This is a genomic window from Viridibacillus arvi, assembly GCF_001274945.1.
In the GTDB taxonomy this organism is placed as follows: Bacteria; Bacillota; Bacilli; order Bacillales_A; family Planococcaceae; genus Viridibacillus; species Viridibacillus arvi.
Genome location: NZ_LILB01000005.1, coordinates 1,386,668 through 1,483,421, shown reverse-complemented (window position 1 = coordinate 1,483,421; position 96,754 = coordinate 1,386,668). Strand labels below are relative to the sequence as shown.

Here is a 96,754-nt window from a genome sequence, read left to right as displayed (position 1 = left end):
CTCAAAGTCAAAGAGCGACTTTGGCTTCCGCCTTCCAACGACCTCGCAGCTGAACGAGCGCCTTCAGCATTAAAGTAAGATATCCAGCTTCAGCGGCCAGCCCCTCGAGTCACTTCAGTCTCTCGGTCAAAGGCAAAAAGCGCCTTTGATTCGAGCCTTCCAGTGCTTGTCGGGGCTAAACGGGCCGCTTCAGCATTAAAGTAGATATCCAGCTTCAAGCGCTAGACTCTCGAGGTCACTTTCACCTTCTCGGTCGAAAACTGAAAAGATGTTTTCGATTCGAAGGTTGCAGTGCTTGTCGAGTCTAGACGAGCGCCTTCAGCATTTAATATAAACCTTAAGAATTTCTTCATTTTTGTGATAAGGTGGTCTTAAGATTTGATGTGTATTATAAATGTTATAGAAATACGAGATTAATGAATGAGTAAAATATATATTTGAATTTGTTGAGGGATGAGGTGCGAGAAATGGCAGAATATACGGTTCTTGTGACGGATGATGACCAGGATATTCGTGATGGGATTGAAATTTATTTAAAAAATGAGGGATACAACGTATTAAAGGCAGCAGATGGGCTTGAGGCGTTGGAGATACTTTCAGAAAATGAAGTACATTTAATTATTTTAGATATTATGATGCCTAAGATGGACGGGATTACGGCGACATTTAAAATTCGTGAGGAGCGCAACATTCCTATAATAATGTTGAGTGCGAAGGCGGAGGATTCAGATAAAATACATGGTTTGTCCGTCGGGGCAGATGATTATGTGACGAAGCCATTTCATCCTATGGAGCTTGTGGCGCGTGTGAAATCGCAAATGCGCCGTTATGTGAAACTTGGAACGTATAATGAGCAACAATCGAAAATTGCTGTGCAAGGATTAGTGCTGGATCAGGAATCCAAAGAAGTCACGCTTGATGGGGAGTCAGTAAAACTAACACCAATTGAGTTCAAGATAACTGAACTATTGATGGCGAATGCTGGCCGTGTATTTTCGATTCAGGAAATTTACGAGCGCGTTTGGAACGAGCCTGCGTACAATGCGGAAAACATAGTAGCCGTGCATATACGGAAGATAAGAGAAAAAATTGAAGTGGATCCAAAAAATCCGCGTTTTTTAAAGGTGGTGTGGGGCATTGGCTACAAAATCGAGAAATAATAATGCGTTTTTATGGTCAATCCTTGCAATATCTATAGCAGTCATCAGCTTGACGTATTGTTTATCATTTATTTTAGATTTAGTAGATTTAAGCTTTACAAGAACGACTAGAACATTTGCTCAACTAACAAGATGGATGGGGGGTGAGTAATAATGAAAAACAATCCTAAAAAGCTTTTTAGTTTGTTTTTACTAACAATTGTTATATTCAGTATTTTTTCATTGTTACAACAAGGTCAGAAATATATAGGAAAGGATTATTTTGATTCTGAAATTTTCCAATCTAAGTTATATGAGTTTACAAACAATATAGGGCCACTTCTGTTAAACCCTATTGATGCTGATGAGGCGAAAAAGGCAATTACTGTGACAGATAATGAAATCGAGGAACATCGTACAAGATATGGTAGTTTAAGCGAACAAATTGAGAATATTAATAGCCAATACGAAGACCGCATTTCTGCAGCAATCGATTCTAAGTCAACAAAAGTGAAAGCAGCTTTGATTAAAGAACGCGATGCTAAAATAGATGATATTACGAAAAATTTTGAAGACGACGAGTATATTAAAGCTAAAATTATTGACAGTAAGAAAAGAGCAATAGATGATTATGTCACAGATGTAAGTAGTGAAAAAAGGGATTTATTGAATAACTATCGCTTCTTTGCTTTTAAATTAACTGATGTGGATACACAGAAAACAACTACATTTGGTGATGTAGATAGTCCTGCTGCATTTAGTATTAAATTTGGAAAAGGGAAAGAATTACTTAAGTCGAATAGTATTAATAGCAATTATTCAAATAATTATGGAGATTCTTGGTATGATGATTCAAATGTATCGACAAGGCTAGAGCCAAGTGATATCGACGAAGCACTTATTGATAAAACGTACCAGTACGAAGGGCTAATCACAATTCCAAAGAATGCACTACAATATGCAGAATTTGCAACAGACTATAAAGGATTTAAAGCAAACCAAATTTGGTACTCTATTATTTGGGCGTTAGGTTTAGCAAGTTTAGTACTATTATTGGCCACTTGGAAATCAAATAAGAAAGCCATTTTAGAGAATAATAATGCACCTCACTGGATTCGACAATGGCCGATCGATGTACGAATTATTAGCTTATTTGTTACGATATGGGCTCTGTTTATCAGCTTATTATTGGTGGAAGATAGGGTGCAATATAGTTATTATCATTTTAGTGTGGATAAGTTATTCAGATTTGGCTTTGCTTTTGTAATATTATATTTCATTTTATGGGTATTCCTTGCCCAAATAGTATCTGTTTTAGAAGATTTAAATAGCGAAGAGAAACGTGTGAAAGCATATCAGAATAGTTTAGCAAGAAAAGCTTTTGAGAAGTTACAGGATTTATTTTTAAATCGTAGCATCGGTTTCCAATCAGTTATTCTATTCGGGATTATTTTCTTAGGGGGATTAGGCCTTGGTGGAGCATTAGTGGCGTGGCAACTATTCCTCATATACATTCCGCTGTTTCTATTCATCCTACTACCAGCGACGCTTCTATTCTTAACACGAATGAGCTATTTAAATCGTATTATGAAAGAAACAGAGCAAATGGCTGCAGGTCGCTTGAGCAATGAAATTAAAATACAAGGTAAGTCAGCACTTGCTTCACATGCCAAAAATTTGAATGATTTACGTGATGGTGTTCGCACGTCGATTACTGAGCAGGCAAAAAGTGAGCGTCTAAAAACAGAACTTATCACTAATGTGAGCCATGATTTGCGTACACCATTAACATCGATTATTACGTATACAGATTTATTGAAAAAACCAAATATTACTGAAGAAGAACGCAATTCTTATATTGCGATTTTAGATAAAAAATCACAGAGGTTAAAAACGCTTATCGAAGATTTATTTGAAGTTTCGAAAATGGCTTCAGGCAATATTGAGCTTCATAAACAACGGGTCGATTTGAATCAGTTGCTACAACAGGCTCTTGCAGAACATGCAGAGGATATAACAAAATCTGCGTTAGATTTCCGGGTGAATACACCGGATGGGCCGTTATTTGCATATGTTGATGGTCAAAAGTGGTGGAGAGTACTGGATAATTTAATCGTCAACACGTTGAAATATGCACTAGAAGGTACACGCGTCTATGTGACACTTTGTCATCACAATGGTGAAGCAGAATTTGTAATAAAAAATGTAACGAAATATGAGATTGGTGAAAATGTTGAGGAATTATATGAACGCTTCAAGCGAGCAGATGCTTCTCGTCATACAGATGGATCAGGTCTTGGCTTAGCCATTGCACAATCGATTGTTGATTTACACGGAGCTCGTATGAAAATTGAAGTAGACGGAGATTTGTTCAAAGTAACAGTAAATGTAGTATCCGTTTATTAATAAGAAAACCCAGATTGCTATGGCGCAATCTGGGTTTTTACTTTTATGTGAGGTCTTCCCACTTATTAATATACTTTAATTGATACATAGCTTCAGTTGACCTTTGGAAATAGGAAGCGGCTTTTTTATATTCATGATGCTCATAAAGTAAATTGCCTAAAAGAATAGCGTATTTTTGAACGTTTTTAATGTCATTGATTCGTTGGAAATGGTCGATAGCATTGGCGATTAGCTTTTCTTCAAAGGGAATTAACTGATGTTTCATTTTGAAAATTTCAAAGTGATACAAATAGGTTGTTGTAGTGTCGGTTAATTCATTTTCCTTAATAAGGTCTAGCCCTTTTTCGCACCATTTTCGTACATAATCTTCTTGATTTAATTTAGAGTATTCTTTAATGATTGAATGGATAGTTATGAGAATACTAAGAGGCTCTGTTTTAGCATTATAACTTTTCTTGTAAAAAGTAATAGCTTTTTTTGCATGCCCTTGGAGGGCAAAGATAAAACCCATGTTCTGCGACAGTAAACTTTCAAATTGTTGAAGCTGATGCTGATGACAGAAGAGTGAAGTATCTTCTAAAATTTGCTCTGCACTAGCGTAGTGACCATTTTGAATGTATGTTGCGGCAATTAAAGTTTTACAATCAACTGAGCGTGCGAAGTATCCCAGTGATTCGTAAATAGCACTAGATTTCTTTGCATAATTAAGCGCGTTTAAGTTTTGGTTTAAGGAATAATAATTTAAAGCTAATATATAATAATAATCGGCTCTTTCCCAGTCTTCTAATTGGATACTAGGTAATAAATTTATAGATGATTCTAGATAGGAGAGTGCTTTTATATAATTGCTTTTTCTAAAATGATAGATATTAGCATTGACGTTATAGATAAAACTTTGACGATTATCTAAATTTTCTTCCATGGCATAAAAGGCTGTTAAAAAGTGTTCTATTTCATCTAGAGGTTGTTTAGAGACTAAAAAAAGCCTGAACAAATACAGATTATAATAGTAAAAATTTTTTGGTTCATCAAACCTAATTTCAAAGTTCATATAATGGTTAACTTTATCCTTAGCAGCTTGCTCGTTACGAGTTAGCACAATAGATTTGTAATTTTCGTAAAGATTAGCCATAATCTGCTCTTCGTTTTCTTGTGAAAAGTAATTTAGATTTATTTGTAAACGCGCAATTAAGTCGTTCAGTACTTCGGGAGAGGGAGATTTGTTGCCATTTTCAATCTTACTTAAATAAGATGTAGAACAAATATCTTCAGCAAGTACTTTTTGTTTCATGTTTTGTTTTATACGTTCGGATTTAATAATTCGCCCAATATTTTGCATATATATACCTTCCATAAATTATACTATTTTGGATATTACACTATTGAAATAATTTTAGAATCGGTAAAAAGAGTTATTTTGTGTGACGAAAATTATAATTTGTAGAGACTAAACTCACAGATGTAAGAAAATTTAGATAATTTTATAAAAAATATAGTATTGAAACACCATAATCTTACTTATTATCGCAAAATAGGGTATTTATTGGAATTGATTGTTGTTTCCAACATCACTTACTTCACTAAATGATGTTGGAACGCGTATACGACTGCTTGAGTACGATCTTGTACTTCAAGTTTAGCTAATATATTACTGACATGTGTTTTGACCGTTTTTAAGGCAATGAAAAGTTCGTTAGCAATATCTTGATTGGCTTTTCCTTGAGCAATTAAAAGGAGGATTTCTCTCTCTCGTTCAGTTAAATCCTCATGAAGAGGGCGATCAGTTTGACGTAACCGCTTCATCATTTTACTCGTTACTTCAGGCTCTAAAACAGGGGTACCATTTGCAGTTTGACGAATAGCATCAGCGATTTGCTTAGCATTAGTTGTTTTGAGCAAGTAGCTAATAGCTCCAGCTTCTAAAGCTGGGTAAACTTTATCGTCATCTAAGAAGCTTGTCACTATCATGATTTTGGCTTGTGGCCACTCTTTAATAATTGCAGCAGTAGCTTCTGCACCTGTCATAATGGGCATTACCATATCCATTAAAATAATATCAGGGCGATGTTCTAACGATAGGTCAAACGCTTCTTGACCATTAGTAGCTTCTGCAACTACCTCCATATCAGGTTGTGCTTGAAGATAGGCTGATACACCGATCCGTACCATTTCATGGTCATCCGCTAATAATATTCGAATCATCTGGTTCATGCTCCTTCTCTATTGGAATCTTTACTTCTATAACTGTTCCTTGATTTGGAACGGAAACAATTTTACAAGTACCACCTATTTCGATAGCACGTTCTTCAATGTTTTTTAAACCATAGGAGCCGGCTTTTTCATCATACTCTTGGAAGCCAACCCCATTATCTTGTACACGGAAAATAGCAAGATTATCACGTTCTACCAGTAAGATGTCAACTTCAGTTGCTTTTGCATGGCGTAAAGTGTTGGATAAGGTTTCTTGAGCAATCCGAAATAAATGGTCTTCTGCACCTTTTTGCAAAGAAACTTCTTCTAAACGATGATGTATGTTGAAGAAAACTTTTTGCTTTAATTCAAATAATAAATCTTCAAGACCTTGAGCCAGTGATTTGTTGTGCAGGGCAGCAGGTCGCAAATGTAATAATAAAGCACGCATCTCAAGTTGAGCTTGTTGTACAATTGTCTCTGTTTGTTTTAATGGTTTTGTGAAATGTAATGGTAAATTTTCAGGTGCTGTTTCATTGACCGTTGATAATAACATAGAGGCTGCAAATAATTGTTGGGATACGGAATCATGCAATTCGCGAGCAAGGCGTTGTCTTTCTTGAATGATTCGCTCTTGAATTATTTTATCCTCAGCCTCAGCTCGTTCATTTGTAATTCGTTGAAGACTTTTTCGTTGGGTAATGATTAGGTCTTCAACAGACTCAATGGATTTACGAACATTTTTAGATAAATACTTTGTTGAGACTGGTGAATTTTTATCCGTTTGTATTAAGGATTGTAGTACATTTGCTAATTCTTTTTCTTTACTTTGTGTTAAAGAAATAGACCAAATAGCAATACTAATGCTGAAAATAGCTAATAATGTTGCAATCCACAAACCGAGTGGTAGTTCTAAATAATATAGCTTCCATAGAGGGGACCAAGTATCTAATTCTGGTAGCCCCCATAAAATGAAGAAAACGAATACAACAATCGCAATTTCGATAAGGAAAATGGATAGAAATCTTGGGATAAGTGATTTCATTTACGAATCACCTCAACATCCCCGAATAATGTTGATACGGTAATAATCAACTCAACAGTATGTTCAATTTCTGGATTATAGCCATCCTTCATCGAAATAGTTTTATTCCACAAACGTGGCATTTTGTTGCCGAAAAGCTGAACATCACCAACTAGAGTATTAAAATGAATTCGTACTGGAACTTCATAGGGTACGGCGATTCTCACTTTTCCAAAGCCTTGACGAACTGATATAAGGGAAGTGCCTTTCGGTAAAAGCGTTTGTGTTGTATCAATTGTTAGATCACCAACAATCCCTTGCACATGAATATCTTGCCATTCATAGGCATTTGTAGGAGTCCTTTGAAAAGAGAATGCCTTATTTTGAATAATCGATTGGGCGCCGATTTGATTGTGATCAAATTGCTCTGTTAGTGATATTGAGACAGGAGCTCCTTTTTTTAGTTGCCATAAAATATATAAAAGTGTTGCTACAACTAGAATGCGTAAACTCCACATTGAAAATAATGAAATGATACTGATGACAGCACCCATCCAAAATAACCATTTTCGGCGTTTACTAATGCTCATATAAATCATTACGATGCCAAGAAGGGCGAAAATAATACTGCCATTACCGAAAAACGTCACTTCGATAAAGACTAGCAATAACGAGATGAGAAGTAACATCGTCAGTTTATTTGTTGTAATTTGATTCATATTGTTCCTCCTTCTTCGCATCATAATATTTATTTAATAGAAAAACTCAAAGGAGAAGGGCATCTGCGCCTTTCTCCTTTTTAGTATAACTTGCCTTCCAAAGAAGTCTAGTATTAGCTTAATTTTTCTTCGATAATTGTAATCGGTTGAGGAGCATTTTTTTCTAACATTGCTAGGCGTTGCTCCATAGATGAAATTTCATGCTCTTGATCAATTTTTTGCCCTAGACGCTCAATATAAGCTTCCATAGATTCGAAAGTTTCTAAGCGTTTACCGACTTGCCCGTTTGTTTCTGGGTTTAAAACACGATCCATCTGATTATGGGCACGTGTGACATTTTCTTTCCCCATTAATTGAAGCTGGCGGACTTTCATATCTTTAATTTTATGTTTCATTTCTTCGTATTTGCGTTCCAAGCCAAATAATTCTTCAGTTGCTTTGTTAATGCTGTCTTTTAATACGATTTGTCGGTTTGCATAAGCAGTCATTTCTTGTTCTGCAAAGCCGATTAAATCTTCTTCGCCACTTAGCTTAGCAAGTTCAGCTTGCTTTTGGCGCTTATTGAACATTTCCATTGCTACTGCTAGCTCGTTTTCAAGTTCCTTTTTTAGAGATGCTTGGCGTTCTAACCATTTACCAGTCTGCTCAGTTTGCTTTTCTGCTTCACGGATATACTGATTTAGCATAGCAATAGGGTTTTTAGCTTCCTTTTTATCAAATACTGAATGTAAGTCGGCCTCAAGTGTATATTTTAAACGTTGTAGTAAGTTTGCCATTTTAAATTCCTCCTTATTTTGTTAATTCATCCCATTGGTTTTCGAAATTTGTAAATGGATCATCTGTTTTTGCAGTAATGATTTGTGTTTTTTCTTTACCGTCCCATTTACGAATAATATACCAAAGTACAACGATTGCGATTAAACCGATAAAGCTAGGGATATTCGCTACAGCTGTTAGTAAACCTGCGATTGCAACAAGAGCCCAGATGATTTTTGTAAATGTTGATTCACTCTTTAAGTAGAAGTGAATACCTGCATATAGAATGGCTGCTGAAATAGCCAAACCTGCCATAGCTCCAAGTGAACATAAAATTGTGATAGCGGCGATGACGCCGATGATAAATAATCCGACTTTTTTCATAAGTTAGTGCCTCCCTTCGTTTGTACCTTTATATTACGCTAGGAATGTTTTTGGACAAACGGCCCTGAAATGCATTTTCAACTAAGACCAGAGACGTAGAAATTACTAGGTATGCTTCTAACAAGTCGTCATTAACATGAAATGCTATACTAACAGGAAAAGGAACAAGGAGGAATTTTATGGGGAAAAGAATTGGGTTTGGATTAATCGCGTTTCTACTATATAATGCATTAGTTTTCTATTTAGGATGGAATGTCTATACATGGCTCCATGTTGCTTTTTCTTTTGAGGGAACAGTCGTTTTCGGAGTGATTTGGACTATTGCCGCTTATAGCATCCTGATTGAGCGCATTCATCATAAGCTACGTTTATTTAAAATTATTGGAAGCTATTGGATGATTGTCATTCAGTATGGCTTGTTGTTATTCCCACTAGCGAATTTACTTGTATGGCTCTTACCAGACTTACAAATAAAATGGGTTGGTTATGTTGTTGCCGTATTATTATTCATCATTGTAGCTTTCGGTAGCTATATGGCATACTCACCAGTTGTAAGAAATCTTACTATTAAAATTCAAAAAGCTAATCCTGTACAAAAGCCGTTAAGAATGGTTATAGGCTCGGACTTTCACTTAGGTATTTTATCGAATAAAGCTCATTTAGAACGTTTTGTGAAATTGTCTAATGAAGCAAAACCAGATGTTGTTTTTCTTGTTGGAGATTTAGTTGATGACGATCCTATTTGGTATGTGGAGTATGGAATGAGTGATGTAATGAAGCAATTGAAAAGTACATACGGTGTATATGGCGTTCTAGGTAATCATGAATATTATGGACGGAAAATTCCATTATTTGTTCATGAAATGGCTGAATCTGGCGTAAACATTTTACAAGATGAAACAATTCTAGTGGCAGATTCGTTTTATGTTACAGGAAGAGAAGACATAACTAATGGCGATCGAGCTTCGCTAGAAACGTTAGCAACAACCGTTGATCACAAGCTACCTTGGATTGTTATGGATCATACGCCTACGGATATTGAAACACCAAGCAAGCTTGGTGTAGATGTACATTTATCAGGACATACACATTTAGGACAAATGTGGCCCAATCAATACATTACACGAAAAACGTTCGAACACGATTATGGTTATAAACTAAAGGCAGCAACGCATACAATTGTGTCATCAGGGTTCGGGTTTTGGGGACCACCAATTCGGACGAATAGTCGTTCAGAAATGTGGGTTGTAGACGTAGAATTTTGTAAGTGATTTTTAACATAATGGTAAAAGTTAAACGAGGTATATTGTGGTATGATAGTTTAGCTAGAAATGGCGTGAGGATTCGGCATTTCAATTATTAAAAGAATAAGGAGATACTATGGACTTTATTGAATTATTAAAGGCTCTTATACTGGGCTTAGTAGAAGGTATGACGGAGTTTGCACCCGTGTCGTCTACAGGACATATGATCATTGTAGATGATATGTGGTTAAAAACGGAAGAATTTTTAGGAATGTATTCTGCTAATACATTTAAAATTGTCGTGCAGTTAGGCTCTATTTTAGCGGTTGTTGTAGTCATGTGGAAACGATTATTAAGTTTAGTGGGTCTTTATAAAATTAAAGGTCAACCAGCAAATCGTAAATTTAACTTAATACATGTTATTGTGGGAATGTTACCTGCAGTTATTTTAGGGTTTGCGTTCAAAGATTATATCGATGACTATTTATTTGGAGTAAAACCGGTTATTTTCAGCTTAGTAGCTGGCGCGATTTTAATGATTGTTGCAGATAAATTTGGGCCGAAAAGACCAACAGTTACTACTTTAGATAAAATTTCATACGGTCAAGCATTAAAGATTGGTTTAGTACAATGTTTATCATTATGGCCAGGATTTTCACGCTCAGGTGCAACCATTTCAGGCGGGGTATTACTAGGTTTAGATCATAAAACGGCAGCCGATTTTACATTTATCATGGCAGTGCCAATTATGGCAGGAGCTAGCTTAGTATCTGTTATGAAAAACTGGCAGTACATGTCTATGGACCACATTGGATTTTACGCAATAGGATTCGTTAGTGCATTTATCTTTGCGTTATTATCGATTAAATTCTTCTTAAAATTAATCGACAAAATTAAATTAACACCATTTGCCATCTATCGAATTATTTTAGCGATTGTATTGGCAATTATCGTATTTTAATAAAAATTGAGTCTACCTTTATAAAAAAGGGTAGGCTCTTTTTATATAAAAAAATTGTATATCATATAATCCTTCTCATGGAATTTTCATAATGACATGATACTATGGAAATAAAAAATGGTTGGTGAGAATAATGGCTGAGCGCATTTTAATCATAGAAGATGAGGAAAAAATTGCACGTGTATTACAACTGGAATTAGAATTTGAAGGTTATGAAACGGGAATTGCTCATACAGGAACAGATGGGCTTATATTATACCGCGAACAGCAGTGGGATCTTCTCCTACTTGATATTATGCTTCCAGGTTTGAATGGTCTGGATGTATTGAAGCGAATTCGTGCGACAGAATTTAATACACCTGTTATTATGCTCACTGCTAAAGATGATGTTGAGGATAAGGTGACGGGACTTGATCTGGGCGCTAATGATTACATGACAAAACCATTTGAAATAGATGAATTACTAGCGAGAATTCGGGCAGCACTTCGCTTTAAACCACAACAACAGGAATTCGCTAAAGAGCAGGATGAATTTTTCCACGAGTATAAAGACTTATCTATACATGAACAGACACGTGAAGTTAAAAGAAATGGTCGTTCTATTGATTTAACTCCGAGAGAATATGAATTGTTACTTTATTTAATCAAGAATCCCAAACAAGTCCTTTCACGTGAGCAAATCTTAGATGCTGTATGGGGTTATGACTATTATGGGGATACCAATGTCGTAGATGTTTATATTCGTTACATTCGTCAGAAAGTGGATAAAGGGAGTAAACAACCACTTATTCAAACAGTCCGAGGTGTCGGTTATGTATTAAAGGAGCAGGTGAATGAAGCTTAAGACGAAAATTCATGTTTTCTCGTCGCTTGTCATGTTGATTATTCTGGTGCTTACGATGATCGGAATTTATTTCTTATATGAAAAAATGGCCTATGATACAGAGTACAATCAACTTTTATCCGAGTCTAAAGAGCTTGTAACGTCTATTAGCCAGACGAGTAAAGTAAATGACCCAGCTACGATATTACGTGCCTATATTCCTCCAAGGGGGGCTATAAGAGCCGTTGACTTAAATGGAAAATCACTCATTACTGTACAATCTACTGAAGGTATTGAGGAGTATCATCCCGATATTGATGAGCATAAAAGATACTCAGTGAAAAAATACGAAGGTATACCAGTATTATCAATGAGTATGCCCGCAATTTGGGTTGACGGTTCAGTGGTGCATATTCAGATGCTACAGTCCATGAAGGATGTAGCACGAAATCTAGAATTGTTACGGCTTGTCTTACTTGGTGTAACAATTTTAGCGACAATTCCTATTGTACTATCAAGTATGACGCTAGGGCGTATCGTTACTAAACCAATACATCGGCTAATTGCTACGATGCAGGAAAGCCAAAAGTCAGGAACTTTTGAAAAAATAAATATAGAAGATGACGGCCGAGATGAAATGGCTGAAATGAGTCGTACCTTTAATGAGATGATGTTTCAGTTGGAGCAAAACTATCGTAAACAAGAGCATTTCGTATCGAACGCTTCTCATGAATTAAAAACACCTTTAACAGTAGTTGAAAGTTATGCTCGTCTATTAAAACGTCGTGGTTTTGATAATAAAGAAGTAGCAAATGAAGCTGTACAAGCAATTTTAAGTGAGTCCATTCGTATGAACGAAATGATAAAACAAATGCTGGAATTAGCTAAAAATAAGGAGAATATTCCACTAACAATTGCAGCCATCGATATTTATAAAGTATTAGAAGATACACTGCATCAAATGCATCAAGCATACGGGAGAGAATTTAACTTATTAGGAAATGGGCCAGTAATAATAAAAACTGATGAGCAAAAGCTAAAACAGTTATTCTTTATATTCTTAGAAAATGCCCGTCATTATAGTGAACGTGAAATCAATGTAAGCGTAGCAAAAGAAGGAGCGCAATTCGTCGTCCGTATTCAAGATTTCGGGCAAGGCATTGCTAAAGAGAATATTCCGCATTTATTTGATCGTTTTTATCGTGTTAGTGAGGATCGCAATCGCAAAACGGGTGGTACTGGTTTAGGATTAGCTATAGCGCATGAAATTGCTGAGCGTTTAGCTATCAATATCACCGTATTAAGTACTCTAGGTGAAGGAACTACAATCGTCTTACGATTTGAAAATAGTAATGAGGGGGAACAATGATATGCGTATCCGCGAAAAACTATCAATACTATTCATTGTGACACTCATCATTATTGCTACTATTCTTAGTATCATGATTTGGAATAAACTGACGAAAGAAACATCACTTACAACGGAAGAAATCTATAATGATATTGAAACGATGTATGGAGGAGAAATTATCTCTTTTCTTACTATAAACGATCAATATCGAGTACGGCTTCAAAGAAATAACAAGCTTTATCAACTCAATGTTGATGCAGAATCGGGTAAAATTCTACAGATGACTCAGGATAAATCGGATGTTAAAGAAGATATAAACTATTTACCAGAAACTGAAATACGAAAAATTATTAAAGAGCAATATAACGGGAAAATAAAAAAAATATCACTCAATACAAATAAGGAAGAACCCGTATACCAAATAGAAATAGTAAATGGAAAAGAGCATATTAACTTATTAATAGATGCTATTAATGGGGAAGTTTTATCAGAAATTCAAGCAGATGCAGAGCAAGATTCTTCACTATTATCTAAAGAACAAGTGATTACTATTGCAAAGAAAAAGCTAAATGGGACTGTTGATGAAATTTCTTTTTACGATACGAGTGATGGTGGATATTATTTAGTAGAGATTGAAGGAAACGACAAAGATGCAGTCTTTCAAATTCACGCTATTTCCGGCAAAGTGATTTCGACTACGTGGGATTAATAATTTCTCATCAAATTCTAATCTTGTTCTCCTTATTCTTTCATTTTCATTGTGTAAAGTATAAGTATCAACAAAGAGGAGGAATTTAATTATGAAAAAAATGATTACAGCTATAGCGCTTACAGGTTCACTTGCAGTTACAGGAGTAGTTGCAGCGGCCGGTATTCAAAATAACGCAGGTAAAATTTTATCTTCAGAAGAAATTTCGAAAAAAGCACTTAGCTATGTAAAAGGTACAGTATATAAAGTAGAGTTGGACAAAGAAAAAGGCGTTCAAGTATATGAAATTGATGTACGAGGCAAAAGTAAAGAATACGAATTAACATTAGATGCTAAAACGGGAAAGTTACTAGAAAAGAAAACAGAAACAACAAAAGTTTCTAATACAATAAATAATAAAAATGTAATTGGTTTAGCAAAAGCGAAAGAAATAGCATTAAAATCGGTTAAAGGTTCAGTCAAAAAAGCCAAATTAGATCGAGAAGATGGTATTTACGAAATTGAAATCATTAGAGCTGGGTATGAATACGATTTTGATATCAATGCGTACACAGGGAAAATTGTGAAAAAAGAAAAAGAGAAGATTTCGAAAAAAGTAGTAACTGGCAAATTAATTGGTTTAGAAAAAGCGAAACAAATAGCTTTAAATAATGTTGGCGGTACTGTACAAAAAGCCAAATTAGATAAAAGTGATGGCGTATACGAAATCGAAATTATTAATGGCACAACAGAATATGAATTTGAAATTCATGCAAAAACAGGGAAAATACTTAAAAAAGAATCAGAAGTAGCTGACGATGTAATCACAACTACTAAACCAAGTACTCCTAACTCTGGAAATACAGCAAATCCTTCAACACCTAATAAAGTAATAGGTATTGAAGAAGCAAAAGCAATTGCATTAAAAAGTGTTAATGGTACAGTGAAAAAAGCAGAGTATGACCGTGAAGATGGAGTATATGAATTTGAGATTTTAACTTCCGATTATGAATATGATATCGATGTTGATGCAATAACTGGGAAAGTTATGATTACTGATAAAGAAAGAATTACAAAAACACCAAATAATCCAGCAACACCTTTCATTGGTGAGCAAAAAGCTTCTCAAATTGCTTTAACAAAAGCAAAAGGAACAATTACTAAAATTGAATTAGATGAAGAAGACGGCGTTTATGAAATTGAAGTTAAAGATGGTATGTACGAATACGAATTAGAAATTGATGCTAAAACTGGTGCTATTCTAGACTTCGAAAAAGAGTATGAAGACGACTAATTGTTACTAAAATAGATTTTATGCTACCCAAAATACAATTTTGGGTAGTTTTTTATTATTTTTTACTTAAAAACAATCCTAACCTCCTGTTTATTAAAATTAAAATAGACATTATAGGAAATTATGAAACATTTTTCGTAGGTCTTTTGCTTTCATTTACTTTAATTTTACGATTCTACTTGTCTGAAAGGAACACAATATGTTAGATTAGATTAATTAATAGAACACAATATATAGTATGTGAGCGAAAAAAGGTACCATATACGGTTTAAAAGGGAATTCGGAAAAGAAACCGAAGCTGTCCCCGCAACTGTGAATGCGGACGACTGTCAATTAACCACTGAGCAATGCTTGGGAAGGATGACAGTTGGATGATGCATGAGCCAGTAGACCTGCCTTTTTTTGCATGACGACACTTTCTTCGGGGGTTGAGAAGTGGAAGCGAGAGACTTTACATTAAACAATTTACTTTTGATTTCAAAAGTAATTTTTGTTGTGATTTCACCAGTTTCCAATTTTAAAACCTAGAGCGATGGCTCTGCCGAAGAAGGCAGATTCATCGCTTTTTATATTTGTAAAAAAGGAGACGACGATATGGTCCAATTAATGACATATGAAAGAGCAATATTATTATCTCAATTAGAGAAAGAATTCGGTAGAGAAGAAATTAGTCAGCTTATTAGAAAGTCTGAACGCTGGGAAAATAAGAATTCCGAAGGCACTGATGCTGAATGGACAAAGGCGATGAGCCTAGAAGCGTTAAGTTTTTTAGATGAAGAGGACACATATTGGACATTCGTTGCAGCTCGCTTATTATTGGCGGGTGTTTATAGAGAAGCATCTACAGTACGCCAATTAGAAGTAGGAAAGGTCTACACAGCATTTGCTACACAAGTTGAGAAGCTTGTCGAGAAAGGTTTATATGATCCAACTTTAACAACATCGTATACAAAACAGGAACTTGAAGAAATAGGCTTAATGATTGAACCTAAACGTGATGAAATATTTACATATATTGGATTGAAAACACTGTTGGATCGTTATGTAACTCGAGATTTTGATAAAACACCAATAGAATTGCCCCAAGAGCGTTGGATGATTATAGCGATGACACTAATGCAAAATGAAAAAACAGATCGTCTTGCGAAAATTAAAGAATCTTACTGGGCAATGAGTAATTTATATATGACGACTGCTACTCCTACATTATCAAATGCAGGTAAAACGCATGGACAATTATCAAGTTGCTTTATCGATACAGTTGATGACAGCTTACAAAGTATTTATGATTCAAATACTGATGTTGCGACACTTTCGAAGTTTGGCGGTGGTATCGGCGTCTATATGGGGAAAGTACGTAGCCGTGGCTCATCTATTCGTGGTTTTAAAGGGGCCTCAAGCGGAGTTGTTCCTTGGATTAAACAATTAAATAACACAGCAGTATCAGTAGATCAATTAGGGCAACGCCAAGGCGCAATTGCTATATATCTTGATGTTTGGCATAAAGATATATTCCCATTCCTAGATTTAAAATTAAATAATGGTGATGAGCGTATGCGCGCGCATGATATCTTCACAGGCGTTAGCTTACCGGATATTTTCATGGAGGCTGTTGAAGCACGTGAAGATTGGCACCTATTTGACCCGCATGAAATTCGCGAAGTAATGGGCTTTAACCTAGAAGATTATTATGACGAAAAACGTGGACAAGGTTCATTCCGTGAAAAATATGAAGCTTGCTTAGCGAATCCGATACTAACACGTGAAGCTGTACCAGCAATTGATATTATGAAACGCATTATGCGTAGCCAATTAGAGACTGGTGTGCCTTTTATGTTCTATCGTGATGAGGTAAACCGAAAAAACCCAAATAAACATGAAGGTATGATTTACTCAAGTAATTTATGTACAGAAATTTTCCAAAACATGAGTGCTACTAAGTTCGAGTCAATTACATTAGAAGACGATGTTATTGTAACGCGTCGCAAACCTGGAGACTTCGTTGTCTGTAACTTATCATCTATCAATCTTGGACGAGCTGTACCTGCCGATGCTTTAGAAAGATTAATCCCAATTCAAGTGCGTATGTTAGATAATGTGATCGACTTAAATCGTATTCCTGTACCTCAAGCAGAACGTACAAATGCCCGTTATCGTGGTATTGGTCTGGGTACATTCGGTTGGCATCATTTATTGGCACTGAAGAGCATTGCATGGGAATCTGAGGAGTCTGTTGAATTTGCTGACAAGCTTTATGAGCAAATTGCTTATTTAACAATTCAAGCATCAATGGAATTAGCAAAAGAAAAAGGCCAATATCCATTATTTGAAGGTTCGGATTGGCAAACAGGAGAATACTTCACAAAGCGCCAATATAGTGGTGAAAAGTGGACCTCATTACAACAAGCAGTTGCTGAAAATGGTATGCGTAACGGTTATGTAATGGCTATTGCGCCGAACTCATCAACTTCAATTATTGCAGGTAGTACGGCGAGTATCGATCCAATCTTCCAAAAATCTTATTCTGAAGAGAAAAAGGATTATAAGATTCCGGTAACTGTTCCTGATTTGAACCAAGAAACAACTTGGTATTACAAATCTGCATACTTTATTGATCAAAATTGGACTTTAAAACAAAACGCAGCACGTGCCCGTCATATCGACCAAGGTATTTCGTTAAATATATATGTCCAAAACACTGTAAAGGCTAAAGAATTATTAGAATTGCACTTAAATGCTTGGAAATTAGGCATTAAAACGACATACTACGTTCGCTCAACGTCAGTTGAACTATTAGAATGTGAATCATGTGCAAGCTAGGAGGAACTAACGATGACAAAGCTAGAGAAACGCCAATTAATGGATAAAACAGCTCCAAACCGTTCAACAGGTATTGTAAACGGGAGCTCTTCAAATATATTAAACTGGGATGATGTTCGTTTTAGTTGGGCGTATCCAAAATACAAGAAGATGCTGGGTAACTTTTGGACTCCTTTCGAAATTAATATGGGGAATGATATTAAAGAATTCCCAACATTAACAGCGAATGAAAAAGAAGCATTTATGAAAACAATCGGATTACTTGCTATGCTAGACAGTGTTCAAACAGACTATGCAGGAAAAGTGGCTGATTATTTAACAGATTCTAGCTTAAATGCTTTAATGATTATCCTTGCACAGCAGGAGGTAATTCATAATCATTCTTACTCATATATACTTTCAAGTTTAGTATCAAAAGATGAGCAAGATAAAGTATTTGATTTCTGGCGTACTGAGCCTGTCCTTGAAAAACGAAATGACTTCATTATTAAAGGATATAAAACATTTTCTGAAGAGCCTAATATCGACCATATGTTAAATTCCATCGTCTATGACGTCATTTTAGAAGGTTTATTCTTCTATTCTGGTTTCGCATTTTTCTACCATTTAGCACGCAATCAAAAAATGGTAGCAACGAGTACGATGATTAACTATATAAACCGTGACGAACAGCTTCATGTTGATCTATTCGTTAAAATTTATAAAGAATTGTTAGAAGAGTATCCTGAATACGATACACCAGAGCGCGCTAAGCAAGTTGAAGATATTTTCCGTGAAGCAGCTGCACTTGAAATTGAATGGGCACATGAAGTCATTGGAGATAAAATTGACGGCTTAGATGTAGATGATGTAGAAGATTATATTTATTTCTATACGAATGTACGCTGCTCACAATTAGGCTATGAAAGACCTTTCGACGGCTACCGTAAAAATCCGATGAAATGGATCAAAGCTTATGAAGATGTTGACTTAGGGAAAACGGACTTCTTCGAACAACGTTCTCGTCAATATGTGAAGGTAAATGTTCAAGATAATGGTTTTGATGAACTATAAAAAATGAAATAATAATATGAAGATGGGCGCTGTAGAGAGCGCTCATTTTTTTGTGGTACAAATAGTCTTTAGACCTATTTGTGATTGTGTCAGAAAAAACTTATTTAAATAATATTGAAATAATGGATATAAAGACTTGTTTTTTGGTATAGTTTAGTAAAATGTATAGATAATTTAGGGGTGAAATAAGTTTATGTTATCATTCAAACGTAATAGGGTAAATAAGATGATTCTCCCGGAAGTAGACATAACTAAAACTGGGATTTTTATAAGTGATCAGGAACGTCTACACCAAATAGATTTATTAAACTTAAAAAATGAAGATTTACATATCGCGCGTCAATTGAAACCTACAGTTGAGAAACATATAGTCGAGATAGTAGAGCAATTTTATGCATCTATTGAAACCGTCGCTTCTCTAAAGGAACTGATCCAGCAACATAGCTCTGGTGAAAGGTTACGTCAAACATTACGACATCATGTAATTGAAATGTTCGATGGGATTATTGATGATACATTTATCGAAAAACGCGCTCGTGTGGCAAAAGTACATGTTCGAATTGGATTATATCCAAAATGGTATTTAGCCGCATTCCAAAAAATAGAACATAATTTAATCGAGAAAATATATGACTTAGAGTTAGAGACTACCTTAGAACGTACCGTGATTAATTCTGTGAAAAAAATAATTAGCTTTGAACAACAAATCGTTCTTGAAGAATATGATCAATTTTCAGATCAATTATTGGAACAACAACAAGAAAAAACGCGTATGCATGTGAAAAATGTTATTGGTAGTATTTCTAGTAACTTAGAATCGCATTCTTTCCATACTTCAGAGTCTGTTGACACATTAATTGCAAGTACTAGTGAAGTGAATAAACATTTGAAGAGCAGTATTCAAGATGCAAAAGGAACTCGAGAAGCATCGGAAAAAGGATATAAGCAAATGCTTCTACTAAAAAAACATACAAATAAAATTAATGAAAAAACAAATGAAATGTCAAAAATGATTCAGGAGCTAGATTCATCTTCATCTGAAATTCATGCAGTAATCGAGATTGTAAAAAATATTGCAGGTCAAACAAACCTACTTGCATTAAACTCAGCAATTGAAGCTGCTAGAGCTGGGGAGCATGGTAAAGGATTTGCTGTAGTGGCTGATGAAGTACGTAAACTTGCAGACCAAACGAAGAAATCTGTTGAACAAATTGCAAGTTTAATTGGTATGTCCAGTGGCGTAACCAGCGAAGTAGTAACAGCTATTCAAGATATTCAGAACCTTGTAACTAATGGTATTGAAGAAAATGAAAAATCAATGCAGGAATTTGAGAACATTGGTAAGGCTGTAAATTTAACTATCCAAGATTTTCAAGAGGTAGAGCAGCGAATGGATATATTATCAAATGTCGTAACAACTATTGGTGAAACTTCAGAACAATTAAAACAAGCAGCAACAGAATTAGAAACAACTGTTAGAAAGTTTTAATTCACTTTACTGTTTTAATAGACAAGTTGAATTTATCTATTAAGACAGTTTTTTTATGTATTTTAATCAGAATACTTTGATAATATGATAAGCTTTCACTATGTTCTTTAAAGGAGGCAGTTTAGATGAAACCTATAGTTTGGATTACTAGAAAATTACCAGAGGAGGGCATAGCGCCACTCCGTGAAATAGCTGAAGTGAAGATGTGGCCGTCAGAGGAACAACCGATGCCTGCTGAAGAATTAAAACAAGCAGCTGGCGAAGCGGATGCAATGTGGGTCATGATTTCTGATCAAATAACTCGTGAAGTTATTGCAGAGGCACCAAAGTTAAAAATAATCGCTAACCTTGCAGTTGGCTATAATAATATTGATATTAAAGCTACAAAGGAAAAAGGTATTATTGTAACGAATACACCAGATGTCTTAACAGGAACTACAGCAGATTTAGCATTTGCTCTAATGCTTGCAACAGCCCGTAGAATCCCAGAAGCCGAGCGTGAAGTACGAGAGGGTAAATGGACAGGCTGGTCTGTTAACCAATTAACAGGGATGGATATTCATGGTGCAACTTTAGGTGTCGTAGGAATGGGACGTATCGGAGAAGCGGTAGCAAGACGAGGAATAGGTTTTGATATGAGAGTTTTATATCACAATCGTACAAGAAAGCCTGAAACTGAAGAAAAATATGGCTTTGAGTATGCAGAGCTAGATATATTATTGAAAGAATCCGATTTTGTTGTGCTATTAACTCCGTTAACATCTGAAACAAAAGGATTAATCGGTAAACGTGAAATTGCATTGATGAAAAATAGCGCAATTCTTATTAATGTTGCACGCGGGGGAGTTGTAGATGAGCAAGCTTTATATGAAGCGTTATTAAATAAAGAAATTTGGGCAGCGGGACTTGATGTTTTTGAAACAGAGCCGGTCCCAACTGATCATCCTTTATTAACATTGCCAAATGTTGTAGCGCTTCCTCATATAGGTAGTGCCTCAATTCGTACTAGAAATAATATGATGGCAAAAAATGCAGAGTCAATTGCGGCCTGTTTACAGGGAAGAGAAGTAAAGAGTCAAGTGAAATAAAACAAAAATGTGCCGGAAGGATCTTGGAATCCACGGCACATTTTTGTTTATAAAATATCTAACGAGATTTGGCAAGCTTTCTTTGCATCAGTACCAAGAAGAATAAAATCGGTAAAATAAACACCACAGTAGAAGCGATACCACTAGCGATTGTTGTATAAAGTGCTAATAGTCCAATAATAGGCCCCCCAGCAATTTGCCCAATAGCATCAAGTTGTCCGAACATAGACAAAGCAGTTGCACGACCCTGTGCTTCTAATCTTTCATTCGTCATTACGCTTATTAACGGATAATTAACATCACGTAGCGCTCCGGCTATCCAGAAAGTTAGAAGGGCTAGCAAAAAGTTTGAACTAAAGGCAAATGCAAGCATTGCAATTATTAATAAACCATTGGCAGTCAAAAGAATTAAAGGATAATTTTTATTGAAACGACCCTCTACAAATTTTAAAACGACAATGTTTAATAAAAACGCTACTGCATAAAAAGCCCCAAACCAGTAGATAGATTCATCCTCAGGTAAATGAAAGTCTTCAATAAAATGAGCACCCCATAGTCGATCGAATCCTTCGCTCGCCAACCCCAAAAGTATAGTTATAATCGCGATACTCACGAGCATTGTATTTCCTTTAATTTGGCGAGCACCGTGTCGAATTGTTGTTATAAGGTGATGTATGGCAGAAATATCTTTTTTTCGAGAAATTTTGACGAACTTTGTCTCTGGCATTGTGGATAATGCACCAAAAGCTAGGAGTACTATTAAAATTCCAGCAATAATAATTGTTACTTGCACTGAAAATAAAGTAGCAATACAAACGCTAAGTAAAATACCGAAAAATCGACCTAAAGATCTAAATTGAGCACCTTTAAGAAATACTGAATCTAAATTTCTACCTTCTAATTCATCAGCGATCCAAGCTTCCTCAGCACCGCTAATAAATGTCCAGCCTAATCCCCACAAACCTGAGGCGATGGCAATTGACCAAAAGGCGGGGAATATTCCTTCAAGTAAGTGTGCTATGCCAATTATAAAAGTTCCGATGAATAGAGAACGTTTACGTCCATAATGATCTGCAACTAAACCTGTTGGCATTTCACATAGAAATACAGATACCTCCATAATCGTTCCAATAAGTACTAGCTGTAATGGATTTAATCCTGCATTTATAACGTAATAAATTGCGTTCAGTGTGAATACCATTTGTATAAGTAATGAGCGTGAACTAGTGATTGCATAATAAATATTTTGTGTTTTCAATTTTTTTCCTCCGTATTAGTAAAATACCGGAGGTCAAACTCTCATTATTAAGACAGCATGCCCTCCGAGTTGTCTTTGAAAGTCATTAAAGTGCTTTTCATATTCGTCCACTCCTTTTTTGAAATTATTGTAATTTTATCATAAGAGATAGAAGAGAAGAAAGAATTTTTAAATAGATTAATAATAGTGAAGGGTGACTAATAGAATGTTAGGTACAGTATTTATGAAGTGCTGTAATAAGATACAACGCTATGTTAAAGAAAAAACCCTACTCTTATTAAGGAGTAGGGTGAGTTATAAGCATTGGATATGAGTTATAAAGGATGGACGAGCGCTTAAAGTCAAAATTCGACTCTAACTTCTATATTCCTCCGTGTTTCACAGCTAAGTGGTTGCCTTGATCAAACAGGATATTGATCATGTAACCGCTGCGATAGGGTTTTGCGTAATTAGCTTGTCTTTCTTATTTGTTGAAAATATCAAATAGGCCGCCGATACCGCCTTCGCCAACGGATTTGTTACCCGGTAGTTGTGGGGTTGCGGCGAATACGCGGCTTGCTAGTCGGCTGAATGGAAGTGATTGAATCCATACAGTTCCTGGTCCTTTAAGTGTTGCGAAGAATAGGCCTTCTCCTCCAAATAGAGCAGTTTTTACACCTTTGACCATTTCGATATCGTAATCAACGTCTGCTGTCATTGCGACAAGGCAACCTGTATCTACACGTAATGTCTCACCAACTTGAAGGTTCTTTTGAATGATTGTACCACCTGCATGAACGAACGCCATGCCATCACCTTCTAGTTTTTGCATGATGAAACCTTCACCACCGAAAAATCCTGTTCCTAATTTGCGTTGGAATTCAATGCCAATTGAAACCCCTTTAGCAGCTGCTAAGAAAGCATCTTTTTGGCAAATGATTTTTCCATTATATTGACTTAAATCCATAGGAATGATTTTCCCAGGATAGGGAGAAGCAAAAGAAACATGTTTTTTTCCATAACCTTCATTTGTGAATGTTGTGATGAATAAACTTTCACCTGTTACAAGTCTTTTACCAGCGCCCATTAGTTTACCCATGAAACCGCCACCGCTTGAGGCATCACCAAAAACAGTTTCCATGCGAATGCCGTCTTCCATCATCATTAATGCACCAGCTTCAGCAATGACTGTTTCTTGTGGATCTAATTCTACCTCTACAAACTGCATGTCATCGCCGTATAATTTGTAATCAATTTCATGATTATTCATCTTTTTTCCTCCCAATTGTTAAAGTCTAGTATTTAATATTAATACGATTCGAGATTTTAAAAGGTTTCGTCAATTTTCAGGAAAAAATAAATTGACTGAAATTTTAAAGAAAATGAAGGATATTTAGGTATTTTGTAGAAAATATATACAGAGAAAGCGTTTTCATATAAAAGGAGGGATAGCAGTGAAGTTGCAAAATTTTATCGGAGGGCAATGGGGAACCTCTGAAGATTTGAAATTCGTACCCGTTATTAATCCTGCAAATGGTGAGGAATTAGCTCAAGTACCTATGTCTTCAACAGGAGCTGTGGAGCAAGCAGTAGCTGTTGCAAAAAAGGCACAAAAAAATTGGGCACTTGTACCAGCACCAAAACGCGCAGATTATTTGTATGCAATTGGTTTAAGAATGAAAGAAAAGAAAGAACATTTAGCTCAGGTACTTACAAAAGAGATGGGAAAAGTTATTGAAGAAGGTCGAGGCGAAGTACAAGAGGGCATTGATATGGCATTTTATATGGCTGGAGAAGGGCGACGTTTGTTTGGGGAAACAACTCCGTCAGAGTTAGCCAATAAATTTGCTATGAGTGTTCGTGCTCCAATTGGCGTCGTTGGCTTAATAACACCTTGGAATTTCCCTGTGGCAATTGCGACTTGGAAATCATTCCCTGCAATTGTTGCAGGGAATACATTTATCTGGAAACCTGCTACAGAAACACCAATGATGGCTTATGAAATGGCGAAAATCTTTGAAGAAGTAGGCTTGCCAGATGGCGTTGCTAATGTTGTTTTTGGATCAGGTTCAGAAGTAGGAACAGCGTTAATCGAGCATCCAGATGTCAAAGTCATTTCGTTCACAGGTTCAACTGCTACAGGTAGCAAGGTGGCAGAGTTGGGCGGCCGTCATTTAAAGAAAGTTTCTTTAGAAATGGGTGGCAAAAATGCAGTGATAGTCATGGATGATGCTGATTTAGAACTAGCTGTTGAAGGGATTTTGTGGAGTGCTTTTGGAACAGCGGGTCAACGTTGTACGGCATGTAGTCGAGTGATTGTGCATAAAGATGTAAAAGCAGAGCTGGAAGAACGCCTCCTAACAGCTATGCAACTATTAACAATTGGCGATGGTTTAGATGAGTCGGTGAAAATTGGTCCGGTTATTAATAAAACTGCATTACACAAGATTAATAGCTATGTAGAATTAGGCCGTCAGGAAGGTGCGAAGTTACTTGCAGGGGGCAATATATTGACTGGAACGCCTTTTGATCAAGGTTTTTATTACGCGCCAACTTTATTTACTGATGTGAAATGGGATGCTCGGATTGCACAAGAAGAGATTTTCGGCCCCGTTGTCTCATTGATAGAAGTAGAAAGTTTAGAAGAAGCTATTGAAGTCAATAACAGTGTGCAATTTGGACTTTCAAGTTCCATCTTTACACAAGATATTAATCGAGCATTCCAAGCGCAGCGTGATTTAGATACGGGTATTGTATACGTCAATGCTGGTACAACGGGTGCAGAAATTCATCTACCGTTTGGTGGCACAAAAGGAACAGGGAATGGTCATCGTGATTCTGGTGTTGCAGCATTGGATGTCTATACGGAATGGAAGAGTATCTACATCGATTACAGTGGCAAGTTGCAACGAGCACAAATTGATACGGAATAATAACAAAGAAAGGGGACAATCAGATGAAAGTAGCAGTATTAGGTGCAGGTTTAATGGGGAAAGAGGTTGCGCGTGATTTAGTTAAAAGTGACAAAGTTGAAAAAGTGTACTTAGCAGACTTAGATGTTGGCCAAACAACATTATTCGCTGAGTTATTGAAGTCAGATAAATTAGAAGTGCTACATCTAGATGCCAATGACGATACGGAGTTAAAATTTGTGATGGCAAAAGCAGATGTTGTGATAAACGCTCTATTTTATACATTTAACGAAAAAGTTGCACGTATGGCAATTGAAGTAGGGGTGCATTCAGTCGATCTAGGTGGTCACATTGGCGGTGCAACAAATGCTGTTTTAAAGTTATCTGACAATGCTAAAGAAAAAGGCATTACATTGATTCCAGACTTAGGTGTTGCACCAGGAATGATTAATATTTTAACAGGTTATGGTGCTTCAAAATTAGATAGTGTCAAATCGATAAAAATCTTTGTTGGAGGAATTCCGGTTGAAAAAGAACCACCACTGGATTATAACATTGTGTTTTCACTAGAAGGCGTATTCGATCACTATACTGACCCTTCGCATGTTATTCGTGGTGGAAAACTGCAGGAAATTACTTCATTGTCAGAGATTGAAAAGGTTTATTTTGATGGTTTTACCGGGCTGGAGGCATTCCATACTTCAGGCGGTTTATCTACTTTGGCACAGACCTTCCCAAATGTGAATACGTTGGAATATAAAACAATTCGCTATCAAGGTCATGCAGAAAAGTTCAAGTTACTTGTAGATTTAGGTTTAACAAATAAGGAGACAACAGTGAATCTAGAGGGTCAGGCCATCAAAGCACGTGATGTTTTACGTGAAGTGCTACAAAGTAAAATGTCTCTTGGAAATAAATCGGATGCGGTATTATTACGGGTGATTGTTTCAGGCGAAAAAGGTGAGGAGCTTGTTTCGTACGAATACGAATTAATTATTAAGAAAGACAAAGAAACCAATGAAACAGCAATGGCATTAGCAACTGCAAATACAATTTCAGTAGTTGCTCAGTTAGTAGGCGATGGTACGATTTCAAAACGTGGAGTATATCCACCAGAGAAAGTAGTTCCAGGTGAAAAATACATGGAAGAAATGAAAAAACGCGGAGTTTCTATTAAAGAAACTATGCATCGTTCAACCAATATTGTAAAAGGATAAAAGAGGACTACGGAGATGGTCTTTTTATCATAAACAAAATCTGACGAGTAATCTCGTAAAATATTTTATAAAACTGATGATAAATAGTTTGAATATTTGAAATCACTAGACAATAATATGTGTTATTAGTAAGTTTTGACGGTAGCCCTAAAATATATAGTAAAGTACTTGAGTTTACAAATATGACTGCCTAATCTGTTTAAAGCCAAAACCCGGTTTTTTGTCGCAGATATAAGCCAGTTCAATTTGACTCACAGATATCTATCTGTAGTCTTTTTGAATTGGTTTTTTTAATGCACTTAAGAGGGGAGGTTAACATTCTTTTAGCAAAAACAGACATCATGAGTAGTTTACGGTTATACCATCATTTCAATAAGAAATAATAAAAAACAGGAGGAATACAGATGACAACTTTAAATGAATGGGACAAAAAGCATTTTATTCATCCAACTTCATCAATTCAAGAGCAACAAGCGAATGGACCAAAAGTGATTTTCAATAAGAGTGAAGGAATATATCTCACAAGTAAAGATGGTACAAAGTATATAGATGCTATGTCGTCGCTTTGGAATGTTAACATTGGGCACGGTCGAAAAGAAATAGCAGAAGCAGCAAAAGAACAAATGGAACAATTAGCATACAGCTCATGTTTTTCAAATTTTAGTAATGAGCCGGCTATTCGTCTAGCAAAGAAAATTGCTTCTTTAGCTCCACCTAGTTTAAATGCGGTGTTCTTTACATCAGGTGGTTCAGAGTCAAATGACTCAGCAATAAAAATTGTACGTCATTATTGGCGTATTCAAGGTCAACCTGAGCGAAATAAAATCGTTGCATTACGACGAGGATATCATGGCGTCTCAGCAGGTGCTACAAGTGCAACTGGTATACCTGAGTTTTGGGACATGGCAGGGAATTTAATGCAAGGATTTGTGCATGCAAAATCTCCTTATGAAATTGGTACTGAGGCATCGATTCAATCCATTCGCGAAGTAATTGAAGCTGAAGGACCAGAAAAGATTGCGGCATTCATGGCAGAACCTGTCCAAGGAGCAGGTGGAGTATTAATCCCACCGAAGGATTATTACAAAGCAGTGCGTAAGATATGCAATGAATATGGCATTTTATATATAGCAGATGAGGTTATTACAGGCTTTGGACGTACAGGGAAAATGTTCGGTGTTGAAAATTATGGAGTAGAGCCGGATGTATTAACATTTGCAAAAGGTGTAACAAGTGGCTACTTTCCACTAGGTGGTGTCATTGTTTCCGATCACGTGCATAATGTGCTAAAGGAAAAATCAGAAGGAGTATTATTCCATGGTTTTACCTACAGTGGTCATCCGACAGGGGCGGCTGTAGCTCTAAAAAACCTTGAAATTTTAGAACGTGAAAATCTGGTAGATAACTCCTTTAAAATGGGTGAAGAATTACAAAAAGGTTTTAAATCCATTAAAGAGGAATCAACGATTGTAGGTGATATTCGTACGTTAGGTTTACTCGGAGCGATGGAGTTTGTACAAGATCCTTTAACGAATAAACGCTTTCCTGCCGAGTTAAAAGTGGCGCCAAGAATTATTGCGGCATTGCATGAACGTGGCGTTATATGTCGTGCAGTTACTTATGACAATACAGACATCGTATGTTTCTCACCACCATTGATTATTACAAAAGCGCAGATAGATGACCTAGTTGCTATATTACGTGAAGCTGTACTAATTGTTCAACAAGAGGTTGAAGAGCAGCTAGCAGCACTTTAAAAACTAATGAAAAATTATTCAATGCTAGATAGATCGAGAGTAATTCCATTAATAGAGTCTATTGTGTTTCAATAGACTCTTATCCGGGGGTGTAAGATGGAAGATCAAAAGCTATTGAAAATTTTAGGGAATAGAGACGTTATGGCGCTTGCATTTGGAGCAATGATTGGTTGGGGTTGGGTAGTAACAGCTGGTTTATGGATTACAGAAGCAGGTTCACTAGGAGCAATCATAGCATTTTTAATAGGTGGATTACTTGTTATATTTATTGGGTTAACGTACGCGGAATTGTCCTCAGCCATGCCGTTATCTGGTGGAGAACTATTCTTTACCTATAGGGCGACTGGACGGCTCACCTCGTTTATAGCAACATGGGCAATGATTCTTGGATATGTCTCAGTTGTAGCCTTTGAAGCTGTAGCATTACCAACTGTTTTTGAATATGTCGTTCCTGGCTATAGCGTCGGTTACATGTATACAATTGCAGGCTGGGATGTAAATTTTACTTGGGTAGCAGTAGGAATTCTTGGGTCGATTATTATTGCATGGATTAACTATAGGGGTATGAAAATTACAAGTGTTGTAATGTCAATTTTGACATTACTCATATTAATCTCAGGTGTATTGCTTGTTACGGGAAGTTCTATTGCAGGAAGCCCTGAGCATATGCAGCCCTTATTTGAAAAAGGCTGGGGTGGCATTATGGCTGTATTGATTATGACGCCATTCATGTTTGTAGGATTCGATGTGATACCTCAAGCTGCAGAAGAGATTAATCTGCCACGTAAACGAATTGGACAACTTTTAATCATTTCAGTGTTTTTAGCTATTACTTGGTATGTGGCAATTATCTTCGGCGTTTCATACGTGCTGACACCTACAGAAATTGCTAGTTCATCGCTTGTTACAGCAGATGCGATGGCAAAGGCATTTGGTGGTAGTAAGATGATGGGGAATGTTTTAGTGCTTGGTGGAATAGGTGGGATATTAACAAGCTGGATTGGCTTCTATGTAGGCGGTAGTCGTGCCATTTTTGCATTGGCGAGAGCAGGAATGTTACCAAAGGCATTAGGCGAACTACATCCTAAATATAGAACGCCACATAAAGCGATTTTACTCATTGCGGTTTTGACTACTTTAGCACCATTATTTGGTCGACCAGCACTTGTCTGGTTAGTAGATGCAGGTGGTTTTGCTCTTGTTATTGCATGGGTTTTAGTAGCAATTGCCTTTATTATTTTGCGCAAAAGAGAGCCTAATTTAAAAAGACCTTTTATATTGCCAGGAGGTACATTAATTGGTTGGTTAGCTGTCATAATGTCAATTGGTGTATGTATTTTATATCTACCAGGTATGCCTTCCGCGTTAGTTTGGCCGTATGAGTGGGTAATCATATTAGCATGGGCTGTTTTTGGGGCAGTGTTATATAAAATCTCTATGGTTAAATATGGCGCTAAAAATGCAAACAAACTAATGGACCAGGAAATAGAACGGGTGTTATCTGAAGAAGATATTGAAGAAACTTCAACAAAAAAAGATGTAAATAGAGTTTTGGAGAGAGTTTAATATTCACAAGAATGAAAATGAGATTTGAGCACAAAAAAAAGACCTCTTGTTATGATGAAAATGTCCCAAGCTGGCCAGCAAAAAGGATAAATACATCATAAACAGGAGGTCTATCATTTATTATAAGAAAAATGAGAATCGCTCAAATTTCTTGAAATACAGTACAACTAATGGGTCGTCCCACCTACTATATGAATATCCGTTTCATATTTAGCAGATGTGACAGCAGCTATTTTTAGGCCTTTAACAATTGTCTCAAGACTTAAACTAGGCGCTTCTTTATTAATGGTTTGTTCAGGAATGAAAGGAATATGGATAAATCCGCCTCGAATACTTGATGAAGTTCGAGCGATATAGTCCATTAATCCATAAAAGATATGGTTACATACAAATGTTCCAGCGGTATGGGATACCGATGCTGGAATATTGCTCTCTTTCATGTTTTCGACAATTCTCTTGATGGGGAACGTAGACCAATAGGCTACTGGCCCTTTGTCTGCAATCGGTAGATCAATGGGTTGGTTACCCTGATTGTCTGGAATTCTTGCATCATCCATATTGATTGCAACTCGTTCAGGTGTGATATGAAGTCGACCCCCAGCTTGTCCAACACAGATAACGATATCAGGATTATGTTGCTGGATAAGATGCTCCAATACTGCAACTGATTCCCCGAATACAGTTGGGATTTGTTCAGCAACTAGAGTTACATCATCAATAACTTCTCCATGTAACTGTTTTACTGCTTCCCAGGAAGGGTTTATTCTTTCTCCGCCAAAGGGCTCAAAGCCGGTTAACAACACTTTTTTCTTCATGTCGATCCCTCCTATATTCCTAATGAAACAAGGAAATACATAAGTATGATATTGAAAACTAATACTGCCAAAGCTGTTGGGATTTGAACTTTTATAACATGGTTTTTATCTTTCAAGTCCAACAAGGCTGCCGGTACAATATTAAAGTTAGCGGCCATTGGTGTCATCAATGTTCCACAATAACCCGCGAACATAGATATGGCAGCTATATGATTTGGATTTGCATCAAATTGTTTAATCAGAAAAGGAATGGCGATACCTGCAGCCATAATTGGGAAGGCAGCAAAGGCATTCCCCATAATCATAGTGAATATAGCCATGCCAAGACAGAAAATGACCACAATCCAAAATAGTGAACCTTCTGGGATAATTGCTGTTACAGCGTCAGAAACGACTGTACCAACCCCTGCAGTTGTGTAAATAGTTCCTAATGTTGCAAGTAATTGTGGTAGCAATACAGCCCAACCAATTGATTCTAGCAGACGACGTGATTCTTTCACAGCTCCTGTAGGTGTTCCGCGTGTCATCCACATGGCAACAATAATGGCAGTCAAACACGCCAGACCTAAAGCAACCATCGTTACATTAGATGGATCCAGTAAAGCCTTTCCTCCAATTTTAACACCGTCTAGCAACTTAGAACCAACTAAGGTTAAAATCGGAATTAAGATAGCAGGTAGGAAAAGACGGCCGCCAAGGCGTTTTCTTCGCTCTTCCTTAACAGCAAGGCTTTCTTCAACATGTTCACCTTTCTTTAACCCGCCACTAGCAATGATTAAAACCATTACAATAACCATAAGCCCAATGTAAAATGGCGGAATAATCTTGCCGAACATTAATGTAACTGAATAAATCAAGTAAAAGCTTCCCGATGCTAACCGCCGGCTGTTTGTCCGATCAGTGAAAATATATAGGGAGCAGCCTAGAACAATGATGCCCATTAATACGTAAATCATTTCAACTGAGAATATCATAATAGACTCTCACTTTCTCTTTAGATTTTTTTGCGTTATTTACCACGACTGCCCAAACGTTTATCCAGCTTTTTATCAAACATGCGGAGACGAATGGCGTGTACGATAAAAGCAAAGATGGCAGTAGGAATTCCCCATAATGCCATTGATATTGGATCGGCAGGTATATTATTCTGTTCAAAAAACCCGTTCATCAAAAGAATTGCACCAACCGCCACGAAAATATCTTCTCCGAAAAACAAACCGATATTATCTGTTGCAGCTGCGTGTGCACGGATTTCCTGTTGCTCTTTCTCAGGTAGTTTTCCATATTTCGATAAAGCAGCACCTTCTGCCATTGGAGCGATCAGCGGACGTACAGTCTGTGGATGACCCCCAAGGCTGTTTAAACCAAGAGCAGCTCCTGCTTCTCTGATCAATAAATACATGGTCAATACTCGGCCAACAGTGATGGCTTTAATTTTTGATACAATCTTTGCAGCTTGTTGCTGGAGACCATTTTTTTCAAGCAGCCCAATAACAGGAAGAGTGACTATCAAAATAGACATGTACCTGTTAGTTGTAAATGCTTCTCCAAATTGAGTAATAATACTGGTAATAGGAATACCGGCAATCATCCCTGTAACGAGTGCTGAAATAGTTACTACAACTGCTGAATTGATTCTAAGTACAAATCCAATCATGATTAAAAGAACACCAATTAGAACCATAAATATCCCCTTTCTTATTATTAAAACTATTTTTCAATAATATAAACTAAATATTATTGTATATCAAAGTGAGAATGTTTTAAATATTTTTTTATGATTTAAGTGTGTAATTATCTAAAAATTTAAGTCTTTAAAAAGATGCGAGTATGAAAGAAAGTGAAGATGTATGGGTGTTTTTAAAATGAACGCAACTAATCGGGAAATTAGATTACGGTAATAGGTTGGAATAATCTTCAGCAACCGCAGCACTATTTGGCGGTATGAAAGAAAGTGGTATAGGAAGTGAAGGTGGACAAGATAAGCTTGATAAGTTTATTAGTTTTACAATATGAATCAAAAGATATTGCTTAGATTTAGCACTGTTCTAAATAGTATAGTGTTTCATTTTCACTCTAAATAAATTACCATTCTCGTTGGTAATAGGGCATTTTCACTTATAAAAAAACTTTCAAATTAATGATAAGTGTTGTATGATTTTTATATAATTTCTAAATTTTAGATAAATAATGTGCTAAGGGAGTTGAACCATTATGAACACAATTTTTATAGCAGGGCATGCGAGGCTGCCATCTGGTATGGCCGCACAAAACATTTATGAGACACTTACAATCACTGCGGAAATTGATAAGAAATATGGGGTAATCGTTGCGGCAAGTTGTACGTTAGCAACGCAGCATGGGAAATCTTTTGTTGAACAATTACTAAGAGGCCATAGTTTGCAAGATGGTATTACACAACCGCTCGAAGCAGTGAAAATACATTATTTAGGCAAAGCAGGAAACGCGTTAATGTCGGCATTGAAAGATTTATATAAACAATATGAATCTCACAAATCGACAAAAATAATTCAGAATATTTAGTTAGTTATAAATTTACAAAAAAAGAATAGTATAGTAAAGTTAAAGATAATAAATCATGCAAAAACGTACAAGACGTTCATTTCGTATGATGAGGTAACAAGGGTAATAGTAAGCCAATACTGTCTAATCTGTTTGAAGCCTAGCCGGGTTTATGACACAGATAAGAGCCAGTTCAATTTGACACTCAGTATATTCACTGGAGTCTTTTTGAATTGGCTTTTTTATTGACCTATAAAGAGAGGTGACAGGATGTCTGGTGCTTTAGAAAATATTCGTATAATCGATTTATCACGAGTACTTGCGGGGCCATACTGCACAATGATTTTAGGTGATTTAGGGGCTGAGGTCATTAAAGTAGAGTCCCCTGATAGTGGTGATGAGACGCGAAAATGGGGGCCTCCATTCCAAGATGATGTAAGTGCGTATTACTTAACAGCAAATCGTAATAAAAAAGCGATTACACTTAATTTGAAGGAAGAAGAAGGACGCGAAGTTATTAAAAGGTTAGTACAAGATAGCGATGTCATCATTAATAACTTTAAAACAGGTACTATGGAGCGCTTTGGTTTAGGGTATGAAACATTAGCTGGGATCAACCCAGGTATTGTCTATTGCTCGATTACTGGCTTTGGTGAGACAGGACCAGATCGCTATTTACCGGGATATGATTTCATTATCCAGGGGATGAGTGGCCTTATGAGCATTACTGGGACAGCAGAATCTGGCCCACAAAAAACAGGCGTAGCAATCACTGATGTACTTACCGGAATGTACGCATGTATTGGTATTCAATCGGCATTACTAGAACGTAATCGCTCAGGAATCGGTCAAAAAGTCGATATCGCTTTATATGATGCCGCTGTGAGCGCATTAGTCAATGTGGGGAGCAGTTATTTAATGTCAGGCAATATTCCAACTGGACTTGGAAATGCACATGCCAATATCGTACCGTACCAGACATTTAAAACGGCCGATAGTGAAATGGTCATAGCAGTTGGAAACGATCATCAGTTTACAACACTTTGTGAAGTGCTGAAGATACCTCAATATGCACAGGATATACGTTTTCGTAATAATCCAGATCGCGTAAAGCAACGTGATGTGCTGATACCTTTATTGCAAACAGCTTTTTTACAAGAGTCTACAGAGTATTGGTATGAAGCATGCAGAAAAAAGAACATACCAGCTGGGCCGATTCAAAATATTCAAGAAGTTGAACAAGATAAGCAGTTACAGGCACGTAATATGTTCATCACTTATGATCACCCTACAATAGGTCAAATCAAAATGATCGGGAGCCCGTTGAAATTATCAAGAACACCTGTGACAATCAGACATCACCCGCCAAATCCAGGAGAGCACAACGATGAAATTTTACAGCCTTTGTATGAAAAAATGACACATAAGGGAGAGAATTAATATGAATTTTGAATTTACTGAAGAACAAAAAATGTTGAGAAATACAGTGCGTGCTTTTGTTGATAAAGAAATTATGCCTAATATCACTGAGTGGGATAGTCAAGGTAAGTTCGATCCGGAAATCTTTACTAAGTTATCAGCATTAGGTTTAATGGGTGTGTGTATTCCTGAAGCTTATGGTGGTAGTGGAATGGATTATAACTCTTTAGCTATTGTTTGTGAGGAATTAGAGCGTGGTGATACAGCGTTTCGTACAGCTGTTTCTGTCCATACAGGACTAAATAGTATGACTCTATTGCAATGGGGTAATGAAGAACAAAAGAAAAAGTATCTCATTCCTCAAGCTAAGGGAGCAAAGATTGGCGCTTTCGGTTTAACTGAACCAGGAGCGGGTTCTGATGTGGCCGCTATGTCTACACATGCAATACTTGATGGTGACCACTATATTTTAAATGGTCAAAAAACATGGATTTCTTTATGTGATGTGGCCGATTATTTCATCGTATTTGCTTATACAGGTGATCGTTCATTAAAACACAAAGGAATTTCTGCCTTCATAGTGGATCGTACGTGGGAAGGGTTCTCTTCGAAAGCGATAAAAGGGAAGTATGGCATCCGTGCTGGTAATACGGGTGAGCTTTTCTTCGAAGATGTCAAAGTCCCAAAAGAAAACTTATTAGGTGAAGAAGGCGAAGGCTTTAAAATTGCAATGGCCGCTTTAGATAATGGCCGTTTTACTGTAGCAGCAGGAGCAGTTGGTTTATCGATGGCATGTATAGAAGAAAGCGTAAAATATTGCCATCAACGTCACACATTTGGCAAACCAATAGGACAGCACCAGCTTGTAAAACAAATGATTGCGAAAATGGAAGCAGGCTATCAGATGAGTCGTTTATTAGTCTATCGAGTAGGAGAATTAAAAAATCAAGGTGTACGTAATACACGCGAAACATCTTTAGCAAAGTGGCAGGCATGTGATTTCGCCAACAAAGCAGCAGATGATGCGGTGCAAATCCATGGTGCATACGGATATTCAGATGAATACCCAGTAGCTCGTTTCCTTCGTAACTCAAAAGCACCTGTTATTTATGAAGGTACACGTGAAATCCATACGTTAATGCAAGCAGATTATGTATTAGGAGAACGTGAAGATAAACCATTGAACCATATGCTACCTAAATGGCCATTTGAAATTGACCATCAATTATGTTAGACTATTCATAATTATTTGAAACGGAGGTGAGGAAAGAATGAAAAACGTTGTGGATGCATATGTTTATACTTTGGAGTTTTTGCCAATTACATGTGCGATTTCTTTCGATTTTGCTGCTAACGGGATAAGTGCGCCCATTTTTCAACAAAATCAAATAATCCACAGCTGATTAGCCATTCTTTCCAAGCCGTATTTTAAGGCGTAAAAGACTGTCCGTTAATCAGGCAGTCTTTTTGTTTTGGCAAAAATAGAGTGCTTTCAGCTGTGTCATACGGAAGGAAGTAATCAATCATGATTTGTACAGTTCAACATATAAGTAAAATGCTCGGTGGGAATAGTATTTTTGAAGACTTAGTTTTAGATATTAAAACAGGTGATCGTTTAGGAATCGTTGGACGTAATGGTTCTGGGAAGACGACTTTATTTAAACTTATTGCAGGGGTAGAATCACCAGACCAAGGAGAAATTCATTTTAAAAAAGGAACTAAAATTGGCTATTTAGCGCAAATTCCAATATTTGCAGAAGAGATTACAGGTCAGGATATCTTAGCGCAGGCATTTAAGAATTTACTTGATTTACAGAGGCAAATGCAAGAACTTGAAAATAGTATGGTCACTGCAACGTCGGAGCAACTAGAGAGATATTTAGTTCGATATGGTGATGTGCAAGAGCGCTTCACATTAGCAGATGGTTATAGTATGCAAGCTCAAATTGAGATGATCATTAATGGACTTCAATTAAATGATTTTGTAGAACAGCCATTTAATAGTCTTAGTGGTGGAGAAAAGACGAAAATTATGCTCGGTCAATTACTTTTGACTAAGCCGGATTTACTACTATTAGATGAACCTACGAATCATTTGGATTTGTTTGCTGTAGAATGGTTAGAGCAATATTTAGTCGACTATACAGGAACAGTTGTGATAGTATCGCATGATCGCTATTTTTTAGATAAAGTTGTCACGAAAATTGTAGATTTAGAGCAAGGTGAGTTGCAAGTTTATCATTGTAGTTATTCAGACTTTTGTGTTGAAAAGGAAGCGCGTCTTATGCGGGAGTTCCAACAATACGAAGAACAACAAAAGAAGATGAAGAAGATGCGTGAAGCAATCAAACGCATGCGACAATGGGCGAATGAAGCCAATCCACCGAATGAGGCAATGCACCGACGTGCGCGTAATATGGAGCGAGCGCTAGAACGTATTGAAAAGTTGCGCAAGCCAATTATTGACCCTAAAAAAATGGATTTATCCTTTGAAGCAGCACCTCGAAGTGGAAAGGAAGTTGCAAAACTTGAAAATGTCACAAAAGCTTTTGGAGATAAGGTATTACTCAGAAATGTAAATTTACAACTTCTATGGCAAGAGCATATGGCAATCGTAGGTCGAAATGGTACTGGAAAATCTACTATCTTGAATATGTTACTGAATAAGACAACGGTAGATACAGGAACATGTAAGTTAGGGAGCCAAGTGAAGATTGGTTATCTATCACAGCATTTTCAAATTGATATGCCTAAAGCACGTCTCATTGATGTTTTTCGGGATGAAGTTTCTGTCACTGAAGGTGATGCTCGTCATATTTTAGCTAAATTCATGTTTTACGGAGCAGATGTTTTTAAGAGAATTGCAGATTTAAGTGGTGGTGAACGTATGCGACTTAGATTGGCGCAGCTCATGCATCAAGACGTCAATTTACTGATCTTAGATGAACCGACAAATCATTTAGATATAGAATCAAGGGAAGTGCTAGAAGACGCCTTAGAAGACTTTAGAGGTACTATTTTAGCTATTTCTCATGATCGCTTCTTTTTAAATAAATTATTTACAAGAACAGTGTGGCTAGAGAATCAACAATTAATAACATATGAGGGTCCGTACGACTGGGCACGACAAAAGTTTAATGAGAAACAAGCTCTTAACTCGCCACAGTCTATAAAACAAGAGAAAAAAACATCTCCAAAAGTAAAAGTAACAAAAAATGATACAAAAAAAGAGCAAGAAATTGCACTGATTGAAGCTACTATAAAACAACTGAATCAGAAAATTCATCAAGAGCAGGATTGGAACTTATATGAACAACTAATAGCCGAGAAAGAAAGAGCAGAGCAACAACTAGAAGTTTTATTAGAGGAATGGATGGAAGAATTAGAATGAGCTAAAAATAGCCCTCGATTACATTATGTAATCGAGGGCTAACATCACTAGTCTTGGGCTATACAATTATCTTCTTAACTCAGATATGGTTACAAATTCATAACCCTGCTTTTGTAAGTAAGCTAATACAGAATCTAAACCTTGAGCTGTTGTAGGTTGAATATCATGCATTAAAATAATCGCGCCATCATGACTATACTGTTTGACCATATTTAAAAGTGTTTTAGGATTACGATGTTTCCAGTCAAGTGTATCAACATCCCATAAGATAACTGGTAGTTTATTTTGCGAACGCACTCTCTCGTTGATTGAACCATAAGGTGGGCGGAATAACGTTGGATTTTCGCCCGTAGCTTTTTTAATTTCTTCATTGGTACGGTTGATTTCAGCTTTAATCTTCTTATTTGAAAGTGTGATTAAATTTGTATGTGAAAATGAGTGATTGCCAATTTCATGTCCAGCATCTGCAACTTTTTTTGCAAGCTTTTGATTGTACATTGCTTGGCTTCCAAGCATGAAGAACGTTGCCTTCGCATTATATTTCTTAAGTGATTTTAAGATTTTCGGTGTTACTTTTGCATTTGGACCATCATCAAATGTTAATGCAATTTGTTTCTTTTTTGTACCATCTGGATTTATTCCTGCTATTTGGAATGGTTTAGCCAGTATACTATTTACAGAAGAAAGTGGTATTTTAATCTTTGAGATAGCATTACTATTATCGGACAATTTAGCACCGTCAAAATAAATGTATAAAGAGCTATCAGTTAAAGAAAAGTTTTTATAATTTGAAAACGTAGGTGTTGTAGAATTTTTTAATTTTGTTGTATTGATATATGATTTAAACTGGTCATCGCTTTTTATTTGTTTTTGGACAAAAGGTATAAGTTTTGACAGATTATTTTCGTTTTTAATAACGTTGTTTAAAAACAACTGTTTATTATTTTTTTTATCATACATAAAGGTTTGGATAGTTTTTTCTTTACTTCCTGTGCCTTTATATGTATTTTGAGTTAAAACAAACGAGTAGTAATTCTTTTTATGATGCAAGGTTTTAAATGTTATTGTTAACTTGCCAACTTTATCTGCATCTTTTTGGAGTATTTCCTCCATGCTAGCTAAGTAGGTATCGCGCGTCTTGTAAACGGCATCCTTTATAACTTTATTGAATTCTTTATCTTCAGTTTGGGGATATTCAATTGAATAGGGCATACGTTCGTCTCCTGAAATTATAGAGGCGATTTTAATACCTGTAAATTTCGAATCCTTTGTTTGATGCTCAGGTGGTGCTGCTAAAGCTACCCCATTTGTTACTGAAGATTCTTTGTCGTTTTTTGGTGCTAAAAAAAAGAAAAGCAAAACAGCAGATAGTACAAAAATACTACTAATTAATATTGTGTCAATCCAAAGCCCTCTTTTTTTAGGGCGTGATGTGGTCATTTCCCCAAGACCTCCTTTAAAACTATTATGTGTTCTATTCTATACGATTAGACGGCAAAGTGGCGCGAAAAGTTTTGAATTTATGTTAAAAAATCATCTTTTGTTGAAAAATAAGTAAAAATGACGCGAAAGAGGCATTTTGTCACACAGGATATTACATTTTTTTACTAATGAATAGTCATACATAATGTTTTTTTACTAAATTTTGTTTATGAAGGGCAGGGAAAAACAGTGATTGAAATGGAAGAAGAGGAACTCGCAATAGATTGTTTTCTTCTAGCTGGAAGATTACTTATGCAAAGTGGAGCGGAAACGTATCGTGCTGAAGATACGATGTTACGTATGGCAAATTCACAAGGATTAACATCTGCACAGAGTTTTGTGACGCCTACAGGAATAATATTTTCAGCTGGTCATAAAAGACCAACAAGAATTGTTCAAATACCCAGACGCTCGACAGATTTAGAGAAAATTGCGCTTGTAAATGGTGTATCACGTCGATTAACCGCAGAGCAAATTACTTTGTCAGAAGCGTTTGAAGAATTACAACGTATAGACCGTTCAAATTTATATTTCCCAACTTGGCTACAAATAGTCGCTTCGGCAATAGCAAGTGGATGTTTTTTAATTTTATTTGAAGGTGTTTGGAGTGATGTTCCTGCAGCAATATTAGCTGGTGGAATTGGTTTTTTACTTTTTGTTTTAATGCATGAGTTAACAAAGGTAAAGTTCTTTGCAGAATTTACAGCTGCATTATTTGTAGGTATTACAGCGTTTTTAACAGTAAAATTGGGTATAGGTATCCAAATAGATAAAATTATTATTGCTTCTGTGATGCCGTTAGTACCAGGCTTACTTATTGCAAATGCAGTGAGGGACTTGATGGCCGGACACTTTGTATCAGGAGTAGCAAAAGGAACGGAAGCTTTTTTAACAGCATTTGCGATCGGTGCGGGTGTTGCACTAGTATTGTCATTTTAGGAGGAATACTATGTTTTGGGTCACCCAAGGAGTTCTTAGTTTTTTAGCAACAGCTAGTTTCGGAATTCTTTTTAATGCTCCGAAAAAAACTCTATTCCATTGTGGGTTAGTTGGAGCCATTGGATGGTTAATATACTATTCTCTATTGAAGCATGGTATGGATGCTGTATTAGCTTCATTTGCGGGTTCGTTTGTTATTGCGATTGTGGCACATATGTTGGCAAGACGTTTTAAAATGCCGATGATTATCTTTAGTGTTGCTGGTATCATTCCACTCGTACCTGGAGGAATGGCTTACAATGCAATGAGGCATGTCGTTGAAAATGAATATCTTGAAAGCATTCAATATGCTGCTAAGGCATTCATTATTACAGGTGCCATTGTTATGGGTCTTGTCTTCGCAGAGGTGTTTATGCAATTCATTTTCAATATAATACGCAAGCGTAAGGCAAAAGCGTTACAAAATGAAATATAAAGAGAAAAATGGCCATCGCTAATTTGAGCGAAGGCCATTTTTATTTAGGAACTGTATTTATTGGAAAATATATAAAGAATTATTTTAAAAGCTTTTCAACTTCTTTAGGTGTGATAGGGTGGCTAATATGGTAGCCTTGCGCTGCATCACATCCAAATGATGTAAGTAATTCTAATTGCTCTGCTGTTTCAACACCCTCAGCTAAAACACGCATATTAATAGATTTTCCAAATTGGATCATACCTTGTATTAATTTTTGCGCTTTCTTCTGATATTGAAGTGTTGAAATAAATGTTTGGTCAATTTTAATTTCAGCTAAAGGTAAGAGTTGCATGAAACGGAAAGATGCATACCCTGTACCAAAGTCATCAAGGACGAAGACAATACCGTCAGTTTCTAATTGCTTCATCTGTTGAATTATGGAAGTTTCTGCTTCAGCTTCTAAAGCAAATTTTTCTGTAATTTCAATTTGCAAAAGTTTAGCAGGACAATTTGTTTTCTCTAAAACTTTTCTAATATGTTGTACCATGTTTTTATCACGGAATTCTCGTACAGATGAATTAATACTTACTTTTAAATCTAAGCCTTTTTTATGCCAAGCTACTGCTTGTAAACAAGCTTGTTCAAGCATAAAGGCGCCAATATCATTAATCAAACCAGTTTCTTCGGCGATTGGAATTAAGACATCTGGTGTAACGATACCGATTTCCTCGTCTTCCCAGCGCACGAGGGCTTCTACACCTGTAATTTTACCTGTTTCTAAATTTAACTGGGGCTGATAAAGTACTTTTAAGTTCTTTTTATCCAACGCGATTAGCAGGCGCTTTTCAATAATGGCCTTTGTACTAAGTGCTTTATGATCAGCTTTTGTTAAACTAATAATATTACCACCACCATCAGAACGCACTTTAGAAATTGCCGCATGTGAGGCTTTCACTAAATGTGAGTATGATGACTGATCTTCAGGGTACTTTGTAATACCTCCGCTAATTGAAAGTGGTATTGCACGACTGTTTACATAAATAGGGTGTTGTTTTAGATAGGCAAGGAAACCTTGGATAAACCATTCACCAAGTGGAGTTAATACGACAAATTCATCTATACCGACTCGAGCCATTGTGCTATCTTGGAAATATATCTTCATACGGTTTGTGAATTCCTGTAAAAGGACAATTTCTGTTTGTTCATCATAAATTTCCTTCAAAGAGTAAAATTTATCAATGCTTAGGTAAACAAAAGTAAAATGATTCTTTTCTTGAATCATATCAGTGACGATTTGTTCTAAACGATAGCGATTCATTAAACCTGTTTCTTGATCAATATAAGCGATTTTTTCTAAGCGGTTTTGTAGCAGTTTTTTTTCTGTAATATCATTTTCGAGCAGTATAAAGTAGGAAGGGTTTTTACATGTCACGAAAATCGGGATAGCCGTTAAATCTACCCAATAGGATAAGCCGTCTTTCGACATCTTCTCAACTTCGCCTTTCCAAGTCTTACCGTTTTTAAGGGATGTCCAGATGTTATTTGCATCAGCAGTTCCGTTATCCGTTTGAGGGAACATTTGCCAAAATGTTTTGCCTATAATTCTTTTCGGCGTCCATTTGCTCCGTTTTAAGAAATTGTTGTTTGCAAAATTAATTAAACCTTCTTGATCCATTGTTAACATCATAAAGGAGGATTCTAATCCTGCTTTTAAACTAATTAATTCTTGATAGGGTGATGGGTCTTTTTGGATCTCATCTGTCATTTCAAAATGAAAAAATACATAACGCTCATTCTCGATAGTAAATGCTTTTGCTAAAGCAGACGAAAAGATAGCTTCTTTATTTTTCGCTATGAATGCCATTTTGTCGAAATGGAAAGGTTCAGGAGAACGTAATAGCTTTGTCCATCCATCTTTATGTAGGCCTGATTTCTCTGCTTCTATGAATGGGGTAAATTTCCCAAGAACTTCATCAGCAGAATAGCCGAAAGTTTTTTCGGCTTGGCGATTCCATGCTGCTACGATTCCTTCATGATTAACAATCATCATTGGGAATGGCATTTGGTTCAAAACTGAATTGGCTGTACTAAAAATTGTTTGAGTTTCATTCATGCATACGACGACTCCTTGAAGTTACTATATCTATTATTATAGTGAAAAGAATGTCATCCGTCATTAGTAATAGGTAATGTATATAAAAGAAATTCAGAATTATATATTAATATTGACAGTGCATAAAGGTTAAAATGGGGAGAAATATGCAAAAATATATCGAAAAAGCAGTAAAATATAATCATAAATGAGGGGTTTAGGAATGAATCATCAGTCACATAGATTAAGAGGGATAATACTGATTATTTCTGGAGCAATGCTTTGGGGTGCTACGGGGCCACTTATGGAGTGGGTATTATCTAATAGCGAGTTAACTGTACCGTTTATGCTAACAGTCCGTCTCATTTTGGCTGGTATAATACTATTATCCTTTTTATTTCTAACTAAAAAAGATGTAACAAGTATTTGGAAATATCCTGTTTGGTGGAGGAAATTAGTCACGTTTGGTGTTTTAGGAATGCTGGGAGTACAATATTCATTCGTAGCAGCTATTGATGCTAGTAATGCGGTTGTGGCAACATTACTACAATTTTTGGCACCTATTTTCATTATCATTTTTGTTTCAATTTCTTATCGCAAATGGCCACCAAAATATCAAGTATTAGGTATTCTAGGGACGCTTATTGGTTTGTTTTTATTACTAACTAATGCTTCTTTTGAGACATTACTCGTAAGTTCTGAAGCTCTTTTATGGGGAGTCGCGGTTGGTTTAACATTTGCTTTTTATACTTTATATCCTGCAGCTATTATGAAGGAATGGGGTGTCCTTATTGTAGTAGGATGGGGAATGCTAATCGGAGGTATTGTACTAGGTGTAATTTCGCAAGTCTGGAGTTCAGATGAATGGAGCCTATTATTAGACCCGAAAATCGCATTAATGTTAACTGCTATTATATTTTTTGGAACAGCTGCCTTTGTATTGTTTTTAAGTAGCATGAAATATATTACAGCTGTAGAAACAAGTGTGTTGTCGAGTATGGAACCATTAACAGCTATGATCATTTCTGTTATTTGGCTAGGAAGAACACTAGCGATATGGCAAATTGTGGGCATAATAATCATGCTTGTTTGTGTGACTTGGCTTTCCGTTGAAGGGGATAAGCAACAAGAAAACATTTAAATTTGGTTGAAAAATAAACTAAATGAATGGTCTCTTTCACTTTTTGAGTGAGGGGGCTTTTTTTAATATACATGAGAAAAACCATTAATAAAATTATCCTTCTAAATATTTTGAATTTTTATAGCACAAGGTATGGCTATTTTATGGCATAATAAGGAACAATTAAATAAATTTCGAGAGACGAAATGAATATAGGGGGTTATACCATGAAGACGATGTTTTCATACATAAAACCATACAAATGGTTCGCTGTTATTGCTATTTCGCTCATGCTTGTAGAGCTTGCTGTTGAGTTAATACAGCCATTAATTATTAAGAAAATTATTGATGATGGAATCGTTTTACAAGATTCTGCAACGGTTTGGTTATGGGGCGGAATAATGATGCTAATAGCATTCCTAGGTTTTATAGCAGGTGTTACAAATTCATTTTTTTCAGCACATGCTTCACAAAGCTTTGCCTTTGATTTGCGGAATGAATTGTTTAAAAAAGTACAATCATTTACAATGGCGACGTTTTTGAGGTTTCCAACGGCAGGACTTATTACGCGCTTAACAAGTGATGTATCTCAAGTGCAACAAGTCTTATTCATGAGTCTACGAGTCATGTTACGTACGCCTCTTGTTGTGATTGGTAGTTTAATAATGGCGTTTTATGTGAAGCCATCATTAGCTGTATATCTTGTAATAGGTGCTCCGTTTTTAGCTATTTTCTTATTTTTAATGGTTCGCAAAGGTATTACTTATTTCTCAGCCGTTCAAAGGCGTGTTGACCGAGTCAATCGTGTTATTCAAGAGAATTTACAGGCGATGCGGTTAGTAAAAGCCTATTTGCGTGGATTGTACGAAGCAAGTAGGTTTGAAAAAGTAGCAAAATCTTTGAAGGTAGATACCTCTAAAGCGTTACGAACGATGGAGTATATTCAGCCTTTATTGCTGTTTGTAATGAATGTTAGCTTGCTTGTGGTTCTTTGGTTTGGAGCGGGGAAAATTGAGCAAGGAGAAACACAAATCGGTGAACTTGTAGCGATAGTCAACTATGCACTACGTATGACAGGGGCATTTTCAATGTTTTCATTTATTATCGTATTTATTTCACGAGCGAAAGCATCAGCGGATCGTATGGAGGAAGTATTGTTAATTGAAAAAGGTTTAGAAGACGATGAGAAGTATGAAGGTTCATTGGAAGTTGGGCAACGTGGTACTTTACGTTTTGACAATGTTTCTTTTAAATATCCACAGACAGATGAATTCGTATTACGTAATATCTCTTTTGAATGTGATCAAGGTGAAAAATTAGCTATTATGGGTGCGACGGGCTCTGGTAAATCAACATTGTTACAGCTATTACCCCGTTTTTACGATACGACGTCTGGGAATATCTTTGTGGATGGAGTGAATGTGAAAAACTGGCCACTAGAAAAGTTGCGTGAGGCGATTGGTTATGTACCACAGCGTGCATTGTTATTCACAGGTTCTATCCACGATAACGTAACATGGGGCAAAATAGCTGCTTCAATTGAACAAGTACAAGAGGCAACAATACAGGCACAAATCCATGATTCAATTCAGCATTTCCCAAATGACTACGAAACAAGAGTTGGCCAAAAGGGAGTAAATTTATCGGGTGGTCAAAAACAACGATTATCAATTGCAAGGGCATTAATACGTAAGCCGGAGTTTTTGATCTTAGATGATAGTACTAGTGCATTAGATGTCAAAACGGAATCCGCATTATGGAGTGCGTTAGAGGGTGAAGAGGCAACAATGCTTGTTGTAACTCAGAAAATTCGAACAGCAAAGGGAGCTGACCGTATTTTACTGCTAGAAGACGGATTCGTGTCAGCATTTGGTACTCATGAAGAATTGATGGAAGGCTCTGTATTGTATCAAAAAATTGCGACCTCACAACAAGAGCAGGGGGTGGATGATAATGTTTAAAGCAATTCGAGAACCTTTTGGTTATAAAAATATTTTGACGAAAGAAGATATACAAAAGAAGCGTAGTAAGAAGGTGGATCGCGCAACAAATTGGGGTTCAACGCTAGGCCATATTTGGCGTATCGTGGATGAACAACGCGCGCTATTAATTGTTGTACTACTAATGGTAGTAGCGAGCTCGATATTTTCATTACTAGGTCCTTATTTAATTGGGAAAATTATTGATAACCACATTATGAAAACGCAGTTTGCAGGATTGTCTAAGCTGATATTTGGTTTGATTGCCATTTATATAGGTTTGTCATTATCATTGTTTCTCCAAAACTATTGGATGATTGGTATTGCTCAACAAACGATTTATCGAATGCGTACAGGTCTATTCACAAAATTGCAGAAGTTGCCAATTTCATTTTTTGATAAGCGTCAACATGGAGAGTTAATGAGTCGTATGACAAATGATATTGAGAATGTTAGTTCGACCTTGAATAGTACATTTATTCAAGTATTCTCAAGTGTTTTAACGTTAGTTGGGACGTTGGTTGTCATGTTGTCAATGAGTCCTCTATTAACACTATTGACGATGATCATCATCCCAATAATGTTCGTTGCTACAAGATGGATTACACGCCGTACAGGTAAGTTATTTAAAGAGCAGCAGCAAGCATTGGGAGCATTAAATGGGATGATTGAGGAGTCGATTTCAGGACAACGAATTGTTAAAGCTTTTTCTCAGGAGCAGCGTATGATTGAAGAGTTTGCAGAGAAAAGTAGTAAGTTACGAAACGTTGGCTTTTGGTCTAATGTTTACTCAGGTGGTATTCCAAAGGTCATGAACCTTTTAAATAATGCAAGCTTTGCCATTGTTGCGGGAGTTGGTGGTTTATTAGCTTTGAAGGGCCAAGTGACAATTGGAACGATTGTGATATTTTCAGAGTATGCTCGTCAGTTTACACGTCCACTAAATGATTTAGCGAATCAGTTTAATAATGTTTTGTCAGCTATTGCAGGAGCAGAACGTGTTTTTGGTATTATGAACGAAGAAGAAGAGAAGGATTTAGCTTCAAACAAAGTGATCCAACAACTACAAGGCGACGTAAAGTTCAATGATGTCTCGTTCAAATATGAACAAACAGATGAAGCACATACGATAAAAAATGTTAGTTTTCATGTAGAGGCAGGTCAAACAGCTGCTTTAGTAGGAGCCACGGGGGCAGGTAAAACAACTATTTTACAGTTACTCGCACGATTCTATGAAGTAAATAAAGGTGAAATTACTATTGATGGTACACCAATTCAAGAAATGTCACGTCAAAATTTGCGTAGTCAAATGGCATTTGTTTTACAAGATCCGTTTTTATTTGAAGAAACGGTTAGGGAAAACATTCGGTATGGTCAGTTAAATGCAACAGATGAGGAAGTAGAAGAAGCTGCACGTAAAGCTAATGCACATGATTTCATTATGAAATTGCAGAATGGTTATGATACATTTCTATCTGCTGATGGCGCTGAAATTAGCCAAGGTCAAAAGCAGCTATTATCTATAGCAAGAGCACTTGTTGCAGATCCTGTAATTCTGTTGTTAGACGAAGCAACGAGTAGCATTGATACTGTAACAGAGTTGAAGATTCAAGAAGCTCTAGAACGTTTAATGAAAGGGCGTACAAGCTTTGTAATCGCTCATCGTTTGAATACTGTACGACAAGCCGATATTGTCTTTGTCATGCAACAGGGTGAACTTGTTGAAGCAGGCAGCCAGCAGGAGTTAATTGAGAAACAGGGGATTTATTATAAAATGCTAGAAGAATCAAATGCATAACTCTTTATATAAATAGAAGAGGCATTCACCCATTCCATATGGATGAGTGCTTTAGAGTGTCGACCAAAGGCATCGAGAAGTCAAATCTCGATGCCTTTGGTCATTTTTACATTCTTTTTTAGGTTTAAATAGAACCACTGGATCAGGAAGGCCGTGGGTGAATACAAGCCTTCAAATAATGGATAGATAATTGTTTATAGTAGACTGTAATAGTTACGTATTCAGTTGATTGGAGCGGAGGGCGGCCCCGCCCGCGGAAAGAGTCCGCCCGCAGCGGGAATCAACGGCCTTATTCATACATATTTTTTTATGTGATAAATAGTTTACTATTAAAGAGAATCGGACGTTTAGCACGAATATCTCCGATGAAGAATAATCCGTATGGGATGAATTTTTTAATAACTAAAGATCCTATGATAGATATACCCAGACATAGAACTGTATAACCAACGAGTCCGTAGTCAAAGAAATTATTCATCTGTTTATCTACCGAAATATGCATATACATAATAGTGATTGACTGCATTTCGATAAACTTCAACGCTTTAAATGGTGTGAAGCGCGTAATAAATTGGAATATACCGAAAATGGTAATGATAAAAATAAAAGGGATGATAAGATCCATTAAGGCATCATTGTACCGAATAAACTTCAAGCTTAAGTGATAATCAAATTGATCTATCCATGCCAGATACATTGCTAAGAGTGAACTAACTGTACAAATTGTCCATAAGGGCAATCGTATGTGTAAAAATAAATCTTTTGCATAATAGCCAATGGCGAAGTAGACCAAAGCTATGAGCGTAACATCCAAATTCCATAGTATAGGTATAGTTTGTGAAGCTTCAGCAGACGAGCCACCAATAACATCTATTACATAGTAGCTTTGTATATGCGCGATAATGTAGCAAATTGCAAGTACAAAAAATTGATAGAAGCGGTTTAAATATTTTGTTAGTAATAAGAATAATATATAAGTAAAGAATAAGACCGTTGTAAACCAGAATACACCGTAAGATCCGCGTGCATAACGTCCACCAATAATGAGCGTACTTAAATCCTCCATATACCATGAAATATCGGTATTTCCATAAGCGAATGCCAATATATAACGAATACATGTAATAACTAATAGGAAGAAGAAATAGGGAATCGTCAATTGCATAAATCGTTTTTTTACAGCTTTACGAATAGGCTCGTCCTTTGCTAGCGGTTTGAAGAATAATCCACTCAGTACGAAGAAAGCTGGCATATGGAACCAATAGATATATTGTAAAAGAGGGTAATCCAAGTCTCCAGGAAAATGACCTATTACTACTAATATCATTAAAAATCCCTTAGTCACATCAACCCAAGTTAATCGTTGTTTTGTCATAGTAAAACCTCCATCTCGATATTCTATACCCCTAAAAAGCCAAATGATAGTCGCATTATTTGATAATTTGTTATCATTTAGATGACAAAACAATTACAACAAGGTGGTTTCAATTTGAATATTTTTATAATGAAAGCAACATACCCTATTGATGGTGAAACTTATCAGGAAGTTTTACAATTATTGGGTAAATCTGGACTAGAAGATAAACTAGATTACAAAGTAGTGATGAACGAAAATAGCTGGTGCAACCCGGAGGCATATGGTTTTTTAGTGCTGGCTTATGATGATGATAAGGATGAACTAGTTGGTGTAGCTAGTGCCGTTGATACGATGGGTTTCAATACATTTGAATGGTCAGCAGTTGTAGCTCCTATGTATCGTGGTATGGGGATTGGAAAACTACTAGTTGAGAGCATTGCAGCTGGGTTTAATGAACGCAATGCTGTTGGAGAATTAGCTCTTACATTAAACGGTGACAAAGGGCGTGAATTCATCGAAGCACAAGGTTATGAATATAGTTTTTCAGAAGCGACACTACGGGCAGATGCTGAATATACCGATGTTATCAGTGACTTAACAATTCGCTTATATAATGGTGAACGCGATGCACTTGTTACTGTTTTTGAGTTTGCATTTGAAGATACTCCAGAAGATACAGATCATCTAATCTCTACGAATACGTCAACAAAGGGGCGTGTATTATGGGTTGCTGAAAAAGATGGTGTAGTTGTAGGCACTGTGACTTCAGTTGAAGAGAATGACGTCCAGTGGGTAACTGCATTAGCAGTACATCCTGATTTCCAACGTCAAGGTATAGGAGCAGCACTTTTAGCGTGGGTTAAAAATATTGCTGCCCAAAAAGAACAATCTACAGTATTGCTTGATGTTGAGATTGAAAATGAACAAGCGCTATCTGTCTACGAACGAGCTGGATTTTCGAAAATACAGCAAGTAGATTATTTCGCAAAAAAATAATATCTAGAAAAGAAAAATAGCAAAAGGGGATTGTTAGATGAAAATCATTTGTTTTGGAGATAGTATTACAGCACGAAAAGAAAACTATCCAAAACCGGTTTTAACATCCATGCTAAAGTTGAAAATGAAACAGCATCAATTTATTAATGCAGGAGTATCTGGTAATACAACGGAGCAAGCTAGAGTTCGTTTTAAGAAGGATGTACTCTCAAAAAATCCTGATGTCGTAACAGTTTTATTTGGAGGAAACGATTCTGCAAAGCACAAATTAATACCGATAGGCACCTTTAAATCTAATATTCGCTACTTTGTTCAGCAAATTGGAGCTGATCGAACAATTCTAATTACATCTCCGCCGGTCGATGAAGCATTACAACCAAATCGTAAAAATCAGAGGTTGAAAGAATACGGCCAGGCGGCCAAAGATGTCGCAGAAGAAACAGGATGTCATATCATTGATTTTTTTGAAATTCTCTATAATAAGCCAAATTACAAAGAGCTTTTGGTGGGCATAAAAAACGATGGATTACACTTCGGAGAAGCAGGTTACGACCTGTTATCAGATGCGATAGTAGCAGAAATAAATAAAATGGATGATGTAAGTAAAAAGGGTTTTTTTAAAAGAATATGGAGTATATTCAAGTAATCCGAAGAATACCAAGCAAATTGTAGTTTGCTTGGTATTTTTAATTTACTAAGTTTAAAATAGGAGTTTAAAATCATAAGTCATTTAAGGGTAGTAGTAGTGGAATAGCGATCTATATTTAACGAAACATTTATTTTTTGAAATTCTAACTGAAAATTTGAAATTAATAATAATTTTTACTAAAAATATACATATTCTGTCGATAATATTCATAAACTAATGGTAATGTTAAGAAAGTACAAAAACCATCGCAAAGGGGAGATCTACAATGAGATTACCTGCATTAGGAAAAGTCGATGTAAAAAATGAAAAGCAATTAGTAAAAGAGAAAAAGGGTATCCGTAGAAAGATAATGAATATCTTTTCTAAAAAGCAAAATTATTATCCTCTCTCTGCGAGAAAATAAAAAAGAGGCTTCCAATTGTCGGTTTGCAAACGACTTTTGGAATGCCTCTTTATTTTTATTCTGCTAATAAAAACGCACTGCGCGAAGAGCCAACTAAATGTAGCTCATGCATGGCACGGGTGACAGCTACATATAGAAGCTTACGGTCAAGTGCTGTATCACGGAATGGCCTTTCGATGGCAGTTACAATAACTGCATCAAATTCAAGCCCCTTCGCTAAATGACTTGGTATGACAAGAAGTGCACCCTGGTCAATCTCGGATGATTCAGATAAAGTCTGAGCCATTACACCAGCATTTTGTAATATCTTCGTATAGTCCGTTGCTTCATCAGAAGTCTTACAAATGAGTGCGATGGAACGGTGCCCTTTTGCTCTAATTTGTTGATGAATATCTTCAATCGCTACGGGGTCAATTATTTTCATCTCATGGAAGGTTGGTTCATCTCCATGACGGACAACTGGCTCTACAAGCGGTAAATCTTCGCCCATTTTCGATAAAATCTCATTTGCAACAGCCATAATCTCTATTGTAGTACGATAGCTTTTTTGCAAAGTTTTATAAGTAGCGCGAGGGAATAACTCGCGTACAGGCGTCCAGTCCGTTAAGGAGCGGTAACTATGTATTCCTTGGGCCAAGTCGCCTACCATAGTGAACATATCAGTTTCTAGACCTTCTTTTAAAGCAGCTAACTGGAATAAGCTATAATCTTGCACCTCATCGATGAAAACAACGCGCATTTTCCATTTTTCGTTGACCCCTTTAATTTTGGCATGCAAATAGAAGATAGCAGCCAAATCTTCTAAGGCCCAAGTTTCTTTTATATGGGCGTTAAAAAATTGCTCATGTTCTGATTCAGACCATTCGGGAGATAGCTCTTTTTGTAAATCATAATTCGTCAAAAACTCACGATACAAGGTTTTAATTTTATGCTTTTTAAAGCGCTTCATATAATTTGAAGTGGTAGATTTAGCTGTTTTTTCAACAGCTGGAATACGAACATCACGTTCATCAATCCATTTTGTCACCGTCTGTTTACGTTTAGCAGCATCTTGAATACCAAACAATGCTTTATCCAAAATTTCATCATATCTTTTATTTAAAGAAAGTAGTATTTGCTTTTTCTTTTGTCGTACATAATTTTGTAGCACAGCTTTAATTCGTTCAATTCGCTTTTCGAAGGGCATATAGGCAAAATCTTTTAAGAAAAGTTTTCTTAAATGGGAGCCTGTTAAAATACGATATTTTTCGATATAAACATCTTCGAATTGATCAGCTATTTGGGATTCAATTTTTTTCAAATAACGATCCATAACATCTCGGTATTCAAGTGAACCTTTCATTCTGGTTAGCCAAAGCACTATTTCATCGATAACGTCTTCGCTCACAAGTTTTTCAAGTTGTTCATTTGGATTTTGGATTTTCAGCTTTATATCAGTTGCTTGTTGCACATAATCTGAGTATGTTGTTTGGCAAATTTGATCGACACCAAGCTCAGGTAAAACGTCGCCAATATAGTCTATGAACAGCTGATTAGGTGCTAAAATCATCAATTCTTTTGCGTTAAAATGCTCACCCATTGTATATAGGAAATAAGATATTCTATGAAGAGCAATAGTTGTCTTTCCTGATCCGGCCGCACCTTGTACGAGTATTGGTTGCTTTAAATGAGCACGAATAACATCGTTTTGTTCAGCTTGAATCGTTGAGACGATTTCAGTAAGCCGTACATCAGCTTTACCTGCCAGTGCATCTTGTAATAGTTCATCGTTTGTTGTTAGGTCAATATCTTGGACGTCTAAAAGTTTGCCTTCTTCAATTTTATATTGCCGTTTCGAAAAGAGGTGCCCATTGTATTCTTCGTCATGTACTTTATAAGTAAGATCACCAAGTCGCCCGTCGTAGTATACGTTCGCCACGGGAGAGCGCCAGTCAACGATTATAGGCTCTTGCGTTTCACGGTCAAAGAGAGATGTCTTACCAATATATAATTTTTCTGTTGGTTCGCCTTCTTTTTGGAAATGTATACGGGCAAAATAAGGTTTTTGTTGAACTGCTTCAAGGCCTTCTTTTTGATCGAGTGCCATTTCAAAAAATCGAGCATTCGTTAAAATATTGAGGTAGCTTAAACTTGAATCTAGGTATTCTAAATCAGACATAGATTTTCGAATACTGTCCTGTGCTGATTGAACGTCACGTTTGGATTCTTCTAAGAGTTTTCGCATATAATGTTTTGTGTAAGCCAGGCGCTGAGCTTCTTGTTCAAAATCGGGATGCTTCTGTGTCATTTACAGTCCTCCAATTTGGCAATTTTGCGTCCTGTTTAAGATGTTGGGGTTTTGATAGCAATGATAAATATTACTACATGAATTCAGTGAGTACAAGTAAAAGTTTTCAATTGTCTGGAAATTTTAGAAAGTGTAGCATAAAATTAATGATTATATCTATGGAGGAAATGATTTATGAAAATATTTGCACATCGTGGAGCTTCAGGTGATTTCCCTGAAAATACATTATGCTCTTTCCGTGAAGCCGCAAGATTACCCATTTATGGCATTGAATTAGATGTCCAGCGCACAAAAGATGGCATTCTCGTAATCAATCATGATGAACGTATCAATCGCACTTCAAACGGAGAAGGTTATATCCGTGATATGACCTTTGAAGAATTACGTTCATATGATTTTGGATCATGGAAGGGCGAGCAATTTGCAGGAGAGAAAATTCCAACTCTGCAAGAAGTATTGGATATTTTCAAAACGACTCATCATATGATTAATATTGAATTGAAAACAGATGTCTTTTTATATAAGGGGATAGAAGATGAAGTAATAACTTTGCTTGAAGAAAATGGCATGTTGGATAGAGTTGTCTTTTCATCATTCGATCATGAAATGGTAGAACGAGTATTAAAAAAGGCACCTCAGAATGAAGTAGGGGCCTTATTCATGAAGATTTTAGTGAATCTACATGAGTACGGTGTCATGATAGGTACGGATGCATTGCATGTTTCATTAGTAGCGGCTAAACGCGAAGCTGTTAAAACGGCAATTGAACGAGGTAATATAGTGCGCGTCTATACAGTGAATACAAAAGAAGATTATGATTTGATGAAAAAACTTGGAGTCGAAGCTGTTTTTACAGACTATCCGGAGAAACTCTATTTGCATGGGAATAGATGAGGGAATAGTGCTCGCTAACATTATTGGGATTGGTTAAGGGATATTTGGAGAGGATTGTCGCTACTCAGGGAGAGATTAGCGCTACTGGGGAGAGAATTGTCGCTACTCAGGGAGAGAATTGTCGCTACTCAGAGATTAGCGCTACTGGGGAGAGAATTGTCGCTACTCAGAGATTAGCGCTACTGGGGAGAGAATTGTCGCTACTCAGAGCGAGATTAGCGCTACTCGGGGGAGGATTGTCGCTACTCGAGAGGACTAACGCTACTCAGGAAGAAATTAGCGCTACTCAGAGAAAAATTAACGCTACTCAGGAAGAAATTATCCCTACTCAGAGAAGAACTATCACTTCTTGATGAGACCGTCGCTGCTCAAAAAATCTCAAGACCACATTTTAACAACGCCCCAAGATAAAAGGACAGCCTCTCAATCGAAACAGAGGCTGTCCTTTTTACCATTTAGCTAAATGTTCTTCGGCGGTGCCGATTAATTGTTGGATGGGTAAGTAACAACCACTGTCCAATCGAACGCGACCGTTAAAATAGCCAACCATTTGATGCACTTCGGATTTGATAACTTTGGCGTTTGTTGTAGCAATACGTTCAAAGAATGGGGTGAATGTAAGTTGAACATCATCCGTGAATTTAGATTTAATATGCCAAGGTTGCATAAAATCTTTTGCATTGTATTCGAAAATAACATCTTCATGGATTTTAGTCATTTTACCATCTAGGAATATTGCATTTTCCGTCATGCCGGTGCCATCTGTCCATTGGCCACCTAAGTTTAGGCCGATTCGGTGACCTCTACATTTTTGGGAAGCCATAGCCCAGTTCCAAGTTGCTTCACGTGGCCAAACGCCACGACCGTAATCGAGTACTGCGTAGCACTCTTCTTCTTGAAAATTATAACGTTTTTCACCTATTTTTACGTAACCGTTAGTTGGTAATGAATGATGTTTCCCAGTAAATTGGAAGGTTTGACGATTCCAAGGGATGACCACATTGAGAGAGTCGTCGTCTACAGGGTGTTTGATTGTTAAGTCAGCATGCAGTAAATCGCCATCAAAATCAGGGATAGTGACTGTCATTTGTGTTTCATTTTGCGCGTATAACAGTTGGATTTTCATATCATCGTGAATGAAATTTACAGTTTCTAATACGTTTGTAGGCATTTTTACTTTATTGCCCAAGGGAATGGTGATTGTCTTTTCAAAGTAACGTTGAGTTTCGTAATCTAAGAAGTAGACGAAACAAACAGCAGCATAATCTAAATGGCTAATAGTTGCAGAGAACATAATTTCATCTCCGAAAACACACCAATAATTCCATTTCTTTTTACGCATGAAATGGCCTTTCAAATTACTATTGATAATTGGTTTTCGAGCGAATCCTATGGCAGCGGGATTTAGATTACCCTTCTTGTCACATAATAATGTCGACTCAACAATTTCTTTTTCTGCGTGCTGTGTCAATTTCGAACACCCTTTCAAACGTAAAATAGGAGAAACAAATTAGTTGTTTTCATTGTACCAAATTTTTGACTTATATTGGGCGATTCAAATAAGGAATATTGAAATTGTTGTATAAATGTAAAGACACTGACAAATATCATAGAAATGTAATATTGTGAATAATAATTTGAGGTCCTTTATAAATGGGTGAATTTAGTTGAAACGACTTTTAATGACAAAATAACTACTTTATAAAATCTTTTGGGATGATGGAAATATTAAATCAGGGCAGTGCATATACTTGGGTAAGGAGGTGTGATGGAGCAGTTTACAATCGACAAGCAGCTGTCGCTTACGCCGATAAATGGTGGGACAGCTACAATCCATCATTTCCGCGATTTGATGTGGATTGTACTAATTATATATCGCAATGTCTTTTTGCAGGCGGTGGACCTATGTGGGGATCGCCAAACCGATCGGAGGGATGGTGGCTTAAAGGAGGGAATTGGAGTTTTAGTTGGAGTACACCGCATTCATTACGTTGGTATTTAGAAACTTCAAAGAAGGGACTGAGGGGAAAACAAGTATCATCTGCCTATGACTTAGAACTTGGAGATATTATTTTTTACGATTTCCAAAATGATGGACGAATAGATCATTCTGTCATTGTTACAAGTATTCAAGATGGTGAACCTCTAGTGAATGCCCACACATCCAATAGCTTTCATCGACCATGGGAATATTTAGACTCAAGTGCTTATACACCGAATATGAAATACTACTTTTTTCACATAGAAGATGTTATATTACCAATATAATAAAGTACCCGACCTATTCAATGGATAATAGGTCGGGTTTGCTGTGTTTTCAAAAAAAAGCGGAATATTATAATGTTGATTTTTTTGATTTCCAAGCTTTTTCTTGATAGGACTCGATAATGTCAAAGCGATGTTTGTAAACTATGATTAGAATAATAAGAACGATTGGCCAAGCAACTGGTAAACATCCGCTGTAAATAATTGATCCTATATAACATACATAACCCAAAAGCATACTTAGTGTTGCGCTTTTTAGGAAAGGAATTGGAATTAAAAATCCAACGACAAAAGCTAAAAATAATAGAGGATTAAAAGCAAGTGTAACTCCGACAAAAGTTGCAATACCTTTACCGCCTTTGCCTTTTAACCAAAATGGAAATAAATGCCCGATAATGACAAGGGCACCAGCAACTGCAATTGAAAATTCTGTTTCGTTCAGCAAGTAGCCCAGTAGAACAATGAGTAACCCTTTGCTACCATCACCAATTGAAGTTATTAAAAATGCAGATTTACCAATAACTGCACCAGCATTTCTAGCACCTAAATTCCCGCTACGATGCTCACGTAAATCGATATTTCGCCATTTGCCAACCCACCATGCAGTCATGAATGTACCAGCGAAGTAACTCATTAGCCAATAACAAATCGTCAAATAAGACATACAAAATCCTCCAGACTCTTTTTTACAGTATGTAGGAAAAATAACTATGAAAACAACCCTTTTTTTAACGATCATCAAATATTTGGAGGATTACAATTGAGAAAGATAAGTGCATTACTACTATTTGTAATCATCCTCAGTGGCTGTACATTAGTTGATTTTGAAACTAATTCCCAAATCAAATACGGTTTATTAGTACTCAATCACACAGATATAGCAGAGAATTCTGTCATTCCATTACGAGGTGAATGGTTATTTTTCACTCATGAATTACTATCTACTAAAGAAATAGAGAAGAGGGTGAAAACATCAAATGTAGATAAAGCATATTTGCCGAGCTCTTGGAATGACCTTTTAGGGAGTGTGAAAGGCTATGCAACATATGCTCTCTATTTGCAAATTCCTAAAGAGCAGATTGGTCACACATTTGCGCTTTCTACTCGTTTCCAATCAAGTGCCTATACATTGTTTGTAGATGGAATACCCATTTCATCGAGTGGTTCTGTTGGTACTTCGAAAGATACATCAGCTCCTTCAACGACACCTAGAATTGGCTATTTTGTTCCTAACGCTGAAAAGATTTTAGTCGTTTTGCACGTGTCTAATTTTGAAGACATTGTTGGTGAAGCAAGTGAAGAGATTTTATTTGGACAAGCAAATGCTATAGTCAATTATCATTCAGATCGACAAGCAGCTCTGTTATTTATGAATGGCAGTGTAATTATTATAGGGATATATCACATAATTATATTTTTATATAGGAAAACTGAACGGCTTTTCCTTTATTTTGGTTTGTTGAGTCTATTCATAGTGATGCGTTCACTTTTCGTAGGGCCAATGCTTTTGCAAATGCAGTTTTCACATTTGACTTGGTTTTTACTAAAGCGTATAGAGTACTCATTAATCTATGGATCAGTTCTTACTTATATAGCCTTTATTTCTCGACTATTTCCTAGAGAAGCTGGTAAAAAGACAGTTTATATAGTGATGGCAATAGTCATGCCACTATTATTTCTAACTTGGGTGACGCCACCGAGCTTCTTTAAACCTCTATTCTTTGATGTGTTTCCCCTTGCTTTTATACTTATGATTTGCATAACGATTATATTAGTAAAGGCTTGTGTAAATAAAAGACCTACTGCTCTAATGAATTTAATAGCAAATTTATTGTTTTTTACAACGATAGTGAACGATTATTTGTTTGCCAAGGGTTTAATAGATACACTCATGCTTTCAATTTACGGATTTTTCTTCTACGTCATTTTGCAGGCATTTAATTTAAGCCGTAATTACGCAAGAAATTTCTATGAATCTGAATTACTCAGTAAGAAATTAATGATATTAAATACATCACTTGATAAAAAGATTCATGAAAGAACATATGAACTACAGGTGAAAAATGAGCAATTGAAGGAACTGACTGAATTAGATGGCTTAACTGGTATTAATAATCGGCGCTATTTTGAAGACCGACTACCAATCTGTTTCCGTGAAAGTTACAAAGATAAGTGGCCGCTAACAATACTCATGATTGATATTGATGAATTTAAAAAATATAACGATACATATGGACATCTAAAAGGTGACGATCTTATTTGTCATACTGTGAATATAATGAAGGATATCGTACCTGACCGAGGCGTGATTTCTCGTTATGGTGGAGAAGAATTCGCAATCGTTATTCGAAAAATGGATGAAGTTGAAGCAAGGTTACTTGCTGAGAAAATACGCAGTTCAGTTGAAAATGCTAAATTTGAACATAAAGGTAGAAGTGATACACAATTTGCAACTATTAGCATCGGTGGTACTACGACATTTATGCATTCATTTGAATCAGTCAGTGATTTTGTCGAAGCAGCAGATCAAGCACTTTATCAATCAAAAAATAACGGTCGCAACCAAACGAACTTTTTATAAAAAAAGTGATAGGGATTTCTTTCGTCATTTTTTGTTTTTTTTTAGGAATATGGTATGGTGGATAGTGATGCATACATAAGTCGTATGATGAAACTTACTGCCAAATTGTAAAGATTTGCAGAGTAGGAGTGATAGAAATGAAGGAACAATCATTAACAGTAATAGAGGCAATTACACAACGTCGTTCCATTAAAATGTTCAATGGTCAGCCAATTGATCGTGAAGATTTAATGTCGATAATTGACGATGCGGTATGGGCACCTAATCATGGTAACCGTCAACCTTGGCGATTAGTAGTGGCATGTGGTCCTGAATTAGAACCATTAAAAGACCTTATTCGTGAATTTGCTGTCCCAAATTGGAAAGAGCTTTCGGAAGATGAGCTTCAAAGTAAGATGAGTAAATTCTCATTGCCAGGTGCATATGTATTTGTAGTCATTCCAGAAGATGCTCGACAAAAAGAACGTTTAGAAGACTTCGCTGCAGCAAGTAGCTTTATACAAAATATGCAACTACTTGCATGGGATAAAGGAATCGGTGCATGCTGGAAAACTCCTGCATGGCTAGATAATCCAAAATTCCGTGAACCAATGGGTGTAAAAACAGGTGAACGCATCATCAGCATGTTACAATTCGGCTACTACGACCTTGTACCAAAAGAAAAGCCACGTAAATCAGCAAGTGAAATTGTAACCATTTTTGGTGAATAGAATTATATACTAACAATAGTACTTCTATTAGAATTCCCGCATGCGTTAACTAAACGTATGCGGGATTTTTTTGATCGGGGAGTGGTGAGTAGGTTAAAAGAGAGCATGAGTGAATCAAAAGAGTGGACGCGTAGGTTAAATAGTTGCCTGAGTAGAGCAAAAGAAGAGGAGAGTATGTTAAATGTGAGCTCAAGCAATGCAAAATAGAAGTTTGAGTAATAGCAACTAAGCACTAAATCTTCTATTAGATCAGTTTTGTACATAAAAAAACGCTCCTCTTTTAAAAGGAGCGGATTAATATTTTTTTATTTATAGGGCATCCTTATCAACTGCTGCTACTTCGTAGTAGTAGTCACTGATAACACGAAGTCCTTTGTCATAATTTTCTAGATGGAAGTGTTCGTTTGGTGCATGGAAGTTTTCGCTTGAAAGTCCGAAGCCCATTAAGATTACTGGAGTTCCTAGAATTTCATCAAATGCTGCGACGATTGGAATTGAACCGCCACCACGAATATATGCTGTTGGTGTGTTATATACTTTTTCGTAAGAACGTCCAGCAGCTTGGATTAGTGGATGATTCATTGGTGTAATGAATGGTTTACCTTTATCGAACTCAGTAACTGTAATTTCAACACCAGTTGGCTTGTGCGCAGCGATATGTGCTCGTAGCTTTTCTACAATTTCTTCGGGATCTTGGTTAGGAACAAGGCGACAAGTTATTTTTGCACCAGCTTCTGCAGGTAAAACGGTTTTAATACCTTCGCCAGAGAAACCACCGAAAACTCCGTTTACTTCTAGTGTTGGGCGCGCCCATGTATGTTCAAGATAAGTGTAGCCCTTTTCACCGAATAATTCTTTCACACCAATTTCCTCTTTGATACCTTCTTCGTCAAAATCTAAGGCACGAAATGCTGCGCGTTCTTCGTCCGTAAGAGGAAGAACATTGTCATAAAAGCCATCTACTGTAATAGTGCCATGTTCGTCATGGAAGGATGCCAAAATATCAGCTAAGGAATGTATTGGATTTTGTACGCCACCTCCATAAAGTCCTGAATGAAGGTCACCTTTAGCTCCACGAATATCTATTTGTACCCCTGTTAAACCACGTAAAGCATAGCAAACAGCAGGTTTCCCAGGTGCGTAAAGACCTGTATCTGAAATTAAAACTAAATCTGCAGCTAGGTAGTCTTTATGTTCCTCGACGAATGAAGGTAAGTTTTTACTACCAATTTCTTCTTCACCTTCGATTAAAAATTTCACGTTCACAGGTAGCTCACCGTTTATTTGCATTAAAGCTTCTATGACTTTAATATGCATGAACACTTGACCTTTATCGTCACTTGAACCACGTGCATATAAAATATTGTCGCGAATTTCAGGTTTAAACGGTTCGCTATCCCATAAGTTTAAAGGATCAACAGGTTGTACATCATAGTGACCATATACTAAAATAGTTGGTTTACCTTCAGCGTGTAACCAATCTGCAGTAACAGCGGGGTGGCCACCAGTTTCATTGATTTTGATGTTTTCTAATCCGACTTTTTTCATAGCATCACCTAAAAAAGCAGCGGCCGTTTTCATATCTTCTTTATGTTCAGATAAAGAACTGATACTTGGAATAGATAAAAACTGCTTTAATTCTTCCAGATGTTCCTCGCGTTTGGTAGTGAAATATTGGTCTATACTATTCATAATTATCCCCCATTTCGAAATATTCGATAATATAATAATTATAGCATATCCCTTAAATTAATTAGAAAGGTACACATGAAAAGAGGGAGATTATCAATAATATGGTATATTATCTATATGAAAATGTACTGAATTCGTTTATTAACAGGAGGAAGTTTAGTTGGAGTTTATAGGTTTAATCATATGTTTGGTGGCGTCATTTTTCTTTTCAGGCAGTGAAACAGCGTTAACAGCTATTAATAGGATGAAGGTCCAGTTGCGTGCTGAGCAAGGAGATCGCATGTCTGAAAAATTGTTTTTGCTCATTTCGCATCCGGACCGCATGATTACAACAATTTTAATCGGGAATAATATAGCGAATATACTACTGCCAACATTCTTAACTATCATCGCACTTCGACATGGTTGGCAGCTTTCAGTAGCTACTACAATTTTGACAGTTATTATTATTATTTTTGGAGAAGTTCTTCCAAAAACAATCGCAGTAACATTTGCGGATAAAATTGCTTACATGGTCGCTCCGATAATTGCATTGCTAGTGAAAATTTTGCGCCCAATTACATGGATTATCCAAAAGTTTACGAATATTTTTATCCAAATTATTTCAAATGGGGCAGTGAAAGAAGCCATACTAACAAAAGAAGAGCTTCGATCGATGGTAGACATTGCTTCTACAGAAGGCACATTTGCTTTTGAAGAATCAGAACGACTTAAAGGTGTTATGGATTTTCCAGATAAAGATGTATCTGATGTTCTTGGTACACACAGAACAGAGGTTATTGGGCTTTCTATCCATTCAACATTTGAAGAGGTGCGCGATACAATTTTAGAATATTCGTTCACTCGTTATCCAGTTTACGATGAAAGCATGGATGATGTTGTCGGTATGTTCTATTCGAAGAAATTTATAGAATGGACATTAGACCCGTCTAAAACGCTTGATGATTTTATAGATCGTGAACCACTATTTGTCGTTTCAAATATCAATGTAGAGAAAGTATTTAAATTAATGCTGGCTAAGAAAAAGCATTTAGCTATAGTTCTTGATGAATACGGCGGGACACTTGGGATTATTTCACATGAAGATATAATAGAAGAAATGATTGGACAAGAAATCGAGGATGAATCAGATGAGGAAGAGGAGTCACTCATTTATGAAGTGACTGAAACTAAACTTGTTTGTCATGGTCGTCTTGAAATTGTCGAGGCGAATCGGGTTTTTGAAGTAGATATTCCACAACTTCACGATACATTAGGTGGTTTTGTTTTGGAACAATGCGTTCATGTTCCAGAAGAAAATGAATCATTCACTTATGAAAATTTGCATGTCGTTGTAAATGAGATGGATGATAATCGAATCGTCAAATTAACGATTACTAAGAAGCCAGTCGAACATGAAAAAGGGAAAGAATAATTGCAAATAAATAAAATCCTATCCAGGAAATTGGGTAGGATTTTTCTTTTGTAATGTAAAATGTCACTTAAGAGTGTTGATAAATCAACGTTTTAAAAACTAGATTACATGATTTATATGCTAACCTTACATGAATGTAATTAAATTGAAAGAGAATCCGATAGAGTGAAAGGTTTGTTTTTGCGACAATAGGTTTAACAAAGCAAGACGCGAATCGGAGGTAATGAAAATGAAAACAAATACAAAAACAAATACAAATACAACACTTGAAACAGTTTATGAGGAATATAATCGTTATATATATCATTTATGTCTAAAACTAACTCGCAATAAAGCAGAGGCAGAGGACTTAATGCAAGAAGTTTGGGTAAAAGTTGTACGTTATGAATCTTATGTAGCTGACGTAGATCACGTCAAAGCTTGGTTAACTACAATTTGTATGAACACTTTCCGCGACCGTTATCGCAAAAATGTTCGTCGTAGTAAATACATGATGAACCAACCTGATACTTTAGACGTTCCTGTGTTAGATTTGGTTCCCAATAATGAACTATCTACTGAGGAAGTTATTGAGCAAGATGCAATCGCTCAAATTGTGCAAGATAAAATCGGTAAACTAGATACTATATATCGTACGACATTAGTATATTTCTATGTAAATCAATACTCACTTGTTGAGATTGCAGAATTAATGAATGTTTCAATCGGTACAGTTAAATCTCGTTTATTCCGTGCGAAACAACGTCTAAAAGAAATGATGATGGCTGATCAATCTTCAGTTGAGGCAATTATGCCTGCTTAATCTATAGTTGTCCGTTAATCAAAAGTCGGGCAATCTATACAGAGATCGCCGCCTTGAAAAACGGTAAATATATAAGAAGATAGCTACTCAAGTGTGGGTAGCTATTTTTGTATGGTAGGGAAATATGATGGTTCAATTATATGATTTGGCCATTTTTGCCCAAAATAAAACCGCTAACATAAATATTTCATGTTAACGGTTGTTATGAACCAAATAAGCATTTAGAGAAAATCTTACTGAGCGTATGAATTTCTTCTTCGCTGAGCATGCCAAACATTTTTTCGATAATTTCATTTACATGGCGATGTGCCTTTGATAGGAGTTCTTTGCCAGTATCTGTAATTTCAAGTTGTGATGCACGACGATCTGTTTCATTTTGCGTCTTTTTAACAAGGCCAGTTTTTATTAGTTTGCTAGTTAGAACAGTTACTCCACCTGTTGTCACTTGAAGTTTTTCAGCGATAGCTGAAGGACGTTTTGGACCTTCGTTATTTAGAAGATCTAGTATTAAAATATGCGTTTTAGAAAAGCCTAGACTGTTCTGGCTATTCCACTCATTTGCCCATTTGCGCTCTAAAGTAGCAACTACTTCAAATAATGAAGAAATGCTTTCTCTTCTAGCATCATTCATATTACTCATCTCCAAAATGTTTCATTCAGCCTTCTAGTGAAAGGCGTTGCATTTCATAAAGCTCATAAGCACGCACCTTGCGTGGGATGAAACGACGAATATCCATATCATTATAGCCAACTTGTAGGCGTTTTTCATCGACCAAAATGGGGCTACGTAGCATTTTTGGATGATCCTTTACAATATCATATAGTTCTTGAATAGAAAGTTGATTAATATCGCAATTTAAGTTTTTGAAGTCTTTAGAGTTTGTAGAAATAATTTCGTCTGTACCATCTTCAGTCATGCTTAAAATCAATTTGAATTCAGGCAATGTTAACTGATCAGAAGTAATTCTTTTTTCAGTGAAAGAAATGTTATTTTCCTTTAGCCACTGTAAAGCCTTTTTTGATGATGTACAGCTCGTTTGAGTGAAAATTGTAACAGCCATCTTTTTATCCCGCTTTCTCTACTGATTATTATACTTATATCTTACAAGTAAGATATATATAAGTCAATGGTTTTTATATAAAAAACAAGTTAAATTAACGTCTAAAGCAGAAAATTTGAATTTCCGACAAATTTAGTAGCTGCTAAATAAAAAAATCCACTGTACTAATTATGCCCAGTGGATTTTGAAAGTATGAGTTATTTAGTGAACATCTTTTTTCTTAAAGTTTCCGCCTTGAATTTCAGTCATATTACTGAAAGCAAGGAATGCAGAAGGATCAACGTCTTCTACAATGTTTTTTAACTTAGATTCTTCTAAACGGCTGATGACACAGAAAATCACTTGTTTATCATCTTTTGAATAGCCGCCTTGTCCATTTAAATACGTGATACCGCGACCTAAACGAGACATAATTTGATCTCCAATTTCATCCGCTTCATCACTAATAATCCAGATAGATTTCGTTTGATTCAAGCCTTCGGAAACAAGGTCGATTGTTTTGAATGCAATGAAATATGAAATTAGCGAATACATAGCTCGGTCAAAACCGAATACGAAGCCTGCACTACCTAAAATAAATAAGTTCATGAATAAAATAATTTGTCCTACAGAGAAGGGCAACTTTTTATTAAATAAAATGGCTAATGTTTCACTACCATCCAAGCAACCTCCAGCTCTGATTGCAATCCCAACACCTATTCCTAGTAATATACCACCTAGAACTGTAGCTAGTAGAGTATCATTTGTGAATGCTGATGAATTATGCATAAATGAAGTCGCTATTGATAAAACGACAATCCCATAAGCGACTGAAAAGGCAAATGTACGGCCAATTTGTTTATAGCCTAAATATAGAAAAGGTAAGTTAAAGAGGAATAGGAATAACCCTAGTGGAAGATTTGTAAGGTGAGAGGCCATAATGGCAATACCAGTGACGCCACCATCAATCAAGTTGTTTGGGATGAGTACCATTTCCAGCCCAACAGCCATGATAAGTGCTCCTATTGTTAAAAAGAAAAGTTTAATTACATTTTTCTTAAGTTTATTTTTTTTCCTTTGTACTATTTTAGCTTTCTTGTCTGAATCCATAAAAAACACCATCCTTATAATAATTTTTACACGATATGTTGCTGATTTCAAGGGATATCTATGAAATCATGGTAAATGTATAGGATTTGAAAAAACTCCGCAAAAGCGGAGTTTTAGTTTTTAGAGAAATAATAAACTTCAGGCGCTCAAAGTCAAAGAGCGGCTTTGGCTTCCGCCTTCCAACGACCTCGCAGCTGAACGAGCGCCTTTAGCATTTAATTATTGATGTCCAGTTGAGAACCATTCTGCTACGTCCCATACTTTTGTTACTAGGCCATCGTAAAATTCAGGTTCGTGGCTGACTAGGATGATTGTGCCTTTGTATTCTTTCATAGCACGTTTTAGTTCTTCTTTAGCATGAACGTCTAAGTGGTTTGTCGGTTCATCGAAAAGCATCCAGTTACTTTCATCCATCATTAATTTACAAATACGAACTTTTGCCTGTTCTCCACCACTAAGTTGATTTAACGGGCGAGAAATATGCTCGTTTTTCAAACCTGTCGATGCTAGGACTGCACGTATTTGACTTTGTTCCATGCTAGGGTATGCATTCCAAACGTCTTCAATAGGTGTGATGTTACCCGCTTTAACTTCTTGTTCAAAATAAGAAGGGAAGAGGAAGTCACCGCGTGTTACTTTACCACCAAGAGGTTGGACTTTGCCAAGCATGGTTTTTAATAGTGTTGATTTACCAACACCATTCATACCAACAAGGGCAATTTTTTCACCACGTTCGATTTCGAAAGTAAGTGGTGGTAATAATGGCTTGTCCTTGTCGTAGCCAATTAATAGATTTTCAGCTTCTACGACATAACGGCCAGAACTACGAGATTCTTTAAAGTTGAATTTTGGTTTTGCTGCTGTTTCAGGACGGTCAATACGCTCCATGCGATCCAATTGTTTTTGGCGTGATTTTGCTCGGCCAGTTGTAGAATATCTCGCTTTGTTTTTTGCGATGAAACCCTCTTGTTTTTTAATAAATTCTTGTTGCTTTTCATAAGCATCGATATGTTGACGCTTGTTAATTTCAGCTAGTTCTAAGAATTTCTCGTAAGTAGCAGTGTAGCGAGTTAGTTTTGAAAATTCTAATTGGAAAATAACATCGACTACGCCATTCATAAATTCTGTATCATGTGAAATTAAGAAGAATGCGTGTGGGTAACCTTTTAAATAATTTGAAAGCCAAGTAACATGCTCTTCATCCAAGTAGTTTGTAGGCTCATCAAGTAATAAAACTTTTGGCTTTTCTAATAGAAGCTTCGCAAGTAATAATTTTGTACGTTGACCACCAGAAAGTGCTGTTACATCACGTTCAAGACCGATTGCATCTAAACCAAGTCCACGCGCAACTTCTTCAATTTTCATATCTAATGTATAAAAATCTCCTGCATCTAAAGCGTCTTGAATTTCTGCCATCTGTTCTAATAATTCTTCTAGCTCTTCAGGTGTTGCTTCAGCCATTTTGCCTGTAATTTCGTTCATCTCAGCTTCTTTTTGATAAAGCGGTAAAAAGGCATCGCGTAAAGTTTCACGCATCGTTTTACCTGGTGTTAACAAAGTATGCTGATCCAAATAACCGTAATGTGTGTTTGGCAACCATTCAACTTTGCCTTGGTCGTGGATTAGTTGTCCCGTGATAATACTCATTAATGTAGATTTTCCTACACCATTGGCTCCAACAAGACCAACATGTTCTCCCTCTACGATGCGGAACGATACATCTTTAAAAAGTGTACGGTCGCCGAATGTATGGCCAAGATTTTCAACTGTTAAAATACTCATTATTTTGTCCTCCATATAAAATACGACAGCTGCACTTTGTAAGTAAATATTCGTTTTCAAACGTATAATTTTAAACGTGGCGAGTCGTATTTCTTGTTATAGTTAGTAGTTTGATTTGGGTTTGGGCCAACAGGATGTTGGTCAGGTAGCCGTTGCCACAGGACGTGGCGAACTTAGGCTATCTTCCTTTAAATGGGCCCATCAGCATTTAGAAGAGATATCCGGCTTCAGGCGCTAGCGGCTCGGGTCGTTTCAGTCGGGTGCTCAAAGTCAAAGAGCGACTTTGGCTTCCGCCTTCCAACGACCTCGCAGCTAGACGAGCGTCATCAGCATTTACAGATATCCAGCTTCAGGCGCTAGACTCTCTGGACGTTTCGGTCTCTCGGCACAAGACAAAAAGCGTCTTGTGTTCGAGCCCTCCAACGCCTGTCGAGTCTGAACGAGCGCCATCAGCATTTAATTAGATATCCAGCTTCAGCGGCCAGCCCCTCGAGGTCACTTCAGTCTCTCGGTCAAAAGCTGAAGTGATGCTTTTGATTCGAGTCTTCCAGTGCTTGTCGGGGCTAAACGGGCCGCATCAGCATTTACAATAAAAAAACCCGCAGTTATGACAACGCTGCGAGTTGTTTGTTCAATTCGGCTAGTTGTTGCTCCATGTCTTTTAGGCGTTGTTCGGCCTGCTCGACAGCTGATCCGTTCCCGATTGAATCGAGTTTTTCGATGTCACCTTGATGACGGATGTAGTCACTTTTTAGTTCTAATATTTGGTATTCAATTTCGGCTTTAGTAGGCATGAAAATACTCCTTTAAGTAGATTTCGACTATTACCATGTCGAATTCTGGGAATGAGACAAATTTCAACACAGCTTTTCTGTTATTGTATCATACGTGGGGTTTTCTTGGTGTGATCTTGTACTAAAAAAGCCTGTGCTTTTGGTGTTCTATGCGCAAAATTAATGAGCATGGAATAGATGTAATGGTTGTTACTTTGTAAATCGAGCTTTTTTTGATTTCTTATGGCGCGGTCGCGACGTGCTTCATGCAAAAGAAGTTCCATAACAGCATTTTGCAAGTGAGATTGTTTTAATTTGCGACCACTTCCAAGTTGAATAAAACCATTTTGATCTCGAGGAAATGCATGCATAATTTCTGTTTCATTTTGAGAGATGACGATACAAGGGATACCTACAACTGCAACTTTATAAGGGGTATAACTTGCTGAACAAATGACGATTTGCGCTTGAGTAAGTAGAGATTCCAGCATATCAGCAGCTTGTATAATAGTAATATTCCTGCGACTTAAAGCCATCATCTTCAATTCATCTATATCATGGGCATACGAAGGATCTACTAATACAGAGATACGTACAGGAATTTGTAGTTGCATTAAGTGGCGCATAGTCCGATATGTTAAATTTTCCGGATCACTACCTTCATATACCACGACAATATGAGGTCTTTCTCCTTCATCTTCAATAGAAGTAATAGCTGCGATTTTTTCAGGTACAACGAATGAAGATGGTCCAGTTAAGTAATGAGGATCTACTTTTTCACGGATTTCTCTATAAAGTGTATGCAACACGCAATCCGCTGCTTTACCACCTTCACCAAAATCATCAAAATGAACGAGAGCAGGAACAATTTCTTTTAATTTCTCCGTATCTTCGAGTTCTGTATTTATGCCATCACGTACAAGTAAATCAGGCTTTAATTTAGATATATATTGAAGCAACTGTTTTTGATCGCGGTAAGAAATAGGCTCTATTCCTGTCGCAGCTAGCTTTTTCAACGCTAGCTCAGAAGGTTGCTTAATGAAAATAAGAATTTTTTCATCGCTGAACATCTTAACAAGTGTCGCGATTCTTTCAACGGGGTATAGGTCATTATGTGATGAAACTTCAACTGCAAATGCAATCGTTTTTTTAGAATGATTTTCTGTTTGGTTATTAGTCATTTAAATCCCATCCTTTCAACTTATCTATCTACTTTATGGTGGGAAATTAATGATTATGTCTGTAAAATCACTAGAATGTAAGATACACAGGCTAAACTATCCGTAACTTTGGACGGTATATAGATTAGGAAAGGACGTGAACAGTTATGTTGATGCGTTCAGCTATTGTTGTTGGAGCAACTGGTTTGACGGGAAAGGAGCTTGTCAAAGTCCTTTGTGAGAGTGAAAAGTACGCGGAGATTACAGTAATTGCTCGCCGTGCATTGAATTTTAAACATCCAAAACTTGTTGTGAAAATTCGTCAGTTTGATCAATTGGAAGAAGCAGATTTCAAATTTGCACATGAACTTTACTGCTGCCTAGGTACTACACGTAAAAAGGCAGGTTCAAAGGTTATGTTTGAAAAAGTTGACCTTGAATACCCAGTGAATATCGCATCGATAGCAAAAAAATGTGGTATCCCACATGTACTTGTTATTTCGGCTATGGGTGCAAATGAAAATTCTAAATTTTATTACAATCAAGTAAAGGGAAAAATGGAATATAATTTAATTGCACTGGAATTACCTCAATTATCGATTTTTAGACCATCATTATTGTTAGGAATTCGTGAGGAAGTACGGCCAACAGAGAAAATTAGTGGGGTAGCGATGAATATTTTGAATCCTATATTCATGGGTTCACTAAAAAAATACCGTGCTATTCCTGCTAATAATTTAGCAAAAGCTATGTATAGTGTAGCTATAAAAAATACAAAACATAAGGTTAGGGTATTTGAATCTGAAGAAATTTCAATGATTGGAAAAATTGATTCATTAGTTGATGATCATGAAGAAATAATCGACGAAGAACCTATTTTTAATTGGGAAAAACGCCAAGATATTTTCATTGAAAAGGAAATACTAGAAGAAGAAAAAATAGATAAGCCTTTAAATGATAGACAATAAAATTTATAAACTGTTGAAGAGATTATATGTTTTGTCAAAAATGAAATTTATAATAAACCACATTTCTAAATGCGTGGAGTTTTACTATGCTTCAGCGAAAAATGTAACTTTCTGTTCCGTCTAAAGACTGAAATTGTGTCGAAATTGTGCTTGTCACCTTATATAACGAATCTGCATTTGTTACAATAACGATAGGAATTTTGAATTGGAGGTAACATCTATGAAGATCTTACTAGTAGACGGTACAATTATCGGAAGAAAAACGGGTGCAATTTTAAAACAGATAGAGACATATATTAAAGAATTTGATGGTAGCCTAGAGCTAGAATTATTACATCTAGCAGACTTCGAACATCAATTTGTAGATGGCCGTCCATTTGATCAATATAATACTGATATGAAAACACTTGTGAAAAAATTCGAAGAAGCTGACGGTTATATTTTAGCTACACCTATTTTCCAAGGATCAATTCCAGGCGTATTAAAAAACGCATTTGATTTTCTACACCCTAAAGCTTTGCGCTACAAACCGGTTTCAATTGTAGCCAATGGTGGTACACAACAACATCACCTAGTTGTAGAAAACCAACTAAAACCAATCCTCGACTATTTCCGTGCACTCGTAACTCCAAACTACGTATACACACATGCTAGTCACTTTGATAAAGATAACAACATTATCGATGAAAATGTTCTTGAACGATTACAAGAATTAGTACGAGTATTCGGGAAATACTGCGAATTAAGTAATGATCTTCCTAAAGAACCTATCGACCAACATTAAAAGGAGTGGCTTTTGCCACTCCTTTTTAGTTTGTAGAAATTTTACTGATGTACTATATGCTCACACATTGACCGTTGCATCTTCAAGTGCTGTTTTTGTCATAACAGTATACGATTTAATTTCCCCACCCATAGTGCCTTTTAAAGAATCAAGAATATCACGACCAATATTTTGGGAATTACAATTACCCCCTCTATTGCAGTAATCACTTCAATTTTTTTCGGTAAATTGTTCAATTGTTGTAATAAGCAATTTAAATTCTTCTTTACATAAAAATAATACAGTTGTATTAATAAAATAATACAACTGTATTAAAAAGGTCGGATGTGTTATGATTGGGTTATGGAAAAGATAAATAAGTTTGAAGCACAAAGGGAAAAAATTGCTCAAGCAACATGGGCAGTTATTCTAAGAGATGGACTGGAAAATGCGAGTGTGCGTAATGTTGCACAAGAGGCAAATCTTTCTGTCGGCTCTTTAAGGCACTATTTTTCAACGCAAAGTGATCTTCTAATTTACTCGATGGAATTAATTCAAAAAAAAACGGATGAACGAATTGAAGCGATGCGTTTATTTGGTAACGGTCCTTCAACAGAAGATATACTAGAAGTCTTACGTCAATTTTTGCCGTTAGATGCAGAAAGAAAATTAGAAATGGAGGTTTGGCTATCGTTTTCATCTAAAGCATTAGCAGATGAAGCCATTCGGGCAAAATGTCAGGAGCTTTTAGAAAACTCCTATCAAAGGTTGAGAACGATGCTTGAATTACTAATATTCTTAAAAGAGGCAAGAGGAGATTTGGATATTGATGTAGAAGTTGTTCGATTATATGGTCTCCTTGAAGGGATGTCATATCATTGCATCATGCTACCAGATAAATTTACGCCTGAAATCATTAATCATGTATTACATGAACATTTACAAACGTTAAAATAAGGAGATAAGAATTTATATGGGAAAAAGCTTAGTCTTAGCAGAAAAACCATCTGTTGCACGTGATATAGCGCGTGTTTTAGGATGTACGAAAAAAGGTAATGGCTTTCTAGAGGGGCCTCAATATATTGTTACTTGGGCACTCGGCCATTTAGTAACTCATGCTGATCCAGAACAGTACGATCAGAAGTTCAAAGAGTGGAAGATGGAAGATTTACCGATATTACCGAATCCTTTCAAACTAGTACCAATTCGTCAAACAACAAAACAATACAATGCAGTGAAAGCACAATTAATGCGTCAAGACGTCAATCAGATTATTATTGCAACAGATGCGGGGCGTGAAGGGGAGCTAGTAGCTCGATGGATATTAGAAAAAGCGAAATGTCGTAAACCAGTTAAACGTTTATGGATTTCATCAGTGACGGATAAAGCTATTAAAGATGGCTTCAAAAACTTAAAAGACGGTCGTTCTTATGAACATTTATATGAAGCAGCTGTAGCACGTGCAGAAGCTGACTGGGTAGTTGGCATTAATGCGACACGTGCTTTAACAGTAAAATATAATGCTCAATTATCAACAGGTCGTGTACAAACACCTACTCTTGCAATGATTGCAGAACGTGAACAACAAATTAAAAACTTTAAGCCAAAAACGTATTATGGCTTACAAGCTCATACAAACGATACAAAATTTACTTGGTTTGACCGCCAAAATAATCAATCTCAATCTTTCCAAAAGGAAAAAATTGAACAGTTATTAAAAACATTAGATGCTGTAACTGAAGGGGTTATTCAAGATATCCAAACGTCTCCAAAACGTCAATCTGCCCCAGCGTTATTTGATTTGACTGAGCTACAAAAAGAGGCACATAAGCGTTGGAGTTGGTCTGCAAAAGAAACACTTTCAACACTTCAAAATCTTTATGAGCGCCATAAAATTGTTACTTATCCACGTACAGATTCTAAACATTTAACTGATGATATGAAGAGTACATTAAAAGATCGTATTAAAGCATCGGCTGTGGGGGATAATCGAGCTGCAGCAAACCTTTTACTACGTAACAATTCTGTGCAACCACAAAAAGGTGTTATTGATAATGCAAAAGTATCTGATCACCATGCCATTATTCCAACTGAGGAAGTGGCTATTTTACAAGATCTATCTGATAAAGAACGTCGTCTATATGATTTAATTGTCAAACGTTTCTTAGCTGTTTTCTTTGGACCATTCCAATATGATCAAACAACAGTTTCGCTAGCTGTTGGCAATGAAGTATTTAAAGTAAAAGGCCGTACAATTCGTGATGAAGGTTGGAAACGAGTTTACCAGCAAGATGATGATGACGACACAGATGAACGCTCACTACCAAGCTACAATAAAGGTGATAAAATCGCTATCCGTGCCATTGCAATGACACAAGGTGATACAAAACCACCAGCTTACTTCAATGAAGGTACTTTACTAGCGGCGATGGAGAATCCAGCACAATTTATGAGTGGTGAGTCGAAGGACTTAATTAAAACGTTAAATGAAACAGGCGGTATCGGCACTGTAGCAACGCGTGCAGATATCATTGAGAAGTTATTTAATTCATTTTTAATTGAGAAAAAAGGTAAGGACCTACATGCTACTTCTAAAGGTCGTCAGCTTTTAGAATTAGTACCGTCGGATTTAAAATCACCTGCTTTAACTGCAGAGTGGGAACAACAATTAACGAGAATTGCAAAAGGTTCAGCAAAAAAATCGGATTTCATTAACGATATGGTTAATTTCTCTAAAAAAGCTGTTAGTGATATTAAGAAGAGCGATCAAAAATTCAAGCATGATAATGTTACAGGGAAAAGATGTCCGGATTGCGGGAAATTATTGCTTGAGGTAAATGGTAAACGTGGTAAAATGCTTGTTTGCCAAGATCGAGCTTGTGGTCACAAGAAGAAAGTTTCAATGGTGACCAATGCACGTTGTCCAGTTTGTCATAAGAAATTGGAGCTTCGTGGTGAAGGAGAAGGACGCATTTTCGTTTGTTCATGTGGCCATCGTGAAAAATTATCTGTATTTGAGAAACGTAAGAAAGAAACTGGTAATACAAAAGTTTCCAAAAAAGAAGTTCAAAAATACATGAAAAAACAAGATGATCAACCACAAAACAATGCAATGGCAGAGGCTCTAAAGAAACTTTTAGGAACAAAAGATGAATAGATGGGTACTTTTTACCAATAAGATATTGTAAATATTTGAGAACAACGACCTTTTGAATTTTCTGATAACGGTGTTAAAATAGGTTTTAACTATAATGGTATTAGAAAAGAGGTGATTTGCATGAAATTAGCTGCTCTATTAAACAATCAGTATACAGACATTGAAAATCGTAAACGAGCTCTTAGGCAAAAGAATGCTGGTGATGCATATCGTAAAACAGCTCAGTATTTCCAACCAAAGTCGAATCCAGCTTTGGAAGAGCTAATGGACTTGCTAACGGGTAAAAAGGAAAAACAACGCCAGCCGCAAGTCCAAGCTGCTATTCGTGAGCTTCAACAAAAGGACCAGGAGTTCCGTGCTAAAGCAAAAGATAACATGGAACAGACATTGCCATTAGTTGAGACCTCAGAAGCAGTTAGTCAGGATAATGAGGATAAGCGTTCTTCTATTGGTACTATGCGCGAAAAAACAATTGAAGTATTGAGAGTTCACCACTCGGCATTAGAACCAATGAGACAAGATGTACGTGTTACTGAAGGCGAAAATGAGATAATCCAGCAAACTCGTGATCAAATCACCGAAGTAAAACAACAAGTTACAACAGAAGATTCTACTAATCAATTTGGGCAAGTAACAAATTCAACACAAACGTTAGAGCAAAAGCTTAAACAGCGTCTATTTGATCAAGCAATTTCTCGCTATTCATATCATGTACAGATGGCGAAATCAGGATTTAGAGTGACGCAGCCTAGCTTTTATCGTATTGCTTAGGAGAAGTGAATGTTTTGGCTAAAAATGCAAAAGTACAAAAAACAAATGCAGTGCGCTTATTGGACCAAAAAAAAGTCCCATACTCACTGACAGAATATGAAATCACAGACGGTCAAGTTGATGGTATTACAGTTGCAGGTAAAATTGGTCAACCTGTCGAGAGTGTGTATAAAACGCTCATGTCTACAGCTGGTAAAGGAAAGTTTTACGTTTTCGTCATTCCAGTAGCTGCAGAGCTTAATCTAAAGGCTGCTGCAAAAGCTGTTGGGGAAAAGAAGATAGAGATGCTACCTGTCAAAGATTTATTGCCAACTACAGGTTATATTAGAGGCGGCTGTTCGCCTCTTGGTATGAAAAAGTTATTTCCAACCTTCATAGATGAATCAGCAAAAACAATTGACCATATCTTTGTTAGTGCAGGGAAAATAGGCATGCAAATATGTATCCAACCGGCTGATTTAGCGAAAATCATAAATGCGAAATTTGCAGCTATTATATAAATCTAGGACAGTTTTATTTAAAATAGGAACGAATTTTGTTATAATAGTTTAGTTATCATTGAAAAGCCACTTTATGCTTCTTGCGTAGAGGGCTTTTCATTTTTCTGTAGAAAGAAGGATTCTTGTGAATAAAATAAATAGTTGGCGCTGGGGATTTTTCATGATGGGACTTATCGTCATTGCACTCGGTGTTTCGTTAACAATTAAAGGACAAACCTTTGGGGTAGGCTCATGGGATGTACTGCATATAGGTCTATTCAAAAATTTCGGTTTTTCCATTGGTAGTTGGTCAATCATTACTGGCCTTATTATTATTGGTGTTACAGCAATTGGAACTCGTCAATTACCGAAGATAGGAACCTTTATCAATATGGTGTGTATCGGTATTTTTATTGATTTTTTCAACTGGTTATTACCTGATGTCGATCATTTAGCCCTACAATTTTTTAGCTTCCTTATCGGTATTATTTTAATTGGTTTAGGTGGCGGAATGTACATTTCAGCAAATCTTGGAGCTGGTCCTCGTGATAGCTTGATGCTTTTAGCTGTAGACAAACTGGGTTTAAGCATTACTAAAGCCCGTACAATTATGGAAATTGCAGTTGCTGTAGCAGGGTGGTTACTTGGCGGTCCTGTTGGTCTTGGTACTGTACTTATGGCATTTGGTCTTGGTCCAATTGTTCAATTTTCGCTTGCATATAGCCGCAAATTATTGTTGAAATGTATTGGTGAAGAACAAGTAACATTTTCAGAGTTAACGAAATAAATAGAGAGTGAGTAGACAATTGTCTACTTACTTTTTTAGTACTATAGAATAAGAGAGTGAGTTATAACGAGGGAATTTTAATGGAAATCTATTTTTATTAATACAACTGATGTGTGGAGAAGAAGTTATGAATGCCGGTATTACTTATTAGAATGTACTATTTTCACTAAGAAAATATCGAAAATTAAGTATTCTAATTTTTCTGAGTGTACAACTGTGTTTCTTGTGAGGACAGTATGTCTAGTAATTTCAATGAATATCATCTTGTTGTTTGTTATAGTTCTTTTCAGATGTACAAATAACGGTGAAAGTATGCTACAATATTTTTATCGAAAATCGAAAGGATGATATTCTTGTCAAACGTACTGAACACATTCGTAGACGACAACTTGCAACAACTGCGCGACCAAGGCTTATACAATGAAATAGATCCAGTAGAAGGCCCGAACGGTTCAGTTATTCAAGTGCGTGGCAAAAATTTGGTCAACCTATCTTCAAATAACTATCTTGGCTTAGCAACAAATGATAAATTAAAGAAAATTGCTCAAGAAGCAATCGAAAAATACGGCGTAGGTGCTGGTGCAGTCCGTACGATCAATGGTACACTCGATCTTCATGTTAAATTAGAAGAAAAACTAGCAGAATTTAAAGGTACGGAAGCAGCCATTTCATATCAATCAGGATTCAACTGTAATATGGCAGCTATTTCTGCTGTTATGGACAAAAATGATGCTATCCTTTCTGATCAACTAAATCACGCATCAATTATAGATGGTTGTCGCTTATCAAAAGCAAAAATTATTGCTTTTAATCACTCTGACATGGATGATTTACGTGCTAAAGCAAAAGCAGCAACTGAATCAGGACTATACAATAAAGTAATGGTCATCACTGATGGCGTGTTTTCAATGGATGGAGACATCGCAAAACTTCCTGAAATCGTAGAAATTGCGAAAGAATTTGATCTTATTACATATGTGGATGATGCTCATGGATCAGGTGTAACAGGTAAAGGGAAAGGTACTGTGAAGCACTTCGGTTTAGAAAAAGAAATCGACTTCCAAATCGGTACACTGTCTAAAGCAATTGGTGTAGTAGGTGGTTACGTAGCGGGTAAGAAGAACTTAATTGATTGGTTAAAAGTACGTTCTCGCCCATTTTTATTCTCAACAGCGCTACCACCAGGTGATGTTGCTGCAATCACTGCAGCTGTCCAAATGTTAATTGATTCAACAGAACTTTGCGATAAACTGTGGGAAAATGGCGATTATTTAAAAGCGGGTCTGAAAAAACTTGGATTTAACATTGGTGCATCTGAAACACCGATTACACCGTGTATCATCGGTGACGAAAAACTAACTCAAGCCTTTTCTGCTCGTCTCTTTGAAGAAGGCGTATATGCTAAATCAATTGTCTTCCCAACTGTACCTAAAGGCACTGGACGTGTACGTAATATGCCAACTGCCGCACATACAAAAGAAATGTTAGACGAAGCTTTAGCGTCTTATGAAAAAGTAGGTAAAGAGCTAGGCGTAATTTCATAATATAAAAAATGCTCAGCGCTATGTGCTGGGCATTTTTATTAGGGAACCCATGCCACTGAAAATCCACTTATGGATAAGGTGGTTTTTTAATGTATAAACACTTAAAATAAATTTAGTTTTGAGATACGTGTTATTGCTTCATGAAGTCTGTCTTCATCAACAAGCAGGCCAACACGTACGTACCCTTCGCCGTATTCACCAAAACCATTACCCGCAGCAACTGCTACATCAGCCTGTTCTAGCAATAAATCAGCAAATGCTTCACTCGTATATCCTTCTGGTACAGGAAGCCATGCAAAGAATGAACCTTTTGGTGCTGTCACCGCCCAGCCAATACGATCGCAAGCGACTTTTAATGCGTTCCGGCGGCTTTCATACATAGCCACTAACTCAGTTACACATTCTTGTGAACTAGTAAGTGCTGCAATACCAGCCTCTTGTACAGCAGGGAATAGGCTGACAAATAAATGGTCTTGTACTAAATTTAATGCTTCAATTAGCTTCGCGTTACCAACTGCAAAGCCGACCCGCCAACCGGCCATATTATACGTTTTCGATAAAGTATACAACTCAACCCCAACATCTTTAGCACCTGCAGCTTGTAAAAAGCTCACTGGTTTTTCGCCATCGAATCCAATTGCTCCATATGCAAAGTCATGCATAACTGCAATATCGTGATCTTTCGCAAACTGCACAGTTTCATCGAAAAATGATAAATTAGCAACAGCACCAGTTGGGTTATTTGGATAATTTAAATACATTAATTTTGCACGAGCTTTTACCTCATCTGACACAGTTGTGTAATCGGGTAGGAAGTCGTTTTCCGCTAGTAATGGAATTGTATCGAACTTGACATCAGCTAGTGCTACGCCTGACCAATAGTCCGGATAACCAGGGTCTGGGAGTAGCATTGAATCACCAGGGTTCATAATAGCTATAGGTAATTCGACTACACCAATTTTTGTGCCAAAAAGTATGGCTACTTCCGTATTTGCATCGATTTCAACGCCGTATTCTCGCGCATAAAATTCAGCAATTGCTTCCTTGAATTCTGGCAAGCCACGAAATGGAGAGTATTTATGAGTTTGCGGATTAATAACAGCTTCCTGCATAGCTTTTATAATATGAGGTGGTGTTGGTTGGTCTGGGTTTCCTTGGCCTAAATTGATGACATCTCTACCTTCCGCGACTGCGGCACCTACTTTTTGTACTAAAGTTGCGAAAAACTGCTTTGGCAACTGTTGTAATCTCGTTGAAAATTCCATCTTCGAACAAACCCCCTTGAATTATTTTCTTTAATATCTTGTTATCCACAAAATCTTTCTTCTAAATACACTATACACAACAACTACTTTGTGGATAAAATAGACGTATGTATAAAATAGTCGCAATAATAAGAGAAATATTATAACCTTTTTAAGAAAATGTCTACAGGTGGTGGAGTTATGAAAATTGCATGTATACAGTTAAATGTTGCCTTCGGGGACATCGAAAAAAATTTTACAAACGTCGAAAAGTTTATCAGGGAGGCCGCTGATAAGGGGGCGGAACTCGCAATTCTTCCTGAAATGTGGAATTCTAGCTATGCTTTAGAGAAATTAGAAGACCTTGCAGATCCGAACGGGGAACGCACGAAGAATTTTCTACAAAATCTTTCAGAAGAATTACAAATTCATATTGTTGGTGGCTCGGTATCAACAAAAAAAGATGGAAAATTCTACAATACAATGTACGTATATAACAATAAAGGGAAGCTTGTCAGCGAATATGATAAAGCGCATCTTTTCCGTCTAATGGACGAGCATTTGTATTTATCAGCTGGCGATAAGCAAAATAACTTTGAACTGGGCGATATTCCAGCAGCTGGTGTTATTTGTTACGATATTCGTTTTCCGGAGTGGTTACGTCTTCATGCGTTGAACGGAGCGAAAGTAATTTTCGTTTCTGCACAATGGCCAACGCCACGTATTGATCATTGGAAAACGTTATTACAAGCACGCGCAATTGAAAGCCAGTGTTTTGTTATTGCAGTAAATAGAATTAGCCATAAAAAACAGAATTTCAACGGTCAATCGATGGTTATTGAACCTTGGGGTGAAGTGTTATGGACTGGTGGAGAAGATGAAGAAATGGCGATTATCGATGTCGATTTCTCTATAGTGGATGAAATTCGCCAACGAATCCCGGTATATGATGATCGTCGCCCTGAATTATATAAAGATATTTTGAAATAATACAAAATTTCAAAAAAGTGTTTGACATCTACATTATTTCACAGTAATATTTAGTTCATAACTTACAAACGAATATTGAACTTTATCTAGAGAGACCGAGGGATAGGCCCTATGACGTCCGGCAACCCCCTGAAAAGGGAAGGTGCCAATTCCTACAGAATGAGTACATTCTGGAAGATAAATCGCCAATTTACATTTACGATGCTTCTTTCAGATAACCGAAAGAAGCATTTTTTAATACAGTAAATTCCAAGTATTTCTATAGAAGTTACATAATTTAAACAGATTTGAGGGGATACAATATGCTCGAGATTCAGAATCTTACAAAAGTATATAAAACCAAAAAGGGTACGGTAACGGGCGTAGACAACGTATCGTTGACGATCGATAAAGGTGAAGTCTTCGGTATTGTTGGTTACTCTGGAGCAGGAAAAAGCTCACTGCTACGTTGTATCAATTTACTAGAGCGACCAACGAGTGGAAGTATCATCGTAAATGGCCAAGATTTAACGAGATTAAAAGGTGAACAACTTCGTAAAGCGCGTTTGAAAATCGGTATGATCTTCCAGCACTTTTACTTAATCAGTCAAAAAACGGTTGGCGAAAATATCGAATTTGCTTTAAAAGCAGCGGCTACACCACCAAAGCAGATTAAGGCCCGTGTAAAAGAACTGCTTGAAATGGTCGGTTTATCGGAGAAAATCGATGTTTATCCAGCGCAGTTAAGTGGTGGTCAAAAGCAACGTGTCGGTATTGCTCGTGCACTTGCAAACAATCCATCCGTACTACTTTGTGATGAAGCAACATCAGCACTTGACCCAAAAACAACGGTTTCCATTTTACGCTTACTAAAAAAGATCAATCGTGAGTTGAATATTACAATTATCCTTATCACACATGAAATGGATGTTGTGAAAGAAATTTGTGATCGTATGGTTATTATGCAAGATGGAAGAGTCATTGAAGAAGGAGAAGTTTACGATGTTTTTGCAAATCCGGTTGAGCCATTAACTCAAGAATTTATTAGTAGCGTTGTATCATTTGAATTACCGCCAACGATTCTTAAAGGTGTGACAGGGGAAATTGTGAAAGTACTATTCAAAGGGGATGTAGCTGGTGAGGGCGTCATTTCAGATATGATTCAAAACTTTGAAGTACGTGGTAATTTCTTGCACGGCACAATTGAATATATTCAGGAAAAACCGCTTGGTATTTTCCTAATGGAGCTACAAGGTCAACCAGATAATGTAGGGAGAGCTATTTCTTATATGGAGGGGCGCGGTGCGTTTGTGGAGGTGATTAACGATGCTATTTGATTTTGAACATTTTATTAGTATGCTTCCAGACATTTGGAAAGCATTTGGTGAAACGTTACTGATGATTGGTATTTCACTTAGTATTTCACTAATTATCGGTTTACCACTTGGTATTATTCTATTTGTTACAAGCAAAGGTTTATTTTTACGTAATCGTTTTTTTAATGGGGTTTTAGGGTTTATCGTCAATCTAGTTCGTTCCGTTCCGTATATCATTCTATTAGTAGCGTTGTTCCCGCTAACAAAAATACTGGTTGGAGATACAATTGGTCCCGTAGCGGCGAGTGTTTCATTATCTGTAGCAGCCATTCCATTCTTTGCGAGACTTGTAGAAACGTCTATGCGTGAAGTTGATAAAGGTGTCATCGAAGCATCAATAGCTGTCGGTGCAACACCGTGGATGATCATACGAGATGTACTATTACCTGAGGCGAAATCGGGTATTATTCAAGGGGTGACAATGACGATTATTAGTTTAGTAGCATATTCCGCAATGGCTGGTATTGTCGGCGGTGGCGGAATTGGTGACTTGGCTATCCGTTTTGGTTATTACCGCTATGACAACACAATTATGATTGCGACAGTTGTCATTTTAATTGTTATCGTCCAAATTATTCAACTTTCAGGCGATGCCATTTCAAAAGCAATTGATAAACGATAAAAGGGGAGAATTGAAAATGAAAAAGTTTTTACTAGCAGCGTTATTATTCGTATTAGCAACAGCTTTAGTTGCATGTGGTAACAAAGATGAAAGCAAACCAAAGGATTCAAAAGACATTAAAATTGGCGCAACTGCAGGACCATATAGTGACATGTTAAATAAAGCAATCATCCCGCAATTAGAGAAAAAAGGCTATAAAGTAAAAACGGTTGAATTCAGTGACTATGTACAACCAAACAAAGCATTAGATTCTGGTGATATCGATGCAAACCTTTTCCAACACTCAATTTATCTTCAAAACTTTAATGAACAGAACAAAATGAATTTAGCTGGTCTAATTAACGTGCCAACTGCACCAATGGGCTTCTTTGCAAAAGATTTTAAATCAATTGATGATATTAAAGACGGTGCAAAAGTAGCGATTGCTAACGATCCATCAAATGCGGCACGTACATTATTAGCATTACAAGAACAAGGTCTTATCAAAATTGACCCTAACATCGAAGAGCTAAAAGCGTCTGAAAAAGACGTTGTTGAAAATCCTAAAAACTTAGTGTTCCAACCAATCGAAGCAGCGGGTCTACCTCGTGCAATCGAAAGTGCTGACCTTGTTGGTGTCCCAGGAAACTTCGCGCTTGCAGCAGGACTTAAATTACAAGATGCACTATTCTTAGAAAACATGCCTGATAAATTCCGTAATGTTATTGCAGTTAAGGAAGAAAACAAAGATTCACAACTAGCAAAAGATATCTTAGAAATCGTTAAATCAGAAGAATTCGAAAAAACTATCGATGAAGAATTCAAAGGCTTCGGTAAACCTGACTGGATGAAATAAATGCTGAAGTGGCCCGTTTAGACTGGACAAGCACTGGAACCTTCGAATTGAAAACGTACTTTCAGTTTTCAACCGAGAAGGAGGAAGTGACCTCGAGAGTCTGGCCACTGAAGCTGGATATCTAAATAAATGCTGAAGGCGCTCGTTTAGCTGTGAGGTTGTTGGAAGGCGGAAGCCAAAGTCGCTTTTTGACTTTGAGTGCCCGACAGAAACAACCCGAACAGCTAGCGCCTGAAGCTGGATATCTAAGTAAATGCTGAAGGCGCTCGTTAAGTGGAAGATAGCCTAAGTTCGCCACGTCCTGTGCAACGGCTACCTGACCAACATCCTGTTGGCCCGACAGGCGTTGGAGGGCTCGAACACAAGACGCTTTTTGTCTTGTGTCGAGAGACCGAAACGACCCGAGAGTCTAGCGCCTGAAGCTGGATAACTGAGTACGATGGCATTTATCTAAAAGGACTACTGCACACTTAAAAGTGTGCAGTAGTCTTTTTTATTATGAAATCCTCCTAATTGAAAGTAAATCCTCAATTCCTTATATTCCCACTTGCCATCTCACTCATCTCAATTTAAAATAAGAACAAATGTTCTCTATTGGAGGATAGGTTATGTACGAAAACATGCCAAGGCGATCAATTATGTGTATTGATATGCGTTGCTTCTATGCAAGTTGTATTGCAACGTTAGAGCATTTAGATGTGATGAAGACGCCAATTGCGGTAGTTGGTAACTTCAATCAAAAGGGAAGTATCGTGCTAGCGGCATCGCCAATGATGAAAAAACGTTTCCAAGTAAAAACTGGCACACGCCTTTATGAAATTCCGAAGCATCCGGATATTCGGCTATTTGAACCTAAAATGGACTTCTTCATCCGCGTTTCAATGGAAATTACACGCCTACTCAACAGTTACGTCCCAAAGGAAGCTATCCATATTTATAGTGTTGATGAAAGCTTTATTGATTTAACGGGAACAGAAAAATTATGGGGACCAGTTGAACAAACTGCGCAGAAGATACAACGAGATATTTACAACCAGTTTGGAATTCCAAGTGCCGTCGGTATGGGGCCTAATATGTTGTTATCAAAGCTAGCGCTTGATTTAGAAGCGAAAAAAACAGGCTTTGCTAAATGGGGATATGAAGATGTGGAAGAAAAGTTATGGCCTACATCACCACTCTCTAAGATGTGGGGTATTGGGCGACAGACAGAACGCTCGCTTAATCATATGGGGATTTTTTCAGTAGGGGATTTAGCAAAAGCAGATTTAAAAACACTAGAGGCTCGTTTTGGTATTATGGGTAATCAGCTTTATCATCATGCGTGGGGAATTGATCTTTCTGAACTTGGCGAACCAATAATTGAAGGGCAAATCAGTTATGGTAAAGGCCAAATTTTAATGCGTGACTATAACAAAAAGGAAGAAGTGCTTGCAGTTATTTTGGAGATGTGTGAAGACATCGCAAGACGTGCGCGCGAAGCATTTAAGGTAGGGCGTACCATTTCACTTGGGCTCTCCTACAGCAAAAATGCATTTGGTGGAGGTTTTCATCGTTCGCGCACAATTGATGAACCAACAAATGAAACGATGAAAATTTATCAAATCTGCCAGCAGTTACTCGATGAACATTATATAGAAGATAGGCCCGTACGCCAGCTTACGATTAGTATTACAAAGCTTGAATCTGAACGTTCAATGCAACTTAGTTTGTTCGACACTGACCGCTTTCGCCGTCGTAAGCTCGGAGCTACCATGGATCAACTGCGCTCTCGCTATGGCCCGGCTGCACTTTTACGTGCGGTCTCTTATACAGAAGCTGGCACTGCTGTCTCACGTTCAAAATTATTAGGAGGTCACAAAAAATAAAGTGGTGTATATTTATTCAATATCCATTTTATTGCTATACACTATTTGAATAATTGTTGTATAACGATGCAGAGTGATAATGTTTTTTGAATATGTGGATAACTAAGTGTCATCTGCAAATAGGTCTAGTTATGCACAACTTATGCACTAAATACACAGGTTGAAGCAATTTGCATAAAAGACTGACGTAATATTGAATACGAAGAAAATAATTTAAAGTATGTTTTAGTGTGTTCTTTAATATCATGTCGCACAAAATATAATGGAAAAGCAGGTGTTTTAGATGATTCGTGACAGAGGCAGTGTTAAATGGGTTTCGATGATGCTACCAGAACATGTGCAACAAATTAGAGCGTGGAAACATGAATCAGAAGAAGAATTGCCAAATGAATTGACTGAATGGGAATTAGAAGAACTGCAACAGACTATCCAATTCGCGTATGACCAAAAATTAATTGTTACGCTTAAAACTATGGTTGAACATAATTTAAGTCACTATACAGGTATTATTACGGTTCTTAAGACATCCACTCGTGAGCTATCATTAGAAACAGATACAACCATTCGGCACATACCACTTGATGCTATTTACAGAGCGCAATTAGAAAATAATTATTGTGATTAATCTCTAAAAGGATCAATTACATTAGAAGGTCTCTATACCGATGTATAGAGGCTTTTATTGTTATATAAAAAACAATGATATCAGTCACGTTTTCCAGAAATTGCTTTTAATAATGGAGGTGTAATCAGTGTCGTGACAATTACGACAATAATCATTGCTGTGTAATATTAGATAGGGAATAAATTACTTTCAAGTCTCATGGCATTACAGGTGTTGGTCTTTAATTCATTGGGTGATTTCTTTTTAGAACTCATATAAACTCCCCTGAAACATAGGAATGTAATAAGGGTTTTGTGCGAAGAAAATGAATTTATTGTACTGGGATTTCACGTGTAATCTTCTAAGAAGCAAATGCTCAGCATGTGAAAATGATGTAATGATGGCGACATAAATTAATAAAAGAGAAAGGGGAAAGTGGAAGTGAATTATGGAGGATTTTGGATCCGTTTCTTAGCGACAATTATTGATAGCGCTGTCGTTATGGTGGCGACAGCGCTAATTGGAGTCGTTTTAAAAGTTCCAAAAGGTGTCATATCGGAAATGATATTTGGTGATGAACTATATCTATCGACTTACCCTTTATATAGCTGGATTCTCATTATCGTAGGCATATTATATTTCGTTGGACTACCAGCAACGACATGGAGAGGTACCGTCGGAAAAAAAGTACTAGGCATAGAAATTGTTGATGCGAATGGTGATACAATCTCTATTTTCCGTAGCATTATTCGAAATATTGCTCGAATCTTTAGTGGACTTCTACTCTGTCTTGGCTACATAATCGCCGCATTCCACCCGCAAAAACGAGCTCTGCATGATTTGGTTGCAAATACTTATGTAGTTAATGTTAAAAGAGTGAATGAATCGTAATACAGAGTCTTTAGTGTTATTTGGTAAATAGGTTTATACATGGAGTGGCTAAGTAAGGTTATTTGGCAGATATGAGGGGAAAGCTAAATGATTTAAATCTTAAAAGTCATGCGAAAAAAGTGGAGTTTACATTAATTAAAGAGATAGAGATGGTCTCAACAAAAACAAATAAATTTTAAAAAAATGTATAAAACCTTCTCGAAATGCCCAATACTATACCAACTCCCCATTGGAATGTAAAAATTCCATCCTTAAAAAACCACCCTCCCCCGGGTGGTTTTTTATTTTGCCTCTAATCTTTCCTTCATTTCTTTGAAAGAATAAAACAATAAATATTTTTGTAGCCCTCTTGATTTTGTGACAGCTGCATGTGCTTCTTTTTCGAATGTCTGGAAATCTTGCTGTTCATAGGCGATTAATCCATCAATAGCGTGTGGCATCCATTCCTTTTTAAGGTTTGGGATGAGTACTTTTGCTGCCTCAAAATTGCTGAGTAAAGTTTCGATATATGCGATAGTGTAGCTGCGAATAGGTTCTTTTTGAAGTTGTTTTGCTTCTACTAAAGCAATTTCGAAATCTTTGTCCAGAGTAGCTAGCAAAGAGCAATAATTGTGTTGTGCATCCTATTGTTTATAACTAGATAGTATTTTTTGTACGCTTAATTTTTGCTCTGTTACGGTTTCGTGTGCAACTGCGTATGGGTAAGCAAATACGGGTTTTGTTTTATGCTTTGTTATAAAGCGGTCCATTTTACTGATGTTGTTAGACCAAATTAAAGTGTTGCAGTATGGGAACATTGTGAGAGCGAAGACATACATAAATAGTAGGAGAAAGACTACGACTATGGGCAAGTCCATTAAAAGGAGAAATGTACAGCTGATGATGGCGACCAAATAAATCAAAATTAGTTTAAATAAATGCATCGATTCCACTCCTATTGTTTATTATAAAATAAACAATATATAATTGTATCTTAAACGAACTGTCCTTTGTGCAAAAACGATTATTGTGTTTTAGAAATATACATTGTATAATCGAATTATTAAAAACATTGATAAATCAACGTATTTTCGTTATTATTTGTGTTCTCTAGAAATACATTTGTAATCTCTAGGTGAATGTTCTTTCTGAAAATACAAATGTTTATTGGGTGAGGAGGATTTTAAAATGAAAAAAATTATGATAACCGGTGCGTGCGGTCAAATAGGGTCAGAGTTAGTATCTAAGCTGCGCGAAACATATGGAACGGAAAATGTTTTAGCAACAGATATTCGCAAACCAGCTACACAAAAGGGACCTTTTGAAACACTAGATGTTATGGATGCTGAGCGCATGAATGATATGGCGAAGGATTTTGGAGCAGACACTTTAATGCACATGGCTGCATTATTATCGGCAACTGCAGAAGCTAAACCGTTATTTGCTTGGAATTTGAATATGGGTGGACTTGTTAATGCTTTAGAAGTTGCACGTGAACAAAATCTGCAGTTTTTCACACCGAGTTCAATCGGTGCATTTGGACCTTCTACACCCAAAAACAATACGCCGCAAGATACGTTACAACGTCCTACTACAATGTATGGTGTAAACAAAGTAGCGGGTGAACTATTATGTGATTACTATTACCAACGCTTTGGTGTAGATACTCGCGGAGTACGTTTCCCAGGTTTAATTTCTTACGCAACTCCTCCTGGTGGCGGTACAACAGATTATGCAGTTGATATATACTATAAAGCCATTTCTGAAGGTAAGTATACTTCTTATATCGCACAGGGCTCATATATGGATATGATGTATATGCCAGACGCGTTGCAAGCTATTGTAGATTTGATGGAAGCAGATCCTGCGAAGTTGATACATCGCAATGCGTTCAATGTAACGGCTATGAGTTTTGAGCCTGAAGAAATTGCGGCTTCAATCCGCAAACATATCCCTAATTTTAAAATGGCTTATGAAGTGGACCCAGTACGTCAAGCCATTGCAGATAGTTGGCCAAATTCTATTGATGCAAGTGCTGCACAAGAGGAATGGGGCTTTAAAGCAAAATACGACTTAGATGCAATGACAGCAGATATGTTAAAAAAGTTACAAGAGAAAGAAACTAAAACTGCTTAATGAATATGCAATAAAAAAACCGTACCTTCTAATTGAAGGTACGGTTTTTTTATTGGTGAAGATAAGTATTTTAATAGATAGAACTGCATATTGTAATGAGATGATAGATTTAAGGATATTCTCTTTTAATTAATATTTTTTCTCGAAAATGATTCATTTTAATAGTTTTATAAGAGCGCTTACATGTATAATTGTGTAAAGTGTATTTATTTGAAAAGTTTGATTATTTATATTCTTGAAAAGATAATCTATGGATTTGACTACTCTATTAGTATTAAATAGCATCATGAAATTTTGGATGCTACAAAAATTGACTTGTCAGATGAAAAACGAGGGAATCGCCTTAGGTATTATCAAGTCAAAGGATAATCGAACTTTAAGTGAGCAATGTATTAAAGCTTCAATAGTAAGAAGGGTAGAGGTAAATAAGATTCCGAAGAAAGTTTTATACACACAAGTGTTACCCCACAATGCTTCTAGGAAAATACAGGGTGGTTATGTTTATATGGAGGTAAAAGGTTGATAAATGCTTCCGAGACAGCCCAGTAGCCTCTATTTACGCAGGTACAAATGAAGTCATGAAAATGATTATTGCAAAGCATATCGGTTATAAGCATTTGTTTTTAAATAAAATCATATTACTTAATTAAGGGGAGTTGGATGAGTATGATGCAAACGCCATTAGTACTAAATGATTTTGTGAAACGTGCAGAGAGATATTTCCCGAAGAAATTAATCATTTCAAGAACGAGTGAGACGATGATTCACCGTATTACTTATAAAGAGTTTGGACAGCGTACACGAAAATTATCTGAAGCATTAACGAAACTGGGGATGAAAAAAGGTACAAAAGTAGGCTCATTAGCTTGGAATCATCACCGCCATTTAGAAGCATATTTCGGTGTACCATGTGCAGGTGCAGTACTCCATATGATTAATATTCGTCTATCACCAGAGCATATAGTATATATTATTAACCATGCTGAAGATGAAATCTTACTTGTAGATAGCGATATTTTTCCGTTAATTGCTCAAGCTGCACCTTTACTAAAAACGGTGAAACATTTCGTTGTTATGCAAGACGGAACAGACTTACCTGAAACAAACTTGGAAAATGTTCATTCTTACGAAAAGCTGTTAGAAGAGGCATCAGATTCCTATGAATTCCCTGACGATTTAGATGAAAATATGCCTGCTGGAATGTGTTACACAAGTGCCACAACAGGCTTCCCAAAAGGTGTCGTTTATACGCACCGTAGCTTAGTACTACACAGCATAGCACTTGGTTTAGCAGATTCACTTGGTATTCGTGAGAACGATGTAGCTATGCCAGTCGTACCGATGTTCCATGTAAATGCATGGGGGATGCCATTTGCAGCAGTGAATTTTGGTACAACACAAGTATTGCCAGGACCAATGTTTAACCCGCAGCTCTTACTCGATTTAATCGAACAAGAAAAAGTGACGTTAACGGCAGGCGTACCGACAATTTGGCTTGGTGTGTTAAACGAACAAGAGAGAAATCCACGAGATTTATCGTCATTACGCGCCATAGTTTGTGGTGGATCAGCTTCACCAAAAGGTCTAATCCGTGCTTTTGAAGAAAAATATAAAGTACCATTTATCGTTGGTTATGGAATGACGGAAACAACGCCAATTGTCAGTCTTTCCACGTACACAACAGAAATGGAGAACTGGTCTGCAGAAGAGAAACTTAATATTCGTGCTACACAAGGCTTGACGACAACTCTCGTTGAAACACGTGTCGTCAATGAAAATGGGGAAGTTCCTTGGGACGGTAAGACTATGGGAGAGCTAACTGTTCGAGGCCCTTGGATTGCAGATGAATATTATAAGGATGATCGCACGGAAGAAGCGTTTAAAGACGGTTGGCTATACACAGGTGATATTGCTGTCATGACACCAGAGGGGTATCTCAAAATTACAGACCGAACAAAAGATTTAATTAAGAGCGGTGGAGAGTGGATTTCATCTGTAGATTTAGAAAATGCACTTATGACACATGAGGCTGTATTCGAAGCAGCTGTAATAGCAGTTCCAGACGAAAAGTGGCAAGAACGTCCACTAGCTTGTGTTGTTTTGAAAGAAGGTAGTAGTGCAACGAAGGAAGAACTTCTTTCGTATTTAGAAGGGCAATTTGCAAAGTGGTGGGTACCAGACCATGTTGTCTTCTTAACAGACATCCCAAAAACGTCCGTCGGCAAATTCTTAAAGGCAAAATTGCGTGATGAAGTGAAAGATTACCAGCTATAAAATAAGGAGAGAGTCTTGATTTGAGACTCTCTCTTTGTTTTTGGATGAGCGTAAAACAAAAAACCACCCATTCGCAAAAATGCGGTTAGGTGGCAATAATATTAATCTTCAATTAGCTTACTAAAGTTAATACGCTTGTTCAGTGCTAGCATAATCGGAATACCAATACCCATCACAACTAATTCACCGACAGCAACTGTTAGCCAAGTATATAGAAACGGTAGCTGGAATGCGAGATTCAATTCGATGGCAATTAAGAACATCGTAAATGTAAATACAAGTGTACCGAAAATCATTTGCTTAACATGTCCCTTAATAAAACGTTTCGCAAAGATTGTGATGCTTAAGGCTAAGACAGATTGACCAAGGCCAAAGATTAAATCATACATACCAAGTGGTGAAAATAGATTTGTAATCAATACACCAATCACGATACCTACAAAGAATTTCTTGTTGAAGACAACAAGATGATTGAACATTTCAGCAATACGGAACTGTAAAGCACCGAATGCGAGTGGGGCAATTAGCATAGACACAGCTATATAAAGCGCTGCGATAATTCCGCTAGTAGCCAAAGATTTTACTTTCATTATTCATTTCCCCCTAGTTTTTTTTCGTGGGATGGTTACGAACCACGTCATAAAAAGTCTACACTACACCCTATCATAGCGAAAATAAATTGTACATGTATAAATTAACCTTTCAATACAACTTTTATATTTAAATTTAATAAAGTAGAGACAATAAAAAAACAATAGGCTCCATATTTTGGATACCTAGTGTAGAATCTTTTTCCTGAATTAAGATGTAAATTGTTTGTAACCCTCTAAAAAACAATGAAAATTTTAAAGCGACATTCCCCATAATGACATGTTTAAATGACGAATTTAAAGTCGTTTAATATAAAGTTTACATTTCTTCCATAACCCATTATTTGATACTTCAACATCTACAATACTTCAAAATTATGATGAAAGAATGAAAAGGGTGGATGTATCTTCCTTTTATATCCTACTATACTATAGTATAGTATTAATGATATTGATAATCATTATCATTGTTGTTAATAAGTTGTTAATGAAGGAAATAGGTAAGTTTTCTTTTACTAGCAAAGCATAGGAGGGACATTTTGTTGATCAAAAGTGGAAAATACATAAAGTTAATCAATGTTCTAAAAGATATAAAAATAGTAGAAATAAAGCCTAAGGATGTATTGATATTTAATACTATTAAGTCACCTACTCTCATTTTAGTAGTAAAAGGAGAAGCTGAAGCGAACTTAAATGAGATACAGTCTTCAATGGTGGAGGGGAATCTTATTAGCATACATCCTGGATCTCTTCTACGTTTAAGAAATAGTCTATCTGATGATATTTTTGAATATTATCAAATGACAATAGAGCAATATGAATTGACCAGTATTTTGGACAATGAATTAAAATATCATCTTCAATATAATAATCTACCTCAAAATGGATTTCTAACAGAAAAACTCCCTCATAGAGCTTTTATGATTATGAAAGAATTAATGGATTGTTTTTCGTCAATGGAAGAAGAAGACCGAATTCATTATTTATTAAAAGAATTCTTTGAGCTTTACTTTTCTACAGATACTAGATATCCGAGTGCAGTATTTAGCTCTACATGTGCTTATATAGACGAGCATTTTCATGAAAAGATAACGCGTACTTTTATAGCTGAAATGATTGGATATAATCCACGCTATTTTTCGGCATTTTTCAAAAAACAAATGGGTTGGAATTTTTCTGATTATTTGGCATACGTAAGGGTAAATAAAGCAAAGGAATATTTACTTACAAGCGATTCGCCCTTAAATGATATTGCTTATAAAGTTGGATATGCTGATGGTAGTTCGCTTAGTAAAAAATTTAAAAGTTTGGTAGGCATGTCACCAAGTGATTTTCGATTAAAACGTAAGCCAGAGAGAATTATAGCATTACAATTTTTAGGCGATATGCTTGCCTTAGGAATTAAACCAATAGCATCTACAGATGAAGTCTTAAATGATTCGCAACTTCTACAAGCTGAGTTAAACGGTGTTGTTGATGTAGGAAAAGTCCCTTTAGATGAACTAGCTGCAGATTTAATCATTGTCCCAACTTATTACTATTATGCTAACCCGGAAAGGATAGGGCAAATGGAGAAAATTGCACCTGTTTTGATGGTTAATTGGGGAAACAGTGACTTACTAAAGGAGTTACGTTTTTTTGGAGAGCTTCTTGGGAGAGAGAAACAGGCAGAGGATTGGATAATAGCATTTAAAGAAAAGGTGCAGCAGTCTAAACGAAGGATTGAACAGGTGAAAAAGCAAAATGAAACAGTAGCATTATATGAATTTTGGGACGATCAATACATAAGAATATGGGATCGAACAGCTAGAGCAGCCTATAATTTGTACGACATGCTTGAATTGGCAGCGCCAGAGCGAATTCAGAGAGAAGTATTGGATGCTCAAAATCATTTAGTGATTCCAGAGGATCGTTTACCAGAGTATACAGCAGATCATATGTTTATCATTGCATGTGAAAGAAGTGGATATTTGCATAGAGTGAAAAAAACAATAGAAAATCACCCCATTTGGAGTTCAATCCCTGCTGTTCAAAAACAGCAGATTTATTTTTTGAAGCAAGAAGAATTTAGATTTTGTGAAGCATATGCATTGGAAAAACAATTAGAAATCCAAGTGAGACACTTGTTAAAAGAAAAAGAGGACTGACTATCCAACATATGAAAATACTGACTTATTGACATCGACTATAAATATGTAAACTGATATCCTAAATGAGAATGATAATCATTAACGGGAGGATAAAGATGTTAAAAAATAAATCACCGTTCTTGTTTTGTTTACTATTAATCATGTTTTCAATAGTTATGGTTGCGTGTAACAAAACCGAAGATAGTACAAGCGAACAGCAAAATAATGAGAATAAAGAGCAAAAGGTAACAAGGGTTGTAAAAACCATTCATGGAGATATTGAAATACCATCCAAACCAAAAAGAATCGTTGTAGATGGCTATTTACCTACCTTGCTTTTATTAGATGAAAAACCAGTAGGAGCAACTGATTCGGATCTTGAAAATATCCATATTCAAAATTTCATCACCGGAATTGACAGCATCGGGGAAAACTCTAAAGAAAAAATATTAGAGTTGAATCCAGATTTAATAATAAGTGCGAACTCTGAAAATAGCGCGTTTGAAGATTTTTCAAAGATAGCACCTACAATAATAATTCCTTATGAAACTTACAAAGGCACTCATGAGGAAGTAACAGCATTTGGAGAAATGCTTGGAAAGGAAAAGAAAGCACAAGAATGGCTTGCGTCATTTGATACAAAAATTGAAGAACAGCGAGAGAAAATTAAAAATGTAATAAGTGCCAATGAAACTGTTTCAATTTTTGGTGCTTATAATAAGGACTTCTACATATACGGGGAGGGTATTTATAGGGGTGGACAGGCAATATACAAGCAACTTCAACTCACACCACCTGAAAAAATAAAAAAAGAACTGATTGATACAGGCGATACATTTAAACAAATATCGTTTGAGGCTTTAAATGATTATGCAGGTGACTATATCTTTTTGGACCAATCATATGGTGGCAAATTGGACAAGAAAAATAGTATGTGGACTTCAATGGAAGCAGTAAAAAAAGACCAAGTTTTCGATCTTGATCCTAAGAGGTTTTGGCCATATGACCCTATCTCAGTATTAGCTCAGTCTGAAGAAATAGCAGATTTGCTAGTATCTAAAAATCAGGAAAAGTAAGATTATATTAATTTTATTACTATTGATGAAAGGCTATGCCTGAAGCAAGTTGGATCTAGTAAAGGCTCTCTTTTTATCTCAATAGCTAATAAGAGTTCGTTTAAATTTTCAATATCATATCCATTGAACAATATATGGATTTGGCATAAAGAAAAATATTGCTGAGTAGGGGTGTATTTAACAATGTTAAAGCGATTTTTTTCCTATTATAAACCGTATAAAGGGTTGTTTATATTGGATTTTTCTTGCGCAATCATTGCAGCGTTATTAGAGCTTGCTTTTCCATTAGCCGTAAATCGCGTAGTGGATGATTTATTGCCATCAGGAAATTTAGGCTTTATCTTATGGGCGTGTGTCGGATTATTTGCAATTTATATCATCAGTTCAGCCCTTCACTATGTAGTTACTTACTGGGGACATAAGCTTGGTGTGAATATTGAAACAGATATGCGTAAGGAGTTATTTACTCATATTCAAAAGCAACCATTTAGATTTTTTGATAACAATAAAACAGGTCATTTAGTTTCTCGGATGACAAACGATTTAATGGATATCGGAGAAATTGCCCATCATGGGCCAGAAGATTTGTTTATAGCATTGATGACATTAACGGGTGCATTTGGTTTAATGCTATCAATTAATTGGAAATTAGCTATTCTGACATTTATCATCATTCCACTGATTATCTATTTATCATTGTACTTTAGCCGGAAAATGTCTCGGGCATTCGATCGAATGTTTGCTGATATAGCTGACTTCAATGCAAGAGTAGAAAATAATGTGAGTGGTATGCGAGTGGTACAAGCTTTTACAAATGAAGATTATGAAATTGCTCAGTTCAATGAAAATAACAGCCGCTTTCGTAATACAAAATTGATTGCTTATAGAATAATGGCTTGGAATTCATCTATCAGTTACATTCTTATGAAAGTTGTTTCCATTTTCGTTCTATTGTGTGGAACTTGGTTTGTTATACAAGGGAATATGTCATATGGAGAGTTTATCGCCTTTGTACTTCTGTCAAATGTATTTCTTCAGCCGATTCAACAAATAAATTCAGTAATTGAAATGTATCCAAAGGGTATTGCTGGTTTTAGACGTTACTTAGACTTACTTGAAACCGAACCGGATATTGCGGATGCTTCAGAAGCAGAAGATGTCACACAACTACAAGGGAATATTAACTATCAAAATGTATCATTTGGCTATGAAAATAAAGAAAATGTGCTAGAGAAGATTAATTTATCAATCCGTGCAGGCGAAACGGTAGCACTTGTAGGTCCATCTGGTGCAGGTAAAACAACGATTTGTAGCTTACTACCTCGTTTTTACGATGTCAAAAACGGCCAAATTACGATTGATGACATTGATACGAAGAAAATGACTTTAGAATCTCTTCGTTCTCATATAGGGGTTGTTCAGCAAGATGTTTTCCTTTTTGATGGAACGATTCGTGAAAATATTGCCTATGGAAAATTAGACGCTTCAGAAGAGGAAATTTGGGAGGCAGCCAAAAAAGCACAGCTTGAAGATATTATCCTGTCTCAATCAAATGGATTAGACACAATGATTGGTGAAAGAGGGGCCAAGCTATCTGGAGGGCAAAAGCAACGTCTTTCAATTGCTCGTATGTTTCTGAAAAATCCA

Annotated in this window: 83 protein-coding genes, 2 pseudogenes and 3 riboswitches (1 of these 88 only partly in view); of the genes and pseudogenes, 57 read left to right on the top strand and 28 right to left on the bottom strand. The window is 36.5% G+C overall.

Annotated elements, in window-relative coordinates:
• Nucleotides 1-467 precede the first annotated feature (467 nt).
• From AMD00_RS16260 to AMD00_RS16255, 3 genes are read left to right on the top strand one after another with little or no spacing between them, the layout of a single operon-like run.
• Nucleotides 468-1,160 (top strand): response regulator transcription factor, encoded by a 693-nt coding sequence (locus AMD00_RS16260; protein WP_053418037.1) that lies wholly within the window; start codon nucleotides 468-470, stop codon nucleotides 1,158-1,160.
• Nucleotides 1,138-1,311 (top strand): hypothetical protein, encoded by a 174-nt coding sequence (locus tag AMD00_RS23310; RefSeq protein ID WP_157059271.1) that lies wholly within the window; start codon nucleotides 1,138-1,140, stop codon nucleotides 1,309-1,311. Before AMD00_RS16260 ends, AMD00_RS23310 begins: the two co-directional genes overlap by 23 nt.
• Before the next feature lie 2 nt (nucleotides 1,312-1,313).
• The gene (locus AMD00_RS16255; RefSeq protein WP_053418036.1) at nucleotides 1,314-3,545 is read left to right on the top strand and encodes a HAMP domain-containing sensor histidine kinase; all 2,232 of its coding nucleotides are present in this window, start codon (nucleotides 1,314-1,316) and stop codon (nucleotides 3,543-3,545) included.
• Between the two features lie 43 nt (nucleotides 3,546-3,588).
• Here the strand turns inward: AMD00_RS16255 and AMD00_RS16250 are convergent, their stop codons facing one another.
• The 6 genes from AMD00_RS16250 to AMD00_RS16225 form a co-directional block, all read right to left on the bottom strand.
• A complete protein-coding gene (locus AMD00_RS16250) occupies nucleotides 3,589-4,884 on the bottom strand; it encodes a helix-turn-helix domain-containing protein (RefSeq protein WP_053418035.1) in 1,296 nt (431 codons plus the stop codon).
• Nucleotides 4,885-5,117: 233 nt separating this feature from the next.
• Complete coding sequence (locus AMD00_RS16245) at nucleotides 5,118-5,747, bottom strand: response regulator (RefSeq protein ID WP_053418034.1); 630 nt, start codon at nucleotides 5,745-5,747, stop codon at nucleotides 5,118-5,120.
• On the bottom strand, nucleotides 5,722-6,780 hold the full coding sequence (locus tag AMD00_RS16240; RefSeq protein ID WP_053418033.1) for a sensor histidine kinase: 1,059 nt from the start codon (nucleotides 6,778-6,780) through the stop codon (nucleotides 5,722-5,724). Before AMD00_RS16240 ends, AMD00_RS16245 begins: the two co-directional genes overlap by 26 nt.
• Nucleotides 6,777-7,478, bottom strand: coding sequence for a cell wall-active antibiotics response protein LiaF (gene liaF / locus AMD00_RS16235; protein WP_053418032.1), 702 nt, complete (start codon nucleotides 7,476-7,478; stop codon nucleotides 6,777-6,779). The genes AMD00_RS16240 and liaF overlap by 4 nt, the downstream gene beginning before the upstream one ends.
• Before the next feature lie 113 nt (nucleotides 7,479-7,591).
• Nucleotides 7,592-8,254, bottom strand: a complete 663-nt coding sequence (locus tag AMD00_RS16230) for a PspA/IM30 family protein (RefSeq protein ID WP_053418031.1) — start codon at nucleotides 8,252-8,254, stop codon at nucleotides 7,592-7,594.
• A 13-nt stretch (nucleotides 8,255-8,267) separates the two neighbouring features.
• Nucleotides 8,268-8,618 carry a lmo0954 family membrane protein gene (locus AMD00_RS16225; protein ID WP_053418030.1) on the bottom strand — a complete coding sequence of 117 codons (351 nt, stop codon included), beginning with the start codon at nucleotides 8,616-8,618 and terminating at the stop codon, nucleotides 8,268-8,270.
• 179 nt (nucleotides 8,619-8,797) lie between these two features.
• Between AMD00_RS16225 and AMD00_RS16220 the strand changes: the two genes are divergently transcribed.
• The 10 genes from AMD00_RS16220 (at nucleotide 8,798) to AMD00_RS16175 (ending at nucleotide 21,429) form a co-directional block, all read left to right on the top strand.
• A complete protein-coding gene (locus AMD00_RS16220) occupies nucleotides 8,798-9,889 on the top strand; it encodes a metallophosphoesterase (protein WP_053418029.1) in 1,092 nt (363 codons plus the stop codon).
• A 109-nt stretch (nucleotides 9,890-9,998) separates the two neighbouring features.
• Nucleotides 9,999-10,823, top strand: a complete 825-nt coding sequence (locus tag AMD00_RS16215) for an undecaprenyl-diphosphate phosphatase (protein ID WP_053418028.1) — start codon at nucleotides 9,999-10,001, stop codon at nucleotides 10,821-10,823.
• A gap of 133 nt (nucleotides 10,824-10,956) precedes the next feature.
• Complete coding sequence (locus tag AMD00_RS16210; protein WP_053418027.1) at nucleotides 10,957-11,667, top strand: response regulator transcription factor; 711 nt, start codon at nucleotides 10,957-10,959, stop codon at nucleotides 11,665-11,667.
• A complete protein-coding gene (locus AMD00_RS16205; RefSeq protein ID WP_053418026.1) occupies nucleotides 11,657-13,015 on the top strand; it encodes a sensor histidine kinase in 1,359 nt (452 codons plus the stop codon). Before AMD00_RS16210 ends, AMD00_RS16205 begins: the two co-directional genes overlap by 11 nt.
• 1 nt (nucleotide 13,016) lies before the next feature.
• Nucleotides 13,017-13,706: a PepSY domain-containing protein gene (locus AMD00_RS16200; RefSeq protein ID WP_053418025.1), complete on the top strand. Its 690-nt coding sequence runs from the start codon at nucleotides 13,017-13,019 to the stop codon at nucleotides 13,704-13,706.
• A gap of 91 nt (nucleotides 13,707-13,797) precedes the next feature.
• Nucleotides 13,798-14,979: a PepSY domain-containing protein gene (locus AMD00_RS16195; protein WP_053418024.1), complete on the top strand. Its 1,182-nt coding sequence runs from the start codon at nucleotides 13,798-13,800 to the stop codon at nucleotides 14,977-14,979.
• Between the two features lie 235 nt (nucleotides 14,980-15,214).
• A riboswitch (cobalamin riboswitch) is annotated at nucleotides 15,215-15,393 on the top strand.
• Between the two features lie 180 nt (nucleotides 15,394-15,573).
• Nucleotides 15,574-17,799 carry a ribonucleoside-diphosphate reductase subunit alpha gene (locus tag AMD00_RS16190; RefSeq protein WP_053418023.1) on the top strand — a complete coding sequence of 742 codons (2,226 nt, stop codon included), beginning with the start codon at nucleotides 15,574-15,576 and terminating at the stop codon, nucleotides 17,797-17,799.
• Nucleotides 17,800-17,811: 12 nt separating this feature from the next.
• On the top strand, nucleotides 17,812-18,852 hold the full coding sequence (locus AMD00_RS16185; RefSeq protein ID WP_053418022.1) for a ribonucleotide-diphosphate reductase subunit beta: 1,041 nt from the start codon (nucleotides 17,812-17,814) through the stop codon (nucleotides 18,850-18,852).
• 193 nt (nucleotides 18,853-19,045) lie between these two features.
• Nucleotides 19,046-20,341 carry a globin-coupled sensor protein gene (locus AMD00_RS16180; protein ID WP_157059269.1) on the top strand — a complete coding sequence of 432 codons (1,296 nt, stop codon included), beginning with the start codon at nucleotides 19,046-19,048 and terminating at the stop codon, nucleotides 20,339-20,341.
• A 125-nt stretch (nucleotides 20,342-20,466) separates the two neighbouring features.
• A complete protein-coding gene (locus tag AMD00_RS16175; protein ID WP_053418021.1) occupies nucleotides 20,467-21,429 on the top strand; it encodes a 2-hydroxyacid dehydrogenase in 963 nt (320 codons plus the stop codon).
• 58 nt (nucleotides 21,430-21,487) lie between these two features.
• On the opposite strand, the gene AMD00_RS16170 is transcribed toward AMD00_RS16175, so the two are convergent.
• Complete coding sequence (locus AMD00_RS16170; protein WP_157059268.1) at nucleotides 21,488-22,687, bottom strand: MFS transporter; 1,200 nt, start codon at nucleotides 22,685-22,687, stop codon at nucleotides 21,488-21,490.
• 463 nt (nucleotides 22,688-23,150) lie between these two features.
• Complete coding sequence (locus tag AMD00_RS16165) at nucleotides 23,151-23,936, bottom strand: TIGR00266 family protein (protein ID WP_053418020.1); 786 nt, start codon at nucleotides 23,934-23,936, stop codon at nucleotides 23,151-23,153.
• Between the two features lie 184 nt (nucleotides 23,937-24,120).
• Here AMD00_RS16165 and AMD00_RS16160 point away from each other — a divergent pair, with 184 nt between their 5' ends.
• The 4 genes from AMD00_RS16160 (at nucleotide 24,121) to AMD00_RS16145 (ending at nucleotide 30,118) form a co-directional block, all read left to right on the top strand.
• A complete protein-coding gene (locus AMD00_RS16160; protein WP_053418019.1) occupies nucleotides 24,121-25,599 on the top strand; it encodes an aldehyde dehydrogenase family protein in 1,479 nt (492 codons plus the stop codon).
• Between the two features lie 23 nt (nucleotides 25,600-25,622).
• Complete coding sequence (locus tag AMD00_RS16155) at nucleotides 25,623-26,795, top strand: saccharopine dehydrogenase family protein (protein ID WP_053418018.1); 1,173 nt, start codon at nucleotides 25,623-25,625, stop codon at nucleotides 26,793-26,795.
• A 404-nt stretch (nucleotides 26,796-27,199) separates the two neighbouring features.
• Nucleotides 27,200-28,552, top strand: a complete 1,353-nt coding sequence (locus AMD00_RS16150; protein WP_053418017.1) for an aminotransferase family protein — start codon at nucleotides 27,200-27,202, stop codon at nucleotides 28,550-28,552.
• A 96-nt stretch (nucleotides 28,553-28,648) separates the two neighbouring features.
• Nucleotides 28,649-30,118 carry an APC family permease gene (locus AMD00_RS16145; protein WP_053418016.1) on the top strand — a complete coding sequence of 490 codons (1,470 nt, stop codon included), beginning with the start codon at nucleotides 28,649-28,651 and terminating at the stop codon, nucleotides 30,116-30,118.
• Nucleotides 30,119-30,285: 167 nt separating this feature from the next.
• Here the strand turns inward: AMD00_RS16145 and pcp are convergent, their stop codons facing one another.
• Genes pcp through AMD00_RS16130 form a run of 3 tightly spaced genes read right to left on the bottom strand, consistent with a single transcriptional unit; the run spans nucleotide 30,286 to nucleotide 32,617 of the window.
• Nucleotides 30,286-30,933 carry a pyroglutamyl-peptidase I gene (gene pcp, locus AMD00_RS16140; RefSeq protein WP_053418015.1) on the bottom strand — a complete coding sequence of 216 codons (648 nt, stop codon included), beginning with the start codon at nucleotides 30,931-30,933 and terminating at the stop codon, nucleotides 30,286-30,288.
• 11 nt (nucleotides 30,934-30,944) lie between these two features.
• The gene (locus AMD00_RS16135) at nucleotides 30,945-31,907 is read right to left on the bottom strand and encodes a DUF979 domain-containing protein (protein ID WP_053418014.1); all 963 of its coding nucleotides are present in this window, start codon (nucleotides 31,905-31,907) and stop codon (nucleotides 30,945-30,947) included.
• A 35-nt stretch (nucleotides 31,908-31,942) separates the two neighbouring features.
• Nucleotides 31,943-32,617 (bottom strand): DUF969 domain-containing protein, encoded by a 675-nt coding sequence (locus tag AMD00_RS16130; RefSeq protein ID WP_053418013.1) that lies wholly within the window; start codon nucleotides 32,615-32,617, stop codon nucleotides 31,943-31,945.
• A gap of 530 nt (nucleotides 32,618-33,147) precedes the next feature.
• Between AMD00_RS16130 and AMD00_RS16125 the strand changes: the two genes are divergently transcribed.
• From AMD00_RS16125 to abc-f, 5 genes are all read left to right on the top strand, one after another.
• Nucleotides 33,148-33,477, top strand: a complete 330-nt coding sequence (locus tag AMD00_RS16125) for a DUF3870 domain-containing protein (protein WP_053418012.1) — start codon at nucleotides 33,148-33,150, stop codon at nucleotides 33,475-33,477.
• 249 nt (nucleotides 33,478-33,726) lie between these two features.
• Complete coding sequence (locus AMD00_RS16120) at nucleotides 33,727-34,896, top strand: CaiB/BaiF CoA transferase family protein (RefSeq protein ID WP_053418011.1); 1,170 nt, start codon at nucleotides 33,727-33,729, stop codon at nucleotides 34,894-34,896.
• Nucleotide 34,897: 1 nt separating this feature from the next.
• A complete protein-coding gene (locus tag AMD00_RS16115; RefSeq protein WP_053418010.1) occupies nucleotides 34,898-36,109 on the top strand; it encodes an acyl-CoA dehydrogenase family protein in 1,212 nt (403 codons plus the stop codon).
• A gap of 37 nt (nucleotides 36,110-36,146) precedes the next feature.
• Entirely contained in the window at nucleotides 36,147-36,278 is a 132-nt protein-coding gene (locus AMD00_RS24325) for an RAxF-45 family protein (RefSeq protein ID WP_407701122.1), read from the top strand.
• A gap of 122 nt (nucleotides 36,279-36,400) precedes the next feature.
• On the top strand, nucleotides 36,401-38,266 hold the full coding sequence (abc-f, locus tag AMD00_RS16110) for a ribosomal protection-like ABC-F family protein (RefSeq protein WP_053418009.1): 1,866 nt from the start codon (nucleotides 36,401-36,403) through the stop codon (nucleotides 38,264-38,266).
• A 66-nt stretch (nucleotides 38,267-38,332) separates the two neighbouring features.
• Here abc-f and AMD00_RS16105 read toward each other — a convergent pair whose 3' ends face one another.
• Nucleotides 38,333-39,706, bottom strand: a complete 1,374-nt coding sequence (locus AMD00_RS16105; protein WP_053418008.1) for a polysaccharide deacetylase family protein — start codon at nucleotides 39,704-39,706, stop codon at nucleotides 38,333-38,335.
• A gap of 240 nt (nucleotides 39,707-39,946) precedes the next feature.
• Here AMD00_RS16105 and AMD00_RS16100 point away from each other — a divergent pair, with 240 nt between their 5' ends.
• Nucleotides 39,947-40,687: a threonine/serine exporter family protein gene (locus AMD00_RS16100; protein ID WP_053418329.1), complete on the top strand. Its 741-nt coding sequence runs from the start codon at nucleotides 39,947-39,949 to the stop codon at nucleotides 40,685-40,687.
• 10 nt (nucleotides 40,688-40,697) lie between these two features.
• Entirely contained in the window at nucleotides 40,698-41,162 is a 465-nt protein-coding gene (locus AMD00_RS16095; protein ID WP_053418007.1) for a threonine/serine exporter family protein, read from the top strand.
• A 79-nt stretch (nucleotides 41,163-41,241) separates the two neighbouring features.
• Here AMD00_RS16095 and AMD00_RS16090 read toward each other — a convergent pair whose 3' ends face one another.
• Nucleotides 41,242-43,257 carry a sensor domain-containing protein gene (locus AMD00_RS16090; RefSeq protein WP_053418006.1) on the bottom strand — a complete coding sequence of 672 codons (2,016 nt, stop codon included), beginning with the start codon at nucleotides 43,255-43,257 and terminating at the stop codon, nucleotides 41,242-41,244.
• A gap of 202 nt (nucleotides 43,258-43,459) precedes the next feature.
• Here AMD00_RS16090 and AMD00_RS16085 point away from each other — a divergent pair, with 202 nt between their 5' ends.
• The 3 genes from AMD00_RS16085 to AMD00_RS16075 all read left to right on the top strand — a co-directional run bounded on the left by AMD00_RS16085 (nucleotide 43,460) and on the right by AMD00_RS16075 (nucleotide 48,133).
• Nucleotides 43,460-44,377, top strand: a complete 918-nt coding sequence (locus AMD00_RS16085; protein ID WP_053418005.1) for a DMT family transporter — start codon at nucleotides 43,460-43,462, stop codon at nucleotides 44,375-44,377.
• 206 nt (nucleotides 44,378-44,583) lie between these two features.
• A complete protein-coding gene (locus tag AMD00_RS16080) occupies nucleotides 44,584-46,317 on the top strand; it encodes an ABC transporter ATP-binding protein (protein WP_053418004.1) in 1,734 nt (577 codons plus the stop codon).
• Nucleotides 46,310-48,133: an ABC transporter ATP-binding protein gene (locus AMD00_RS16075; protein ID WP_053418003.1), complete on the top strand. Its 1,824-nt coding sequence runs from the start codon at nucleotides 46,310-46,312 to the stop codon at nucleotides 48,131-48,133. The genes AMD00_RS16080 and AMD00_RS16075 overlap by 8 nt, the downstream gene beginning before the upstream one ends.
• A 307-nt stretch (nucleotides 48,134-48,440) precedes the next feature.
• Here the strand turns inward: AMD00_RS16075 and AMD00_RS16070 are convergent, their stop codons facing one another.
• Entirely contained in the window at nucleotides 48,441-49,508 is a 1,068-nt protein-coding gene (locus tag AMD00_RS16070) for an acyltransferase family protein (protein ID WP_053418002.1), read from the bottom strand.
• 81 nt (nucleotides 49,509-49,589) lie between these two features.
• Between AMD00_RS16070 and AMD00_RS16065 the strand changes: the two genes are divergently transcribed.
• From AMD00_RS16065 to AMD00_RS23305, 3 genes are all read left to right on the top strand, one after another.
• Entirely contained in the window at nucleotides 49,590-50,486 is an 897-nt protein-coding gene (locus AMD00_RS16065; RefSeq protein ID WP_245639540.1) for a GNAT family N-acetyltransferase, read from the top strand.
• A 37-nt stretch (nucleotides 50,487-50,523) separates the two neighbouring features.
• Nucleotides 50,524-51,132, top strand: coding sequence for a GDSL-type esterase/lipase family protein (locus AMD00_RS16060; RefSeq protein WP_053418000.1), 609 nt, complete (start codon nucleotides 50,524-50,526; stop codon nucleotides 51,130-51,132).
• A gap of 268 nt (nucleotides 51,133-51,400) precedes the next feature.
• The gene (locus AMD00_RS23305; RefSeq protein ID WP_157059267.1) at nucleotides 51,401-51,538 is read left to right on the top strand and encodes a hypothetical protein; all 138 of its coding nucleotides are present in this window, start codon (nucleotides 51,401-51,403) and stop codon (nucleotides 51,536-51,538) included.
• 55 nt (nucleotides 51,539-51,593) lie between these two features.
• On the opposite strand, the gene helD is transcribed toward AMD00_RS23305, so the two are convergent.
• Nucleotides 51,594-53,825: an RNA polymerase recycling motor HelD gene (gene helD, locus AMD00_RS16055; protein WP_053417999.1), complete on the bottom strand. Its 2,232-nt coding sequence runs from the start codon at nucleotides 53,823-53,825 to the stop codon at nucleotides 51,594-51,596.
• Between the two features lie 174 nt (nucleotides 53,826-53,999).
• On the opposite strand from helD, the gene AMD00_RS16050 reads away from it, so the two are divergent.
• Nucleotides 54,000-54,719: a glycerophosphodiester phosphodiesterase gene (locus AMD00_RS16050; protein WP_053417998.1), complete on the top strand. Its 720-nt coding sequence runs from the start codon at nucleotides 54,000-54,002 to the stop codon at nucleotides 54,717-54,719.
• Between the two features lie 448 nt (nucleotides 54,720-55,167).
• Here AMD00_RS16050 and AMD00_RS16040 read toward each other — a convergent pair whose 3' ends face one another.
• Nucleotides 55,168-56,190 (bottom strand): DUF2804 domain-containing protein, encoded by a 1,023-nt coding sequence (locus tag AMD00_RS16040; protein WP_053417996.1) that lies wholly within the window; start codon nucleotides 56,188-56,190, stop codon nucleotides 55,168-55,170.
• A 248-nt stretch (nucleotides 56,191-56,438) separates the two neighbouring features.
• On the opposite strand from AMD00_RS16040, the gene AMD00_RS16035 reads away from it, so the two are divergent.
• Complete coding sequence (locus AMD00_RS16035; RefSeq protein ID WP_053417995.1) at nucleotides 56,439-56,987, top strand: amidase domain-containing protein; 549 nt, start codon at nucleotides 56,439-56,441, stop codon at nucleotides 56,985-56,987.
• Nucleotides 56,988-57,054: 67 nt separating this feature from the next.
• On the opposite strand, the gene AMD00_RS16030 is transcribed toward AMD00_RS16035, so the two are convergent.
• Nucleotides 57,055-57,648: a glycerol-3-phosphate acyltransferase gene (locus AMD00_RS16030; RefSeq protein ID WP_053417994.1), complete on the bottom strand. Its 594-nt coding sequence runs from the start codon at nucleotides 57,646-57,648 to the stop codon at nucleotides 57,055-57,057.
• Between the two features lie 96 nt (nucleotides 57,649-57,744).
• On the opposite strand from AMD00_RS16030, the gene AMD00_RS16025 reads away from it, so the two are divergent.
• Together AMD00_RS16025 and AMD00_RS16020 are read left to right on the top strand one after the other, a co-directional pair.
• The gene (locus tag AMD00_RS16025) at nucleotides 57,745-59,565 is read left to right on the top strand and encodes a sensor domain-containing diguanylate cyclase (RefSeq protein WP_053417993.1); all 1,821 of its coding nucleotides are present in this window, start codon (nucleotides 57,745-57,747) and stop codon (nucleotides 59,563-59,565) included.
• Nucleotides 59,566-59,702: 137 nt separating this feature from the next.
• On the top strand, nucleotides 59,703-60,275 hold the full coding sequence (locus tag AMD00_RS16020) for a nitroreductase family protein (RefSeq protein ID WP_053417992.1): 573 nt from the start codon (nucleotides 59,703-59,705) through the stop codon (nucleotides 60,273-60,275).
• 309 nt (nucleotides 60,276-60,584) lie between these two features.
• Here the strand turns inward: AMD00_RS16020 and AMD00_RS16015 are convergent, their stop codons facing one another.
• Nucleotides 60,585-61,967 (bottom strand): dipeptidase, encoded by a 1,383-nt coding sequence (locus tag AMD00_RS16015; RefSeq protein WP_053417991.1) that lies wholly within the window; start codon nucleotides 61,965-61,967, stop codon nucleotides 60,585-60,587.
• Between the two features lie 160 nt (nucleotides 61,968-62,127).
• Between AMD00_RS16015 and AMD00_RS16010 the strand changes: the two genes are divergently transcribed.
• Nucleotides 62,128-63,381 (top strand): hemolysin family protein, encoded by a 1,254-nt coding sequence (locus AMD00_RS16010; protein WP_053417990.1) that lies wholly within the window; start codon nucleotides 62,128-62,130, stop codon nucleotides 63,379-63,381.
• 229 nt (nucleotides 63,382-63,610) lie between these two features.
• A complete protein-coding gene (locus AMD00_RS16005) occupies nucleotides 63,611-64,183 on the top strand; it encodes an RNA polymerase sigma factor (protein WP_053417989.1) in 573 nt (190 codons plus the stop codon).
• Nucleotides 64,184-64,385: 202 nt separating this feature from the next.
• Here AMD00_RS16005 and AMD00_RS16000 read toward each other — a convergent pair whose 3' ends face one another.
• From AMD00_RS16000 to AMD00_RS15975, 6 genes are all read right to left on the bottom strand, one after another.
• Nucleotides 64,386-64,814, bottom strand: coding sequence for a MarR family winged helix-turn-helix transcriptional regulator (locus AMD00_RS16000; protein ID WP_053417988.1), 429 nt, complete (start codon nucleotides 64,812-64,814; stop codon nucleotides 64,386-64,388).
• 25 nt (nucleotides 64,815-64,839) lie between these two features.
• Complete coding sequence (spx, locus tag AMD00_RS15995; protein WP_053417987.1) at nucleotides 64,840-65,244, bottom strand: transcriptional regulator Spx; 405 nt, start codon at nucleotides 65,242-65,244, stop codon at nucleotides 64,840-64,842.
• A gap of 201 nt (nucleotides 65,245-65,445) precedes the next feature.
• The gene (locus tag AMD00_RS15990) at nucleotides 65,446-66,333 is read right to left on the bottom strand and encodes a YitT family protein (protein ID WP_083446254.1); all 888 of its coding nucleotides are present in this window, start codon (nucleotides 66,331-66,333) and stop codon (nucleotides 65,446-65,448) included.
• Nucleotides 66,334-66,552: 219 nt separating this feature from the next.
• Nucleotides 66,553-68,115 (bottom strand): ABC-F family ATP-binding cassette domain-containing protein, encoded by a 1,563-nt coding sequence (locus tag AMD00_RS15985; protein ID WP_053417985.1) that lies wholly within the window; start codon nucleotides 68,113-68,115, stop codon nucleotides 66,553-66,555.
• 605 nt (nucleotides 68,116-68,720) lie between these two features.
• Complete coding sequence (locus tag AMD00_RS15980; RefSeq protein ID WP_038180262.1) at nucleotides 68,721-68,909, bottom strand: SE1832 family protein; 189 nt, start codon at nucleotides 68,907-68,909, stop codon at nucleotides 68,721-68,723.
• Between the two features lie 80 nt (nucleotides 68,910-68,989).
• Nucleotides 68,990-70,069, bottom strand: a complete 1,080-nt coding sequence (locus AMD00_RS15975; protein ID WP_053417984.1) for a PseG/SpsG family protein — start codon at nucleotides 70,067-70,069, stop codon at nucleotides 68,990-68,992.
• Between the two features lie 146 nt (nucleotides 70,070-70,215).
• On the opposite strand from AMD00_RS15975, the gene AMD00_RS15970 reads away from it, so the two are divergent.
• Both AMD00_RS15970 and AMD00_RS15965 read left to right on the top strand, forming a co-directional pair.
• Nucleotides 70,216-71,016, top strand: coding sequence for an oxidoreductase (locus AMD00_RS15970; protein ID WP_053417983.1), 801 nt, complete (start codon nucleotides 70,216-70,218; stop codon nucleotides 71,014-71,016).
• A gap of 220 nt (nucleotides 71,017-71,236) precedes the next feature.
• Nucleotides 71,237-71,800: an NADPH-dependent FMN reductase gene (locus tag AMD00_RS15965; RefSeq protein ID WP_053417982.1), complete on the top strand. Its 564-nt coding sequence runs from the start codon at nucleotides 71,237-71,239 to the stop codon at nucleotides 71,798-71,800.
• 60 nt (nucleotides 71,801-71,860) lie between these two features.
• On the opposite strand, the pseudogene AMD00_RS24320 reads toward AMD00_RS15965, so the two are convergent.
• Nucleotides 71,861-71,977: pseudogene (locus tag AMD00_RS24320) on the bottom strand (heavy metal-binding domain-containing protein); the annotation flags it as partial.
• A gap of 165 nt (nucleotides 71,978-72,142) precedes the next feature.
• Between AMD00_RS24320 and AMD00_RS15960 the strand changes: the two are divergent.
• The 6 genes from AMD00_RS15960 (at nucleotide 72,143) to AMD00_RS15935 (ending at nucleotide 78,517) form a co-directional block, all read left to right on the top strand.
• Nucleotides 72,143-72,736 (top strand): TetR/AcrR family transcriptional regulator, encoded by a 594-nt coding sequence (locus AMD00_RS15960; protein ID WP_169786368.1) that lies wholly within the window; start codon nucleotides 72,143-72,145, stop codon nucleotides 72,734-72,736.
• Nucleotides 72,737-72,752: 16 nt separating this feature from the next.
• A complete protein-coding gene (locus AMD00_RS15955) occupies nucleotides 72,753-74,936 on the top strand; it encodes a DNA topoisomerase III (protein WP_053417980.1) in 2,184 nt (727 codons plus the stop codon).
• Between the two features lie 120 nt (nucleotides 74,937-75,056).
• Nucleotides 75,057-75,707, top strand: coding sequence for a hypothetical protein (locus AMD00_RS15950; RefSeq protein WP_053417979.1), 651 nt, complete (start codon nucleotides 75,057-75,059; stop codon nucleotides 75,705-75,707).
• Nucleotides 75,708-75,721: 14 nt separating this feature from the next.
• A complete protein-coding gene (ybaK, locus tag AMD00_RS15945; protein WP_053417978.1) occupies nucleotides 75,722-76,207 on the top strand; it encodes a Cys-tRNA(Pro) deacylase in 486 nt (161 codons plus the stop codon).
• A gap of 124 nt (nucleotides 76,208-76,331) precedes the next feature.
• Complete coding sequence (locus tag AMD00_RS15940; RefSeq protein ID WP_227751970.1) at nucleotides 76,332-76,973, top strand: YczE/YyaS/YitT family protein; 642 nt, start codon at nucleotides 76,332-76,334, stop codon at nucleotides 76,971-76,973.
• Nucleotides 76,974-77,317: 344 nt separating this feature from the next.
• A complete protein-coding gene (locus tag AMD00_RS15935; protein ID WP_193738274.1) occupies nucleotides 77,318-78,517 on the top strand; it encodes a glycine C-acetyltransferase in 1,200 nt (399 codons plus the stop codon).
• Between the two features lie 101 nt (nucleotides 78,518-78,618).
• Here the strand turns inward: AMD00_RS15935 and AMD00_RS15930 are convergent, their stop codons facing one another.
• On the bottom strand, nucleotides 78,619-79,782 hold the full coding sequence (locus tag AMD00_RS15930; RefSeq protein ID WP_053417975.1) for a pyridoxal phosphate-dependent aminotransferase: 1,164 nt from the start codon (nucleotides 79,780-79,782) through the stop codon (nucleotides 78,619-78,621).
• 180 nt (nucleotides 79,783-79,962) lie between these two features.
• On the opposite strand from AMD00_RS15930, the gene AMD00_RS15925 reads away from it, so the two are divergent.
• The 7 genes from AMD00_RS15925 to AMD00_RS15895 all read left to right on the top strand — a co-directional run bounded on the left by AMD00_RS15925 (nucleotide 79,963) and on the right by AMD00_RS15895 (nucleotide 86,923).
• Nucleotides 79,963-80,751, top strand: coding sequence for a carbon-nitrogen family hydrolase (locus AMD00_RS15925; RefSeq protein WP_053417974.1), 789 nt, complete (start codon nucleotides 79,963-79,965; stop codon nucleotides 80,749-80,751).
• Between the two features lie 79 nt (nucleotides 80,752-80,830).
• Nucleotides 80,831-80,935, top strand: a riboswitch (SAM riboswitch).
• A 118-nt stretch (nucleotides 80,936-81,053) separates the two neighbouring features.
• Nucleotides 81,054-82,067, top strand: a complete 1,014-nt coding sequence (locus AMD00_RS15920; RefSeq protein ID WP_053417973.1) for a methionine ABC transporter ATP-binding protein — start codon at nucleotides 81,054-81,056, stop codon at nucleotides 82,065-82,067.
• Nucleotides 82,057-82,728, top strand: coding sequence for a methionine ABC transporter permease (locus AMD00_RS15915; protein WP_053417972.1), 672 nt, complete (start codon nucleotides 82,057-82,059; stop codon nucleotides 82,726-82,728). The genes AMD00_RS15920 and AMD00_RS15915 overlap by 11 nt, the downstream gene beginning before the upstream one ends.
• A 16-nt stretch (nucleotides 82,729-82,744) precedes the next feature.
• Nucleotides 82,745-83,563, top strand: a complete 819-nt coding sequence (locus tag AMD00_RS15910) for a MetQ/NlpA family ABC transporter substrate-binding protein (protein ID WP_053417971.1) — start codon at nucleotides 82,745-82,747, stop codon at nucleotides 83,561-83,563.
• A gap of 608 nt (nucleotides 83,564-84,171) precedes the next feature.
• Complete coding sequence (locus tag AMD00_RS15905; protein WP_053417970.1) at nucleotides 84,172-85,428, top strand: Y-family DNA polymerase; 1,257 nt, start codon at nucleotides 84,172-84,174, stop codon at nucleotides 85,426-85,428.
• Between the two features lie 283 nt (nucleotides 85,429-85,711).
• On the top strand, nucleotides 85,712-86,053 hold the full coding sequence (locus tag AMD00_RS15900; RefSeq protein WP_053417969.1) for a YolD-like family protein: 342 nt from the start codon (nucleotides 85,712-85,714) through the stop codon (nucleotides 86,051-86,053).
• 420 nt (nucleotides 86,054-86,473) lie between these two features.
• The gene (locus AMD00_RS15895) at nucleotides 86,474-86,923 is read left to right on the top strand and encodes an RDD family protein (RefSeq protein ID WP_053417968.1); all 450 of its coding nucleotides are present in this window, start codon (nucleotides 86,474-86,476) and stop codon (nucleotides 86,921-86,923) included.
• A 281-nt stretch (nucleotides 86,924-87,204) separates the two neighbouring features.
• Here AMD00_RS15895 and AMD00_RS15890 read toward each other — a convergent pair whose 3' ends face one another.
• Nucleotides 87,205-87,522, bottom strand: a complete 318-nt coding sequence (locus AMD00_RS15890; protein ID WP_053417967.1) for a hypothetical protein — start codon at nucleotides 87,520-87,522, stop codon at nucleotides 87,205-87,207.
• A 568-nt stretch (nucleotides 87,523-88,090) separates the two neighbouring features.
• Here AMD00_RS15890 and AMD00_RS15880 point away from each other — a divergent pair.
• The 3 genes and pseudogenes from AMD00_RS15880 (at nucleotide 88,091) to AMD00_RS15870 (ending at nucleotide 91,312) form a co-directional block, all read left to right on the top strand.
• Nucleotides 88,091-89,038: an L-threonine 3-dehydrogenase gene (locus AMD00_RS15880; protein WP_053417965.1), complete on the top strand. Its 948-nt coding sequence runs from the start codon at nucleotides 88,091-88,093 to the stop codon at nucleotides 89,036-89,038.
• A gap of 481 nt (nucleotides 89,039-89,519) precedes the next feature.
• Nucleotides 89,520-89,688: pseudogene (locus tag AMD00_RS24030) on the top strand (acyl-CoA dehydrogenase family protein); the annotation flags it as partial.
• A 16-nt stretch (nucleotides 89,689-89,704) separates the two neighbouring features.
• Entirely contained in the window at nucleotides 89,705-91,312 is a 1,608-nt protein-coding gene (locus AMD00_RS15870) for a long-chain fatty acid--CoA ligase (protein WP_053418328.1), read from the top strand.
• A 101-nt stretch (nucleotides 91,313-91,413) separates the two neighbouring features.
• Here the strand turns inward: AMD00_RS15870 and AMD00_RS15865 are convergent, their stop codons facing one another.
• A complete protein-coding gene (locus AMD00_RS15865) occupies nucleotides 91,414-91,902 on the bottom strand; it encodes a QueT transporter family protein (RefSeq protein WP_053417963.1) in 489 nt (162 codons plus the stop codon).
• Between the two features lie 7 nt (nucleotides 91,903-91,909).
• Nucleotides 91,910-91,954, bottom strand: a riboswitch (PreQ1 riboswitch).
• Between the two features lie 490 nt (nucleotides 91,955-92,444).
• Here AMD00_RS15865 and AMD00_RS15860 point away from each other — a divergent pair.
• The 3 genes from AMD00_RS15860 to AMD00_RS15850 form a co-directional block, all read left to right on the top strand.
• Nucleotides 92,445-94,049, top strand: a complete 1,605-nt coding sequence (locus AMD00_RS15860; protein WP_053417962.1) for a helix-turn-helix domain-containing protein — start codon at nucleotides 92,445-92,447, stop codon at nucleotides 94,047-94,049.
• 98 nt (nucleotides 94,050-94,147) lie between these two features.
• Entirely contained in the window at nucleotides 94,148-95,107 is a 960-nt protein-coding gene (locus AMD00_RS15855) for an ABC transporter substrate-binding protein (protein ID WP_053417961.1), read from the top strand.
• 183 nt (nucleotides 95,108-95,290) lie between these two features.
• On the top strand, nucleotides 95,291-96,754 hold the 5' portion of the coding sequence (locus AMD00_RS15850) for an ABC transporter ATP-binding protein (protein WP_053417960.1). 252 nt of this gene lie beyond the right edge of the window; only the first 1,464 of its 1,716 coding nucleotides appear in the window; the start codon lies at nucleotides 95,291-95,293; the stop codon falls past the right edge of the window.

What these genes read in the sequence shown, in the direction of transcription:
- AMD00_RS16260 (WP_053418037.1), top strand. Translation starts at nt 468, where the DNA reads ATGGCAGAATATACGGTTCTTGTGACGGATGATGACCAGGATATTCGT.
- AMD00_RS16255 (WP_053418036.1), top strand. Translation starts at nt 1,314, where the DNA reads ATGAAAAACAATCCTAAAAAGCTTTTTAGTTTGTTTTTACTAACAATT.
- AMD00_RS16250 (WP_053418035.1), bottom strand. Translation starts at nt 4,884, where the DNA reads ATGCAAAATATTGGGCGAATTATTAAATCCGAACGTATAAAACAAAAC.
- AMD00_RS16245 (WP_053418034.1), bottom strand. Translation starts at nt 5,747, where the DNA reads ATGATTCGAATATTATTAGCGGATGACCATGAAATGGTACGGATCGGT.
- AMD00_RS16240 (WP_053418033.1), bottom strand. Translation starts at nt 6,780, where the DNA reads ATGAAATCACTTATCCCAAGATTTCTATCCATTTTCCTTATCGAAATT.
- liaF (WP_053418032.1), bottom strand. Translation starts at nt 7,478, where the DNA reads ATGAATCAAATTACAACAAATAAACTGACGATGTTACTTCTCATCTCG.
- AMD00_RS16230 (WP_053418031.1), bottom strand. Translation starts at nt 8,254, where the DNA reads ATGGCAAACTTACTACAACGTTTAAAATATACACTTGAGGCCGACTTA.
- AMD00_RS16225 (WP_053418030.1), bottom strand. Translation starts at nt 8,618, where the DNA reads ATGAAAAAAGTCGGATTATTTATCATCGGCGTCATCGCCGCTATCACA.
- AMD00_RS16220 (WP_053418029.1), top strand. Translation starts at nt 8,798, where the DNA reads ATGGGGAAAAGAATTGGGTTTGGATTAATCGCGTTTCTACTATATAAT.
- AMD00_RS16215 (WP_053418028.1), top strand. Translation starts at nt 9,999, where the DNA reads ATGGACTTTATTGAATTATTAAAGGCTCTTATACTGGGCTTAGTAGAA.
- AMD00_RS16210 (WP_053418027.1), top strand. Translation starts at nt 10,957, where the DNA reads ATGGCTGAGCGCATTTTAATCATAGAAGATGAGGAAAAAATTGCACGT.
- AMD00_RS16205 (WP_053418026.1), top strand. Translation starts at nt 11,657, where the DNA reads ATGAAGCTTAAGACGAAAATTCATGTTTTCTCGTCGCTTGTCATGTTG.
- AMD00_RS16200 (WP_053418025.1), top strand. Translation starts at nt 13,017, where the DNA reads ATGCGTATCCGCGAAAAACTATCAATACTATTCATTGTGACACTCATC.
- AMD00_RS16195 (WP_053418024.1), top strand. Translation starts at nt 13,798, where the DNA reads ATGAAAAAAATGATTACAGCTATAGCGCTTACAGGTTCACTTGCAGTT.
- AMD00_RS16190 (WP_053418023.1), top strand. Translation starts at nt 15,574, where the DNA reads ATGGTCCAATTAATGACATATGAAAGAGCAATATTATTATCTCAATTA.
- AMD00_RS16185 (WP_053418022.1), top strand. Translation starts at nt 17,812, where the DNA reads ATGACAAAGCTAGAGAAACGCCAATTAATGGATAAAACAGCTCCAAAC.
- AMD00_RS16180 (WP_157059269.1), top strand. Translation starts at nt 19,046, where the DNA reads ATGTTATCATTCAAACGTAATAGGGTAAATAAGATGATTCTCCCGGAA.
- AMD00_RS16175 (WP_053418021.1), top strand. Translation starts at nt 20,467, where the DNA reads ATGAAACCTATAGTTTGGATTACTAGAAAATTACCAGAGGAGGGCATA.
- AMD00_RS16165 (WP_053418020.1), bottom strand. Translation starts at nt 23,936, where the DNA reads ATGAATAATCATGAAATTGATTACAAATTATACGGCGATGACATGCAG.
- AMD00_RS16155 (WP_053418018.1), top strand. Translation starts at nt 25,623, where the DNA reads ATGAAAGTAGCAGTATTAGGTGCAGGTTTAATGGGGAAAGAGGTTGCG.
- AMD00_RS16150 (WP_053418017.1), top strand. Translation starts at nt 27,200, where the DNA reads ATGACAACTTTAAATGAATGGGACAAAAAGCATTTTATTCATCCAACT.
- AMD00_RS16145 (WP_053418016.1), top strand. Translation starts at nt 28,649, where the DNA reads ATGGAAGATCAAAAGCTATTGAAAATTTTAGGGAATAGAGACGTTATG.
- pcp (WP_053418015.1), bottom strand. Translation starts at nt 30,933, where the DNA reads ATGAAGAAAAAAGTGTTGTTAACCGGCTTTGAGCCCTTTGGCGGAGAA.
- AMD00_RS16135 (WP_053418014.1), bottom strand. Translation starts at nt 31,907, where the DNA reads ATGATATTCTCAGTTGAAATGATTTACGTATTAATGGGCATCATTGTT.
- AMD00_RS16130 (WP_053418013.1), bottom strand. Translation starts at nt 32,617, where the DNA reads ATGGTTCTAATTGGTGTTCTTTTAATCATGATTGGATTTGTACTTAGA.
- AMD00_RS16125 (WP_053418012.1), top strand. Translation starts at nt 33,148, where the DNA reads ATGAACACAATTTTTATAGCAGGGCATGCGAGGCTGCCATCTGGTATG.
- AMD00_RS16120 (WP_053418011.1), top strand. Translation starts at nt 33,727, where the DNA reads ATGTCTGGTGCTTTAGAAAATATTCGTATAATCGATTTATCACGAGTA.
- AMD00_RS16115 (WP_053418010.1), top strand. Translation starts at nt 34,898, where the DNA reads ATGAATTTTGAATTTACTGAAGAACAAAAAATGTTGAGAAATACAGTG.
- AMD00_RS24325 (WP_407701122.1), top strand. Translation starts at nt 36,147, where the DNA reads ATGAAAAACGTTGTGGATGCATATGTTTATACTTTGGAGTTTTTGCCA.
- abc-f (WP_053418009.1), top strand. Translation starts at nt 36,401, where the DNA reads ATGATTTGTACAGTTCAACATATAAGTAAAATGCTCGGTGGGAATAGT.
- AMD00_RS16105 (WP_053418008.1), bottom strand. Translation starts at nt 39,706, where the DNA reads ATGACCACATCACGCCCTAAAAAAAGAGGGCTTTGGATTGACACAATA.
- AMD00_RS16100 (WP_053418329.1), top strand. Translation starts at nt 39,947, where the DNA reads ATGGAAGAAGAGGAACTCGCAATAGATTGTTTTCTTCTAGCTGGAAGA.
- AMD00_RS16095 (WP_053418007.1), top strand. Translation starts at nt 40,698, where the DNA reads ATGTTTTGGGTCACCCAAGGAGTTCTTAGTTTTTTAGCAACAGCTAGT.
- AMD00_RS16090 (WP_053418006.1), bottom strand. Translation starts at nt 43,257, where the DNA reads ATGAATGAAACTCAAACAATTTTTAGTACAGCCAATTCAGTTTTGAAC.
- AMD00_RS16085 (WP_053418005.1), top strand. Translation starts at nt 43,460, where the DNA reads ATGAATCATCAGTCACATAGATTAAGAGGGATAATACTGATTATTTCT.
- AMD00_RS16080 (WP_053418004.1), top strand. Translation starts at nt 44,584, where the DNA reads ATGAAGACGATGTTTTCATACATAAAACCATACAAATGGTTCGCTGTT.
- AMD00_RS16075 (WP_053418003.1), top strand. Translation starts at nt 46,310, where the DNA reads ATGTTTAAAGCAATTCGAGAACCTTTTGGTTATAAAAATATTTTGACG.
- AMD00_RS16070 (WP_053418002.1), bottom strand. Translation starts at nt 49,508, where the DNA reads ATGACAAAACAACGATTAACTTGGGTTGATGTGACTAAGGGATTTTTA.
- AMD00_RS16065 (WP_245639540.1), top strand. Translation starts at nt 49,590, where the DNA reads ATGACAAAACAATTACAACAAGGTGGTTTCAATTTGAATATTTTTATA.
- AMD00_RS16060 (WP_053418000.1), top strand. Translation starts at nt 50,524, where the DNA reads ATGAAAATCATTTGTTTTGGAGATAGTATTACAGCACGAAAAGAAAAC.
- AMD00_RS23305 (WP_157059267.1), top strand. Translation starts at nt 51,401, where the DNA reads ATGAGATTACCTGCATTAGGAAAAGTCGATGTAAAAAATGAAAAGCAA.
- helD (WP_053417999.1), bottom strand. Translation starts at nt 53,825, where the DNA reads ATGACACAGAAGCATCCCGATTTTGAACAAGAAGCTCAGCGCCTGGCT.
- AMD00_RS16050 (WP_053417998.1), top strand. Translation starts at nt 54,000, where the DNA reads ATGAAAATATTTGCACATCGTGGAGCTTCAGGTGATTTCCCTGAAAAT.
- AMD00_RS16035 (WP_053417995.1), top strand. Translation starts at nt 56,439, where the DNA reads ATGGAAATATTAAATCAGGGCAGTGCATATACTTGGGTAAGGAGGTGT.
- AMD00_RS16030 (WP_053417994.1), bottom strand. Translation starts at nt 57,648, where the DNA reads ATGTCTTATTTGACGATTTGTTATTGGCTAATGAGTTACTTCGCTGGT.
- AMD00_RS16020 (WP_053417992.1), top strand. Translation starts at nt 59,703, where the DNA reads ATGAAGGAACAATCATTAACAGTAATAGAGGCAATTACACAACGTCGT.
- AMD00_RS16015 (WP_053417991.1), bottom strand. Translation starts at nt 61,967, where the DNA reads ATGAATAGTATAGACCAATATTTCACTACCAAACGCGAGGAACATCTG.
- AMD00_RS16005 (WP_053417989.1), top strand. Translation starts at nt 63,611, where the DNA reads ATGAAAACAAATACAAAAACAAATACAAATACAACACTTGAAACAGTT.
- AMD00_RS16000 (WP_053417988.1), bottom strand. Translation starts at nt 64,814, where the DNA reads ATGAATGATGCTAGAAGAGAAAGCATTTCTTCATTATTTGAAGTAGTT.
- spx (WP_053417987.1), bottom strand. Translation starts at nt 65,244, where the DNA reads ATGGCTGTTACAATTTTCACTCAAACGAGCTGTACATCATCAAAAAAG.
- AMD00_RS15990 (WP_083446254.1), bottom strand. Translation starts at nt 66,333, where the DNA reads ATGGATTCAGACAAGAAAGCTAAAATAGTACAAAGGAAAAAAAATAAA.
- AMD00_RS15985 (WP_053417985.1), bottom strand. Translation starts at nt 68,115, where the DNA reads ATGAGTATTTTAACAGTTGAAAATCTTGGCCATACATTCGGCGACCGT.
- AMD00_RS15980 (WP_038180262.1), bottom strand. Translation starts at nt 68,909, where the DNA reads ATGCCTACTAAAGCCGAAATTGAATACCAAATATTAGAACTAAAAAGT.
- AMD00_RS15975 (WP_053417984.1), bottom strand. Translation starts at nt 70,069, where the DNA reads ATGACTAATAACCAAACAGAAAATCATTCTAAAAAAACGATTGCATTT.
- AMD00_RS15970 (WP_053417983.1), top strand. Translation starts at nt 70,216, where the DNA reads ATGTTGATGCGTTCAGCTATTGTTGTTGGAGCAACTGGTTTGACGGGA.
- AMD00_RS15965 (WP_053417982.1), top strand. Translation starts at nt 71,237, where the DNA reads ATGAAGATCTTACTAGTAGACGGTACAATTATCGGAAGAAAAACGGGT.
- AMD00_RS15960 (WP_169786368.1), top strand. Translation starts at nt 72,143, where the DNA reads ATGGAAAAGATAAATAAGTTTGAAGCACAAAGGGAAAAAATTGCTCAA.
- AMD00_RS15955 (WP_053417980.1), top strand. Translation starts at nt 72,753, where the DNA reads ATGGGAAAAAGCTTAGTCTTAGCAGAAAAACCATCTGTTGCACGTGAT.
- AMD00_RS15950 (WP_053417979.1), top strand. Translation starts at nt 75,057, where the DNA reads ATGAAATTAGCTGCTCTATTAAACAATCAGTATACAGACATTGAAAAT.
- AMD00_RS15935 (WP_193738274.1), top strand. Translation starts at nt 77,318, where the DNA reads ATGATATTCTTGTCAAACGTACTGAACACATTCGTAGACGACAACTTG.
- AMD00_RS15930 (WP_053417975.1), bottom strand. Translation starts at nt 79,782, where the DNA reads ATGGAATTTTCAACGAGATTACAACAGTTGCCAAAGCAGTTTTTCGCA.
- AMD00_RS15925 (WP_053417974.1), top strand. Translation starts at nt 79,963, where the DNA reads ATGAAAATTGCATGTATACAGTTAAATGTTGCCTTCGGGGACATCGAA.
- AMD00_RS15920 (WP_053417973.1), top strand. Translation starts at nt 81,054, where the DNA reads ATGCTCGAGATTCAGAATCTTACAAAAGTATATAAAACCAAAAAGGGT.
- AMD00_RS15915 (WP_053417972.1), top strand. Translation starts at nt 82,057, where the DNA reads ATGCTATTTGATTTTGAACATTTTATTAGTATGCTTCCAGACATTTGG.
- AMD00_RS15910 (WP_053417971.1), top strand. Translation starts at nt 82,745, where the DNA reads ATGAAAAAGTTTTTACTAGCAGCGTTATTATTCGTATTAGCAACAGCT.
- AMD00_RS15905 (WP_053417970.1), top strand. Translation starts at nt 84,172, where the DNA reads ATGTACGAAAACATGCCAAGGCGATCAATTATGTGTATTGATATGCGT.
- AMD00_RS15900 (WP_053417969.1), top strand. Translation starts at nt 85,712, where the DNA reads ATGATTCGTGACAGAGGCAGTGTTAAATGGGTTTCGATGATGCTACCA.
- AMD00_RS15880 (WP_053417965.1), top strand. Translation starts at nt 88,091, where the DNA reads ATGAAAAAAATTATGATAACCGGTGCGTGCGGTCAAATAGGGTCAGAG.
- AMD00_RS15870 (WP_053418328.1), top strand. Translation starts at nt 89,705, where the DNA reads ATGATGCAAACGCCATTAGTACTAAATGATTTTGTGAAACGTGCAGAG.
- AMD00_RS15865 (WP_053417963.1), bottom strand. Translation starts at nt 91,902, where the DNA reads ATGAAAGTAAAATCTTTGGCTACTAGCGGAATTATCGCAGCGCTTTAT.
- AMD00_RS15855 (WP_053417961.1), top strand. Translation starts at nt 94,148, where the DNA reads ATGTTAAAAAATAAATCACCGTTCTTGTTTTGTTTACTATTAATCATG.